The sequence below is a fragment of the Microcystis sp. M144S2 genome, from assembly GCF_020246065.1.
Taxonomy (GTDB): Bacteria; Cyanobacteriota; Cyanobacteriia; order Cyanobacteriales; family Microcystaceae; genus Microcystis; species Microcystis ichthyoblabe_A.
The window spans coordinates 1-83,392 of sequence record NZ_JADBTR010000082.1; the positions used below are offsets into that span (position 1 = coordinate 1).

57 protein-coding genes, 5 pseudogenes and 2 CRISPR repeat arrays are annotated in these 83,392 nt (G+C 41.4%); of the genes and pseudogenes, 36 read left to right on the top strand and 26 right to left on the bottom strand.

Annotated elements, in window-relative coordinates:
* The 6 genes from IM462_RS10695 to IM462_RS10720 all read right to left on the bottom strand — a co-directional run.
* Positions 1–189, bottom strand: a 189-nt coding sequence (locus tag IM462_RS10695; protein WP_287715175.1) for a hypothetical protein, incomplete at its 3' end; no start/stop codon positions are given.
* Positions 190–228: 39 nt separating this feature from the next.
* Positions 229–1,107 carry an RAMP superfamily CRISPR-associated protein gene (locus IM462_RS10700; protein ID WP_287700105.1) on the bottom strand — a complete coding sequence of 293 codons (879 nt, stop codon included), beginning with the start codon at positions 1,105–1,107 and terminating at the stop codon, positions 229–231.
* Positions 1,108–2,112, bottom strand: a complete 1,005-nt coding sequence (locus tag IM462_RS10705) for a CRISPR-associated protein (protein WP_287700104.1) — start codon at positions 2,110–2,112, stop codon at positions 1,108–1,110.
* 65 nt (positions 2,113–2,177) lie between these two features.
* Positions 2,178–3,869 (bottom strand): Cas10/Cmr2 second palm domain-containing protein, encoded by a 1,692-nt coding sequence (locus IM462_RS10710; protein ID WP_287700103.1) that lies wholly within the window; start codon positions 3,867–3,869, stop codon positions 2,178–2,180.
* A gap of 288 nt (positions 3,870–4,157) precedes the next feature.
* Positions 4,158–5,391: a CRISPR direct-repeat array (repeat unit 35 nt; unit sequence GTTTCCATTCATACGCTTCACGAATTGGAAGCAAG).
* A gap of 452 nt (positions 5,392–5,843) precedes the next feature.
* A complete protein-coding gene (locus tag IM462_RS10715; protein WP_002741151.1) occupies positions 5,844–6,101 on the bottom strand; it encodes a type II toxin-antitoxin system RelE family toxin in 258 nt (85 codons plus the stop codon).
* Positions 6,101–6,316 (bottom strand): hypothetical protein, encoded by a 216-nt coding sequence (locus IM462_RS10720; protein ID WP_271937179.1) that lies wholly within the window; start codon positions 6,314–6,316, stop codon positions 6,101–6,103. Before IM462_RS10720 ends, IM462_RS10715 begins: the two co-directional genes overlap by 1 nt.
* Positions 6,317–6,550: 234 nt before the next feature.
* On the opposite strand from IM462_RS10720, the gene IM462_RS10725 reads away from it, so the two are divergent.
* Together IM462_RS10725 and IM462_RS10730 are read left to right on the top strand one after the other, a co-directional pair.
* Complete coding sequence (locus IM462_RS10725; protein ID WP_002741155.1) at positions 6,551–6,769, top strand: type II toxin-antitoxin system HicB family antitoxin; 219 nt, start codon at positions 6,551–6,553, stop codon at positions 6,767–6,769.
* A gap of 359 nt (positions 6,770–7,128) precedes the next feature.
* On the top strand, positions 7,129–7,320 hold the full coding sequence (locus IM462_RS10730; protein ID WP_287700102.1) for a hypothetical protein: 192 nt from the start codon (positions 7,129–7,131) through the stop codon (positions 7,318–7,320).
* Between the two features lie 139 nt (positions 7,321–7,459).
* On the opposite strand, the gene IM462_RS10735 is transcribed toward IM462_RS10730, so the two are convergent.
* From IM462_RS10735 to ppk1, 4 genes are all read right to left on the bottom strand, one after another.
* Positions 7,460–7,606 carry a hypothetical protein gene (locus IM462_RS10735; RefSeq protein ID WP_287700101.1) on the bottom strand — a complete coding sequence of 49 codons (147 nt, stop codon included), beginning with the start codon at positions 7,604–7,606 and terminating at the stop codon, positions 7,460–7,462.
* Between the two features lie 61 nt (positions 7,607–7,667).
* A CRISPR array of direct repeats spans positions 7,668–7,998; the repeat unit is 35 nt; unit sequence GTTTCCATTCATACGCTTCACGAATTGGAAGCAAG.
* Between the two features lie 8 nt (positions 7,999–8,006).
* The gene (locus IM462_RS10740; RefSeq protein WP_287700100.1) at positions 8,007–9,482 is read right to left on the bottom strand and encodes a bifunctional metallophosphatase/5'-nucleotidase; all 1,476 of its coding nucleotides are present in this window, start codon (positions 9,480–9,482) and stop codon (positions 8,007–8,009) included.
* A gap of 397 nt (positions 9,483–9,879) precedes the next feature.
* Positions 9,880–10,020 carry a hypothetical protein gene (locus tag IM462_RS10745; protein ID WP_287700099.1) on the bottom strand — a complete coding sequence of 47 codons (141 nt, stop codon included), beginning with the start codon at positions 10,018–10,020 and terminating at the stop codon, positions 9,880–9,882.
* Between the two features lie 340 nt (positions 10,021–10,360).
* A complete protein-coding gene (ppk1, locus tag IM462_RS10750; RefSeq protein WP_287700098.1) occupies positions 10,361–12,529 on the bottom strand; it encodes a polyphosphate kinase 1 in 2,169 nt (722 codons plus the stop codon).
* A 629-nt stretch (positions 12,530–13,158) separates the two neighbouring features.
* Here ppk1 and IM462_RS10755 point away from each other — a divergent pair.
* The 14 genes and pseudogenes from IM462_RS10755 to IM462_RS10820 all read left to right on the top strand — a co-directional run.
* Positions 13,159–13,350 (top strand): annotated as a pseudogene (locus IM462_RS10755) (IS30 family transposase); the annotation flags it as partial.
* Between the two features lie 257 nt (positions 13,351–13,607).
* Positions 13,608–17,867: a non-ribosomal peptide synthetase gene (locus IM462_RS10760; RefSeq protein WP_287700097.1), complete on the top strand. Its 4,260-nt coding sequence runs from the start codon at positions 13,608–13,610 to the stop codon at positions 17,865–17,867.
* 244 nt (positions 17,868–18,111) lie between these two features.
* Entirely contained in the window at positions 18,112–19,989 is a 1,878-nt protein-coding gene (locus tag IM462_RS10765) for a TubC N-terminal docking domain-related protein (protein WP_287700096.1), read from the top strand.
* A gap of 123 nt (positions 19,990–20,112) precedes the next feature.
* Positions 20,113–24,897 (top strand): non-ribosomal peptide synthetase, encoded by a 4,785-nt coding sequence (locus IM462_RS10770; protein ID WP_287700095.1) that lies wholly within the window; start codon positions 20,113–20,115, stop codon positions 24,895–24,897.
* Between the two features lie 39 nt (positions 24,898–24,936).
* Positions 24,937–25,980 carry a type 2 isopentenyl-diphosphate Delta-isomerase gene (gene fni, locus IM462_RS10775; protein ID WP_287700094.1) on the top strand — a complete coding sequence of 348 codons (1,044 nt, stop codon included), beginning with the start codon at positions 24,937–24,939 and terminating at the stop codon, positions 25,978–25,980.
* Positions 25,974–26,606: a LysR family transcriptional regulator gene (locus IM462_RS10780; protein WP_002762083.1), complete on the top strand. Its 633-nt coding sequence runs from the start codon at positions 25,974–25,976 to the stop codon at positions 26,604–26,606. Before fni ends, IM462_RS10780 begins: the two co-directional genes overlap by 7 nt.
* A gap of 96 nt (positions 26,607–26,702) precedes the next feature.
* Positions 26,703–27,329 carry a cupin domain-containing protein gene (locus IM462_RS10785; RefSeq protein ID WP_287700093.1) on the top strand — a complete coding sequence of 209 codons (627 nt, stop codon included), beginning with the start codon at positions 26,703–26,705 and terminating at the stop codon, positions 27,327–27,329.
* 48 nt (positions 27,330–27,377) lie between these two features.
* Positions 27,378–28,178, top strand: a complete 801-nt coding sequence (locus IM462_RS10790; protein ID WP_002796359.1) for an SDR family oxidoreductase — start codon at positions 27,378–27,380, stop codon at positions 28,176–28,178.
* Positions 28,150–29,154, top strand: coding sequence for a putative capsular polysaccharide synthesis family protein (locus IM462_RS10795; RefSeq protein WP_233256357.1), 1,005 nt, complete (start codon positions 28,150–28,152; stop codon positions 29,152–29,154). Before IM462_RS10790 ends, IM462_RS10795 begins: the two co-directional genes overlap by 29 nt.
* A gap of 91 nt (positions 29,155–29,245) precedes the next feature.
* Positions 29,246–32,524, top strand: coding sequence for a non-ribosomal peptide synthetase (locus IM462_RS10800; RefSeq protein WP_287700092.1), 3,279 nt, complete (start codon positions 29,246–29,248; stop codon positions 32,522–32,524).
* A gap of 55 nt (positions 32,525–32,579) precedes the next feature.
* On the top strand, positions 32,580–33,356 hold the full coding sequence (locus IM462_RS10805; protein WP_287700091.1) for an SDR family NAD(P)-dependent oxidoreductase: 777 nt from the start codon (positions 32,580–32,582) through the stop codon (positions 33,354–33,356).
* An 84-nt stretch (positions 33,357–33,440) separates the two neighbouring features.
* Positions 33,441–37,913 (top strand): non-ribosomal peptide synthetase family protein, encoded by a 4,473-nt coding sequence (locus IM462_RS10810; RefSeq protein WP_287700090.1) that lies wholly within the window; start codon positions 33,441–33,443, stop codon positions 37,911–37,913.
* A gap of 97 nt (positions 37,914–38,010) precedes the next feature.
* Positions 38,011–38,620 (top strand): annotated as a pseudogene (locus IM462_RS10815) (acyltransferase).
* 183 nt (positions 38,621–38,803) lie between these two features.
* The gene (locus IM462_RS10820; protein WP_287700089.1) at positions 38,804–40,798 is read left to right on the top strand and encodes an ABC transporter ATP-binding protein/permease; all 1,995 of its coding nucleotides are present in this window, start codon (positions 38,804–38,806) and stop codon (positions 40,796–40,798) included.
* A 114-nt stretch (positions 40,799–40,912) separates the two neighbouring features.
* On the opposite strand, the gene IM462_RS10825 is transcribed toward IM462_RS10820, so the two are convergent.
* The gene (locus tag IM462_RS10825; RefSeq protein ID WP_287700088.1) at positions 40,913–41,365 is read right to left on the bottom strand and encodes a porin; all 453 of its coding nucleotides are present in this window, start codon (positions 41,363–41,365) and stop codon (positions 40,913–40,915) included.
* Positions 41,366–41,418: 53 nt separating this feature from the next.
* Here IM462_RS10825 and pyrE point away from each other — a divergent pair, with 53 nt between their 5' ends.
* From pyrE to nuoK, 5 genes are all read left to right on the top strand, one after another.
* Positions 41,419–42,108, top strand: coding sequence for an orotate phosphoribosyltransferase (gene pyrE, locus IM462_RS10830; RefSeq protein ID WP_287700087.1), 690 nt, complete (start codon positions 41,419–41,421; stop codon positions 42,106–42,108).
* 675 nt (positions 42,109–42,783) lie between these two features.
* The gene (nuoH, locus tag IM462_RS10835) at positions 42,784–43,902 is read left to right on the top strand and encodes an NADH-quinone oxidoreductase subunit NuoH (protein WP_016514317.1); all 1,119 of its coding nucleotides are present in this window, start codon (positions 42,784–42,786) and stop codon (positions 43,900–43,902) included.
* 42 nt (positions 43,903–43,944) lie between these two features.
* A complete protein-coding gene (gene ndhI / locus IM462_RS10840) occupies positions 43,945–44,517 on the top strand; it encodes an NAD(P)H-quinone oxidoreductase subunit I (RefSeq protein WP_002733194.1) in 573 nt (190 codons plus the stop codon).
* A gap of 93 nt (positions 44,518–44,610) precedes the next feature.
* Positions 44,611–45,207 carry an NADH-quinone oxidoreductase subunit J gene (locus IM462_RS10845; protein WP_002775036.1) on the top strand — a complete coding sequence of 199 codons (597 nt, stop codon included), beginning with the start codon at positions 44,611–44,613 and terminating at the stop codon, positions 45,205–45,207.
* Between the two features lie 25 nt (positions 45,208–45,232).
* Complete coding sequence (nuoK, locus tag IM462_RS10850; protein WP_197533180.1) at positions 45,233–45,538, top strand: NADH-quinone oxidoreductase subunit NuoK; 306 nt, start codon at positions 45,233–45,235, stop codon at positions 45,536–45,538.
* 67 nt (positions 45,539–45,605) lie between these two features.
* Here nuoK and lptC read toward each other — a convergent pair whose 3' ends face one another.
* From lptC to IM462_RS10870, 4 genes are all read right to left on the bottom strand, one after another.
* The gene (gene lptC / locus IM462_RS10855; RefSeq protein ID WP_287700108.1) at positions 45,606–46,754 is read right to left on the bottom strand and encodes an LPS export ABC transporter periplasmic protein LptC; all 1,149 of its coding nucleotides are present in this window, start codon (positions 46,752–46,754) and stop codon (positions 45,606–45,608) included.
* A 308-nt stretch (positions 46,755–47,062) separates the two neighbouring features.
* A complete protein-coding gene (locus IM462_RS10860; RefSeq protein WP_287700086.1) occupies positions 47,063–48,781 on the bottom strand; it encodes a DUF262 domain-containing protein in 1,719 nt (572 codons plus the stop codon).
* A gap of 151 nt (positions 48,782–48,932) precedes the next feature.
* Positions 48,933–49,127 carry a hypothetical protein gene (locus IM462_RS10865; RefSeq protein WP_043998279.1) on the bottom strand — a complete coding sequence of 65 codons (195 nt, stop codon included), beginning with the start codon at positions 49,125–49,127 and terminating at the stop codon, positions 48,933–48,935.
* Between the two features lie 147 nt (positions 49,128–49,274).
* A complete protein-coding gene (locus IM462_RS10870) occupies positions 49,275–50,465 on the bottom strand; it encodes an HhoA/HhoB/HtrA family serine endopeptidase (RefSeq protein WP_287700107.1) in 1,191 nt (396 codons plus the stop codon).
* Between the two features lie 316 nt (positions 50,466–50,781).
* Here IM462_RS10870 and IM462_RS10875 point away from each other — a divergent pair, with 316 nt between their 5' ends.
* The 4 genes from IM462_RS10875 to IM462_RS10890 all read left to right on the top strand — a co-directional run bounded on the left by IM462_RS10875 (position 50,782) and on the right by IM462_RS10890 (position 55,128).
* Positions 50,782–51,759: an FkbM family methyltransferase gene (locus tag IM462_RS10875; RefSeq protein ID WP_287700085.1), complete on the top strand. Its 978-nt coding sequence runs from the start codon at positions 50,782–50,784 to the stop codon at positions 51,757–51,759.
* A 102-nt stretch (positions 51,760–51,861) separates the two neighbouring features.
* Complete coding sequence (locus IM462_RS10880; RefSeq protein ID WP_104396028.1) at positions 51,862–53,199, top strand: Mur ligase family protein; 1,338 nt, start codon at positions 51,862–51,864, stop codon at positions 53,197–53,199.
* 128 nt (positions 53,200–53,327) lie between these two features.
* Positions 53,328–54,131, top strand: coding sequence for a type 1 glutamine amidotransferase (locus IM462_RS10885; protein WP_012267906.1), 804 nt, complete (start codon positions 53,328–53,330; stop codon positions 54,129–54,131).
* 76 nt (positions 54,132–54,207) lie between these two features.
* Complete coding sequence (locus tag IM462_RS10890) at positions 54,208–55,128, top strand: hypothetical protein (RefSeq protein WP_353737340.1); 921 nt, start codon at positions 54,208–54,210, stop codon at positions 55,126–55,128.
* An 88-nt stretch (positions 55,129–55,216) separates the two neighbouring features.
* Here the strand turns inward: IM462_RS10890 and IM462_RS10895 are convergent, their stop codons facing one another.
* Positions 55,217–55,960: a cupin domain-containing protein gene (locus IM462_RS10895; RefSeq protein ID WP_287700083.1), complete on the bottom strand. Its 744-nt coding sequence runs from the start codon at positions 55,958–55,960 to the stop codon at positions 55,217–55,219.
* A 659-nt stretch (positions 55,961–56,619) separates the two neighbouring features.
* Between IM462_RS10895 and IM462_RS10900 the strand changes: the two genes are divergently transcribed.
* Both IM462_RS10900 and IM462_RS10905 read left to right on the top strand, forming a co-directional pair.
* A complete protein-coding gene (locus IM462_RS10900; RefSeq protein ID WP_287700082.1) occupies positions 56,620–57,024 on the top strand; it encodes a hypothetical protein in 405 nt (134 codons plus the stop codon).
* A gap of 60 nt (positions 57,025–57,084) precedes the next feature.
* Positions 57,085–59,631 (top strand): annotated as a pseudogene (locus IM462_RS10905) (tetratricopeptide repeat protein); the annotation flags it as partial.
* A gap of 103 nt (positions 59,632–59,734) precedes the next feature.
* Here IM462_RS10905 and IM462_RS10910 read toward each other — a convergent pair.
* Positions 59,735–60,076 carry a DUF4164 family protein gene (locus IM462_RS10910; protein ID WP_103112071.1) on the bottom strand — a complete coding sequence of 114 codons (342 nt, stop codon included), beginning with the start codon at positions 60,074–60,076 and terminating at the stop codon, positions 59,735–59,737.
* 347 nt (positions 60,077–60,423) lie between these two features.
* Here IM462_RS10910 and IM462_RS10915 point away from each other — a divergent pair, with 347 nt between their 5' ends.
* Positions 60,424–61,233: an SWIM zinc finger family protein gene (locus tag IM462_RS10915; RefSeq protein ID WP_287700081.1), complete on the top strand. Its 810-nt coding sequence runs from the start codon at positions 60,424–60,426 to the stop codon at positions 61,231–61,233.
* 374 nt (positions 61,234–61,607) lie between these two features.
* Here IM462_RS10915 and topA read toward each other — a convergent pair whose 3' ends face one another.
* Positions 61,608–64,244: a type I DNA topoisomerase gene (topA, locus tag IM462_RS10920; protein WP_287700080.1), complete on the bottom strand. Its 2,637-nt coding sequence runs from the start codon at positions 64,242–64,244 to the stop codon at positions 61,608–61,610.
* A gap of 334 nt (positions 64,245–64,578) precedes the next feature.
* Here topA and IM462_RS10925 point away from each other — a divergent pair, with 334 nt between their 5' ends.
* Positions 64,579–65,193, top strand: a complete 615-nt coding sequence (locus tag IM462_RS10925) for a DUF938 domain-containing protein (RefSeq protein WP_287700079.1) — start codon at positions 64,579–64,581, stop codon at positions 65,191–65,193.
* 148 nt (positions 65,194–65,341) lie between these two features.
* On the opposite strand, the gene IM462_RS10930 is transcribed toward IM462_RS10925, so the two are convergent.
* The 3 genes and pseudogenes from IM462_RS10930 to dnaK form a co-directional block, all read right to left on the bottom strand.
* On the bottom strand, positions 65,342–66,397 hold the full coding sequence (locus IM462_RS10930; protein ID WP_287700078.1) for a Fe(3+) ABC transporter substrate-binding protein: 1,056 nt from the start codon (positions 66,395–66,397) through the stop codon (positions 65,342–65,344).
* A gap of 300 nt (positions 66,398–66,697) precedes the next feature.
* Positions 66,698–66,913: pseudogene (locus IM462_RS10935) on the bottom strand (ISKra4 family transposase); the annotation flags it as partial.
* A gap of 323 nt (positions 66,914–67,236) precedes the next feature.
* Positions 67,237–69,141 carry a molecular chaperone DnaK gene (gene dnaK, locus IM462_RS10940; RefSeq protein ID WP_104396035.1) on the bottom strand — a complete coding sequence of 635 codons (1,905 nt, stop codon included), beginning with the start codon at positions 69,139–69,141 and terminating at the stop codon, positions 67,237–67,239.
* Positions 69,142–69,501: 360 nt separating this feature from the next.
* On the opposite strand from dnaK, the gene IM462_RS10945 reads away from it, so the two are divergent.
* On the top strand, positions 69,502–70,683 hold the full coding sequence (locus tag IM462_RS10945; protein ID WP_287700077.1) for an RtcB family protein: 1,182 nt from the start codon (positions 69,502–69,504) through the stop codon (positions 70,681–70,683).
* A 215-nt stretch (positions 70,684–70,898) separates the two neighbouring features.
* Here the strand turns inward: IM462_RS10945 and IM462_RS10950 are convergent, their stop codons facing one another.
* On the bottom strand, positions 70,899–71,663 hold the full coding sequence (locus IM462_RS10950) for a YebC/PmpR family DNA-binding transcriptional regulator (RefSeq protein ID WP_287700076.1): 765 nt from the start codon (positions 71,661–71,663) through the stop codon (positions 70,899–70,901).
* Positions 71,664–72,059: 396 nt separating this feature from the next.
* Between IM462_RS10950 and IM462_RS10955 the strand changes: the two genes are divergently transcribed.
* The 6 genes and pseudogenes from IM462_RS10955 to IM462_RS10980 all read left to right on the top strand — a co-directional run.
* Positions 72,060–72,545 carry a pentapeptide repeat-containing protein gene (locus IM462_RS10955; protein ID WP_287700075.1) on the top strand — a complete coding sequence of 162 codons (486 nt, stop codon included), beginning with the start codon at positions 72,060–72,062 and terminating at the stop codon, positions 72,543–72,545.
* A 152-nt stretch (positions 72,546–72,697) separates the two neighbouring features.
* Complete coding sequence (locus IM462_RS10960) at positions 72,698–74,629, top strand: transglycosylase domain-containing protein (RefSeq protein ID WP_287700074.1); 1,932 nt, start codon at positions 72,698–72,700, stop codon at positions 74,627–74,629.
* 115 nt (positions 74,630–74,744) lie between these two features.
* On the top strand, positions 74,745–74,990 hold the full coding sequence (locus IM462_RS10965; protein WP_287700073.1) for a YlcI/YnfO family protein: 246 nt from the start codon (positions 74,745–74,747) through the stop codon (positions 74,988–74,990).
* A 101-nt stretch (positions 74,991–75,091) separates the two neighbouring features.
* Complete coding sequence (locus tag IM462_RS10970) at positions 75,092–76,222, top strand: hypothetical protein (RefSeq protein ID WP_287700072.1); 1,131 nt, start codon at positions 75,092–75,094, stop codon at positions 76,220–76,222.
* Between the two features lie 8 nt (positions 76,223–76,230).
* Positions 76,231–77,040 carry a DNA adenine methylase gene (locus tag IM462_RS10975; protein ID WP_287700071.1) on the top strand — a complete coding sequence of 270 codons (810 nt, stop codon included), beginning with the start codon at positions 76,231–76,233 and terminating at the stop codon, positions 77,038–77,040.
* A gap of 203 nt (positions 77,041–77,243) precedes the next feature.
* Positions 77,244–77,372: pseudogene (locus IM462_RS10980) on the top strand (ISAs1 family transposase); the annotation flags it as partial.
* A gap of 823 nt (positions 77,373–78,195) precedes the next feature.
* On the opposite strand, the gene IM462_RS10985 reads toward IM462_RS10980, so the two are convergent.
* From IM462_RS10985 to IM462_RS11000, 4 genes are all read right to left on the bottom strand, one after another.
* Positions 78,196–79,830 (bottom strand): ELWxxDGT repeat protein, encoded by a 1,635-nt coding sequence (locus tag IM462_RS10985; RefSeq protein WP_287700070.1) that lies wholly within the window; start codon positions 79,828–79,830, stop codon positions 78,196–78,198.
* Positions 79,802–82,294 (bottom strand): ELWxxDGT repeat protein, encoded by a 2,493-nt coding sequence (locus tag IM462_RS10990; protein WP_287715187.1) that lies wholly within the window; start codon positions 82,292–82,294, stop codon positions 79,802–79,804. The genes IM462_RS10985 and IM462_RS10990 overlap by 29 nt, the downstream gene beginning before the upstream one ends.
* Positions 82,295–82,419: 125 nt before the next feature.
* Positions 82,420–82,749, bottom strand: coding sequence for a DUF4347 domain-containing protein (locus tag IM462_RS10995; RefSeq protein ID WP_287700068.1), 330 nt, complete (start codon positions 82,747–82,749; stop codon positions 82,420–82,422).
* Between the two features lie 137 nt (positions 82,750–82,886).
* Complete coding sequence (locus IM462_RS11000; protein WP_287700067.1) at positions 82,887–83,201, bottom strand: hypothetical protein; 315 nt, start codon at positions 83,199–83,201, stop codon at positions 82,887–82,889.
* Positions 83,202–83,392 lie beyond the last annotated feature (191 nt).

The window sequence follows — 83,392 nt, forward strand, 5'->3', positions numbered from 1 at the left end:
AATTCTTGGGCTGCCCATTTCTCCATTTTTTTGCTTACCTCCACCTTGATTCCTTCTTTCAAAACTATACCTATCAATCGTTTCCCCTTTTTTTAAGTTTCTTCTCTTTTTGTTAAGAAAGATCCGACTAATGGATAGCTTGATAAGGGGGGTGCCGATCCCCCCTGCCCCCCTTGATAAGGGGGGCATCTGATAATTTTTAACGCCTACCTACTTAACAGTTTCCGGTTAAACTTTCGATAAGTTTTTCAAGGTCATCATGCAGTGGCCGAAGCCGACCGATTCGAGTCCCCCTAGATAAATATCCCCCGTTTTATCTTGTTCCAGTGGTTTCCAGTTGTCCCAAACGTTATCATCGATCGGTTTAAGGGCAAGGGGAAAAGCGAGGACTGTTCCTTCTGGTATTGCCTCGACATTAAAAAAAGCTTTATTAGCCGCCACTTTCCGATCTTCTTCTAACTGCACGCGACTCTGACGATAGAGAGCCATATCGTGGATCATACCCATATCATTGTCATCGACCACCACGGCGGGCAGGTTTTTGAGGGGAAACCAGGGTGTTAGATCCCAATTCGGGTAACTCACCGTGATAAACCCCAAGTTGAAGAAAAGTACGGGGTCAGAGTTGTTTTTGGAACGGGTTTTTAGAGTTTGCGAGCCGGTGTACTCGGGGGGGATGTCTGCCTTGACGTCGGCAATGCGTTGGTAGCGTCGCAGTAAACTCGGACAACTAACCCAAACGATCGGTTGTCCGGGGCAGAAAACTGGCAGCCAGACGATCGAGGCGTGTTCTGGTTTGATAATCGATTCGTAATCGTAGTTTTCCTGTCGGTTTTTTTCCGCACCGCGGCCGTACCAGCGTTCCACTTCTTGTAACGCGCTCGTTTTGGCCTGTTCTGGGGATTGCCCTCGCTTCTTGTATTGGCTTGTTAAACGGGCTAACATATCGGAGCGGAGACGACCGCGTAGGGAACTACTGGGGATTATGCCTGTTTGGGTGAACTGATCGCGAAAGATCAGGTTAAGGTTGCCGCTTTCTTCCCCGGCGGCGGCTCCCAGATGGAGTGGGGCAAGGGTTTCAATGATGCCGTAGGCTTTTAGATACATTCAATTCAATCCTTTTATTGTTAGCGGTAGAGATAGTCCACAGCCGATATGTTTGAGGGGAAACCCCTCTCTAGGAAACCAGTCTTCCGGCCAGTCCCACCACGATCGCCCGATCGGTTCTTCCAGCACATACACGCTTCCCGAAGGAACGGAATACCTACCCCGTCCCAAGCGTCCACCTAAACCGTAACGGTAGGGGATGGGTTTGTCGGTGAGCAGCAGTTGAACTGAGGGGAAATCGGGTTGTTCGGGAATTCGGGAGGAAAATCGTTTCGATCCCCAGATGGCCGGAGTAATCGTCGCAAAGGCCTGTTCGATTGGCTGTCTCAGCAATTCATAGATGGCCCAATCCGGTTTAATCTCAACGCTCTCGATCTCGACTAGATGATTTTCTCCGCCGAATTTATACCATCCCGGATCGAGGGGATGGGTGGCCAGATAGATCAAACAGGTTCCCTCCTTCATCTGCACGGCGTATTCTAAAAACAGACCGTCCTTCTCGACGGTACAGCGTCGATCGATCTCTAGCTTGGGATGTAGGATCGGGGTAAATTCCCACGGTGAGAGTTCCGCAAATCCGTTGTCGGCGATGTATTGCGCCGATTCTGTCCAATCTTCACTAGAAATCCAGGAAAATTCGGGTTCTATTGAGTCCTTGTCGCAATCTCGCTCCCAGACGACTTGTCGATCGGGTGCAGGTCGGATTCGCCATTCGTCGGAGTCGTCGGTGGCGATTATTTTCGTGCGGGGAATCGGGATATAGACGTTACGAAGACTATTGGTTTCGGCCCAGAAAGGGCCAGCGATGAAGAGGTTGTCTCTTAATTCCCGATGGCTATACTGATGGGTCGTTTTATTGGCGCTGAAAAATAGTCCGGATAGGGTGGCGGCATCGGGGGGAAATTTAGAGCCAGAACGTCCGACAAGGTTTTCTGGGGAGAGGAACGCGCCGGAACTACCGTACATCATGCCGAGGGGTTTAATGATGATGAGATGGGAAAACATAAAATTTAAGCGGGAAAAGTTAACGAAGGCAATAGATAATCGGTCTTTAATAACCGGATTTAGGATTATTTTTTGATCGTTTCCCCGATCGAGAGATGCCAACCGATCGCGATCAGTTCGTCTATCCAGCGAACGATCGCCCTAGCGTAGTCCTTCGATAGCGCGCCCTCTGGGAGGGAGACGATCTGATTATCTTCTTTTTCTAAAATTTCTTTATAGCCGCTAAAGTATAGATCGAAAAACTGTAGGAGTGTGGAGAGGTTATCGAGGATTTTCGAGTCTGCGCCATCGGAATGGCTTCTAGGGTTATCGAGATAGCCCAGACCGAAAGCGTGACGGGCTTTTAGTCGGGCAAAGTCACCATAGATATGACCCCAGTTTTTCCCGCCGTCCCGATCTCGATAGTGGTTTAGCGTGTTCAAGTATTTCCATCTGGTTGTCCATTGAACATATTGCCCGTTGTTAAATAAAACGCGGATGGTGAGGCGATCGCGTCCTAGTTTTTTCGAGCGCTGTTCTGCTTCCCGACAGTGCTGTAAAACGTCTCTCTGGGGAATGCTGTGGGCTGCCCAAACGAAGCCGAGACTTAGAGTCACCCGTTGATTGATTTCTTCAGTTTTTCCGGTTTTCCACTGTTGATCGAGGGTTTGTAGCCAGTGAAAAACTCGATCGATCTCGATCGAGTCGAGTTGTGGATCGGGAAATTGGCTATTATAAACGATGCCCAAAAAATCATCTCCTCCCGCGTAAATTATTCTACCGAGTTCGGTCTGGTTAAAGTCCCTCTGAAATTTTTGTCCCCACCGACGCATAATCTTGCTGAAATCTCGGATTTTTTGGTCTGAGCCGAGGTCTTTCAGGTAATCGCCTACTTTATCGCCATCTCCCATGAACCAGCCCGTTTTTTGTCCCACTGAGGCGGGGTTATCTTGCGGTCTCCTGATCAGGTCTCGAAATCCTCGCTGGCGAAGTTCTTCGGGAAGTTCGATTCCTAGAGAGCGGGCGATATGTGGGAGAGTGATCAACCGTTTGGTTAATTCGGGAATATTCAATCTTTCGTTTCCATCGATGTATTTGCCTTCCGGTTGTCTATCTTTGGGTTGGCCGTCAGGATCGTTAACTCCATCGAGTAGGAAGGCTAATCTTCGGTAGAATAGGGCGATATGTCGGTTTTCTTCGCTCCAGTCAAGCGTTTTCATGTCTTGGTTTTCCCGATCCATCCCGTACCAAGCGATCGCGTCAGTCCCGGACAGACTAGAGCTTTCCCCGACCCAATTCACCCCTTGCCAATTGCGGGCGAGTTTACGATTTTCCAGATCGACCATGGCGGACTCTAGATCGTCCCCCATGCCCCAGAAAAATTCCCAGGTGCGTTTTTCCCACTTTTTCCAGCTTTTTTGCCAATTCCATTCTGAGGAGCGATAGTAAGGCGCGAGGGCGTTTTCGACCCATTTTCTACAGGTTGCGAGAATATTTTTCCAACGATTTAAAAAGGCTCGTTGCAGTTCCGCAATGATTTCCTCGGAGGAGGAGGACTGTATTTCGCTATCGACTTTCAGGAGAACACGGTTGGGCATTCCCTGTTGGGAGTTTAGCAGTCCGGGGCTAATTAGGTGGTACTGCTCGGGCCGGTGGGTGACGATTGTACTGGTCAGATCCGAGAGAATCTGAGAGGCTCCGTACAGGTCCCTCAATTTGCGGGATTTTTCAATAAAGCTTTGGACGGGGGAGAAGGTGATGGCTATATATTTGGGCATAAAGCTATAGAAAACTCGATTGTTTAAGAGGTATATTCAACAGCCTTGAAAAGGCCTAGAAAAGACTTATCTCTGGCTAAAAAAATAGGATTGTTAGATTAATTGGCTCTTTTGTACTTTTATATCTATCACTAAATTTCTAATTATTGTGTTAATTTTAAATAATTTTTCTTAAACAATCTTTATTTTTATTGATTTTTATTAATTAAGTATCGTTTCTATTCAGACGCTTAATTAATTGGAATTAAAAAAATTGTAGGGTCAATTCATGAATTAACCCTACACATCTTTTCCATTCATACGCTTCACGAATTGGAAGCAAGATATTTTTTAGCGTTCCATGCCGCTAGAAAAGGGGAGTTTCCATTCATACGCTTCACGAATTGGAAGCAAGTCTTCTTGAAGAAGAGGCAGCCAAGTTCGGTCTTTCGTTTCCATTCATACGCTTCACGAATTGGAAGCAAGCCTGAAATGGCGCCATTGGCTAGATGTGATATTCCCTATATTGTTTCCATTCATACGCTTCACGAATTGGAAGCAAGAAGTTAAAAGTCGTTAAAGTCTTCACAAGAAATGCAGACTTATCTGCAGGTTTCCATTCATACGCTTCACGAATTGGAAGCAAGCCGTAAGAGCTTTGGGCGCTAGCCCAATCCCAGGCTGAGTGTTTCCATTCATACGCTTCACGAATTGGAAGCAAGAAGCTTTGCGGGATTATTGCGAAGCATTTTTCCAATATGGTCAAAAATCGTTTCCATTCATACGCTTCACGAATTGGAAGCAAGCTGGCATTACCAAACAAAAATGGCACAATTTTTTATCTCGGGTTTCCATTCATACGCTTCACGAATTGGAAGCAAGACTCACCCTCACACTGTGGGGTGTAATTTGGATTAGTATCGTTTCCATTCATACGCTTCACGAATTGGAAGCAAGGTTCGTAATAGTAGCCCGCTCTGGAACCGTGAGTGTCTCCACAGCGTTTCCATTCATACGCTTCACGAATTGGAAGCAAGAGAGTTGATCCCCATATACGGGGAAAGACAGGCTTGGATGGAGTTTCCATTCATACGCTTCACGAATTGGAAGCAAGGCTTACGCCGCCTCCAAGATATGGTGGATCTGTTGTTTCCATTCATACGCTTCACGAATTGGAAGCAAGAAGTCATTCAAGACCGAGCGGATTGATGGTGTGAATAGTTTCCATTCATACGCTTCACGAATTGGAAGCAAGACAAGATGAAGCAGTTATTCAAGAAGTAGGCGGCTTTGGTTTCCATTCATACGCTTCACGAATTGGAAGCAAGCAGAGCGTGTCGGCTCACTTGGACCCCGACCAGTTGAAGGTTTCCATTCATACGCTTCACGAATTGGAAGCAAGATAGTCGTTATCGATTCAGTAGCGAATATGATATCGTTTCCATTCATACGCTTCACGAATTGGAAGCAAGTGGGGAGGCATTAAAGCAATACTGTCAGGCCTTTTCGTTTCCATTCATACGCTTCACGAATTGGAAGCAAGACTAGCTTTGCAAAACTAGGCTGTACAAGGATTGTACAACGATTTTTCGTGGGATACTGAAAAGCATAGACATTATTAATAATAATTGTCAATAGTCACCTCGGTCATGAGGCTCAAAGCCTTACTGGACAAGGCATCGACGCACCTCAACGAAAACTCTAGATTTTCAGCCATTGTGTCTAACCCGCGAAAAATGTTGATAACCGATAACTGATAACTAATAACTGATCACTGTTCCTATGGACTAATACCCGCAGATTTAAGGGCTTTGTCCATTAAAATTACATGGGTACTGCTTTCCTGTCCCTCATTGTCAGCACGACATCGCTTTTTGATGATGAGGAATAGCGATCATTTTTGGGATAAGCAACTTTTTTGGCGATTTTGATGATGGGGAGTGCGATCGTTTTTGGAAGGAGCAATTTTTTGGAATGGAAGTAATTAAACTAAAACTAATCAGAATAAATATCTCGACGATGACCAACTTGATGAATCGTAATAAAGTCATCATCAAAAGAATATATCACCCTGTAATCGCCAATTCTAAGTTTAAACAAACCGCTTAAATTAGAACTTAAACTTTGATGTCTAATATCATCAAAATTTTCATTTATCCAACGAACTTTTTTAAAGACACGCTCCCGAACAACTGCCGTAAGCGACTCTAAACCTTCAAAAGCTTTATCGGTAAATTCTATATGGCGACGCATTACCAATCTAATCCTAATCTTTGAGCTACTTCTTCCGCAGAAATTCCCCGTTCTCCATTTCGAGTTCGCTGTAAAGAGTCAGCTAGAAATTGAGAGACTTCGGTTTTAAGTTGTTTATCAACATCAGGATCATTTAGTAGAGATTGAACTGTTTCTGTAACAGTTTCTTGAATCAAAAACTTAAAATCTTCAACACTTAGGTCTTTAACTTGCATTCTTGTAATTAGAACTCACTATTCTGACTATAGCATCGTTTAAGAATAGCGATCACGTTTTGTGGGGATACAATTGGAGGATGCGATCGCTTTTTGATGATGAGGAATAGCGATCACTTTTGGAGAGTCAACTTTTTTGGAGATTTTGATGAGGAGGAGAGGCGATCGTTTTCTTATCAAAGTCCTATAGAAATGAGATAGGATCAGGAAATTCCTGTAAAGTGTCAAGAATTTATGAAATCCATTAAAATCATTGTGGAAAAACATTCTGATGGCTATATCGCCTATCCATTGGGAATTCAAGGCGTAGTAGTCGGTGAGGGTGATACCCATGAAGATGCTCTTATTGATGTGCAATCGGCGATCGCTTTTCATGTTGAAACCTTTGGGGAATCAGTTCTCGAAGCTGACTCATCTTTATTAGAAGCCTTTGTTGTAGAAGCAATAGTCTAATGGCAAAATTTCCGGCTGATGCCCCTAAAGCCAAAGTGATTAAAATTCTTGAAAAATTTGGTTTTTCAATTGTTAGATAAAAAGAGCATATTTCTATGATTAGAAAAAATCCAGATGGAACAACAACACTTTTAACGCTACCCAATCACAAGCAAATTAAAAGCTCTACACTAAGGATTATTTGCACTCAAGCGGGTATCTCACGAGATGATTTTATTGCTTCCTATGAAAAGATTTAAAGCAAAATCCTTTAAATGTGATTATTTGGTCTTTTGAAAGTGCGATCGCTACTTAGGGTTTGCTGAAAAAGTACGGGCGAAGCATTGGGATAGAAAATCTACGGCTCTTCTAGGTTCTGTGTGATAAGTTTAATTGACATAGGATTGATCGATCTTTGTGTCCTTTGTGTCTTTGTGGTTCGTTCCACCCCCTCGCTAGGAGAAATGTATCTTAGAATACATTTTACCCACCAAAGCTGGGAGAGCCAATCTACGGTTTCACCGATAGGTTACTGCCCGAATGCTTCGCCCCTACAGGACGCGGGCCGATGAAGACGCAAGGTTTTGAAGCACGATTCTCTCAAAATCTTGCACCTGTTTCACGAGAAAAGCCACAAAACCCTGACCTTGCCTACATTTCACATTTATTCAGCAAACCCTACTTATGAGGGGTTTGTAGCCAGTGGAGAACTCAATCGAGATCGATCGAGTTGAGTTGTAGATCGGGAAATTGGCTATTATAAACGATGCCCAAAAAATCATCTCCTCCCGCATAAATTATTCTGCCGAGTTCAGTCTGGTTAAAGTCCCTCTGAAATTTTTGTCCCCACTGACGCATAATCTCGCTGAAATCTCGGATTTTTCTTAACCGATGAGATGGGATTGATCCCTGGCATTCTGTTTCCATTCATACGCTTCACGAATTGGAAGCAAGCTTTTGATGTGCCAGATGCGATTCAAAATCCTTTTGGGTTTCCATTCATACGCTTCACGAATTGGAAGCAAGTCAGCTAACTGCTCCCTTTACCCGTGGCCTTAGTGGCACGTTTCCATTCATACGCTTCACGAATTGGAAGCAAGCTATCGTTTTCCCACAGAAGGTCGGGTCGGGCAGCGTTTTTGGTTTCCATTCATACGCTTCACGAATTGGAAGCAAGTTGTACGGAAAATAAAAAGGAATGTTTTAACATTCCTCGTTTCCATTCAGACGCTTCACGAATTGGGTAGAGTCATAAACTCTAGTTAACAAAAGTCCAGCGTCCTTCCACCTTACCGTCAAGGAGTTGATGAGTACTTAAATATTCTTCAAGAACACCTTGGCTTGAAGTAGTAACAACTTTAGCGTTAGCTATTTCTTCAGGCGTGAGATTCAAACTCTTCAGCGAATTTTGATAATGATAATCTTGCACGCAGATTACATATAAACGATCAGCCTCTACAGGTTGTTCATTAATACTGAAAGATTCAATTGCTTTCTTAGTATTGTTATAAACTACTCGAACACCTTTGCTGATTTGATAACATTGACTTTCCCCAGGCTTTCTGTTTTCTGGGCGCAGAAAATGGGTAAATACCTTTGTCAGTTGCGCTCCAGTAACTTTAATTTTATAAAGAGAACCATCATACGGATAAACCTTCTTAAGATCTTCAAGAGTGACCACAGGCCCTAATTCTTTACCTCGTATGGAACCACTACCGACAAGCACGACATCAATCGTATCTATTTCTAAGAAGATATCAGCGATTAAATTACCTAACTCAGTTTCTTGTTCGCGCACGGGATGAGTCAATTGACGATTTAAACGGCTAACAATACGATTGTACTTGCGATCTACTTGTTCTTTGTAGGTATTGATAAAATTTTGCAAATCTACGTCAGGACTAGCTACCTGATCATTAATAGGAATAAGCTCCCATTTCCATTCGACAATGCTGTTCGTATCGTCGTCTACTGTAATATCGAAACGTCCGATCTGATCAGTCCCAACGGCGGCCTGGGTGATTAAAATGTTGTTTACTTGGGCAGGCTGTTCTAAAAGTGTATGAGAATGTCCACCAATGATCATGTCCACCCCCCACTCAGGGTCTAACATAGCCGCTAACTTTTGATCCTCTTCAAAACCAATGTGAGTTAGGAGAATTGTCAAATCAATATCTTCATTTTTGTAGGTATTACAGATCTTACCAACTTCAGCCGCTGCATCTTCTAGTCCAACAAATGTACCAATGCTTTTGTCCAGCTTTAAGGCACTAAGAACCTCTTCGGTGACAATACCAATGAACATAACATCAAATCCATCTACATTGAGGATGATATAGGGGTTCATCAACCTTTTACCGTACTTTTTAATGTACAAGTTGGCATTAACAATAGGAAAGTTTGCCATTTTTTCTAAGAAGAGCAAATGAGGAAAGCCATAGTCTAATTCGTGGTTTCCTAAAGTCACTACATTAGGTGCTAGGTAATTCATGATTTCCATGGTTGATAAGCCTTTAAATTCGGTATCAATCATCGAACCTTGAAGCATATCACCTGAAATAACATAAAGTGTATTTTTTTCCGTTTGACGCACTTGATTGATATAACCAGAAAGCAATGATAACCCGCCGATCAAACCACCTTGTCCAGTTTTAGCCTCCGCTAAAAAGTCGCCGTGCATATCATTGGAATGTAAAATCGTAAACTTTTTGAGTTTTGTTGTAGTTTCAACCATGAGTCTCTCCAGTAGTTTGAGTTGATTAAATGAAAGAGATAGTTTGATTTGGGTACTGCGAACGGTTTAAAGCTTGGCTTTCTGAATACCGTCAGAAGCTTGGTCTGTGATTTCTTCTAGCCGATCCAGAAAAAGTTCAACTTTTAGCAGTTTAGGCTCTTCGGTTTGTGTTATGCAATGGAGGGGGTTATAAAGGATAAAACCCTTACACAGAAAGACATTGCTTCGATTTATGCCCCCTGATCGAATCATGCCAAGTAACGAAGAGCCACAGCCCATAATATAGCATGACTTGCGCCAATGTAAAAACAGGGTGAGAGCATCACTGAGGAGTTCGGGATAGTGACAGTATTCACACTGAAACCTAGCGCGTTGTCGAACAATATGGTGGAGCGATTTAGGAATGACCATTTACTCTGGCGGCAATGACAGCGTTGATGTAGCTGAAAATTTGGTCGAGTTCGCCAATCGCTTCTAGATCAAGGTCTTCCTCCGGGGTGAGATCATCAGCTTTTTTCTTGTCAAGAAGCGTCTGCATCTAATCGCCCAGTTCATCTGTAAATTTGAATAGGCTGAGATTATTAATCTGTTGTACCCGCAATCCTTTGGGAATCAGGCTAGAGGGTTTGACAAGAACGCTCATGGTTGTGGCTGAACGTAAAGATTTTTCGATCCTAACAAATAGTTCCCGTGAAATAAATGAAAGTATTGCCCTGACACCATTCTACACCCCATTTTCTGAGGGGGGGTTAAATTATCTCCGACAAATAAAAATTATTCTCAATAAGTCAGATTATCAAGCCCCGAACTCCAGAAGTAGAAGGGCATCCGAGGGGGTCAACGAGAGAATACTGATAACTGATAACTGATAACTGTTCCTATTGACTAACACCCGCAGATTTAAGGGCTTTTTCCATTAAAATTACATGGGTACTGCTTTCCTGTCCCTCATTGTCAGCACGACGCTGAATATAACTGCCATCGGATTGTAATTCCCATGCTTGTCGGTTATCTGACAACATAATCCCGAGAATTTCTTCTAGTTCCTTGGCGATCGCTGGTTCATCAATGGGTGTCACTGCTTCCACGCGACGAGTCAGGTTCCGCGTCATCCAATCGGCGCTACCAATATACACCTCCTCCTGACCATCATTGTAAAAGTAAAAAATGCGGGAATGTTCCAAAAAGCGGCCGATAATGCTAATTACTCGGATATTTTCGCTTATTTCTGGCAATCCGGGCCGTAAACAACAGATGCCGCGAATAATTAAGTCAATCTGCACACCGGCACGAGAAGCGGCGTATAAAGCTTCTATAATCGGTTTATCGACAATAGAGTTCATTTTTGCGACAATGCGACCCGTACCGCCATTTTTACAGTTTTTGGCCTCGCGATCGATCATTGCTAACATCCGTTTTCGCAAACTCACGGGAGCAATTAAAAGTTTGCGATAGGATTGCTGACGGGAGTATCCGGTCAGAAAGTTAAATAAATCGGTGATATCTGCCCCTAAATCCTCACGACAGCTAAGTAAACCCAAATCAGTGTATAATTTAGCCGTTTTTGGGTTATAATTACCCGTGCCAATATGGAAATAACGACGGATTTTATCCCCTTCTTTTCTGACCACGAGAACCACTTTCGTGTGGGTTTTTAGACCAACTAAGCCATAAACAACGTGAACTCCGGCTTGTTCGAGCTTTTTCGCCCAAGTAATGTTATTTTCCTCATCAAAGCGTGCTTTTAGTTCCACTAACGCCGCTACCTGCTTACCATTTTCTGCGGCTGCAATCAGGGAATTGACAATCGGGGAATCTCCGGAAGTACGATACAAAGTCATTTTAATCGCTAAAACATGGGCATCATAGGCCGCCTGGGCGATAAACTGTTGTACTGAGGCACTAAAGGAATGGTAGGGGTGATGAACGAGAATATCGTTATTGCGAATTAAAGTAAAAATATCTTCGCCATCCTGTTCTAGGATACCGTCTTCGTTACCGTCAACTATTTCTCGCAATCCCTGTAAAACCGGTGGGGTGACAGGATTCCAAGGCGGATCTTTCAGTTCGGGACAGGGTAAAGACAGAAAATAAAATAAATCTTTGTGTCCCAGCAGTCCATCCACATCGTAAACATCGATCTCCTCAAGTCCCAGATCGCGCATGATCCGGTCTTTAATATTGCTAGGGGTAGAACTGTGAATTTCCAGACGTACTGCCGATTTACCGATGCGGCGCTTGCGTACTTCTTCCTCGATCGCTAATAATAAATCATCGGCCTCATCTTCTTCGACGGAGATATCGGCGTTGCGTGTCACCCGAAAAGGATAACATTCTTGAATGATCATGCCGGGGAAAAGTGCCTCTAAATTGTGCATTACCACCTGTTCCAGAGGCACTCCCGTCCAAATCGAAGCTTTTCCATCTTGGTGGCGTAATTCCTTCGATAATGCTAGAAAACGGGGGAAAACCTGCGGCACTTTCACCCTGGCAAATAGTTCTTTATCGGTATCGGGATCGCGAACGACTACGGCTAAATTGAGACTAAGATTAGAAATATAGGGAAAAGGATGACTAGGATCCACCGCTAGGGGAGTTAAAACGGGGAAAATATTTTGTTCAAAGTAATCGTGGAGATAATTGCGCTGTTCTTGATGTAAATCCACATAGTTAATCAGATGAATTCCCTGTTCTACTAAGAGATTTTTTAGGGTGTGTTCAAAAAGACGATCCTGCTGTTGTACAAGGGGACGCAGACGTTTACTGATCTCGGTTAGCTGTTCCGAGGCAGTCCGGCCATCGGCACTTAAAACGGCTACATTTGCCTCTACCTGTTGTTTAAGCACTGCCACCCGTACCATAAAAAATTCGTCGAGATTGGCACAAAAAATGGCGGTAAATTTTAATCTTTCTAGTAGGGGAGTCCGAGGATCAAGTGCTTCATAAAGCACGCGACGATTAAATTCTAACCAGCTTAATTCTCGGTTAAAGTAATATTGCGAATCTTTAAGATCGATTTCAGAAGTTACGGTAGAAGCTTTAGCCATAGAGTCTAATACCTAAATAATAGATTAAACAGTTAGTAAGAAGCCACTCAAGTCTAAATTTGACTATTTTTGGCGTTTTTTTAGGCTACACTGCCTTAGATTAACCAAGGTTACCCCGATTATCTTGGATGCTAGTCCTACTGATTCTAGCCTGACTGGAGGAAAAATCAATTTATTAAAAGGTTAAGAAATCAGTCCCGACAGATCAAGGTTAAATTAATCTTTCGGTGAAATTAGATTTGTTAAATATCTAGACTTCCCCTTTGACAAAAGGCCATAACCTGTGCTGTGACAGGGATTAAGAGAACTTGTGCCGCTCGTTACTGGCTATAAATTAAGGAAACCCCTAATAAATATAACGCTTTCTGTTGCAGAGAAGTCGGTCGAGTTATCTTAGAAAAACCATAACTTCCCTCTCTAATCCTACATTTTACTATATTCAAGTAAATCGTCCCCAAGTCCTCCAATAGAGTCCGAGTAATATCTCGTTCCCAAGTAGAACCGGGGAACGCTCTCTTTAGGTTCTACCTGAATACTAATGCTATTTTAAGGCAGAGCCTTAGATATTGTGTTCCAAGAAGTTAATTTTGTCCTATTACTTATAAAATGATCTATCAAAACTAAGTTAAAGTAAAATCAATCGAGTGACCGCAAAACTTTTCCCAGAGATTCCCTCTGACAAAAGAAAAATCGACCCTTGTGACAAGGGCAAAGAATTTATTGGACATCAAGAGTTGAGTGAGAAACTAGGAGTAGATTTTTATTTTGCTACTCCTGATCATTCTTGGGAGAGGGGATTAAACGAGCCGACTAATGGACTAAGCTCAGACGGATCTAAATCCCTTATTCTTGGATTAGCCGAATCTCCCCCACCCCCCGGAAGTCGGAAAGTTGGGGGGAGTCTTGCCTCTTGCATAAGTCCCTCATCTCAACAGGCAATTTAAATTACGAAAAGCTTAACAATCGTCCTCGAAAATCTCTTGACTATCCTAGCCCGAATGAGGTATGCTCTGATAGCTCAGACAGTGATGCAATTCAGGCTTGAATTGGCCTGTACACAGAACCGAGGATTTTAGGCATGAGGACGGAACACAAAAATCCAAAATTAAATTGTCAGAAATTAGCAGAAGTCTTTTTATCAAATCCTTTGATTGAAGATTGCTATTTTATGATACGAGAGGGTGAATTAGTCGCCTATATTGTTTCCTCTGGAGCTTGGAATTCTGAACAATTGTCCTCCGATTTACAGTCTCAGTTACCGGACAATCTTCTACCTAATATCTATGTGCAAATTTCCAGTTTACCCTTAACCGATAGCGGTGATGTCGATGAAACTGCATTAAAGAATATTGAAATTATCGATGATCATCAAGTTCAGGAAACAGAAGAAAAACTAGGCTCTTTGTCAGATATCGATCAAGTCGCTGTCGTCATGACTTCCAAAAAAATCAAAATTTTACCCCTACATCTATCCGAATTATTACCCTTAAAAATAGAGAAAAAAAATGATCATCAAAAATCTGAAACCCCGATTCATCTGGGGATTCACACTTCTAACACTCAAGCTGGAATCAGTCACGGACAGCTTTTAGAAGAATCTGAACTTCAGCCTAAAACCTTGGCAGAAATCCTCCAAAAAGCTGCTGAAAATTATTCAAATAAAGGGATTATTTATATTCAATCTAATGGATCAGAAGTTTTTCAGTCTTATCAACAATTATGGGAAGACGCTCAACAAATACAAGCCGGATTACAAAAGCAGGGTTTACAAGCTCAAGATAAAGTGATTCTTCAGCTATCGGAAAACTATGATATCATTTCCGCATTTTGGGGGTGTCTTTTAGGGCGATTTATTCCTGTTATTATTTCAGTACCACCCAGCTATAAAGATTTTAATAATGAAATTCATAAAATATGTCAAGTTTGGCAGTTGTTAGATGAACCTATTATTATCACAAATCAATCCCGTCAGCAAGAGATAAAACATTTAGAACAATGGTTGCCTAATCAAACCTTAAGATTGAGTTTTATTGAAGAATTAAAAACTCATTCTCCCCATCAGCCTCCTATTAGTCAACCGGATGATATCGCGTTCTTTAATCTAACATCAGGCAGTACAGGAATACCGAAATGTATCTCATTAACCCATAAAAATGTGATCTCTCGTGCGCGAGGAACAAACATCATTTGTGAACATCAAAACGACGATATTATTCTTAATTGGCTTCCTTTTGATCATATTGGAAGTATTTCAGACTGGAATATTCGCTGTGTCGAGTTAGGATGCCAAATGGTTTATGTTCAAACTGAATATATATTAGGTCGTCCTTTGAATTGGTTAGATTTAATTGATCAATATCGAATTACCCATAGTTGGGCTCCTAATTTTGCCTATAATTTGATCAATGAAGCTTTAAAAAAAGAACCGGATCAAAATTGGAATTTAGGTTGTGTCAAATTCTTTTTGGCGGCGGGTGAAGCTGTTTCTGGTCAAGCCGTTGGAGAATTTATTAACAAACTTCATCTTCAATATAATCTGAAAAAAACGGCGATGCGTCCTGCTTTTGGGATGGCAGAAATGGGGTCAGGAATTACCTATTATCAGCCGACAGAACAACAGCCATTACTCTTTTATACGGTTGATAAATCCTCCTTGAATTCTTCCTTAAAACGAGTCCATCCTGAACATCCCAATGGTGCAACTTTTACGGATTTAGGATTACCCATTCCGGGGATATCGATTAGAATTGTTAATGCTGATAATTTCCTATTACCAGAAGAAACCATTGGTCATTTACAAGTTAAAGGACATCCAGTTTCACCGGGGTATTATAAAAACCCAGAAGCGAATCAAGACGCTTTCTTAAAAGATGGCTGGTTTAAGACAGGAGATTTCGCATTTATTAGTAACGGTCATTTAGTCATTACTGGAAGAAGTAAAGAAACCATTATTATTAATGGAGTGAATTATTATAGCCATGAAATTGAAACTGTAGTGGAAACTATTGAAGAAGTACAAGCGTCCTACACAGCCGCTTGTCCTGTTTATGATCCTAGGAATAGTACCGATCAATTAGCTTTATTTTTTAGTGCAGAAACCTTTGACCACCAGCATCTAGCGGAACTTCTGAAAAAGATTAGACGAAAAGTAATTAACAGTTTTGGCGTTAATCCTGAATATTTAATCCCCTTAAATAAAACGGAGATTCCTAAAACTTCTATTGGTAAAATTCAGCGATCGCAATTAACAAAACGGTTTACGAACGGAGAATTTAATTCTATTTTAAAAGAAATAGATATTTTATTAGAAAACGATCAAACCATTCCTGATTGGTTTTACCAGAAAGTTTGGAAACCTCGATATCCAGTTAACTTAAAACCCGAACTTTCCAAGTATTGTACTTTAATTTTTCTGGATTGCTTGGGTTTAGGAGCATCTTTAGCAGAAAAAATCCAAGGTCAAAACTTACCCTGTATCACGGTTTTAGCAGCGGAAGAATTTTCTCAAATCAGTCAAAATTGCTATACCCTCAGACCAGGGACAGCCAATCATTATCAACAGTTAATGGCATCTTTATCCGAGCAAAAAATTATCCTTGGCAATATTATTCATCTGGGTACTTATCAAGACTATCAGGGAGAAATTTCAACAATTGAACAGTTAGAAAAAGCACAAGAAAAAGGGACTTATGATTTATTATTCCTAGTTCAAACCTTAGCTAAAACTCATGATTTTAACTCAAAAATTCAATTGCTATTTGTTTCTAGTTATAGTCAATTTGTCATAGAAACCGATGAAATTGCCTATGAAAAATCTCCAGTTTTAGGACTGATCAAAACCCTAGCTCAAGAACTTCCTTGGTTAAATACTCGTCATGTTGATTTACCCCTGGGTCAAACCGAAATTAATGTCAGTTATCTGCTGCAAGAACTATCCGTTTTATCCAAGGAAAGAGAAATTGCCTATCGCCACGGGAAACGTTTAATCGCAGGTTTGGAAAAAGTCAATTTACTTCAACACAGCCAACAGGAATTACCCTTTAAATCAGGGGGAATTTATCTGATTACCGGAGGACTAGGGGGGATTGGCAGACAAATTGCTCAGTATTTGCTCAAAAATTATCAAGCTCGTTTACTGTTAATTGGAAAAACACCTTTACCAGAAAAACACCTTTGGAGTGAGTACCTCAAAACCGAAGATCAATTATCCTTAAAAATAAAAAATCTCCAAGCTTTAGAAAATCTTGGGGGACAGGTAATTTATCAAGCGGTAGATGTGGCTAATTTCCCTCAAGTTAAACAGGCTGTAGAACAGGTAAAAAGACAATGGCAAGGAGAACTTAATGGGGTGATTCATCTGGCTGGAATTTACAAAGATTGTTTACTTCTGGACGAAAATCAAGAGGGTTTATCGACAATTCTTCGTCCTAAAGTAATAGGAACTTGGGTTTTACATCAACTCCTCAAAGAATCTCAGGGAGTTTTTATTAGTTTTTCTTCCTTGGCTAGTTTTTTTGGAGGAGCAGCTTTGGGTTCCTACGCGGCGGCTAATAGTTTCCTTGAGTCTTTGAATACCTATCAAAAATCTAAGAATTTGTTCCCCAGTTATTGTTACAGTTGGACAACTTGGCAAGAAACCGGGATTAGCCAAGGTTATCAGATGCAATACATAACCCGATCTCAAGGGTATTATGATATGACAGTACGGCAAGGTTTAGACTCATTTCTAACCAGTTTATATCACAACCAAAGACAATTAATAATCGGTTTAGATGGGAGTAATAGCAAGATTAATCGTTTCACATCTAGGTCTGAAGGATGCCAAAAGTTAACGGCTTATTACACCCGTAAATCTACAGTTCAATCGGTCAATCTACCTAATCATGTTAGTCTAAAAGATCGATTGGGAACGTCCTATCAATGTCCCCTAGTTCTGCGACAATCTCTGCCTATTAAGGATAATGGAGACATTGATAAGCGGCAATTACTCAAGGAACTACAAGGCAAAGAAAATAACGAATTGATAGCACCCAGAACGGAAGCTGAACGTCAAGTTGCTAAGATTTGGCAAAAGGTGTTAAATCTATCTCAAATTGGAATTCATGACAATTTCTTTGAACTAGGAGGACATTCCTTGCTGGCCAGTCAAGTCATCTCTCGTTTACGCGATGTTTTCTCGGTAGAATTGTCTTTGCACAGTTTATTAGAATATCCAACTGTTGCCAGTTTAACTCAAACGATTGAGGTGCTTAATGTAGCCAACAATAGTCAAAGTGTATCCAAAAGTGGTAAAGTTATGACAACAGCCGCAGAAAATTATGAAGAAGGAGAATTATGAAAATAGGTTAACTAAAATTTAAGCTTTTCAGAACCCTTTTGGGAAAAAATGTAAAAAATTGTATCCATCACTAAAATTTATCATCCAGAATATGCTATAAATAGTCTCGGTTTAAAACAGTCTTTTTGTGGAGTATGTAAGCGGTTGCTCCCATAGCAACTGACTTTAACAATAACCACCGACTCCCCGCCATTGATAATTTTTGTTTGGTCTATAGTGTTTAGTCTTTGAGGGACTTAAATTTATGAAAACAGTTGAATTTTTATCGGATCTGAATCATTTAGGTGTGACAATTTGGATGGAAGGGGATAAGCTGCGCTATCGTTCTCCTCAAGGTGTTATGACTCCCGATTTACTCGAACAATTGAAAGAGCATAAAGAAGAACTCATCGTTTTATTGCGTGAACAAGCTGACAATTTTAGTTCGGAAACAGACTATGATGTGGCAATTTGTGGCGGTGGATTAGCGGGTTTAACCTTAGGGAGACAGTTAAAACTTAAACAACCTAATCTTTCTGTTGTTGTTCTTGATAAAATGGCTCGTCCTTTACCGGAAGCTGGTTTTAAAGTGGGAGAATCAACCGTTGAAGTTGGGGCTTTTTATTTAGCAAATACGCTGCAGTTAACCGATTATTTTGATCATCAACATTTGCCTAAATTGGGATTACGCTATTTTTTCAAACCTCAAGAAACTGAATTTCATAAAAGACCTGAACTGGGATTATCAGAGTTTCATGCTCCTAAATCTTATCAAATTGATCGGGGTAAATTAGAAAATGATTTACGCCAATTTAATATTGAAGCAGGAATTGACCTTAAAGAAAATTGTTCGGTTAAAGACATCGAGTTTGCTGAAGGGCTACAGCAACAGCATAAAATTATTTATACTCAAGGCAGTGGAGCGAATCAAAAAACTCATTGTATTAAATCCCGATGGGTTGTCGATGCGATGGGTCGTCGTCGATTTATACAGAAGAAACTCGGTTTAGCGAAACCTAATCATAATAATTACAGTGCGGTTTGGTTCCGAGTTGAGGGTCGTTTTGATGTCAGCAATTTTGTGCCAGCCAGTGAAGAAAAATGGCATCGGCGTGTTCCTAATAACAACCGTTATTATTCTACAAATCATTTATGCGGTGAAGGATACTGGGTTTGGTTAATTCCTTTATCTACGGGTTATACCAGTATTGGCATTGTGGCTCGTCAAGATATTCACCCGTTAAAAAATTATCATAACTATGAGTTAGCCTTTCAGTGGTTAAGGGAAAATGAACCCGTTTTAGCGGCTCATTTAGAAGGTAAATCCCCAGAAGACTTTAGAAAGATGCCGAAATATAGCTACTCCTCGAAACAAGTCTTTTCCTTTAATCGTTGGGCTTGTGTCGGTGAAGCAGGCCTATTTCCTGATCCGTTTTATTCCCCCGGTTCAGATAGTATTGGTTTTGGCAATTCTTTAACCACTCAAATGATTGAACTTGACCTTAAAGGTCAACTAACTCCCGAAAGAGTTGACGATGCGAATCACTTTTATTTAACCTATCACGATGGGTTAGCCTTTAATATTCAAAATTCCTATAACTGTCTTAAAAATGGGACAGCGATGGCTACAAAAGTCATCTGGGATACCTTAGCTGGATGGACATTCGGTTGCTTAATGATGTTTAATTCCATCTTCCTTGACCCGGAACTTAAGATGAAAGTTCAACAGATTAATGCAGAATTTTTCCCTCTTTCCTATCGAATACAACAACTATTCCGAGATTGGGCAAATCAATCCCTGGGTCGGGTTAGCTTTGAATTTATTGATTACTTAGCAATCCCCTTTGTAAATGAACTGCGAACCAGGAATTTACAATCTAATAAAACCGAAGCTGAAATCATAGAAGCTTATCGAGCCAGCTTAAAATTATTAGAAGAATTTGCTCAAGTCATTTTTCAAATTGCCTTAGAGGATACCAGACCCGAACTGTTACCTAAAATTAACGAACACCCCTGGTTAAATGCTTGGGCAATTAGTTTGGATGCCAGTAAATGGGAGACTGATGGGCTGTTTTCGCCTAAGAGCGAACCTCGTAATTTACACAGCATTAAAAAACAATATTTAGAGGCAATAAACCGATAAAAATAGACGAATCAAGTTGATTGGATTTCTAACAGTAGCTCAAGTTAGGGCTACTGAACCCAGCCAAATATCACCCCCATTCCAAAAATACCAGAACATTAATTAAGGAAAAGGATACTATTAATGAAAGTCGCAGAATTTTTATCTTACTTAAATAGTTTAGACATCAAGCTTTGGCTTGAGGAAGAAAAGTTAAAATATCAAGCTCCCCAAGGAGCAATGACACCAGAAATTAAGCAAGAAATCGGGACAAGAAAACCAGAAATTCTCACTTTTTTAAGAAGTGCAACAACACCGTCTAAACCCCTTGAATCGGTCATTAATACCGTTACCAGAACTGAGGATTTACCCCTATCTTTTGCTCAACAGAGAATGTGGTTTCTCTATCAGATGGATCAGCAAAATTCGGCTTATAATGAAGCCTTAACTATCCGTTTAACGGGACGCCTAAACATTGATATTTTAGAGCAAACGATTAATGCTATTATTCAACGGCATGAGAGCTTACGCACAAGCTTTCCAATGGTTGAAGGAAAACCTATTCAAAAAATTGCTCCATCTCTGAAGATTAAATTATTAGTTGTTAATTTAAAAGATATCCCCCAAGAGCAAATTGACAAACAGATTATTGAAGAACTACAAAAACCCTTTGATTTAACCCAATCTCCCCTATTACGATGTACTCTGTTTGATCTGGGATATGAAAATTATATTTTAGTCAACGTCTTCCATCATATTATTATCGATGGTTGGTCAAAAAGCATTTTATTTAAAGAATTATCTAAATTTTATCAAGCATTTTTATCCAATTCAACCGTAGATTTACCCGAATTACCTATACAATATGCGGATTTTGCGGTATGGCAAAGACAATGGTTACAAGGTGAAATCTTAGAAAATCAGTTAAATTATTGGAAAAAACAATTAACGGGCGCTCCTCCTTTATTAGAACTTCCAACCGATAAACACCGTCCGGCTAATCCCAATTTTCGAGGTCATAGTATCTCGTTTCAAATTAACTCAGAACTCACCGAAAAACTGAAACTTCTAAGCCAAAAGTCGGGGACGACCTTATTTATGACCTTACTGGCTGCTTTAAACACTCTACTCTTCCGTTATAGTGGCCAAGATGATATTTTAATCGGGACACCCACCGCCAACCGAAACCGACAAGAAATTGAACCTTTGATTGGTTTTTTTGTCAATACTTTAGTGCTGCGGAATTCCCTAGAAGGAAATCCGACTTTTTCGGGATTATTACAGCAAGCTCGCAATGTTGTTTTAGAAGCTTATGCCAATCAAGATGTACCCTTTGAGCAAGTGGTTGATGGGTTAGAAATCGAACGAAGTTTAAGTTATAATCCCTTATTTCAGGTAATGTTTGCGCTGCAAAATGCCCCCCTCAATGCTTTAGAATTACCCAATTTAAAAGCTAAATATCTAGCCGTTGAACAACAGAGAATTAAATTTGATCTCAGCTTAGTTTTAGAAGAAATAGAAACCGAAAAAGGAGCTTATTTAGAAAGTTTTTGGGAATATGATAGCGACCTATTTACCGTCGAAAGAATTAACCGCATGGTGGGTCATTTCCAAACTTTATTAAAAGGAATTGTAGCCAATCCTCAGCAAACCGTCGGGGAATTACCGTTACTGACTGAATCGGAAGAACAACAATTATTAGTAGAATGGAATCAAACTCAAACGTCTTATCCTGATCATTACTGTATTCATCAGTTATTTGAAGAACAGGTTGTTAAAACACCTGATGCTATAGCGGTCATCGATGGAGAACAATCCCTCACCTATGAACAGTTAAATCAAAAAGCCAATCAGATTGCCCGTTATTTACAAAAATTAGGGGTTAAACCAGATCAATTAATTGGGATTTGTGTCGAGCGATTGCCCTTAATGATTATTGGATTTTTAGGAATCTTAAAAGCTGGAGGAGCTTATGTACCACTGGACACAAGCTATCCCGAAGAACGACTTGAATCTATCATAAATGATGCTGAAATCAAAATTTTATTAACGCAACAGCACCTCATCAAAAAACTACCAACAACAGTCAATCAATTGATGTGTTTAGAACAAGATGAAGACCCAATTAAACAACAAAGTAAACAGAATCCTCTCAGTCATGTTAACGCTGAGAATTTAGCCTACGTCATCTATACTTCAGGTTCTACAGGTAAACCTAAAGGAGTTGCTATTCCCCATCGAGGAGTGACTCGTTTAGTCTGTAATACTAACTATATATATTTAAAACCAACTGATAGAATGGCTCAGGTTTCTAATCCTTCTTTTGATGCCGCTACTTTTGAAATTTGGGGGGCGCTGATACATGGCGCACAGTTAATAGGAGTAGATAAAGATACAGTTCTTTCTCCTGAAAAATTTGTTCATTTTCTCCAAAAATATCAAATTACTATTTTATTCTTAACGACAGCGTTATTTAATCAGTTAGTTCAGACTATTCCCCATGCTTTTCAAAGCTTAAGATATTTACTTTTTGGTGGCGAAGCAGTTGATCCTCAATGGGTCAAAGAATCCCTGAATAAAGGAACCGCTCAAAATTTACTTCATGTTTATGGGCCAACAGAAAGCACAACTTTTACCTCTTGGTATTTAATTAAAAATATTCCTTCAGAAGCTACAAATATTCCAATTGGTCGTCCTTTAGCTAATACAGAAATTTATATTCTTGATCCCTATTTGCAACCTGTTCCTATTGGTGTTAAAGGCGAATTGCATATTGGTGGTGATGGTTTAGCCCGTTGTTATCTCAATCGTCCTGACTTAACTGAACAAAAATTTATTCCCAATCCTTTTAGTCAAGATTCGTCAGCACGTCTGTATAAAACAGGTGATATAGTACGCTATTTAGCCGATGGGAATATTGAATTTATTGGACGGATTGATCATCAGGTAAAAATCAGAGGTTTTAGAATTGAATTAGGCGAAATAGAAGCCGTTTTATTTCAGCATCCTCAAGTCAAAGATGGAATTGTTATCGCCAGAGAAGATCTACTTGGAATCAAGCGTTTGTATGCTTATGTTGTTCCGAAAGATAAACAACTCACTCAGCCAGAATTACGAATTTTTCTCCAAGAAAAGCTGCCCAATTATATGATTCCTGCTTTCTTGATTTTCTTAGATGCTTTTACTCTTAATCAGAATGGAAAAATTGATCGCAGTGTTTTACCTAGACCAGAAATTGATGTTAATGAATTAGAAAATTATCTTCTTCCTAGTACCGAGAAAGAAACAATTCTAGCCCAAATTTGGCAGGAAGTTTTAGGGCAAAATCAAATTAGTATTAATGAGAATTTCTTTGAATTAGGAGGCGATTCAATTATCGCCATTCAAATTGTCGCTAAAGCTAATCAAGCGGGATTACAAATTACTCCTAAACAATTATTTAGTCATCAAACTATCGCTCAATTAGCCACCGTAGCGGAAACAACTACTATCACTGAAATTGACCAGGGATTAGTTACAGGTGAAGTCCCGTTAACTGCGATTCAAAAATGGTTTTTTGAACAAAACTGGCCCGAACGTCATCACTTTAATCAATCTATCTTGTTAGAGGTTCCCAATAATCTACAACCAGATTTATTAAAACAAACTATTTCTAAAATACTCTATCACCATGACGCTTTGCGGTTACGGTTTGTGCAACAAGGAGAACAATGGCAACAAAATCACAGCGATGATTGCAATAATTTTGCTTTTGAAAAGGTGGATTTATCCCGTCTATCTTGCGATGAACAATTGACCAAGATCGCAGAAATTTCCGAGGTTCAACAACGGGTACTGAATTTAGAGGAAGGCCCCTTAATGGCGGTGGTTTTCTTCGCCTTGGCTGAGAGTGGAAAAATGTTAATTGTGATTCATCATTTAGCAGTAGATGGAATTTCTTGGCGGATTATCCTCGAAGATTTCGTCACTATTTACCAGCAATTAGAAAACCAAAAGCCTCTGCAACTTCCTCCTAAAACCAGTTCTTTTAAAACTTGGGCTGAGGAACTGCAAAACTATGCTACAACCCCAGAATTTCACGCTCAATTCAAGTATTGGCTAAACCGTGATTTTCCCTCAATTTCTCCTCTTCCTTTGGACTGTCAAGGTGAAGCTCAGTCCAACATTGTTGCCCATGCAAAAACGGTTTCTTTCACCTTAACCGAAGAACAAACCCGCTTACTCTTACAGGAGGTTCCGCAAGCTTATAACACCCAAATTAATGATATTTTATTAACCGCTTTAGTCCAAGCTTTTGGCCATTGGACAGGGAGTTATAAGCTTTTGCTTGACATGGAAGGTCATGGAAGAGAGAATGTAATTGAATCCGTGAATTTATCTCGAACTGTGGGTTGGTTTACCAGTATTTTTCCCGTCTTTTTGACCTTAGAAAATCTTCACCATCCCGGTGAATGTCTCAAGTCCATTAAAGAGCAATTACGACAAATTCCGAATCGGGGATTTGATTATGGAATTGGATATTATCTGAGTTCAGATTTAACGATTCAATCCCCGTTAAAAAACTATCCAAAAGCTCAAATTAGCTTTAATTATTTAGGTCAATTTACCAGCCATCAAATCGGCGAGATAGGCTGGAAATTATCTCAAGAATCCAGTGGTTCCATTCATAGTCCTTTGGGAAAACGTTCCCATTTAATTGCGATTCATGGAATTGTGGTTGATGGGCAACTTGATATAGAATGGCAATATAGTGAAAATTTTCATCATCAAACAACGATCAAAAATTTAGCTGCTGCCTATCGAGATTCTTTAGAAAGCCTGATTAACCATTGTTTATCGGTAGAAGGAGGCTATACTCCATCGGATTTTCCCGATGCGGATCTTAATCAGGTAGAACTAGATGAACTGCTTTCAGAACTCGATTTTTAACCTCAACTTAATGTTTAACCCTCCTGCTTGATAACAACTATGTCACAGCCTAATCTTCCCAGTGAAATTGAAAATCGTAAAAGCGAACATCTGCGAGTTTGTATCGAAGAAGATGTAGAGTTTCAACAACTTACAAACGGTTTAGAAAAATATCGCTTTACCCATTGTTGTCTTCCTGAACTTGACCGTAGCGATATTGAACTGGGGACAACCTTTTTGGGGAAATCTTTAAAAGCTCCAATTCTCATCTCTTCCATGACCGGAGGAACAGAATTAGCCCATTTAGTCAATACTCGATTGGCAACGGTCGCTCAACGTTATGGTTTAGCGATGGGGGTGGGTTCTCAACGCATTGCACTCGAACAACCGGAATTAGCGCCGACCTTTGCAGTCCGTTCTCTGGCGCCAGATATTCTCCTGTTAGCGAATTTAGGGGCTGTACAGTTAAATTACGGCTGCGGTTTAGAAGACTGTTTAAAACTGGTGGAATTATTAGAAGCTGATGCTTTAATTCTGCATCTCAATCCTTTACAAGAATGGGTTCAATCGGAAGGCGATTCCAATTTTAAAGGGTTACTCGCTAAAATCGAGCAAATTTGCGCTCAATTGCCCGTTCCCGTCATCGCCAAGGAAGTCGGAAATGGCATCTCTGCGGTGACGGCCAAACAATTAATTGAAGCCGGAGTCGCTGCGATTGATGTGGCTGGGGCCGGAGGCACGTCCTGGGCTAAAGTCGAAAGTCAAAGAGCCAAAGACAACAGACAAAGGCATCTCGGACAAGTTTTTGCCGATTGGGGTTTGCCTACGGCTGAATGTATTACTGCCATTCGGTCTATGAATTCAACCATTCCTTTGATTGCTTCTGGAGGCTTAAAAAATGGCTTAGACCTTGCCAAATCCATCGCTTTAGGAGCCGATTTAGGAGGGTTGGCTCGTCCGTTTCTCGTAGCAGCGATTGAATCAGAAGCCGCTGTTGATGAGTTGGTAAAATTTTTAATTGCTGAACTTGAAATTGTTTTATTTTGCACCGGAAATCCTAATTTATCCGCCCTTAAAAATTCAGGAGCCTTAAAACCATGTTAAAGTTTTCAATGGAATTGTGTTATCCCCAGCTTGATGTCAAAACCTTAAGCGTTGGCACTTTGGGTCCAAAAGAAACCAGTAGTGAACAAACCTTAAATTATCTAATTTCTCAATGGAAATTACAACAGATTTCGGTTAATAGTCATTTATTTGATAGCTTTACAGATTTAAAAGAATCTTTACTCGACAATCAGATAGATTTGGCGTTAGTACCCCATGCCTATGAAAGAATTAATGATTTCTACATGGAACCGAGTTTTAAACTAGGTTTTATCTTCACCTATCCCACACCCGTTTACGGATTAGCCAAGCGAAAAAATGAAGGAATCGTTTTAGAAAACTGTACCCTAGTTACTCATCCCGCTCCTCTTCCTTTACTTCCCTATTTATTACCTAGCGACCTGAATCAAAACAAGATTAAAATCAAATTTGTCAATTCTACCAGTGTTGCCGCTATTCAAGTTAAACAGGGGTTGGCAGATTTAGCCATTACCAATGAAAATGCCATCCGAGAACATGATTTAGAATTTATTTCACAATATGGTAAAATTGAGATGAGTTGGTCTTTATTTCACAAACAGGAAAACACCATGATTCAAAGTATTTATTTACCTGTGCATACCTAAAAAAGCTCCCTATCCGATGAAAATAGTTGCCTTCATCACAGAAAAATAATTGAGAGTTTAAATTTCAATTTCATTTTGAACTTGTCCCCTAAAATCATGTCTAAATTTTTCCCAATTCCCAAGCCTATTAAACTCAATCCTCATGTAGAATTAGAGGTTTTTCAATGCCAAAATACCATTTTTCAATTATCCGCTGTAGCTCCTAATGCTAAACTTGAATCCCACCAACATCCTGAAAGTCAAATTGGCATGGTACTCTCAGGAGAACTGGAACTGTATATTAAAGATGTGATTAAACCCTTGAGAGCTTTACAAGATATTCATGTCGCCGATGCTAATGTTTCTCATGGTTTTGTTAATCCTTTGTCCGAAGCGATGATTGGATTTGATCTTAAACGGATTACCTCTTCTTTACCTTCAGAAGACGTTGTATTAACCCTATCAAACAACCAAGATAAAATCACTCATTTACCTTGTCAATCGGTTAAGGGTTCTTGGTTTGAAATCGTGATGATGAAAATCCCGTCTAGTTATTCCATTCCCCCACATCAAGGTGAGCAAGAAGAAATTGGATTTATTTTGAATGGAAAATTAGAAATCTCCATAGAAAATGAAGAACAGTGTTTAGAATATGGTCAAATTTATTATGCTCCTTCAAAAGTTTTAAAAAAGGGATATAATTCATCGAATCAAGATATTAATTTGATTAAAATTTTAATTTAGTTCATTTTAAAATTTTAAGTTTAACCTCAAAATGCTAGGACAAAGTTTATGGATTTAGGATTAAAAGATAAAGTGGCTTTGATTACGGGAAGTAGTGCGGGAATTGGGTTTACCATTGCTGAAAAATTAGCAGAAGAAGGCTGTCACTTAATTATTTGTGGTCGCAATTCCCAACGCTTAGAACAAGCTTATCAATCTCTGGCTCAAGCTTATCCTGTCCAAGAAATTCTGCGTTTAGTGGCTGATGTCCATCAAGCTCAAGATTCTGAACAATTAATACAGGACTCTTTAAATCAATATGGCAAAATTGACATTTTAGTAAATAATTCTGAAGGAGCTAACTTTGCTGATAATTTAATTGAAAACCTTTCCGATGAAGATTGGTTAAACGTTTTTCAAGGAAAATTAATGGGTTATATTCGCTTAACCAATTTAGTGTTACCGATTATGAAAAAACAACATTGGGGAAGAATTGTTAATATCATTGGGACATCGGGAAAAGAGCCATCTCCTCGTTTAGTTAAATCGGGTGTTGTCAATGCAGCTTTAATGAATTTTACCAAATCAGTAGCTAGACAAACCGCCCCCTATAATGTTTTAATTAATAGTGTTAACCCCGGCGTTATTGATACCCCTAGACATCGAGAATATTTAGAAATTTATGCCAAAAAGCAAGGAACAACCCCAGATTTAATCCGAGAAGGAATTCTAAAAACAATTCCCATGAATCGAATTGGTACGACTGAAGAATTTGCTAATCTCGTTGTATTTTTAGCTTCAGAATGTGCGAGTTATATAACGGGAATTACTATTCCCATCGATGGTGGTTTATCCTCGTCAGCATTTTAAATTCAACCCTCCAGCATCATCAACAAGCATCATGAACACACAAACTAAACTCTCAAACCAAGCTCTTAACTATTATCCCATCGCAGATAAACAGTTTTTTCCCGTGTATTCCTATATGAATAATAGGATTAATATGTGGAATACAGAAAGAAAATTAAAACAAGAACTTCTCAATAATTCTTCAGTCATATTTGTTTATCAAATGGGGAAAGTCGGTTCAATGAGTACCTATTTGACCCTAAAAAAACATCTGCAAAATCAAGCTATTTATCATATTCATAATCTGAATTCAGAACATTTCTCAAAAATTTGGGAAACAATGCAACTGGAGAAACATTATCATGCTTTTACCTTTGGGCATTCCTGTATGACCAAATATTTAAGCGAACACATTGAGGAAATTAAAAATCAAAAAAATATTAAAATTATTACTGGAGTCCGAGAACCCATCGCCCGTAATATTTCTTGGTTTTTTCAAGTCATTCATTGTCAATCTGTTTTTCCTGAATTTTTCATAAAATATCAAGAAGGATTAATCACAATGGATGAAATTATTAAAAAATTTTGGTCTCAAAAATTTGTTTATGGAAAGCAGTTTGACTGGTTTGAAGAAGAATTGCAACCAGTTTTCGGCATTGATATCGCTTCCATTGATTTTCCGAAAGAAAAAGGTTATGCGATTGCGAATTTCCCAGACAGAAATATTGACTTATTAGTCTTAAAATTAGAAAAACTTGATTCTTGCTTAAAAGAAGCCCTAGAAACTTTTTTAGGTGTTGAAAATTTAGATTGTGAACGACTTGACCGAGCAGACTTTTTAGAAGCGGATGACTATCTCATCTATGATAATTTAAGAAAGAGTCTGACCTTTAGTGATGAATATTTAGAAGAGATTTATGATCAACCATTAGTGCGTCATTTTTACACCGATGAAGAAATTAACAAATTTAAACTCAAGTGGTCTAGTCAACGTTAAAGGTAATTCGTTCTAATTTTATCAGGTTTCTTGAATAAAATTTGATTCAAGAAACTCACGCATATTTTTATTTAATCTATTGGGAAAAACAATGGTAACACCTCAAAAATCTAAGGTTAGTAAAAAAGATATTGAATCCATTTATCCCCTTTCTCCCATGCAGCAGGGGATGCTGTTTCATTCTTTATATAATCCAGAATCAAAGACCTATTTATCACAAATTCAAATCACCTTGCAAGGTAATTTAGATATTAATGCATTCCAACAAGCTTGGCAAAAAGTAGTAGATAGACATAGTATTTTACGGACTTGTTTTGCTTGGAAAAAAACCAAACAGCCTTTACAAGTGGTTAGAAAAAATGTCACCTTACCTTGGTTTAATTATGATTGGCGAGCGCATTCTCTCGCCGAACAAGAAACTAAATTTCAGGAATTATTAATCTCTGATAAAGAGCAATATTTTGAATTAGATAAAGTCCCCTTACTTCGATGTCATTTAATTCAAGTCGAAGATCAAAAATATGAATTTATCCATACTGGACATCATATTTTATTAGATGGTTGGGCAACAGCAATTCTGTTGAAAGAAGTTTTCGAGTTTTACGCTGGACTCATCAACTATCGACCCGTCAATTTACCCACACCCCGCCCTTACCAAGACTATATTAATTGGGTACAACAGCAAGATCAAACTGAAGCCGAACGATTTTGGCGACAAAATCTTCAAGGTTTTACCTCTCCAACTCCATTAGTCGTTGATAAACCGTTAAATTCTCTGGTTACTCAAAGTAAAAATTATCTTCATCAAAAATCAAAACTTTCTCCAGAAATTACCAGTCGTCTGAAATTACTCGCCCAAGAATATCGCCTTACTCTTTCTACCCTAATTCAAGGAGCTTGGGCTTTATTATTACATCATTATAGTAGTGAATCTGATATTGTATTTGGGGCAACCGTTTCGGGACGATCGCCTAATTTTACAGGGATTGAATCGATGGTGGGGATGTTTTTAAATACCTTACCCGTTCGCATCCAAATTGAGTCTCAACTTGAATTATTAACTTGGTTTCAACAATTACAACAAGAGCATTTAGAACGAGAGCAATATAGTTATAGTTCTCTAATTGATATTCAAAAATGGAGTGAAATTCCGTCCCCTCATTCAGTTTTTGAAAGTTTTGTTGTCTTTGAAAATTTACCCTTTAGCGAAAATGATAGTGAGAATTTAGGCGGTTTACAAGTCGGTGAAATGCAAGATTATGGCAATGCTGATTACCCCTTAACGGTTATTGTCACCCCTGGAGAAGCCTTAAGTATTAAAATTATTTATCCTCAAGAACGATTTGAAAATGACACCATTGAACGGATGTTAGGTCATTTTAAAACCTTATTAGAAGGAATCGCTATTAATCCCCATCGTCGGATTCAAGACTTACCTTTATTAACGGAAGCTGAACGTCAATTATTATTAATTGAATGGAATCAAACTGCACCCGAAAAACTCCTAAAACAGTGCGTTCATGAATTATTTGAACAACAAACCCTCAAAACCCCTTCAGCCATCGCCGTTGTTTTTCAAGAGCAAGAATTAACCTATCAAGAACTCAATGAGTCTGCCAATCAACTCGCCCATTATTTACAAAAAATTGGGGTGAGTTCTCAATCTTTGGTCGGGATTTGTTTAGAACGATCTCTTAATATGGTAATTGCCGTTTTAGCAGTGTTAAAAGTAGGCTGTGTTTGTGTTCCCCTAGACCCAACCTATCCTCAAGAAAGACTTTCTTACATCCTGCAAGACACCCAAATCAAAACCTTATTAACCCAAAAAGATTGTCAATTTCTTTTAAACAGTGAAACCATTTCTCAACGGATTTTATTGGATGAACAAGGGTCAGAAATTGCCTTAGAACCCAAGACTAATCTTGACAACCCCGTGAGTTTAAAGGATTTGGCCTATATTATTTATAGTTCAGGCTCTACGGGTGTGCCAAAAGGGATTATGATCCTGCATCAATCCTTAACCAATATTATTGAGCATCATCAGGCAAAAATGTCACCGGAGAGAAATTTCTTACAATTTGCTCCCTTCAATTTCGATGTTAGCTATCACGAAATGTTTGCAGCCTGGTGTTTAGGGGGAAGCTTATTTATTGTTCCAGAAGATGCCCGCTTAGACCTTGCTAAAATAAGTCAATTATTGGCAAATAACCCTATTCATAAAGCGATTTTGCCCGTTACTTTGTTACAACAATTAATTGAAACCTATAGTGAGGAAACCTACTTATTTGCTAACTTGCGTGAAATTATTTCAGCTGGAGAGCAATTACAAATTACTCCAGCGATGATTTCTGCATTCAAGAAACTCGAACATTGTACGCTTTACAATTTTTATGGCCCGACAGAAGCGGATATCGTTACCAGTTATACCTTTGACCCTAATCCTGAGCTTTGGCCGAAGTATATTCCCATTGGTAAACCCGCGATTAATGTGCAAGTTTATATTTTAAATTCTCATCTTCAACCTGTACCCATCGGAGTCACTGGCGAGTTATATGTTGCGGGTGGCGGTTTAGCGCGGGGTTATTTCAACAATCCCCAATTAACCAAAGAAAAATTTATTGCTAATCCCTTTAGCGATAATTCATTGCTGTATAAAACTGGAGATTTAGCTCGTTATTTACCCAATGGAGACATTGAATATTTAGGAAGAATTGATGATGTGGTGAAAGTTAGAGGTTATAGAATTGAATTAGGGGAAGTAGAAACTATTTTAAATCAACATCCTCAAATTGCTCAAGCTGTTGCTACAGTTCAGGGAGAAACCGCCAGAGAAAAATATTTAGCCTCTTATTTTATTCCCCGTCCAGGTGAAACCATAAACCAAGTTGAATTACGTCATTTCCTTGAAAACTGGCTACCCGATTATATGATTCCCTCTGCTTTTGTTGTGATGGAATCTTTTCAACTCAGTCCTAATGGTAAAGTTAATCGAAAAGTCTTACCAATACCCGATAAAAACCCCTTATCGTTAATTCAAAATTATGTCGCTCCTCGAACTGCAATTGAAGAAGTTTTAGCAGAAATTTGGGCAGAAATTTTAGAAGTCGAACGAGTTGGGATTGAAGACGATTTCTTCCTGTTAGGTGGGCATTCTTTAAAAGCGATTCAACTGATTAGTAAAATCCGTCAAACCTTAGAAATTGAAATTTCTGTACGTCAACTTTTTAATCACTCAACTATCAGCCAATTAACTCAAGTCATGATTGAATTAGTGGGGCATGAAGGTTTACTGAATGAAATTGCCGTAACAGTTCAAGAAATTTCCAAACTTTCACCAGAAGAAGTTCAAGCTTTATTATCTCAAAGCTGAACCTAAATGAATTAAACTTTCTATAGTGGACATTGATTTAAACTGAAGGAAAAAAATGACAAATCATCTCTTTGATTTAACAGGTAAAGTTGCAATTATCACGGGTGCTGCCCGAGGAATTGGTCGGGTATTAGCCCAAGGATTAGCACAAGCTGGAGCTAAGGTGGTAATTGGTGATATTAATCAAGTTGGTGCTGAACAAACGGTTCAACTGATTCAAGAAGCAGGAGGCGAAGCCATCGCAATTGAGACCGATGTTCGTCAACGTCAAGCTTGTCAGAATTTAATTAACCAGGCGGTTGCTCATTATGGTCAACTCGATATTATGGTCTGTAATGCAGGAGTTGAAATTCTCAAAAACACTGATGAATTAGAAGAATTTGAATGGGATCAGGTTATTAATGTTGACTTAAAAGGTTATTTTAATTGCGCTCAACTCGCAACCAAACAAATGATCAAACAAGGAACAGCCGGTTCAATTATTATGAATTCTTCTATCTGTGCTTTCGTTGCTGTTCCCAAATCTTCAGGAGCATATAGCGCCGCAAAAGGTGGTGTCAATCAATTAGTAAAATCCCTAGCGGTCGAATTAGCTAGTCACAAAATTCGAGTCAATGCTTTTGCACCGGGGTATATGAATAATATGATGGAAGGAACAGAAGGTTTACGTTCAACTTCGGATGAAATGGACGAATTATATACTAGAATCCCCATGAAACGAACTGGAGATTTAGAAGAGTTAATTGGTCCTGTCGTGTTTTTAGCATCCGAAGCTTCCTCTTATGTAACTGGAGCAATTTTAATGGTAGATGGAGGTTATACCGCTATTTAGCATCAATAATTAAACAATTTTTAGGTTGATTTGTATCCATTAAACCAACCTAAAATCACTAAATTAAATAAATCCTATTAACTCATGTCAAAAATGAACGATAATTCTCAAGACAAACAAAAATTACTGAAGCTATTACTACAAAAAAAAGGAATCGGTTTAAAAACGAATACAATACCGACTAGAAATCCGTCTCAACTTGTACCGCTTTCTTTTTCCCAAGAACGACTTTGGTTTTTGTACCAATTAGAAGCTCAAGGCTATACCTATAATATGCCGTTTCGCTTTCAAATTGAAGGCAATTTAGATATTGATATCTTTAGAAAAGCTTTGGAAACTATTAAGCAACGTCATGAAGTGTTGCAGACCTGTTTTCAAGAAGTTGACGAAATTCCCAGACAAATTATTAACCCTAAAATTCATTTAAATTTTACCTTGCTGGATTTACAGTCTTTATCTTCTGCGGAACAAACCCAAGAATTAGAGCGATTAACCGAACAAGAAATTTATACTCCCTTTGACTTAACCAAAGCTCCCTTAATGCGGACTTTTTTGGTTAAATTAAAAGCTGATTCTTATATTTTGTTTTTGAGTTTACACCATTCTATTTTTGATGGCTGGTCAATGAAAGTTTTACTCGAAGAACTTTCTAGTTTATATCAAGCTTTTTTACAAAAACAATCTAATCCTTTACCCGATTTGCCTATTCAATATGGTGATTTTGCCGTTTGGCAAAGACAACAGTTACAAGGAGATAAACTCACCCAGGAAGTTAATTATTGGAAACAAAAATTAACGGGAATTCCACCCTTATTGGAAATTCCCACTGATCATCCTCGTCCTCCCATACAAACGTTTAAAGGCAATAATTGTACATTTAAAATAAGTCCAGAATTAAGCCAAAACCTGAAAAATATTAGCCAAACGTCAACCGCTACTTTGAATATGACGCTGTTAACGGCTTTTAATATTTTATTATATCGTTATAGCAGTCAAGAAGATATTGTGATTGGAATTCCTAGTGGAAATCGACAATTTCCTGAAATTGAACCCTTAATTGGTTGCTTTATTAATACCTTACCCATTCGGACTCAGTTTAAAGAAAATCTCTCGTTTAAAGCTTTATTAAATCAAGTTAAACAAGTAGTTTTAGAAGCTTATGAACACCAAGATTTACCCTTAGAGAAGGTGGTAGAAGCGGTAAATCCTCAACGAAACATAAGTTATAGTCCTTTATTCCAAGTGATGTTTTCTTGGGAAGATATGCTGCACATTAATCATTTTTCGATGGCGGATTTAAAATTAACTCCCGTCACGATGAATGCTTTAATTGCTCAATTTGATTTAACCTTAGCCATGCAAGAAACGACTGAGGGTTTAGTTGGATCGTTTGATTATAATTGCGCGTTGTTTAATCAAGACACGATTGAGCGCATGATTACCCACTTTAAAACTTTATTAGAAGGAATTGCCATTAATCCTGAACAATCGATTGAATTATTACCTATTTTACCTTTATCAGAACAAAAGTTATTAGCTCAATGGAATCAGACTAATATTGCTGAAAATCCAAAGGTTTGTATTCATGAATTATTTGAACATCAAGTTTTAAAAAATCCAAATGGGATCGCAATAGAATGGTGCGGGGAAAAAATCACCTATCAAGACTTAAATCATCGTGCCAATCAATTAGCTCATTATCTCCAATCTAAGGGGGTTAAAGTTGAATCGTTAGTGGGAATTTGTTTAGAACAATCTGTGTCTATTATTATCAGTTTTTTGGCAATTCTTAAAACCGGTGCTGCTTATCTTGTTCTAGCTCCCAATTATCCCCAAGAGCGTTTAAACTATATCTTAAATGATGCTCAAGTCTCGGTATTAATTACTCAAAATACCTTGGTTAATTTATTCCGTGATCATCAAGCAGAAGTGGTTTGTCTGGATACTGAAGAAAACTTAATTGTTAGTCAAAGCCAAAACAATTTATTTAACCCTATTGAGCCAAATAATTTAGCTTATATTATTTATACCTCTGGTTCAACAGGCACTCCTAAAGGGGTTATGATTGAACATCAAAGTTTAGTTAATCATAGTTTAGGAATCATTAAATTCTATGATTTAACAAATCGTGATCGAATTTTACAATTTGCTTCTTTTACCTTTGATGTAGCTGCTGAAGAAATTTATCCAACTTTTTTAACGGGTGCAACTTTAGTTATGCGTCCTGCATTAATGTTCCCTTCTTTAGCTGATTTTACTCAATTTATTCAGCAAAAGTGTTTAACAGTCATTAATCTTCCGGCTACTTATTGGCATGAATGGGTATTAGATTTATCTCAAACTTTAATAACCTTACCTGAAACCCTACGCTTAGTGATTACAGGAAGTGAAGAAGTATTACCAGAGCGATTAATATTATGGCAAAAAATACTATCAAATAGTCAACGAGAAGATATCACTTGGTTGAATGCTTATGGTCCGACAGAAGCGACGATAACCAGCACAGTTTTTAATCCCAATTTCATTCATAAAATTGCTCAAATTCATTCTGTTGCCATTGGTAAACCGATTACAAATACACAGGTTTATATTTGCGATCGCCATCTGCAACAACTTCCGATAGGAATACCCGGAGAATTGTTAATTGGAGGTTTAGGTTTAGCGAAAGGTTATCTCAATCAAGATGATTTAACCCGTGAAAAATTTATTACTCATGCTTTTAATTCATCTGAAGATCAACGTTTTTATAAAACTGGAGATTTAGCTCGTTATTTACCTGATGGAAATATAGAGTTTTTAGGACGAATTGATAATCAAGTTAAAATTCGAGGGTTTCGTATTGAAATTGGCGAAATTGAAGCCGTATTAACTGAATACCCGGATGTCAGAGCAACGGCTGTAATTGTTCGAGAAGATCAAACGAATCATAAACAATTAGTAGCTTATATTGTCCCTAAAGCGCAATCCATCGATCCTGCAAAATTACGGAGTTTTCTGAAACAGAAATTACCCGATTATATGATTCCGGCTTTCTTTGTAGAGCTTCAAGAATTGCCCTTAATGAGTAGTGGAAAAATTGATCGCAACGCTTTACCTGCACCTACCGAAAGTCAGGATAAAAAAACGATTATTGCACCCCGAACAGCTACAGAAAAAATTGTTGCTGAGATTTGGCAAGATGTTTTAGGGTTAAAACAAATTAGTATTTTCGATAATTTCTTTGATTTAGGCGGACATTCTTTAAAAGCCGCTCAAGTGATTTCTCGACTGCGAGAACAATTATCTATTAATATTCCTTTAAATTATCTTTTTTCAGAACCAACGGTGGCGGGATTATCCTCTAATTTAGATTTTAATTTATCTGATGCAATTGGGAGTGATCAAAGCCCAGATTGGCTAGTTGAAATCACCTTAGATCCGACTATTCAACCGCTGAATATTCTGACTTTCTTTCCTCAGAAACCTGCTCATATTTTGCTAACAGGAGCTACGGGTTTTCTCGGAATTCATTTATTAGCTGAATTATTAGACAAAACAGAAGCTAATATTTATTGTTTAATTCGAGACAAAAGTTTAGAAAAAGCTCAAGCCAAAATTTACCAAAAATTAAAAACCTTTCAATTATGGGATGAACACAAAAGCTCTCGGATTATTCCTGTTATTGGTGATTTATCCCAAAAACGTTTAGGAATGTGTGAACCTGATTTTCTGGAATTAGCCGAACAAATTGATGTAATTTATCATAATGGAGCTTGGGTGAATGCCATTTATCCCTATTCAATACTGAAACCCACTAATGTTTTAGGAACAGCAGAAATCTTGAGATTAGCCTGCTTAATTAAAACCAAACCTGTCCATTTTGTCTCGACGATTTCTGTTTTTTCCCCCAGTTATGCTCAAGGAAACTTAATTCAAGAATCTGATCCCCTGGGTATAAATCATGGACTCAATGCCGGTTATACTCAAAGTAAATGGGTCGCTGAAAAATTAATCATGGAAGCTGGAAAACGGGGACTTCCGATGACAATTTTCAGAGCATCTCGAATTATTGGACATAGTAAAACTGGAATTTGTAATAGAGAAGATTTGTTTTGTCGTATGATTAAAGGCTGTATTCAATTAGGAATGATTCCTGATTTTGGTGATAGTACAGAAGACCTCACTCCTGTGGATTATGTGAGTGGTGCAATTATACATTTAGCCAGTCAAGAAAGCTCTTTAGGGAAAGCATTTCATTTGTTGAATTCTCAGCCAACCTTAAATCGTGACTTATTTGATTGTGTTCGGGAAATGGGTTATCCGTTGCAGTGTGTTTCCTTTGAAAAATGGCGATCACATTTAACAGAACAATGTAAAATTAATACAGATAATGCTTTATCTCCGGTGTTAGATAACTTTTCAGATGAAAATTTATCCGCAGGTTATCCCTCCCAGTTTGATGATCAAAATACGATGATGGGGTTAAAGGGTACAGCGTTTAATTTTCCCCCGATTGATCAAAAATTGTTAAAAACTTATTTTGAATATTTTACTAAAAGTGGGTTTTTAACAAAATAAATGATCGATTTAATCAGACCCCATAAGCTGAATTGCGCAGCTTATCTCATCCCTAGATTCAAAAAAGTCAGATCATCAATTCCACGAGGAAAATATTATGTTTAACTTAAACAATAAATTATATTTATTAATTTCCAAATTCTTAGAAGAACAACAAAAAATCGAAAAACTCCAAAAACTGGCTGAAAGTGCAACGTTCGATAGTTCCGTAAAATTTTACGGAAATTGTGTAAATCATCAGAATGATAAAAGTTTAATTAAAATTGGAGAAAATAGAGTAATTCTCGGAGAATTAGCTATATTTGCTTATGGCGGAAAAATAGAAATCGGTAAAGATTGTTATATGGGTGAAGGAACTCGAATTAGATCAGCTAATTCTATCAAAATTGGTAACGAAGTTATGATTTCCGATGATGTCAATATTTATGACACTGATGCTCATTCATTAAATTATGTTTTAAGACATAAACATTTTGTGGAAGTAGCAATTTTAAATAATCTGATTAAGGATACTAAGGATCTTGATATAAATATCTGCACCTGTGGTGATAGAAGATCATGTTTGGATTGGATTTAATGTTGGAATTCTTAAAGGAGTTACGATTGGGAAAGGAGCAATTATTGGAGCAGGTTCGGTTCTAACAGAAGATGTAGAACCTTTTACTGTTGTTGCTGGTAATCCTGCCAAAATTATCAAACGATTATGAATCTGCTCCAATGCCTAAACAATAGGTTAATATTGATTCCTGATATGTAAAAAATCTAGAAAATAGTAGTAATAGAATTTGTGATAATAATGCAGATTTTTATGGTATGCTGAATTAGTGTCTAACTCAATAGATAGACATTAAAAGTTCTAATGTCCCCCATTTTAGCGCGAGAAGAATTCCATGAATGTTGCAGAAAAAGCCTCAGATACTATAAATCTCAAAGAAGATACCCGAACTTTCAATCAATCTCTTCAAGAATTTTTAAGATTTATTCAAGTTTATTGGTATCCGAAAGAACACCAGGATAGAGCTTTTTCGCAGATTATTCGTTCCTGGGGAATGCTCGTTTTATTGTTTTTATTATTAGTGGGAGTAGTAGGTCTTAATGCGTTTAATAGTTTCGTTTTTAGAGACTTAATTAGCGTCACAGAAGCTAGGGATGCAGAAAAATTAACTCATTTTGTCATTATTTATGGGATTACTCTAGGCAGTATGACGTTTTTCACAGGATTGTCTAGGTTTCTTAAAAAACTAATTGCGCTGGATTGGTATCAATGGATCAATAGTAGTATCTTGCAAAAATATTTCAAAAATCGTGCTTATTATCAAATCAATTTTAAAGGAGATATTGAAAATCCAGATCAACGTTTATCCCAAGAAATTCAACCCATTGCCAGAACAACGATGGACTTTTTAACAACCTGTGTTGAAAAAGTTATGGAGATGCTGGTTTTTATTGCCATTCTTTGGTCAATTTCCAAAACAATTTCTATTGTGCTTTTCGTTTATACGATTATTGGAAATATTCTTGCTACCTATATTACTCAACAATTAAATAAAGTCAATAAACAACAATTAGAAATCGAAGGAACCTATAAATACGCCATTACTCATGTTCGGACACACGCCGAATCAATTGCATTTTTTAGAGGGGAAGAAAAAGAGTTAAATATTATTCAAAGAAAGTTCAATCAGGTGATTAAAATCATGATTGAAAGAATTAATTGGGAAAGAACCCAAGAATTTTTTAACCGCGGCTATCAATCCATTGTTCAAATCTTCCCCTTCTTAATTGTTTCCCCATTATATATTAGTGGTGAAATTGAGTTTGGACAAGTTAACCAAGCCAGCTATTGTTGCTATTTCTTTTCCACAGCTTTATCCGTGTTAGTGGATGAATTTGGACGCTCTGGTGAGTTTATTAATTATATTGAACGTTTAGAAGAGTTTTACCAAGCTTTAGAGGGTGTAAGCGAACAAACCAACCCAGTTAATACCATTAAAGTCATTGAAGATAACAATCTAGCTTTTGATGATGTCACCTTACAAACTCCCGATGCCGCTAAAGTGATTGTCGAACATTTATCACTGTCCGTTGAACCAGGGGAAGGTTTATTAATTGTTGGGCCAAGTGGTCGAGGAAAAAGTTCTCTTTTACGCGCTATTTCTGGGTTATGGAATACAGGTACAGGTCATTTGGTGCGACCTCCCCTCGACGATTTATTATTTTTACCCCAACGTCCTTATATCATTTTAGGAAACTTGCGCGAACAGCTAATTTATCCTCAAACGACAACGGAGATGAGTGAAACCCAATTAAAAGAAATCTTACAAGAAGTTAACCTGCAAGATGTTCTTAATCGCATCAAAAATTTTGATGAGGAAGTGGATTGGGAAAATATTTTATCCTTAGGAGAACAACAACGTCTAGCCTTTGCGCGACTATTCGTTAATCAGCCAGATTTTGTGATTTTAGATGAAGCCACCAGTGCTTTAGATTTAAAAAATGAAGATCATTTATATAAACAGTTACAACAAACTGGAAAGACCTTTATTAGTGTCGGACATCGAGAAAGTTTGTTTAACTACCATCAAAAGGTTTTGGAACTTTCCGAGGATTCTACTTGGCGATTAATGAGAATGGAAGACTATCATCCATCAGCAGTGATTGCAACTCATTCTAACAATGACCAAACCGTTGATGAAACGATAGAAATTGTCTCTGAAATGAACAATCAAGACAATTTTACCCATCAAGAAATGCAAAAACTGACCAACTATAGCTTAAGTACGATCAAAAATAAAGCCAGTCGAGGTCAAATGATTGTTGCCAATGATGGCATGAGCTATCGTTATGACAAAACCCTTGATATTGCCAAATGGGTGAGAGTTTAGCTTCTCAGGGAGCTTCGAGCGAACTTAAAAAGATATATTACCGCAGTTCGGGAACCTTCAAAGAAGATTCTCGACCCATTACATTGTTCGTCAATTCCGAGTTGAATTGGCGAATTAAAAGCCGCCTGGACTTAAATAACTGGGATTTTCCTGTAGGGAAGTATCGAAGGGATTGGGTAAATCTTGGGTGCGAATTAAAGGCCCAGACTGTTGCTGTTGCATGACATCATAGTATAAAGTTTCGACCAATTTCGCATCCCGGGTAATCATATTATCAAAATAGGAACCTTGCATAAAAGTACGCCAACCCTCCCGAGAGTTGAACTGTCCTAAAATGCTGGTGTAGTCGTAGAAACGACCCGTATTGTTATTAACAGCGCGGTTAAACAAACCGGGGATATTATTAAATCCCACCGCCGTATCGGGAGAGGGGACAAGTTGCAATTGTTGGGTTTTTACCGGTGCGGGAGTGGTGGCGGGGGAACGTTGAGCGATCGCACTAGGCGAACTCAACCAGACTAAACTGGTTAAACAAAACAGGGAAGGGAGTAAAAATTGAGCGCGCATGGCTAAAAATCTCCTCGCGGGGGTAGGGTTAATTAAAAAATTGCTTCAATGGGATGAGAAAGAAATCAATACTAGAGATCGAGTCAATATATAATGACTTTTGGCTCAATTGTAACCGAAATTTTGGAGTCAGTCAGGCTCCCAATCCTGAAAATATGACTAATTCCTCGGTAGCGAATCTCGACACTGCTTCCCTGCGTCAATTTCTCCTCGATGCTCTTGTCCGTCTTGCCTATCGAGAGGGGGATTTCACCCTGTCTTCAGGACAAAAAAGCAGCTACTATATCAACGGCAAACAAGTTACCCTCACTGCGGAGGGAGCTTTAGCCGTGGGGCGTTTATTGCTGTCTCTACTGCCTCCAGATACCCAAGCGGTGGCAGGATTAACCCTAGGGGCGGATCCGATTGTCAGCGCCGTTAGTGTGGTATCTGCCTACGAAAATCGCCCGATTCCAGCTTTAATCGTCCGCAAAGAGGCAAAAGGTCACGGCACTATGGCTTATATCGAGGGGCCGACTTTAAACCCCGGTGCCGCGGTGGTTGTCCTCGAAGATGTGGTGACAACGGGGAAAAGTGCTATGGTAGCGGTAGAAAGATTACGCGATGCGGGTTATCAAGTGGATTTAATTATTGCTTTGGTGGATAGAGAGCAAGGAGGGGCGGAATTTTACCAATCTCAGGGAATACAGTTTCAAGCTTTGTTTTCGATTCAGGATCTACAGGCGGCTTATCAGACTAAATAGGGTTTGCGGCAAAAAGTTTTTCCTGGTGGCAGGGTGTGGGCTTCGGCCGTGAGCTCAGCCGAACGGGTGTGGGGTGTGGGCTTCGGCCGTGAGCTCAGCGTTCGACCGAGCTCACGCCGAGGTCCGAACGGGTGTGGGGTTTTACCAGTTTTGAGGTGGCCAATTACCTAATTTTCAGGGAAAAAGTCCCGGAATTTTCCCCCTGATCACTCCCATGCCTGGTACTTTTTGATTGACAAAAAGTCTAAAAGTCTTACCCAACAAGGTTTTTAGATTTTTTCAGCCTACCCTAAATAGCGGGGAGTGGCCAGAAACGCTCGATAACCGGGTTTTAAAAGTCGGTAAAACTTATCGGACAAAAGACCAGAGAGCGGCTTTAACTGCCTAAAAAATAAGTTATCTAGATTTTTTTCCTGTGAATAATTGGTAACTAGCTGAGGTTGTCGGCGCTAAGAAACGGATGGGAACATTGATAGATTCAGAGTCTAACTATTGACTAATACCTATTCTCGGCGGGGGAATCAAGATTGCTTGACTCTCTTGGCTGCTAATGAGTTGAAGCCTTTGTCACTTTACTGATAACCCTCAGACCGACTAACTGTATACTAGGCTATAAGATTTGCTTAAAAATCTTCAAACCATGCCGAACTATCGACAGTACAGCGATCGCCAAATATGAATCAAGGCATAGATTTACAAGAAAGTTTCATTAAATCCCTAACAGACTTGGGATTAAGTGGAGGACTGGCTAAAGCGATTTGGATGCCTTTACCCATGTTCCTGATGATTATAGCCGCCACAGTGGGGGTTTTAGTCTGCGTCTGGTTAGAAAGAAAAATTTCCGCCGCCGTCCAACAGCGTATCGGGCCGGAATACGCAGGACCCTTGGGCGTTTTACAACCGGTCGCCGACGGTCTCAAATTAGTCTTTAAAGAAGATGTCGTCCCCGCTAAGGCTGACCCCTGGTTATTCCTCTTTGGGCCGATTTTGGTGGTGATGCCGGTGTTTGTCTCCTACCTCATCGTCCCCTTCGGTCAAAATCTGGTGATTACTGACCTAAACGTAGGTATCTTTTTATGGATTTCCTTGTCCAGTATTGCCCCCATTGGCTTATTAATGGCGGGTTATGCCTCAAATAATAAGTATTCCTTACTGGGAGGCCTACGGGCGGCGGCGCAATCGATTAGTTATGAAATTCCCTTGGCTTTATCGGTATTAGCGATTGTGATGATGTCTAATAGTCTCAGTACCATTGATATTGTCGAACAACAATCCGGTTATGGCATTTTAGGCTGGAATATCTGGCGCCAACCGGTGGGTTTTCTGATTTTCTGGATTGCCGCTTTAGCTGAGTGTGAACGTCTGCCTTTCGATTTACCAGAAGCGGAGGAGGAATTAGTCGCCGGTTATCAAACCGAATACGCGGGGATGAAATTCGCTCTCTTTTATGTGGGTTCCTACGTTAACCTCGTGCTGTCGGCCCTAGTTTTCGCGGTCCTCTATCTTGGTGGTTGGGAATTTCCTATCCCCGTCAATGCTTTGGCCGGCTGGTTGGGAGTGAGTGAAACCAATCCCTGGCTACAAATTATCACCGCTTCCCTAGGGATTACGATGACAGTATTAAAAGCCTATTTTCTCATCTTCATCGCCATTCTCTTGCGTTGGACCGTACCCCGGGTTCGCATTGACCAATTACTCGATTTAGGCTGGAAATTCCTCTTACCGGTATCTTTAGTTAACCTACTACTTACCGCCGCCCTAAAACTAGCTTTTCCCTTTGCTTTTGGCGGTTAATTCCCATTTTTGCCCTGTTAACCTACTATACCTCTGACCATCATGTTTAACATCCTCAAACAAGTCAGCGATTACGCCAAAGGTAGCATTCAAGCGGCGAAATACATCGGCGAAGGTTTATCCGTTACCTTCGATCATATGCGTCGTCGTCCGATTACCGTCCAGTATCCCTACGAAAAGTTAATTCCCTCGGAACGTTATCGGGGTAGAATTCACTTTGAGTTCGATAAATGTATCGCTTGTGAAGTTTGTGTGCGAGTTTGTCCGATTAATTTACCGGTAGTGGATTGGACTTTTAACAAGGAAATTAAAAAGAAAGAACTCAAACACTACAGTATCGATTTTGGGGTCTGCATTTTCTGCGGTAATTGTGTGGAATACTGTCCGACTAATTGTTTGTCTATGACCGAAGAATACGAACTAGCGACCTATGATCGTCATGAATTAAACTATGATAACGTCGCCCTAGGCCGTTTACCCTACAAAGTCACCCAAGATCCGATGGTAACACCTCTGAGGGAATTAGGTTATTTGCCTAAAGGTGTCATCGAACCCCACGATTTACCCGCCGGTAGTCAACGCGCCGGTAAACGTCCGGAAGAAATTACTGATTAATTAGCAGTTAGCTATCAGCCGTCAGCCGTCAGCCTTCAGAAGCTGATAACTAATAATTAATAACTCTCAAACATAAAAGGAGATGAAACTACTGTGAATTTAGCCGAGGGCGTTCAAATAGTATCTTTTGGCATTTTAGCAGCCCTAGTAATCGGGACAGCTTTAGGCGTGGTACTATTATCTAATATCGTTTATTCCGCCTTTTTATTGGGCGGTGTTTTTATCAGCATTTCGGGTTTATATCTCTTACTAAATGCTGATTTTGTAGCGGCGGCACAAATTCTAATTTATGTGGGTGCAATTAACGTTTTAATTCTCTTTGCCATTATGCTTGTTAACAAGCAAGAGGACTTTTCTGATATTCCTAAACGTTGGATTCGTAAGGCATCTACTGCTTTAGTTTGTGTTGGTTTATTTGTGCTGTTATCGACCATGGTTTTAATCACACCTTGGTCAATTTCTAGCACTTCTCCGGCCGTGGTGACTAACACTTTAGTAGAAATCGGTAAGCATTTCTTTAGTGATTTCCTGCTACCCTTTGAATTAGCTTCCGTGCTATTATTAATGGCCATGGTCGGAGCAATTATTTTAGCTCGTCGTGACCTTATCCCCACCCTAAAAGCTGAAGAACCTACGGCCACAGCCTTAACATTGCCAGAACGACCCAGAGAATTAACCGCCCCTAAATAGGACAAAAGAAAGAGGTATCATGCAGATTCAGTTAGAGTATTATTTGTTATTAGCGGCGGCCTTATTTTGTATCGGAATTTATGGTTTAGTCACCAGTCGCAATGCTGTCCGGGTTTTAATGTCGATCGAATTGATGCTCAATTCCGTTAACATTAACTTAATGGGTTTTTCCAACTATCTTGACCCCGCTAATATCCGAGGCCAAATTTTTACTATTTTCGTGATTACCGTAGCGGCAGCCGAAGCAGCCGTGGGTTTAGCGATTATCCTGACTATCTATCGTAACCGCGACACCATCGATATGGAACAGTTTAATCTGCTCAAATGGTAAGCTTTTAAATATTTACCCCCCCTCTCTCCCTTTTTTGGGGAGAGTTTTTTTTGGCTAATTTTCCCTGTTAACGGGGATAAATCTCGGTGACAACTCGATCGGGGGAACTACTGGTAACAACAATGTTATTATCTTCTAAAGTGCCGATCGCTTTATCGCCAGTAAGATTAAATTTTGGTTCCTGTTGTTCATAGATAATATTCCCCTCGGCCTCGACAATTTTTTCCGACATTTTCCAAGTTAAGATCTGACTATACAATTGCGCCCCAGTTTTCTGATTAATTCCCTTAACCCCATCCTTGAGATAAGCGATGCGATTGCCTAATTCCACCACCACACGATTACCAGTAATAGTGATTTGATCTTGATATTGAAAAATTTCCGTGGGGCGATCGGAAGTTAGGGTACGATTTTGATAGTTCCAAATTGCCTGAGAACCAGAAATCTGTAAAGGTGGTTCTAAAGAGCGATATTCGAGGTTTTCTTGCAGGATAACCTGATTATTTTTTCTTTCCCAACGACCGCCGATAGCAGTCAGGCGATCGATAATAGTTTTATCAATATAGCGATCAAAAGCGACTTTTTGATCGGTACTAATGACCTGTTGCGGAATTTCCCAGTACAGGCGCTCGGTTTGCAGGACGACACGAGATTCCTTGGCGGTGGCCACCACTTGACCTTGTAATTCTAGTTTTTCTTGGCGCGTGTCGTAGCGTCCTTGGCGCGCCTTAGCTTCTAGTTGTAGATGACTACCTTTGATCCCTTTGGAGGAGATTAAAATACCCTCCTTAGGTAGCCAACGCAATTCCGGCGCGTTAATAATGGCCTTATTGCGGGGATCTACAGCCACAATATTATCTTTGAGGAGAATTTCCTGGCCTTCCTTGTAAACTTCACCGCGGTCAGCACTAACCTGTAAAACTACTTTCCCATCTTGATAGATATTACCCTTGATATTTTCCAGACGGGCGATTTTTTGGTCTTGGGTGTAGGTAGCTTTTTTGACCTGAATTTTCCAGAGGGGTTGTCCGGAGGGGTTAGCCTGTTCTAAGGTGGCATTATTGAGAATTAAGCGGCCAGTTTCCTCAATTTTAGGCGATTCTGTCGGCGAAATTTTCGGCGGATCGGGAGGTTGACAGGCTGTTAATCCCAGCAAACCGATTAGAAGGGCAGCCCCGCGCCCAATTGATAGTTTTAAGTGTAACCGCTGCCTCAATTTCGATCGCTCCGCTGCTATTTTATTAGGGGTCGAGAATAGATTCGCCTCCATCCCCTCCCATTCAGAACCGTACATGGAACTTTTACCTCATACGGCTCCTCGTTTGACTGTTCCCTTGTTAAGGATACAGCCTGACATTCATTGGCTGTCTATATATCATTGTAGTTGACTCAAGGTCAAGTTAACTACGGATGATTCTAGGCTTCCATTGGCTGCCGTTTGATCACTGAAGACCTGACTAGGCAATTATTTCAGGCATTTCAGCCTTATTTGATGCCTAAACGTTTCGCACATCTTTAGTTATTTTATCTTGACCAAATTTCAATAGCCAGATCAGCTAGATAATTAGCTCGCTTTTCAATTTCTTCCTTATTCCAGACATTTTTGTCAGAAAAGTATTTGTTCAAAGAAACATTACTGTCTTTAAACAAAATAACTTTGTCCGAAAATGGTTTATTAGATAAGCCTGAATTGTCGGCCGTCAAAGTCAGATTACCTAAAGTATGTAGCCAAGTTTTATGTATTTGTTCGTGATTATCACCAAGCATATCTTGCCAGTGCGCTGTTAATTTCTGGGGCATTATATGCTCTATTGTCAGGTTATCAGTATCAACCATCTCTTTGGTCATGCGGCGTTCTATGGTTTCCAGAATAAGCTTAACTCTATCATTTGTTTTGGCATTTTTACCATAGATGTCTTTTTTGATTAGTCCTTCACGAAATTCATCGTCTGATGGCCATGACTTTTCTCCTTGATAATTTCTCAGAACTTTTTTGAGATTAAACAGTGTATTATTAGAGTTAGATTGTTGTTTTATTTCTTTATATAAATTTTCAAAAATTTTCCCTAAAATTCTTGTAGATTTATTAACAAAGGATCGTCGAATAAAGTATGATTCTAAACAATCAACAATTTGAAGGAAATCCTGAATAGATAAATGCTTGTCTTGAAAATCTTTATAGATATTGAGAAGAAAAATATGACAAGTACCAAAATCTAGGCGATTTAATCGAATAAACCGATCTTTTAGTTCGTCTTTGTTTTCACTTTCTTGGGGAAAAACAAGACACTGATAATATTCAGCAAAGTTAATCAACTCATCTAGTTTATCTTTAATGTTAAAACTATTGTTTTCCGCATTTTTGTCTAGGCGTTTTTTAATTTCTTTATAAACTTCTTTTTGACTAATTGATTCACCGTCTTTGCGAAGATAGAACCAAAAAGAATTAGTCAATAATTCAGCATATTTTTCCTCTTTTTTTATTGGCTCTGTAGTAGCTAGTCTTTTAAAAGATGCTTCAAGAGGTTGCCACTTTTGTTTGTATATATCTTCTCGTTGTTCACTAGGTAACTTCATAAAAACATAGTTGCGGACTAAATCGGCTTGGGTAAGTTCTTGTCCTTTTGTATTGAGACTTTCAAAAATAAGATAAGGATTTTCTTCGCTATCAGAAGTAATATTGACTAAAATTAAACGCTCTAAAAGAATATTTTTGAAGAGTTTATGTTCTCCCTCTGCAAAATTCTTCTTTTTAAGACGTTCCTTAAAGTATTGATATGCCTTATATATTATTTTGTTATCAAATTCTCTGCTATTTTGGTTTTTTATGATACTTTTGTAAGCTTCACGATCACCTTGAGTTGGCAAGATTTTATAAAAATCATCATCTTTTTTAAACTTATTTATCAGATAGTATTCATATAATTCTTCCGCCAACTCTGTATGGTTTTTCTCTTGTAAATAATTTCGCAAAGCCGCTATGATGATGGCAAGAGTAGTAAGACGTTGTTGTCCATCTATTACGACATACGGAGATATACCTTCGGCTGTTCCAGGAATTGACTGGGTGACAATAGAACCAAGAAAATGAGGTTCTTGCTCCTTATCATAGAGACTCATTAGATCTTCCCATAAAGTCTCCCATTTTGACTTGTCCCAAGAATAAGGTCTTTGAAATAGAGGGATTTGAAATTGTTTAGTACCCTCAAGTAAATTACGAAGACTGGTTTCTGATGCTTTCATGATTTGATTTGCTCCTGCAATCGTTTTGTCTTTGGTAAAAGTGGTAAAAATTGTCTCAATTTGATTAGCCCATAAACGCCGAGCTTAGGGAACCGTCCGAAACCTTCCACGGCAAACTAAGGAAATCAACTAACTAAATAAAATCGCCCAGTTAACGGGAGAATGACCCCCACCGAGGCGGTTTATCCTCCTTCAAGGTGACATCTTTCACCCAGTTTAACTGATTTTCAATACTCCAATGCCCCTGAATTGGCTTCAAAAAGGCTTCCGCAGACAATCTTTCACTACTGATGAAATAAGTCTTCTCCTCAAAGTTTTTTCCTTCCCGTTTGCCTTGACGTTTCACGAGGACAAAGCTTTGTCAACCTTTCCATCCTGCTCATGGTTATATACTGAAACGATGCTGACTCACATCTTGCTCGCAAGTCTGTCCACCTTCTACCGTACACTTAATACTTTTTGCCCCAGTTGCCAGGATGGTTTGGTATTTGCTTTAATCGCTAGTTTTGCTGGGAAAAACCCCCGGTTGTACGGTGAGAGTTTGTTGTTTACCCCTGCGGTTAATCTCGATTTCCAGATTACCACCGATCGCACTGGTTTCTACACCTTGCTGCACATCCGAAGCGGTTTTAACGGGGTTTCCTGCCACAGTTTCGATGATATCACCCGCTTGCATCCCGGCTTTTTGGGCGGGGGAATTTTCCACCACTCGCAGGACGATTACCCCTTCATTTTGGTCAATATTAAAGTTTAATTCTTTAGTTTCGTTCAATTGCTGCCGTAATTCTGGGTTTAGCGTCACCATGTGGATACCGATGTAGGGATGTTCCGCTTTACCCTTGCTAGATAGCTGTCCCGCCACTTTTTGGGCGGTTTCGATGGGAATAGCAAACCCTAAACCCTGAGCATCGGCCCGAATTGCCGTATTAATGCCGATAACTTCCCCCTTGGCGTTCAGTAACGGGCCGCCGGAATTGCCGGGGTTAATAGCGGCATCGGTTTGAATAAAACGAACCCGTTTATCGGGAACCCCCACTTCGCTGCTAGTGCGTCCTAGGGCGCTAATAATGCCCACCGTAACAGTATTATCTAAGCCTAGGGGATTGCCAATTGCGATCGCCCACTCTCCGGGGGTTAAAGTTTCGGCCTTGCCAAAAGTCACCGTCGGTAAATTTTTCGCCTCGATTTTCACCAGGGCCACATCGGTCATATTGTCAACCCCCAGGACTTTACCCTGATAGGTTTGACCGTTTTTCAAAGTCACTTTTACTTGGGTTGTCCCTTCCACCACATGGGCATTAGTTAAAAGTAGTCCATCTGTACTGATTATAAATCCAGAACCGGTTCCCCGTTCCAAATGCTCCCTGGGAATCGGCACTTCATTACCAAAAAAGCGCCGAAAAAAGGGCTGTTTAAATTCTTCGGGAATTTGGTCGGCCACTTCCCGGGCCGAGTCAATCCGCACCACCGCCGGCCCGACTTTCTGCACGGCCTGGGCGATAAAATTAACATTGCCGTCGGTTTGGGGAATAACAGGAAGAGAGAGGGAAGCGGGGAGGATTGCCGGCGGTGTATTTACCTCTAGGGGTGCTTTTCTGCTTAAATACTGATTTCCTAGCACTCCTACAGTACCGCCTAGGGCGAGTAATCCCAGTGAAATCCCCAATCTTGTCAATAAACCCATAAGCTCTAGCCCTAAAATGTCGTGTGCGGTAGAATCGGCCCCAAACTTACCTATATTATAGGCTGTCTTTTTCAAAGACGAACCGCCGGGGCAGATAAAGGCTTTTTGTATTTGATGGCAGTGGCAATCACTGTGATGAAGCGTTTCTCATAAAGGTAAAGTGTAACGTATACTTGGCATCGTCTCCGCTCTCAGGTCTGCTGACTCCCCAAAAAGAAAATTTCGCACTCTACTACTAAGATAACCGCTGTAAGAATACTTCCCTGTAATCAAGTAGCTAAAACTTAACTCAGGTGCTACATTTTATAGAAATCTATTGGCTTTAAATATTGACAAAATTCTCGAAGCGGAATATGATGGTTTCAAATATTTCAAGGCTGAGTTTATGAATGATAATTTGAGGCTGGTTAATACACCTGAAGGTAAATTTTATTGTCTCGATCAGAAGATGGCTAACTTATTAGAAAATCTGCAAAATTTGGAGAGTGCTTATCCCGGAATCGACGATAAAATGATTCATCCGGGGGATGTTTGCTTTGATATTGGTGCCAATATTGGCACTTTTTCAACTTTAGCAGCCCGTTTATCATCCCCTGAAGGACGGGTATTTGCCTTTGAGCCTTGTCCAGAAACTCATCAAATTCTCTTGGAAAACCTGCGATTGAATAATGTTTCACATTTAGTACAAGTACAAACTGATGTTATTAGTGATACTCAAAAAAAATTTTCTATAAAAAAAGCCCCTAAAAACATGGGAGCTACCCGCTTTATTGAATCATCAGAGGTGGAGGGAGAACTATTTACTTCCACAACCTTAGATTTTTGGATAGAAAATAATTTGCATCTGAAACAATGTGATTTTATTAAAATAGATGTGGAAGGAATGGAGATTAAAGTTCTTCAGGGAGCTAGGAAGACCTTAAAACAGTATCACCCCATGTTATATATTGAAGTTTGTTCACCCCATTACGAAAAATATGGATTTAAAATTGAGCAATTGCAAGAATTTTTAGCAGAAATTGGCTACCATTTCTTTCGTTATTTCGCTCCTGCGCCTTTTCTCACTAGCGATCTACGTCGCCTCCATTCTCTTAACCAAGGTTCTTATTTTTATAATTTAATCGCCATTCACCCTAGCAGTCCTCGCTATCCTCAAAAATACAATTCTACACAAGAAGCTTTCCTGTTTATGATTGAGGAAAAATCAACAATTACTTATAGTGAATTACGCAGAAAATTTCCGATCAGAACTACAATTAAAAAACTTGTTAGGGGAGAAAAAAAGCCAGAATAAACTGAGATTTACCCCCACTGGGAGACTAATTAGGGAACTTACCCCGTTTACGGGTCTTCTTTTAGGGGTAAAATCACGAAACAGCTATGAGAATCTCACTTCATGCAATTGTTTGATCGCATCCGTTTAGGGATAGCCGTAGCGGTGGCTAAAACCGTTACTGCTGTGGTTAAAGGACTCCGTTTAGGGGCTGCCAGCGTCTTGCCGGGGGAAATTGCCCGTCGTCTCCATCCCCGTTTGTTACCGCTACTTTGTGGGCAAGTCCGACGGGGGGTAATTTTGGTGGTTGGCACGAATGGAAAAACTACCACTTCCCTACTGCTAAGAACTATTCTAGAGCGTCAGGGGGCAAAAGTCACCCATAACACCACTGGGGCGAATTTAATTAATGGTTTAATCACTGCTTTATTAGCCGATGCCAATTTATTCGGCACTTTAAAGGCTGATTATGCCATTTTAGAAGTGGATGAAAATATTCTCCCTTTGGTTTTAAAAGATTGTCGTCCTCGCGCTATTTTAGCTCTTAATTTGTTTCGCGATCAACTCGATCGCTATGGGGAAGTGGATACGATTAGTCGCCGTTGGCAAGGGGCCATATCTCCCCTACCCACCGATACTTTAGTGATTCTCAATGCTGATGATCCGACCCTTTCCCATTTGGGTCAACAACTGCCCCAAAGAGTTGTATATTTTGGCTTAAGTGAGCCAGAATTGTATCTAGAAGAAATTCCCCACGCTGTCGATTCTATTTACTGTCCTAAATGTGGTGCTTCTTTGGATTATCGCGGGGTTTATCTCTCCCATTTAGGGGATTTTAGTTGTCCTAGTTGCGGCTTTAAAAAGAGTAATCCTGCTTTTCATAGTCACGATTGGCCGCAGATTTTAATCGGTGTTTATAATAAATATAATACTTTAGCAGCGGGTTTAGTAGCCCAGGAATTGGGTATTAAAGATCGAGAAATTTTTGAGACAGTTCAGGGTTTTAAAGCGGCTTTTGGTCGAGCAGAAGAATTAGAAATTGAGGGTAAAAAAGTTAGAATTTTACTGTCTAAAAATCCCGTGGGTATGAATGAAACAATTCGCGCAGTGGCTGATATTTTACAGAAAGAAAAGTCTTCTACTACTCTCTTAGTTCTCAATGATCGCATCCCCGACGGGACGGATGTTTCTTGGATTTGGGATGTGGATACGGAAAAATTAACCCGCTTGGGAACAACTTTAGTAGTAACGGGCGATCGACTTTATGACATGGCTTTACGCTTACAATATAGTCAGGATAGTCTCGCTTATCCGGTTGATTTAATTGTTGAATCCGATCTAAAAAAAGCGCTCCAAATTGCCCTTAGTAACACCAAAAATGAGGAAACTTTACATATTTTACCTACCTATTCTGCTATGTTGGAAGTACGAGAGATTCTCACGGGTCGAAAGATTTTGTAGAAATTAGAAAAGAGTGAAGATTGGTGTTAGGTGTTGGGGTGTTAGGGTGTTAGTTGAATTCCCCCATTTCCCCATTTCCCCATTTCCCCATTTCCCCATTCCCCCATTCCCTAATCCCCTAAGAAATTATGCAAGAACTAGAACTAAAAATCGGCTGGTTATATCCGACCTTAATGAGTACCTACGGCGATCGAGGTAATGTTATTACTATCCAAAGAAGATGTCAATGGCGTGATATTCCTGTGACAATTATTCCCCTAGATGCTCAAACAGAAGCCGAGACATTTTATCAAGTAGATATAATTGTTGGGGGTGGAGCGCAGGATCGGCAACAGGAGATCGTTATGCGCGATTTACAGGGGAAAAAAGCAGCGGCGATGAAAGAACAATTATCGGCAGGAATACCGGGGGTTTTTACCTGTGGTTCCCCACAATTATTAGGACATTATTACGAACCAGCTTTCGGTCAAAGAATCGAAGGATTAGGATTATTAGACCTAGTAAGTAAACATCCCGGCCCCAATGCAAAACGCTGTATCGGTAACGTGGTTTTTGAAATTACGGCCTCTCCCTTAGCGGAGGAAATTAAAGCTATGACTGGGGAAAAACCGCTAGTAATTGGCTTTGAAAATCACGGGGGTCGTACCTATTTACAGACCGTTTCTCCTTTAGGAAAGGTGATTACTGGCTACGGAAATAACGGAGAGGACGGTTATGAAGGAGCATTTTACCACAATGCGATCGCTACCTATGCCCACGGTCCCTTACTACCCAAAAATCCCTTTTTAGCCGATTGGTTAATCCAAAAAGCTTTAGAACAAAAGTATCAAAAACCGATTTTTTTAACAAAACTTGATGATTCTCTGGCCCTGAAAGCACGATTTGCCATGTTTGAACGACTAGAACTAACCGGCGTGACCAATAAAGCCTAAACTGGTCATATACACTTATGGCAGGAGATAGTCAAACTAGCCATTAAGAATTTTAATTGTGGCAGCTTATGAAATTATGACTGGAAAAATTATCGATCGTCAAACGGCGGGGTTTCTCGTCCTCATCATCCCCCTAGCGGTGCTAATCATCCTTGTTTTTACCGCTTGGCCATTGATCCTACTTGTCTTCCTCTTAACTCTGGCAGTCAAGGTGTGGCAAGACTATCGCTGGTCAAAATTATCGACGGTGATTAACCCCTATTTCAATCAACTTTTACAGGACAATCAAGGTTGTCTCACCCCGATTGACCTATCGGCAAAAGCCAATCTCACGGCCAAATTAGCCAGACAATTTTTAGACAGAAAAGCTGAGGAATTTGGGGCGCAAAAAAAAGCTGTAGGCGATAAGGGTATGGCCTATTACTTTATCACCGCCAGTACCTTGGGTAGTATTTTTGATGAGAGTGACCCCTCTTTAGAAGAAATAGGGGAAAAACAAGTTCCTGCGATTACTGCCTCGAGATCTCCCCTGACCAATTTAGAGCCATCGCAGGAGGCTAAATCCCCCCTGATTGTCGCCGAGAAAAGCGAAAATTCTGTCTCGGAGGTTCCTGTTATTTCCTCCTCCCAATCTCTGACTAATTTAGGTAAATTATTTGAGGAAAAAGAGGAAGAAAATATCGCAGCAATCTCTGTTCAAGAAACGGTAATTCAAGAACCGGAGGAGATAATTAATCCTAGTTTAAACAGTTCTGCCAGTTCTTTGCTCCAGTCAGAAGCAGAAGTTAGGGAAGAATCACTAACCTCTGTATCTGAAGCCATCTCATCGATGAGTTTGGCGGATTTGGCTAAACGTTTAGGAGTTACTCCGGCCGTTTTGGGTAGAAACAAGAAAAATAAATCCGAAACAGAATTCGCCGATTGGAGTCGCATCAGAGATCCCGATGGTATTGCTTGGAAATTTGACGCAAAAAACTCCCTATTTATGGCCAACTGATAGATAAATTTGTTTGGTTTTCTAGACAGGCTCCCTGCCTGTCTTTTTTGGCTCTACGTCCTACCCTCAATCCCATAGTATGGTTGCTTCAGATTGTTTGAGGATGTTGGAAATCATCACCCACCACAAATCTGGCGGTTGTATCAGTAACAGGATAGGTTTTAACGTAAATGAGACAACCTGTTGTTGAGGAAGGACTGTAGGGGCAATTGGGGGGGTATCTTAGCCAACTGCCTACTGGATAACTACCTAACTCATCACTCCAGGTACCTTCAATGACAAAGATTTCTTTAATCTCAGTTTCGACAACATTCACCAACTGAGTGTTGGGCAGCCAACGCTCAATCCAGACTTTTTCTGAGAAATCTGCTTGCTCGTAGAGGTGTTGAACCTTAATTTCAGGCACTATACCTGCTTGCCAGGAGCCATTAAAAATGTTGATTCTCACTTGTTGGCGAGTTTTACCACCATGTTGCCGCAATTTAACAAAAGTCAGGCATCCTTCCTCACTATAGGGGCGATGGATAAAGCCTTCGGGGTTAAGCATATAAGTACCCGGTGGATGCACCCCTGTTTCATCTGCAAAATTGCCTTCAAGCACCAAAATCTCTTCACCCCCGGGATGTCCATGCAGCGGAAAAAAACCACCCGGATAGAATCGAGTCAGCATTGTTACTGGATGATCCTGGATTTCATGGTCAGACTCGAAACAGCCAAACCAAATTCCAGTAAAGTTTGTCTGAAACCAAGTTAATGATGTGGGAAGCACAGATATGCGGCTTAGTAAGTTTACGTGAACTTTTTGGGGTTTCCACAGAGATTGAGCAGTCATCTTTCCTGAATTTAATTTTTTTAGGTTGAAAAATTATTTAGCATTATTCTTCTACCTAAGAATACTATGTAAGCAGTTATGCCTTCAAGTTTCCGAGTTCATCTACTCTCATTAATAACTTCGGAACAGGAAATACGCGGAACTCGAGCGCCATGGCTTTTTAGTCCAGCTAACGGCTAAGTTATGCCGTGCTTCTCATCGACAAGAAGGTGATCGTCTTAATTCTTAAGCATAGCCGACAATCTCATGGAATGAACACTAGGGTCGTTTCATTCTCTCAAATCCTTATCTGATAACGTTTTTAGTCGATTTATCGGAATAAGTAGGTAGGCGTTAAAAATTATCAGAAACCCCCCTTATCAAGGGGGGATGGGGGATCAACACCCCCCTTATCAAGGGGGGATTAAGGGGGGATCGAAACCCCCCTTATCAAGGGGGGATTAAGGGGGGATCAACACCCCCTTATCAAGGGGGGATGGGGGATCGACACCCCCCTTATCAAGGGGGGATTAAGGGGGGATCAACACCCCCCTTATCAAGGGGGGATTAAGGGGGGATCAAAGGAACGCTGATTCCCGACAAGATGAGTGATTGACTTTCCTGCTTTCATCCCAAAATAGTTGTGCTAGAATGGCGAAAAATTCTCGCGATTGATAATTATGTTAGCCGAATTAGCCGCCGCCGAAATCGCTAAAATCGCCTTTGAAGCTGTTATCGGTAAATTAACGGAAGGAGCAATGGATAAAGGTGTAGAATTGTGGCAAAAAATTAAGCAAAAGTTACAAAAGGAACCCACCGCCGCTCAGGTTTTAGCGGCAGCAGAACAAACTAAATCCGAGGCGATGATTGAACAGCAAGTGGTTCCTTTTTTACAGGTAGAAATGCTCAAAGACCCCAATTTTGCCCAAGAAATACAAATCCTAGCACAACAAATTATGACAATTAATCAGAATCAAACAGAAACGAAAACTCAAATTGGTACGCAAATTAACAAAGATATTAAACAACAATTGAACATTCAAGAAGTTAAGGGTAATTTAAATCTAGGAATCCCTCCTGAATGACTGGCGGTTCTGCACGCAAAAGCAGACGCAATAGAAAATAATCGCAGTAGTCAAAGGAGTATTTTCAAGGGAGGAAATGCTCGAAAAAGTCTCGTCCATTGGCAGGGAAGGGAGGAGGAAATCACCCAAATTAAGCAGTGGTTTAATGATCAAAATGTTGCGATGATTGGCATCAAAGGAGTTGGAGGAATTGGAAAATCTACCCTAGCCAGTAAAATTTTTGAGGAGAAAATTACCCTCGATCCTTCCCTAGGGGACGATGAAGATTTATTCCCAAAACGCTTTTGGTGGGAAGCGGGAAATCTGGGCGGATTTAGTGGTTTAGCTCGCCAATTCCTGACGGACTTTGGTTATCCCGTCCCCGAAAAAGAAATAGATTTACAGGAAGCTTTAATCAGACAATTGCAACGCCATCGCCACCTAATTATTATCGATAATCTAGAGAGTTTATTAGGGAAAGATGGTTCTTGGAATAATGAATTTTATCAGCAGTTTTTCACTGCTTGGATAGAAAAAGGTGACACCAGCAAAATTATAGTCACCACCAGAGACAAGCCAAAACCTAAGGGTTTTAACCATTGGATCGAGCTAAAAGGTTTGAACCCTCCTGAAGGGGCGCAATTGTTAGCGGAATTGCGAATAACAGGGGATCTAGAGAACTTTTCTCAATGGGTGGGTGGTCATCCATTACTCCTGCGATTGGTGGCGGATTTACTCCTAGCAGAATTTCCGCAAAACCCCAGTTTAGAAAGGTTAGCGGATTTAGGATTAGGAAATTTATCGCAACTTTTGAGCGATCCGCAGGTGGTGGGGAGTCATCGTCAAGAGACAGTGGGAATTGCTTTAGTTTTAGATGCTAGTTTTCAGCGACTTAGCCAAAGACAGCAGGAATTATTCACTAAAACCAGCATTTATCGCCGAGAATTTGATTCTCCAGCAGCCAAAGCGGTGATGGATAATTACCCCGAGATCGCACTGTCCGAGATCACGGCAGATCTGCGAGAATTACAGCGACGATCATTATTAGAAGAAAAAGAGGAAAATCGCCAGCGAATTTTTAGTTTTCAGCCTTTAGTTTGGGAATATGCACAATACAAAGCCGGCGATCAAAGGGAATTACACCAAAAAGCGATCGCCTATTATCTTTCTATTGCTCAACCCGACTCCTGGGAAATCCTCAACGATGTGCAACCTTACCTAGAAATTTTCTATCATTGCTATCAGTTAACCGAGTACGACAATGCTTTTGATATTCTCCGTGCTATCGATGATTTTCTCACCCGACGGGGTTATTATCAAACCCTAGCGGATTATTACCTTGAATTAGTCACTGTTTACCAACAACAGCAGGAGCAAACCAACTGGAATTATGCCGCATCCCTCACCAGTTTAGGCAATGCTTACCATTTTCTAGGAGAATACCAAAAAGCGATCGAGTTTCATCAACAATGCTTAGCAATCTTTCGGGAAATCGGTGATCGGGGGAGTGAAGCGTCTTCCTACGGCAATTTAGGCAATGTTTACTATTTCCTAGGAGAATACCAAAAAGCGGTCGAGTTTCATCAACAGTCCTTAGCAATCACACGCGAAATCGGTAATCGGAAGGGTGAAGCGTATTCCTACATGGGTTTAGGCAATGTTTACTATTTCCTAGGAGAATACCAAAAAGCGATCGAGTTTCATCAACAGTCCTTAGCAATCACACGGGAAATCGGTGATCGGGGGGGTGAAGCGTATTCCTACGGTAATTTAGGCAATGTTTACTATTTCCTAGGAGAATACCAAAAAGCGATCGAGTTTTATCAACAGTCCTTAGCAATCCTTCGGGAAATCGGTGATCGGTGGGGTGAAGCGAATGCCTACAATAATTTAGGCAGTGTTTACGATTCCCTAGGAGAATACGAAAAAGCGATCGAGTTTCATCAACAGTCCTTAGCAATCACACGGGAAATCGGTGATCGGGGGGGTGAAGCGGCATCCTATAATAATTTAGGCAATGTTTACTATTCCCTAGGAGAATACCAAAAAGCGATCGAGTTTCATCAACAGTCCTTAGCAATCAAACGGGAAATCGGTGATCGGAGGGGTGAAGCGACTTCCTATAATAATTTAGGCAATGTTTACGATTCCCTAGGAGAATACCAAAAAGCGATCGAGTTTCATCAACAGTCCTTAGCAATCCTTCAGGAAATCGGTGATCGGGGGGGTGAAGCGAAATCCTACAATAATTTAGGCGCTGTTTACTATTCCCTAGGAGAATACCAAAAAGCGATCGAGTTTTATCAACAGTCCTTAGCAATCACACGCGAAATCGGTGATCGGGGGGTTGAAGCACAATCTTGGTTTAATCTGGGAGTTACCTACTATAAACTCAAACGTATATCGGAAGCGAAAGAAGCATTTCTTCAGTCGCGGGAATTATTTCAAGCATTGGGGTTAGCAGCGGATGTTCAAGATTGCGATGATAAAATTCGGCAATTAGAAACCCGAAAATATCCCTTAATCGTTGCTTTCTTTCTGGGGGTGGTTAAGTTTCCTTTAGTTGTAATTGGGGGGATAATAGTGGCATTGTGGCGATTGTTAAAAAGATGGTTGAGGAAAGCATAATTAGGGGTAGGATGGGTTAGATATCCCTTATTTTTAACCTGAGTTTGACATCTGCTAATTTCCCCTCATAACTACCGTAAAGTGAGAAATTATAGTAATATTTCTAAGGATTACCAGAAAAGAAAGAGCGCCACGCTGCCGTGCCGATCGCTCCTCCTAAAAGGATAATTAACGTCCAAACTTGATTTTTTTGGGTTCCTTCCAGCTTTTCTAGTCTTCTATCCATCCCATCGACTTTCTCAGTTAGTTTTGCCTGTCCTACCTCTAGCTTAGTTAGCCGTTCGTCGATTTTGTCAAATTTCTGGTTAAAATCCTTCTGTAAGCTATCAAATTTCTGGTTAATATCCTGTTGCAAGGTATCGATTTTTTGGTTAACTTCCTTGATGCTGTCTTTGATTTCCTTGAGGACAGATTCAAGACTATAAGTAACGGTTTCGTTAGACATTTTGGTAAAATCCCTGGGAGTAAGTTTTTTTACGCACTTTCCGTTGATACTACAATAATTTTATCTTAATACTAATACCATTTTTCTCAAGTAATGGCAGAGATGGTTAATTGCCCTCATCCCCAACCCCTTTCTGGGAGAGGGGAGTAGGATACCTGTCACGAATAAAGAAAAATGGTATTATGTTAAAATGTTGAGGGCTTCGTTTTTGGGTCTGATTTGTTGTTATATTGATCAGACTATACCTGATGAGCCTTTCCTAATCAGGTTTCGAGGCTGATGTGTTTCCTTTTTGAATTGGTGTTTTTGTTAGTAACGAAGCTGATAAGCGGTAGGGTAAATAAAAAATGACAGAACAAGCTTGGTGGGTACAAAAATGGTTAGAACTACTCGATTCCTATCGCTTTAAAAAACGCTTGGAACGAGCTAGACTCTACGCTAGAGAGGGCAATGTTTTAAGTATTGACTTTGAAGACTCGCAAGTTATTGCTAGAGTACAAGGCAGTGAACCAGAGCCTTATATAGTGGATTTATCCCTAGCGGCTTTTAGTGATGAAGAATGGGATTATATTATTAAGCTCCTCTCCAAAAAAGCCATTTATTCTGCTCAATTACTCACCGGACAAATGCCCGATCATATCGAGCGTGTTTTTATCGATAGTGGGGTAAATTTATTTCCCTTTTCCCTAGCTGATATTCGCTCTCGTTGCACCTGTCCCGATCAAGCCAACCCCTGCAAACATATAGGAGCAGTATATTATCAATTGGGCGATCGTTTTAGTGTCGATCCCTTCCTGCTTTTGCAACTGCGTGGCCGAAGCAAAAGCCAAATTCTGGAAGCTTTACGCGAAAAACGCTCCTATTCCTCTGATAATCAACCTTTAGCAGTCAGTGAACCCCCCGCAGCAGTCGAAAAAACTGCCCCCGAAAGTGCTATCGATCGCTTTTGGCAGTACGATGAGGAGCTAGATCCCTCCCTCGTTGTAATTACGCCTTGCAGTGAGCTTGTCGAATCTGCGGGGAATGAAAATCAAACCATTCTCGACATTTTAGGCAATTTTCCCCTGGCTGCCCCCGAATCCGATGCCATAGAACAATTTTTAAAACCAATTTACCGACAAATTCCCCAAGAAGCGATGGCGATTGCTTTACAGTAGGGGAATTTGGGGTATAAGTAGCTGGTTGTAATTAAATTAAAAATGGATTTTAGGTTTGATCCCCCCTGCCCCCCTTGATAAGGGGGGTTTGATCCCCCCTGCCCCCCTTGATAAGGGGGGTTTGATGCCCCCTGCCCCCCTTGATAAGGGGGGTTTGATGCCCCCTGCCCTCCTTGATAAGGGGGGTGTCTGATAATTTTTAACGCCTACCTACTTAGGATCAGCCTAGTCAAAGTGGTGCCAAGGACAAAAAAGCCAGCTTGCAGTGAGGCTTCGACGGTGAGCTCAGCCGAACCGCTTGTCGAATCTGCCAGATTTGTCCTCGCATCAGGGTGAGGAATTGACCAGGGAGAAAATTGCCTCACCACTAACCGCTAAACCGTCTTACTTTTGCCGGTTTTACTACCTGGGGAAGTAGTTTTTTTAGTGGTGCTAGAAGTAGTTTTCTTGGTAGTGGTTTTCTTGGCAGTGGTTGTCTTGGCTGCTAGGGCGACTAAAGCTTGTTCTAGAGTCAGGGTTTCGGCGGTTTCTCCTTCAGGAATCTTGGCGTTAGTTTTGCCGTGTTTGATATAAACTCCGTAGGGACCCTCGTACAATCCCACCAATTCCCCGTCGTCGGGATGTTTACCCAATTCTTTTAGGGGTGGTTTGGTGGAACCGCGAGTGCCGCGAGTTTTTTTCGGTTCGGCTAATAAAGCCAAAGCTCGATCGAGGGTTATGGTTAAGACATCATCGCCGGCTTTCAGGGAACGATATTCTTTTTCCTTACCCTCTTCCTGAACTACATAGGGACCAAAACGCCCTAAACTGGCTTTAATTTTGCCTCCGGTGAGGGGATGGGTTCCCAGTAGTCGTGGCAGTGCCAATAAACCCACTGCTTGTTCGAGGGTGACATCCTCTGGTTTGACTCCTTTGGGTAGGGAGGCGCGTTTCGGTTTGGGGTTGTCATCGCTGATATCTCCTAACTGGACGTAGGGACCGTAACTACCCACGAGCAGATAAATCGGCTCTCCGGTGTCGGGATGAAGACCGATTTTGTCCGGACCTTCGGTTTTTTGTCGCAGCAGGGTTTCTACTTGTTCGGGGTTGAGGTCGGCGGGGGTTAAATCGGCAGGGATGGAAGCGGTGAGGATTTCATCCCCCCGGGAGACTTCTAGATAGGGTCCGTATTTGCCGATCTTGATGGTTGCCTGTAAATCTTCTAAAATCACCGATTTAGCGGTGCTAGAGTTAATTTGACTCTCGCGCTCTTTTACTTGACTTTCTAGCCCTTTTTCGCCGCGATAGAAGCGATCGAGATAGGGCAACCATTGGGCGGAACCGGTGGCGATATCGTCGAGGGTTTCCTCCATTTTCGAGGTAAATTTGGGATCTACCAGGTCGGGGAAATGGTTTTCTAATAGACCGACGACGGCGAAGGCGGTGAAGGTGGGAATGAGGGTTTTATTCCGCATTTGGGCATAACCGCGATCGATAATGGTGCCGAGAATGGTGGCGTAGGTGCTGGGTCGCCCGATTCCTTCACTTTCGAGGGTTTTTACGAGGGAGGCTTCGCTATAACGGGCGGGGGGTTGGGTATCGTGGCTAATGGCTTCTAGTTGGCGACAATTGGGGGTATCACCGACGCTGAGGGCGGGTAAGATTATTTCTTGGTCGTCGATGGCGGCTTCGGGATCGTCGGAACCTTCCACATAGGCGCGGAAAAAGCCGGGGAAGTCGATTCTTTTGCCGGAGGAGCGAAATCCGGCATTTTCCACCTGAATATTGACGGCGATCTGGGTAATACGGGCATCGGCCATCTGTGAGGCGACGGTACGTTTCCAGATTAGGTCGTAGAGGGCGAATTCTAGTCCGCTCAGGCCGGTTTCCCGGGGCAGGCGAAAGCTACTGCCGGCGGGTCGGATGGCTTCGTGGGCCTCCTGTGCGCCTTTGCTTTTGGTTGTGTATTGCCGGGGTTGGGGACTGAGATAGTTTTTTCCGTACATTTGTTCTACACAATGACGGGCGGCGGTAATGGCCTGATCGGAAAGATGGACGGAATCGGTCCGCATATAGGTGATGTAGCCCTGTTCGTAGAGATTTTGGGCGATTCGCATGGTGTCCCTGGCGGATATGCCTAGTTTCCGGTTAGCTTCTTGCTGTAGGGTGGAGGTGGTGAAGGGGGGGGATGGTTTGCGAGTGGTGGGTTTTTCTTCGGTGTGGCTAACGCGCCAGATTTTGTCTTGGATCTGTTCTTTTAAGGCGGTGGCGGTGGCTTGATCTAAGAGTGTCACCTGGCGACCGGGGAGCAGTCTGCCGGTGTCGGCATCGAAATCGCTCCCATTTGCCACTTTTTGACCGTTTAAGGTGACTAATTTCGACTCGAATTGATTTTTGTCCTTTTCGAGGGTGGCTTTCAGGTCCCAATAATTGGCGGTTTTAAAAGCCCGTCGTTCCCGTTCCCGTTGCACGAGCAGACGCACGGCGACGGATTGCACCCGGCCGGCGGATAAACCTTTAGAGATTTTTTTCCAGAGTAGGGGGGAGAGGGTATAGCCGTAGAGGCGATCGAGTATGCGGCGGGTTTCTTGGGCGTGTACTAAATTTTCGTCGATGGAGCGACAATTTTTCAGGGCGGCTTGGATCGCTTCTTTGGTGATTTCGTGAAATACCATCCTTTTGGTGGGTATTTTCGGGTTGAGTACCTGCAAGAGATGCCAACTGATGCTTTCTCCTTCCCGATCTTCGTCGGTGGCGAGGATCAGTTCGCTCGCGCCTTTGAGGGCTTCTTTTAATTCTTTGACGATTTTACTTTTGGTTTTGGGGACGACGTAGAGGGGGTCGAAATCGTTCTCCACATCTACGCCTAAATTGGCCCAGGATTTGTCTTTGTGGGCGGGGGGAATTTCTTCGGCAGAGGCGGGCAGATCGCGGATGTGGCCCATGGAGGCTTGGACTCGATAGCCGCTAGGCAGATAATTACTGATCGTCCGAGCTTTGGTGGGGGATTCGACAATAACCAGGGTTGACATAGGAATTGATCATGAGGGCATCGCCACAGCGACTGTTTTAGTTAGACTGACAATCGTTGTTTGATGATGGGCAAAAGTTACTATTTATCTTGACCGGCTTGATTCGGGTCAAAAGCCACTTACTACGATAATAGAGATTAAAGCTGGTCTTTTGTCACTAACTTCTTAATAAAACTTAATATTTTTCTGGAGCGGCGATCGGACTCAAGGCACTGCCAAGGGTAATATAATCTGTTTGAGGATTGGTAATTATGAATTATGAATTGAGGAGAAGGGAGATGGTCCTCGATACTAAATTAGGTTACGCTTCATCTTTATAAGAAACGCTGCAGTTATGTCTGATTTACGTCAATACGCCCCGGCAACGGAACGCAATCGTCAGCCGATTTTGGAAGTTCTCAGCCAATTTTTACCGAAGACTGGGAATATTCTAGAAATATCTAGCGGCACGGGTGAACACGCTGTTTTTTTTGCCCCTCGTCTTGCTCCTCGTCGTTGGATTCCCTCGGATTGTAACCCTCTGGCTCTAGATAGTATTCGCAGTTGGTGTGATTATTATCCTAGTTCTAATCTCGATCGCCCCCTATTTATCGATGTTCATCAGTCAGTTTGGGCGGTAGAGAAGGAAAATATCGTTATTAATGCCATTGTTAATATTAATATGATTCATATCGCCCCCTGGTCCGCTTGTTTAGCTTTAATGGCAGGAGCGAGTCGCATTCTCAGTTCGGGGGAAATTCTCTATCTTTATGGTCCCTATAAACGACAGGGAAAACATACTTCTCCTAGTAATGAAAGCTTTGATTTTTCTCTCCGTTCTCAAAATTCTGCTTGGGGAGTTAGGAATTTAGAAGATGTGGTGCAAGCAGCGAGCGATCGAGGTTTACAATTGTTAGAAGTAATTCCTATGCCCGCTAATAATCTCTCGGTTTTATTTGCCTTAACATAAGTGGTTAGGTGTTAAAAACTGTCAGATGCCCCCCTTATTAAGGGGGGATTAAGGGGGGATCGAAACCAAAATATATCTTCAATTTTCCTAACTTCATAATTCATAATTCATAATTTTCACTGATAACTGATAACTGATAACTGATAACTTATTTCCAACCAGCGCGATTCATTACCTGTACTGCTTTGGCTAAATTAGGACCATAATTAGCCACACTAACTGTATCTTCCTTCCCGCGTCCGAGTTTTGCCAGAACAGGGTCTAAAGCAACGCCTCGAACGACGGGATATTCTTGATTACCCTTAGCAAAAAAGTTCTGTGCTTCATTGCTAGAAAGATACTCTAAAAATTTAATGGCCGATTCTCGATTGGGGGCGGTTTTAATTAAACCACCACCGCTAATATTAACGTGAGCGCCGCGCCCTGTTTGGTCGGGGAAAATTACGCCTACTTGGTCATAAATTGCCCGTTTAGCGGGGTCTTTTTCTTCGGCATACCCAGCTAAGTAATAGGTGTTAGCTAGAGCTAAATCGGCAATTCCTGCGGCGACAGCTTCGATTTGTGCCTTATCATTGCCCTGGGGTGAACGGGCAAAATTAGCCACTAATCCTCGACACCATTTTTCTGCGGCTGCTTCTCCTTGGATGTCGATTAACCAAGCGGTAAAAGATTGACTATAGATGTTACTAGATGACCGAGTGACGACTTTTCCTTTCCATTTGGGATTGGTTAAATCCCCATAGGAATCGATTTCTCTGGGGTTAACTCTGTCTTTGTTATACATGATTACCCGCAAGCGTTTACTAAACCCAAACCAGTGACCTTTGGGGTGACGCAAATTAGCGGGAATTCTTTGGGTGAGAATGCGGGAATTGACGGGGGCAAAAATTCCCTGTTGGTCGGCCCGCCATAATCTCCCGGCATCTACCGTCAGGAGTATATCAGCAGGACTATTGCGGCCTTCGCTTTTGATCCGTTCGATTAATGGGTCTGCTTCCCCTTCGACAAGGTTAATTTTTATTCCCGTTTGTCGGGTGAAGTTGTCATACAATCGTCGGTCGGTGTTGTAGTGACGGGAGGAATAGAGGTTTAATTGTTTAGTTTGGGCGGAAACCTCGTTTATTTTCCCTAATTGCCCCACCGTTAGGGCTAAGGTGGCTGTTCCTGCGCCTAGAAAGACTCTCCGAGTTATTTTATCGTTCATTGCTCGATTCTTGGTAAAGTTGTCTTTTCCTATTGTACAGCTATTGAGAATAATTCTTATCTGTGCGAAAAATTATTTGTCGGGCTAGGGCGGTAGATGGGGGAAAATACTGGTAAAATAAGGGTTTTTTGTTTTAATGAGGCTAATAAACCCTCGAATCTATCGCTAGTTAAGTTCAATAAGCCCAAAATGTTACCCTAAGCTCGATCGAGGGTATTGTGGAATGAGAGCAGCGAGAGTCAAATGGGAGCATCTCACCTTTGCAATAAGTATAAATGCTTAATGAGATCAATAAGAAAGTTAAAAAAGGCAACCATTTAGATAAGCACAGCGATGACGAAGGACTTGCGGTACATTACCAGATTCCCAACTTGCACCAGTAATTTTAAGACGATGAGCAATTTGTTTAATTTTTGATTCAAGGTCGCCAGAGCCAATGGAAATGCCCTCTGCCTGCAAATAATCATAATTGACAATTCGATGTTTATGCTTGTTTAAATAAACGATGAAATTCTGGTTCTTCCGAACTTACCATGTAAAATCAACTAGCAAAATGTCAATTTAATAAACATCTAATACCATTTCTCTAAATGAAAACTACACATCGAATTTAAGTCACCCTTTTTAAGGGGGATTTAGGGGGATTAAACTTCTGTAGTCAGACTTTGGAGAATTGGTATTAGAAAGGTGTTTCAAGCCCTTAAGCTCCTGATAAACCGCCGAGAAGCATACCAAACTCAGAAGAGCCATTTTCGGTGATAGCCTTATCTTTAAGAAAGCTGCAACAAAAAAAGGACACAAGTTAACTTGTGTCCTTCCCGAAGCTAAGAACTTAATTTTTATTTAGCGTCGGAGAATTCCGCGTCGATGACATCATCGCCACCACCAGCACCACCAGAGGGGCCATTATCATCATTGCCACCGGTGGGATTACTAGGGGCCCCTTGCTGATACATACTGCTACCGATCGCGTAGAGGGCTTGTTGTAATTCCGGTAGGATGGTTTTGATCTTACCATCATCGTCTTGAGCGATCGCTTCTTCCAGGTCTTTAATCAACCCTTGGGCTTTATTTTTCTCAGATGGAGGAACCTTATCGCCTAACTCTTCCAACTGCTTCTCAGCTTGATAAACCAGGGAATCAGCTTGATTTTTGCGTTCAATGCGTTCGCGACGTTCCTTATCGACCGAGGCGTTCGATTCTGCCTCATTTACCATGCGTTCCACTTCATTTTGGGGCAAGGTAGAAGCGCCAGTGATGCTGATCGATTGTTCTTTTCCTGTACCTTTATCCTTAGCGGTGACATTGAGAATACCGTTAGCATCGATGTCGAAAACCACTTCGATTTGAGGCACACCACGAGGAGCGGGAGGGATGCCATCGAGTCGGAAAGTTCCCAAACTCTTGTTATCTTTGGCCATTTCCCGTTCCCCTTGCAGGACGTGGATTTCCACGTTAGTTTGTCCATCCACTGCTGTGGAGAAAACTTCCGATTTTTTGGTGGGAATAGTGGTGTTGCGGGTAATAATCCGCGTCATCACACCGCCGAGGGTTTCCACACCCAAAGACAGGGGCGAAACATCAAGCAGAAGAATATCTTTGACTTCACCGGCGAGAACACCACCTTGAATGGCAGCACCGACGGCTACCACTTCATCGGGGTTAACGCTTTGGTTGGGATCTTTGCCCAGAACTTTTTTAACTAATTCCTGGACGGCGGGAATCCGGGTTGAACCACCGACGAGAACCACTTCATCGAGGGCAGATTTATCGATTTTGGCATCACGGATGGCGTTTTCGACGGGAATGCGACAGCGATCGATTAAATCGGCGCAAATTTCCTCAAATTTAGCTCTGGTTAACGTGGTATCTAGGTGTTTTGGCCCTTCGGCGGTAGCGGTGATGAAGGGCAGGTTAATTTCCGCTTGGGTAACGCTAGAAAGCTCAATTTTGGCTTTTTCTGCCGCTTCTGTGAGACGTTGCAGGGCCTGTTTATCTTGACGGAGATCTATTCCTTCAACTTTTTTGAATTCTCCGGCTAGATAATCAACGATTTTTTTATCGAAGTCATCACCACCGAGATGAGTATCTCCAGAGGTAGCGAGAACTTCAAAGACACCATCACCCACTTCTAGAACCGATACGTCAAAGGTTCCCCCACCCAAGTCAAAAACGAGAATGGTTTCGTTAGCTTTTTTGTCTAATCCGTAGGCAAGAGAGGCGGCAGTGGGTTCGTTGATAATGCGGAGAACTTCAACCCCAGCAATTCTCCCGGCATCTTTGGTGGCTTGACGTTGGGAGTCATTAAAATAAGCGGGTACGGTGATGACTGCTTGGGTAACGGTTTCGCCGAGGTATTTACTGGCATCTTCCACCAGTTTCCGCAGTACCTGGGCGGAAATTTCTTCGGGGGCGAATTGTTTGCCCTGGGCGGGACAGTCTAATTTAACGTTGCCGTTGCCGTCCTGGAGAGTTTTGTAGGATACTTCTGTGGCTTCGTTGGTAACTTCGTTGAATTTCCTGCCGATGAAGCGTTTGACGGAATAAAAAGTATTTTGCGGGTTCATTACCGCTTGACGTTTGGCGATTTGTCCTACTAGGCGATCGCCACTTTTGGCGTAGGCGACGACTGAGGGCGTGGTTCTAAATCCTTCGGCGTTGGCGATAACGGTGGGTTTACCCCCTTCCATAACCGCGACGCAGGAGTTAGTCGTCCCTAAGTCAATTCCAACTACTTTTCCCATAATCTTTGTGCTGCTCCGATACAAATTATAGTGACTTCTAGAATCGGAACTGTACTCGGTTTTTAGGCGATACCCACCCCTATCAGTTCCTTCGTTATCTCTATAGTGCAAAATAACCCCGCTTTCTCGATAGTGTAGGTATCCGAACCTTTTTGGTAGTATTACAGTAGTCAGTAAACCTCCGGTGAAAGTTAACAATTGTCGTGGGGGCAGTCTGAACGAGTAATTTAGATAGTCAACAGCTTATCCTCTGGCGCTAAAACACGATCGCCGATCACAATTTATCTAATTATCGCAGAATCTCAATTGCCTTATTGTCTTGGTTGTATCCGCTTTTTATCTGATTATTTCATAAAAAATATGACTTACGAAACTCTGGAACTTTCCACACCGACACCGATTTTATCTTGGGCGGGCCATGAATTGGGACCCCAAGAAACCCAAATGGCTAAAAATGTCGCTTCCCTACCTTTTGTTTATAAACACATTTCTTTAATGCCCGATGTTCACTTGGGTAAAGGCGCTTTAGTCGGTTCGGTGATTGCCACCAAAGATGCCGTAATTCCTGCCGCCGTCGGAGTCGATATTGGTTGCGGCATGGCTGCCCTAAAAATGCCTTTTACCGGTGAACAATTGCAGGGAAAACTTAAAAAAATTCGCCTCGATGTGGAGGCGAATATTCCCGTCGGTTTTGCTGAAAATAAAGAAGTGGATCGGGAAGTAACTAAATGGCCAAAATGGGCGGAATTTAAACAGATTCATCGAGGGGTACAAAACCTAGAGAAAAAAGCCCTTAAACAAATGGGTTCTCTGGGGGGTGGTAATCACTTTATCGAAATTTGTTTAGATACAGATAATCAAGTTTGGTTAATGCTCCATTCCGGTTCTAGAGGTATTGGTAATCAACTGGCCCAATGTCATATTGATACTGCCAAAGAGTTAGCCAAACTAGCAGAATGTAAATTACCCGACCTCGATCTGGCCTACTTTGTCGCCGGTACAGAAGAATTTACCGCCTACTGGCACGATCTACAATGGGCCCAGGAATATGCCCGTTATAATCGGGAAATTATGATGGCTAGATTTAAACGCATTGTTGAAAAACATCTAGCGGGAGGCAAACCAACTAAACCCCTCTTAGTGGTTAATTGTCATCACAATTATGCCGAAAAAGAAATTCATTTTGGTGAGGAGGTTTATGTCACCCGAAAAGGAGCCGTCCGCGCTAGAGAAACCGATTATGGTATTATCCCCGGTTCCATGGGAGCGCAATCTTATATTGTTAAGGGCAAAGGGGAACATAATAGCTTCTGTTCCTGTTCCCACGGGGCCGGGCGCTTGATGTCGAGAAATCTGGCTAAAAAAACCTTTACTCTTGATGATTTAATCGCCCAAACCCAAGGGGTTGAATGCCGCAAGGATGAGGGCGTTATTGATGAGATTCCAGGGGCCTATAAACCGATCCAACAGGTGATGAATCAACAGGCTGATCTAGTGGAAATTGTCGCCACTCTCAAGCAGGTGATGTGTGTCAAAGGTTAAAAATCATGGCCAGAGCGATCGATTTTTACGGAACCCGAATTTTTACGGGATTTTGGGGACAGATTATTTCTTGATTGGGCCCAGAATCAGTAATCAGTGATCAGTAAACAGTAATCAGTGATCAGTAATCAAGATTGTCCCACTACTTACTCTCACTTCATACCGCTCACTGAAAACTCAAATCTGATCAGTGATCACTGCCTAGGGATTTAGGATCACAGATCCAGTAACATCAACTCTTCGACTAAATCAAAATTAGCCGTTACCGATTGCACATCATCGAGGGATTCTAGGGTGTCGATTAACTTCAATAAAAAACGGGCCTGGTCTCGATCGCTCACTTCTAGGGTATTAGTGGGAATCCAGCGTAATTCTGCTTCTTTGACCTTAAATCCCGCTGCTTGCAGAACCTTATTCAATCTCTCCAGGTTAGACACCTCAGTAAACACTTCTGCTCCTTGACCTTCCTCCGCACTGTCAAAAAACTCGTAGGATTGGGCCTGGCCCTCTAGGGAAGCTTCTAAAAGCTTATCCTCATCAATAGTTCCCTCAAGACGAATTACTCCCTTATGGTCAAACATCCAGCCTACACAGCCCGTTTCACCTAAATTACCGCCATTTTTGCTAAAAGCCGCCCGCAGATCCGCAGCCGTGCGATTGCGATTATCGGTCAGTGCTTCGATCAGGATCGCCACACCCCCGGGACCATAACCCTCGTAGCGAATTTCCTCAAAAGCTGAGTCATTTTCCCAAGTTCCCGCCCCTTTAGCGATCGCTCTTTCGATATTGTCATTAGGAATACCGGCCGCCTTGGCTTTTTCGATCGCCGTGCGTAGCTGAAAATTGCCCGCCGGATCGGGAACACCGTTACGCGTAGCCACGATAATGGCCCGGGATAACTGGGTGAAAGTTTTACCTTTTTTGGCATCAACCCGGGCTTTTTGTCGTTTAATATTTGCCCATTTACTATGACCAGCCATATCTATCTAAGATATCCAACATCAAAAATCTAGCAGATCGATCGCCCTTGGTAAATCTGGGGATAATTGTCAACGAGTGCAGGGTAATAGACCTCTTGTGAAAACTAAAAATTGTTGTTAGGGTTAGGAGTCAGTAGCCGGTCGTCAGGAGAATTAAGAATGAATAATAATTAACTAAATGGTCTATTTACAGATTTTAGGCTGTTTAATTCTTATTTTTGCCGTTTTTGAACCATCAAAAATTAATTATCCAAGAGGTCTAATGATCATAAATCCTGTTTGGAAGCTATAGGGGGGGCGGCTAGTTCGAGCATTTGTACTAAGATTCCCAATGTGATATGCGGTTTAAATCCAGTACAGCTTATTATAGAAAAGGTTGATTGATCAGGTGGCAATATGGCGCAATTTTCTCGCAAAACTCTACTAACCTTGTTTGCTAGTATATTAGTATTATTATCCTTTTTAGCTCCGGCCCAGGCGCTAAGTTATAATAACCGTAATTTGACCGATAATGACTTTGCGGGGCAGGATTTGCGCGATTCCACCTTCGATCACTCTAATCTGCGCGGTAGTAACTTCAGTCATGCCAATCTAGAAGGAGTGCGCTTTTTTTCTGCCAACTTGGAGGGGGCCGACTTTAGCGATGCCAATATGAGAAATGTGGATTTAGAATCGGCCCGTTTAACCAGAGCCAACTTTACCAATGCCGTTCTCGAAGGAGCTTTCGCCACTAACATTTTAATCAAAGGTGCAATTATCGACGGAGCCGATTTTACCGATGCAATTATTCGCTCCGATGTGGAAAAATATCTTTGTGAGATAGCCACGGGAACTAACCCAGTAACTGGCAGAAATACTCGCGATACCCTGTTTTGTCCCTAATCGCGCTGTCATGACCGATCGAACTAGAGCCAGATCGGCCATAATTGCTGTAAGCTAGTATTCGATTTTTTAACACAACCTTTAGAATAGACTTTCAAGCCAGTCAGTTCGATCGATCAGTCCCCTCTTGGAAAAAGGAAATTGTAACCATCGTGTCCACCAGTACCCTCGGCAATCAAGACAAAGAGCAGAAACCTAGTAGTGACTCGGATAGCTTTTTCCAAGGAGTCTCCAGAGTCGCGGGGGGGACTGTTCTGGGCCTGTTGATGGTATCCACGGCCGTGGTGACGGGGGCTGTGGTAGGATTGGCGATTAGTTACCGCAATCTACCAGACGTCAGGATTTTACGCGGTTACGTTCCCACGGAAACCAGTTATATCTACGATGTTAAAGGCAGACCCCTGACCAGCTTACACGGGGAAGCGCATCGGGAAGTGGTGGAACTCGATCAAATCTCTCCCAATCTAAAACGCGCAGTGATGGCGATCGAAGATAGCCATTTTTATCACCATCGTGGTATTAATCCTAATAGTATCGGTCGGGCAGTAGTGGCTAACTGGAAAAGTGGCGGTGTGGTAGAAGGTGCATCTACCCTCACCATGCAGTTAGTCAAAAATATCTTTCTTTCCCATCAGCGTACTGTTAGCCGTAAATTAGCCGAGGCAGTCCTGGCAGTACGAGTGGAACAGGTTTTTAGCAAAAATGACATTCTGGAAATGTACCTTAATAATATCTATTGGGGTCATAATAATTACGGAGTCCAAACCGCCGCTAAAAGTTATTTTAATAAACCCGCCTCCGAGTTAAATTTAGCAGAATCGGCGATGATGGCGGGAATAATCCAAGCGCCGGAAGTTTATAGTCCTTTTAATAATTATAAAACCGCCAAGGAAAGACAGGCACTGGTTCTCAGTCGGATGCGTACCTTGGGTTGGATTACCCCCGCACAGGAAGAGGCCGCTTTAAAGGAACCTCTGAAAGTGGGTAAACCCACCGCTTGGCAAGAAAGTAAATTACCCTACGTTACCGATGCAGTGGTGGCAGAATTGCGGCAAAAATTTGGCAAGGAAACCCTAACTAAAGGGGGAATGCGGATTCAAACTACGATCGATCTCGACTTTCAAAACATGGCCGAGTCCACCATTCAAAAGGCCTATAATAGCTTGCGTCGTCGCGGTATTCGCACCAAAGACCTACAAATTTCTCTAGTCGCGGTGGATCCCCGCACCCATTTCGTCAAGGCGCTCGTCGGTGGTGTTGATTACAATAAAAGTCAATTAAACCGGGCCATTCAATCCCGTCGTCAACCGGGGTCAGCTTTTAAACCCTTCGTCTATTATACTGCCTTCGCTAGTGGTCGTTTTACCCCTGAAACGGTGGTTAATGATGCTCCTGTCCGTTTTCGTGAGGCCGGTGGCTTCTATAGCCCAAAAAACTACGGTGGCGGCTTTTCTGGTCCGGTTTCCCTGCGTAGCGCTCTGATGCAGTCTCTGAATATTCCCGCAGTTATTCTCGGTCGTCGCGTCGGGATCAATAAAGTCATTGAAGTCTGTCGTCTGCTGGGTTTCGAGAGTCCTTTAATTGCCGTCACTTCTTTACCTTTGGGATCCGTGGATGTGACTCCTCTGGAAATGGCGGGGGCCTACGCTACTTTTGCCAGTAATGGCTGGCATTCCGAGCCTACCTTTATCATGCGTGTTACTGATAGTCGGGGTAACGTCATGCTCGATAATACACCCAAACCGAAGCTAGTTTTAGACCCCTGGGCCACCGCTTCTCTCAATTCTGTCCTACAGGGAGTTATTCAAGGGGGAACAGCAACCTCGGCTCAAATCGGTCGTCCGGCAGCGGGAAAAACCGGTACTACCGATAACGAGAAAAATGTCTGGTTTGTTGGTTATGTTCCCCAATTAGCCACCGCAGTGTGGATTGGAGATGACCAAAATCGCACTTTAGGTAAAGGTATCACCGGTGGTGGTTTTGCCGCTCCCATTTGGCGCGATTTTATGGCACAAGCGCTGAAAAATGAACGAGTAGAATATTTTCCTTCTCCCTCCAAATTCCGCAAACCAACAGTTAAGTAGATGGTTAATCTAATTGGTTTGATCGTAATTTATCGATCGAGTAAAGGTGGCTAGGTTAAAAATGAAACCCACGCTTTGAGCCTTCAGGTTTCCTACGATTAATAGGTAAGTTACCATGAGTACCATCCAAGTTCAAATTCCCGACTCATTACAGAAAAGTTTAGATGATCTAGCGGCTCGTGATGGAATTTCGATCGATCAATTTATCTCTACTGCAATCGCTGAGAAACTTTCAGCGTTGATGACAGAAAATTACCTAATAGAAAAGTCCAAAAAGGGAAGTCGAGAAAAGTATGAGGTAATCTTAACAAAAGTTCCCGATGTCGAGCCAGAAGCCTATGACCGGCTGCCGACTGTCTGACATATCACTGCACCAGACTTTGTGCTAGACTTTGACAAGGCGGGTGAGTTCAACCGTTAGGCTGTCTTTTAATCCAATTAGTTTGATCGTAATTTCATAATATGAGCGAAGTCTTGAATTTGACTGGATTTATTAGAGATGTAAAATATACAGCCTGTCTAACAGAATCTTTAGACAGAGTATGTTTGGAACAATTTGATGTTAATGAATCCAGAGCTTATGGAATTATAGAGGCACAAAATACAGAAGTCGCTTATTCCAAGTGGGTTTCCCCTAAGCGAACCAGAAGTTATCCATTTGCCAGAATTTATAACACATATAATGCATCAAAAATATTGACAATAATACCGATTATTAAAGATGAGGGAAGAGATGGAGACTTAGATAAGCTTCAATATTCTACAGTTTCATGGATGAATTTACTCAATATATATATAGTTCTTGGATACTATGAAAATGCGGAGAAAAGTCAAAAAACAAAACAGGAAAATAAACACAAACTTACCAAACAAAAGTTTAATAATGAATTTATTAAGAATCAAATAAAAGAAATTTTAAATTACAAGCAAAGTGCTTTACATTGGAATAAAAGTTTATTAGAAGAAAAGTTTACTTCGACTTTTCAACAGGCTCTTAATTCTTATAAAAATATCTCTGACAATACTGGTGTTTTTACTCATTCTCAAGCTAGTATGGGACAATATCTAAAAGCAGTTATGCTTGATTTTGAAGAATTCAAAAATATATCTCTAAAAGGCTCTAAAATGGCAAGTGAAAGGGAATCAGTTACAGTACATAAACATGAATATTTAGTCGATGGAAGGAAAGCAAACTTCTGTATTGAAAACTATTTGGGAGGAACTTATTATCTAGCACCAGACGAAATTTTATATATAAAAGATCAATATTACATTCAGGAGTCTAAAAATTCTACAAGGAAGGGGCTGCCAGATTTAACTGATATACAAGATGGTCTTTTTAAATTAATTCTGTATTCCAATATAGACTCCATTAACTTAAACAATCAATCCATAAATTTTGTGTCAAAGTTAAAACTTACAGGTAAAGGTATTAAAGACAAAATTACTTTACCTTGTCAATTGGAAAATCTCGAAAAATTTCTTGTGTTAAACTCGGATAATCTGAAGGAGAGAGAGCAGGAAATAATTAGAAAGCTTTTAGTTGAAGTTCAAACCAATAAAAAGCTCGAAATCGAGATAGGAGCTAATTAGTAAATAAAATGTCAAAAATTAAAAGTCCCTTGCGTTATCCGGGTGGTAAATCCCGGGCAATTAAGCAAATTCTGCCGCAAATTCCTGTCAATATTAGGGAATATCGAGAACCTTTTTTTGGTGGTGGTTCTGTGTTTTTTGCTGTTAAGCAACTCTTTGAACAACAGATAAAAACCTATTGGATTAATGACTTAAATTATGATTTATATTGTTTCTGGCAATGCGCTCAAGAAAATATTGATTTATTGGTAGCAAAAATAACAGAAATTAAACAGAAATATGATAGCGGACGAGAATTATTTCAAGATTTGACAAGGGAAGATTTAAAGTTAACCGACTTTGAGAAAGCGGTGCGTTTTTTTATCTTAAATCGGATTACTTTTTCGGGAACAGTCGATTCTGGTGGCTATTCCCAAGCAGCTTTTACCAGTAGATTTACTGATTCATCGATAGCCAGATTAACTCAAATTGCGCCGTTATTAGCATCGGTAAAAATTACTAACCAAGACTACGAAGAATTATTATTTGCTGAGGGAAAAGAAGTTTTTATCTTTCTCGATCCCCCCTACTATAGTGCCACAAAATCCCGTTTGTACGGTGTAAGAGGGAATTTACATACCAGCTTCGATCATCAACGTTTTGCCGATAATATGCGTCAATGTCAGGCTAAATGGTTAATTACCTACGATGATTGTCCAGAGATACGAAAACTCTTTGATTTTGCCCATATTATCGAGTGGAATCTTCAGTATGGCATGAATAATTATAAACAAGGATCGGCGGCATCCGGCAGAGAATTAATGATCAAAAATTATTAGTGCCAGATTGTAGTTGAGTATTTATCTACCATAATTTAGCCAGCATTATTGATGAAGATTTGGAAAAATCCTCATCGGGTACATCTTATACCATTTTTCAAAAAGTATGTCATACTTGGTAAAGGTATAACTTATGTAGTAAAAAGGCAATGAGTGGAGTCCCTAATATTAATGTTGCTGAGTCAGTAGAAGAATTAAAATCCTTAAGCAATTGGTCAATTCTCACAACCATAGGATTGAATCTTTTCAGAGGTTTGGGTTTTCTCTCAATAACAGAGGGACAGAGGTGGTTAGCTGAACGTTGGGGAAACCTGATAGTTTTATCGACGTAAGAAGCAGAAAAATTAGCTAAATTAACAGGATATAATCTCAGATAATTTCAAGAGAGATAGGCTTTAGTGGCTTGGGAAGAAGCTTTATCAATTTATTCATAATAAATATTGGCAGAGGATTAAATATTAGTTATTGTGACTAACTCTTTTGATTAGAAAAAGATAAACTTGAGAATCTTCGATCAAATTTATTGACTCAAAATCAGCTATACTTAATTTAAATGAATCAACCCTAGGGGGCAGGGGGGATCGAACCTAAAATCCATTTTTAATTTAATTATACCAATTCTCCAAAGTCTGACTACAGAATTTTAATCCCCCTAAATCCCCCTTAAAAAGGGTGACTTAAATTCGATGTGTAGTTTTCATTTAGAGAAATGGTATTATAACCAGCTACTTAGTCATTTCAATTAAGATTGAGAATATCAATCCCAGAGTTCATAAGGATTTTGTCGGTTTAGACTGTATCAGACTTATCTGAAATGACTATAGTCTTGAGATAATATTAGGTCGAGGTCTATTGGTCATGAATTAAACGTTACTGATTGCACTAATCCCCCTTGAGTTTACGCCATAGTGACCGCCCCCCACTGCGATCGCCATCTCCTTTCCTGTGATCAACTTTGACGCTTACGTTTGAAACTCGCACCAATGGCGATCGCCTGTCAGAGCCGATGAGTTGATGGCTGGTGAATGGGGGAACTCGATTTAAGAATCCCCCCCATCAATTTATACCAAATCCGTTGAGCATAGGCTACATATCAGGAGAGGCAAAAGGCAAAAGGGAGAATACATAATCAGTTTTTAATAACTGGATTTAGTATTAGACAAAGAAACTATTGACCGCAATAGTGCCGAGCGCCGGTAAAGTACCCGTTAACCCAGTCAGATTAATCACCAAATCATTAGCACTTTGGAAGCCTGCTGTACCGTTGTTGACAATTAGGTAAGTAGAAGAACTATTGTCCCGCACTAAAGCAGCCCGGTTAGTTCCGAGAGCTTGATTTCCGGCTGTTGCGCCATTAGCATCGGTAAAGACGTTAGTAACAATGGTGTTAATGTTGGTCGTGGTGCTATTTGCCGCCCGGGTAAAAGCGACCGGGGCATTAATGGCCCCACCAGCTTGACTAAGCAGGTCAATCTTATCAGTACCAATAGCAAAATCCGTAACTCGGTCTAGGGCTGCCGAGGTGGACTGACTAAACTGGAAGATGAAGATGTCTGTCCCCACCCCACCGGTTAAAGTATCGATTCCAGCAGCACCATTGAGGCTATCGTTACCAGCGCCACCGATTAGGGTATCGGTTCCAGCAGCACCATTAAGGCTATTATTGCCACTATTCCCTGTAATCTGGTTATTTAAGGCATTACCCGTGCCATTAAGATTACCAGTGCCAGTGAGAAGGAGATTTTCCACGTTGTTGGGAAGAGTATAGAAAATGGAAGCTTGCACGGTATCGGTTCCCTGGTTGAGAGCTTCAATCACCAAATCCCCGGCGTTATTTACCGTATAAGTATCATTTCCGGCTAATCCAGTCATGGCATCTGCTCCAGAAGTACCCACAAGGGTGTCCGGACCAGAAGTACCGATAAAGTCATCATTATTGATGGTTCCAGTGGCAGTAGCGGTGGTAATGGTAGCACCGTTGGTGGCATTGGAGAGGGTGACGGTAAAGTTTTCGTTCAGTTCTACTGCCGTATCCCCCCGAACGTTAACAGTAATTACTTTTGAGGTTTCCCCGGCGGCAAAACTCACGGTTCCTGACGGTAACAATCCCCCGACAAAATCCGTGGCATTGGCGGGATTGCTGCCGCTGCCGGTAACTGCCCAGTTAACGTTATTGGTTCCCGTGGTATTAACCGCACGAGTGACGGTGAAGGTAAAGGCTTTACTGCCACTGTTGCCCTCGGTTTGATTGGCACTGGTGGCGGCAATAGCGAGGGTGGGGATGGCGGGGGTACTCACGGCCCACAACTCCTCACCGTTAACGCCGTTATCGGCAGTGAAGAACAGGGTGCTGCCCACTACTCTCAGATTACGGGGGTTAGAGCCATTGGAACCGGGGCGGATGTCCCCCACCAGAATCGTGCCGGCCGCCGTGCCGTCGCTTTTCCATAATTCAGTACCGTTAACGTCGTCATCGGCAGTGAAGAACAGGGTGTTGCCCACTGCCGTCAGATTGCGGGGGTTGGGGCTAGAGCCACCGGGGTTGATGTCAGCCACCAGAACCGTACCGGCCGCCGTGCCGTCGCTTTTCCATAATTCAAAGCCTTCATTGTCGTCATTGGTAGTGAAGAAGAGGGTGTTACCCACCGCCGTCAGACTGCTGGGGTAGAGACGATAGAAACCGGGAAAAATATCTTTGACCAGAACCGTACCGGCCTCCGTGCCGTCGCTCTTCCACAATTCCCGACCGTTCACGCTGTCATTAGCAGTGAAAAAGAGGGTGTTGCCCACCGCCGTTAGATTGCGGGGGGGGGGAGTAAGAGGAACCGGGAAAAATATCCTTAACCAGAACCGTACCGGCCGCCGTGCCGTCGCTTTTCCATAATTCCCGACCGTTCACGCCGTCACTGGCAGTGAAGAACAGGGTGTTGCCCACTGCTGTTAGATTGCCGGGGCCGGAGCTAGAGGAACCGGGGCGGATATTCTTGACCAGAACCGTACCCGCCGCCGTGCCGTCGCTCTTCCATAATTCCTCACCGTTCACACCTCTGGCACTGAAGAACAGGGTGTTGCCCACCGCCGTTAGATTGTTGGGGTCGGAGGTAGAGTCACCGGGGCTGATGTTCTTGAGTAGAACCGTGCCAGCCGCCGTGCCGTCGCTTTTCCATAATTCTCGACCGTTCACGCTGTCAAAGGCACTGAAGAACAGGGTACTGCCCACCGCCGTCAGATTGCCGGGGCCGGAGCTAGAGTCACCGGGGCTGATGTTTTTGACCAGAACCGTGCCAGCCGCCGTGCCGTCGCTCTTCCATAATTCAAAGCCGTTCACGCTGTCATAGGCCCGGAAGAACAGGGTACTGCCCACCACCCTCAGATTGCTGGGGTAGGAGCCATAGTCACCGGGGCTGATGTCGGCAACCGCAACTGTACCGGCCGCTGTGCCGTCGCTCCTCCACAATTCCTCACCGTTAACGCTGTCATAGGCAGTGAAGAACAGGGTATTGCCCCGGGCCGTCAGATTGCCGGGGTAGGGACCAAAGGAACCGGGGTAGATATCTTTAACTAAAAAAGGGGCGGGGTCCTCGTCAACAATGGTCGCGGTTGCCGTAGATGGAGTGCCGAGAGTAGCTCCGTTGGTGGGATTGGAGAGGGTGACGGTAAAGTTTTCGTTCGGTTCTATCGTTGTATCTCCCCGGACGTTAACAGTAATCACCTTACTGCTTTCTCCCGGGGCAAAACTCACTACCCCACTGGGTAACACTCCTCCGACAAAATCGGCAGCGTTAGCGGGAAAAGTGCCAGTGCCGGTAACTGCCCAGTTGACGTTATTGCTTCCGGTGGTGTTATCCGCACGAGTGACGGTGAAGGTAAAGGCTTTACTGCCACTATTGCCCTCGGTTTGATTGGCACTGGTGGCGGCAATAGCGAGGGTGGGAACTGTGGGACTACCCACATTTAAGGCCCACAACTCCCAACCGTTCACGCCGTCATCGGCAGTGAAGTACAGGGTGCTGCCCACTACTCTCAGGCCCCGGGGGTCGGAGCCAGAGGCACCGGGGATGATGTCGGCCACCAGAATCGTGCCGGCCGCCGTGCCGTCGCTTTTCCACAATTCCTGACCGTTCACGCCGCCATTGGCAGTGAAGTACAGGGTACAGCCCGCCGCCGTTAGATTGCCGGGGTAGGAGCCACCGGAACCGGGGCGGATGTCTTTGACCAGAACCGTGCCAGCCGCCGTGCCGTCGCTCTTCCACAATTCTCGACCGTTAACGCCGTCATCGGCAGTGAAGAACAGGGTGTTACCCACTGCCGTTAGATTGCGGGGGTAGGGACCAAAGGAACCAGGGTTGATATCTTTGACCAGAACCGTACCGGCCGCCGTGCCGTCGCTCTTCCACAATTCTCGACCGTTAACGCCGTCATCGGCCCGGAAGAACAGGGTGTTACCCACTGCCGTCGCAGAGAAGGGGAAGGAGTCAAAGGGACCAAAGGAACCAGGGCGGATATCTTTGACCAGAACCGTACCGGCCGCCCTGCCGTCGCTTTTCCATAATTCCCGACCGTTTGCGCCGTTATTGGCAGTGAAAAAGAGGGTACTGCCCACTGCCGTCAGATGGCGGGGGCTGGAGCCAGATAAACCGGGCCAGATATCCTTGACCAGAACCGTACCGGCCGCCCTGCCGTCGCTTTTCCATAATTCCCCACCGTTCACGCCGTCATTGGCTTGGAAGAACAGGGTGTTGCCCACTGCCGTCAGATTGTAGGGGTAGGGACCAAAGGAACCGGGGTTGATATCTTTGACCAGAACCGTACCGGCCGCCGTGCCGTCGCTTTTCCATAATTCTCGACCGTTCACGTCGTTATAGGCAGTGAAGAACAGGGTACTGCCTACTGCCGTTAGATTGCGGGGGCCGGAGCCAGATAAACCCGGGAAGATATCTTTGACCAGAACCGTACCGGCCGCCGTGCCGTTGCTTTTCCACAATTCCTCATCGCTGGCAACCTGGCTATAGGCAATGAAGAACAGGGTATTGCCCACTGCCGTTAGACCGTGGAGGTCGGGGCTAGAAGAACCGGGGCGGATATCTTTAACCAGAACCGTACCTGCGGCCGTGCCGTCGCTTTTCCACAATTCATCACCGTTCACGCCGTCAAAGGCCCGGAAGTACAGGGTATTGCCCACCGCCGTTAGATAGCTGAGGAAGGAGCCAGAGGAACCGGGGGTGATATCTTTAACTAAAAAAGGAGTTGACATGACTTTTTCCTGAATAAAGGGTGAAAATTAAACAGTTAGGTAGTGGTGCAAAATAAATTTCCTAGTGGAGATAGGCAAGAGGCAAGGGGGGGGTTAGATTTGTGTCATTAATTTTGCTTAGGTACTTAAGCCGGCAAAGAAGGGTATATCTGGCTGAAAAACCCCAGATGTCTGCAAATCCGACAAATCTGAGGTTTCAACAGTGGTAAAAAAGCGGATATTTGTTCGATTCCGTCTTCGTTGGGAGAGAGAATAACAGTGGCGACTTCTGGAATTACTCCAGCTTGGAGACTTTGATAATCGCTAACACCAGCATCGAGGAAAACTACAGTAGCGGTTAAACGCTGATTTCTCACACTATCCACCCGATTAGCTTGACTCAAGCCATCAGATTGAGCGAAATTGAACAAAACATCGTCAACAGCAGGAAAGCTCGGCAACAGGGTAGAAGTCATGACACTGACCGCAAAAGATTAATGCGACTATTTTATGCAAAGAATCCCGAATTTTTCAAGGTTTCTATAACATAAATTAACATTATACAGAAAACGGGTTTCTCAAAGAAACCCGTTTTCTAGATATTAGGATAAGATTATTGGATTCTTGCCAAAAACTGCTTAAATTCTGCGAGAGAATTAGCAGTAGCTGCTAATTTTAGTAGCTCTTCTAAGATAGTAGGGTTAGTCATTTTGCCGATTATCTCTTCAATTTCTGAAGAAATTTGTCCAAACCGCACAGTTAAAACTGTTTTTATGGCATCGCGGCTTTTTTCTAGCACCCCAATTTCCTTACCCTGTTCGATTCCTCGTAACTCCATATTACTCATTAAAGGCATGGTTCTTTCCTCCTCAAATTGTTTGATTTTACTCTCTAAACTTGACTGTAATTCAGGGGATAAAGTCATCATATTGTCGATGATTTCAAACAGTTTACTAAGTAAGGTAGGTATTACCCACCCTACTTATTTATGATGATACTAAAAGACTTCCTACACTCCTCAAAAGAATTTACTATAAGTGCGGCTTTTAACATCTCTTCTAAAACCGAAATAACTGAAGCATCATTGAGACATTGTCCAATATCTCCAGGGATATCGCC

Excerpts from the sequence above, each read along its gene's own strand:
- IM462_RS10945 (WP_287700077.1), top strand. The coding sequence starts at position 69,502 with ATGACTTACGAAACTCTGGAACTTTCCACACCGACACCGATTTTATCT.
- IM462_RS10770 (WP_287700095.1), top strand. The coding sequence starts at position 20,113 with ATGAAAGTCGCAGAATTTTTATCTTACTTAAATAGTTTAGACATCAAG.
- IM462_RS10740 (WP_287700100.1), bottom strand. The coding sequence starts at position 9,482 with ATGGTTGAAACTACAACAAAACTCAAAAAGTTTACGATTTTACATTCC.
- IM462_RS10765 (WP_287700096.1), top strand. The coding sequence starts at position 18,112 with ATGAAAACAGTTGAATTTTTATCGGATCTGAATCATTTAGGTGTGACA.
- topA (WP_287700080.1), bottom strand. The coding sequence starts at position 64,244 with ATGTCAACCCTGGTTATTGTCGAATCCCCCACCAAAGCTCGGACGATC.
- IM462_RS10800 (WP_287700092.1), top strand. The coding sequence starts at position 29,246 with ATGGTAACACCTCAAAAATCTAAGGTTAGTAAAAAAGATATTGAATCC.
- IM462_RS10895 (WP_287700083.1), bottom strand. The coding sequence starts at position 55,960 with ATGACTGCTCAATCTCTGTGGAAACCCCAAAAAGTTCACGTAAACTTA.
- IM462_RS10825 (WP_287700088.1), bottom strand. The coding sequence starts at position 41,365 with ATGCGCGCTCAATTTTTACTCCCTTCCCTGTTTTGTTTAACCAGTTTA.
- IM462_RS10990 (WP_287715187.1), bottom strand. The coding sequence starts at position 82,294 with ATGTCAACTCCTTTTTTAGTTAAAGATATCACCCCCGGTTCCTCTGGC.
- IM462_RS10715 (WP_002741151.1), bottom strand. The coding sequence starts at position 6,101 with ATGCGTCGCCATATAGAATTTACCGATAAAGCTTTTGAAGGTTTAGAG.
- pyrE (WP_287700087.1), top strand. The coding sequence starts at position 41,419 with ATGAGAAAGAAATCAATACTAGAGATCGAGTCAATATATAATGACTTT.
- IM462_RS10970 (WP_287700072.1), top strand. The coding sequence starts at position 75,092 with ATGAGCGAAGTCTTGAATTTGACTGGATTTATTAGAGATGTAAAATAT.
- IM462_RS10880 (WP_104396028.1), top strand. The coding sequence starts at position 51,862 with ATGCAATTGTTTGATCGCATCCGTTTAGGGATAGCCGTAGCGGTGGCT.
- IM462_RS10890 (WP_353737340.1), top strand. The coding sequence starts at position 54,208 with ATGACTGGAAAAATTATCGATCGTCAAACGGCGGGGTTTCTCGTCCTC.
- IM462_RS10790 (WP_002796359.1), top strand. The coding sequence starts at position 27,378 with ATGGATTTAGGATTAAAAGATAAAGTGGCTTTGATTACGGGAAGTAGT.
- IM462_RS10745 (WP_287700099.1), bottom strand. The coding sequence starts at position 10,020 with ATGCAGACGCTTCTTGACAAGAAAAAAGCTGATGATCTCACCCCGGAG.
- IM462_RS10705 (WP_287700104.1), bottom strand. The coding sequence starts at position 2,112 with ATGTTTTCCCATCTCATCATCATTAAACCCCTCGGCATGATGTACGGT.
- IM462_RS10735 (WP_287700101.1), bottom strand. The coding sequence starts at position 7,606 with ATGCGTCAGTGGGGACAAAAATTTCAGAGGGACTTTAACCAGACTGAA.
- IM462_RS10930 (WP_287700078.1), bottom strand. The coding sequence starts at position 66,397 with ATGAACGATAAAATAACTCGGAGAGTCTTTCTAGGCGCAGGAACAGCC.
- dnaK (WP_104396035.1), bottom strand. The coding sequence starts at position 69,141 with ATGGGAAAAGTAGTTGGAATTGACTTAGGGACGACTAACTCCTGCGTC.
- IM462_RS10860 (WP_287700086.1), bottom strand. The coding sequence starts at position 48,781 with ATGAAAGCATCAGAAACCAGTCTTCGTAATTTACTTGAGGGTACTAAA.
- IM462_RS10795 (WP_233256357.1), top strand. The coding sequence starts at position 28,150 with ATGGTGGTTTATCCTCGTCAGCATTTTAAATTCAACCCTCCAGCATCA.
- IM462_RS10925 (WP_287700079.1), top strand. The coding sequence starts at position 64,579 with ATGTCTGATTTACGTCAATACGCCCCGGCAACGGAACGCAATCGTCAG.
- IM462_RS10710 (WP_287700103.1), bottom strand. The coding sequence starts at position 3,869 with ATGCCCAAATATATAGCCATCACCTTCTCCCCCGTCCAAAGCTTTATT.
- IM462_RS10950 (WP_287700076.1), bottom strand. The coding sequence starts at position 71,663 with ATGGCTGGTCATAGTAAATGGGCAAATATTAAACGACAAAAAGCCCGG.
- IM462_RS10720 (WP_271937179.1), bottom strand. The coding sequence starts at position 6,316 with ATGCAAGTTAAAGACCTAAGTGTTGAAGATTTTAAGTTTTTGATTCAA.
- IM462_RS10785 (WP_287700093.1), top strand. The coding sequence starts at position 26,703 with ATGTCTAAATTTTTCCCAATTCCCAAGCCTATTAAACTCAATCCTCAT.
- IM462_RS10700 (WP_287700105.1), bottom strand. The coding sequence starts at position 1,107 with ATGTATCTAAAAGCCTACGGCATCATTGAAACCCTTGCCCCACTCCAT.
- IM462_RS10805 (WP_287700091.1), top strand. The coding sequence starts at position 32,580 with ATGACAAATCATCTCTTTGATTTAACAGGTAAAGTTGCAATTATCACG.
- IM462_RS10725 (WP_002741155.1), top strand. The coding sequence starts at position 6,551 with ATGAAATCCATTAAAATCATTGTGGAAAAACATTCTGATGGCTATATC.
- IM462_RS10780 (WP_002762083.1), top strand. The coding sequence starts at position 25,974 with ATGTTAAAGTTTTCAATGGAATTGTGTTATCCCCAGCTTGATGTCAAA.
- fni (WP_287700094.1), top strand. The coding sequence starts at position 24,937 with ATGTCACAGCCTAATCTTCCCAGTGAAATTGAAAATCGTAAAAGCGAA.
- IM462_RS10910 (WP_103112071.1), bottom strand. The coding sequence starts at position 60,076 with ATGTCTAACGAAACCGTTACTTATAGTCTTGAATCTGTCCTCAAGGAA.
- IM462_RS11000 (WP_287700067.1), bottom strand. The coding sequence starts at position 83,201 with ATGATGACTTTATCCCCTGAATTACAGTCAAGTTTAGAGAGTAAAATC.
- nuoH (WP_016514317.1), top strand. The coding sequence starts at position 42,784 with ATGAATCAAGGCATAGATTTACAAGAAAGTTTCATTAAATCCCTAACA.
- IM462_RS10955 (WP_287700075.1), top strand. The coding sequence starts at position 72,060 with ATGGCGCAATTTTCTCGCAAAACTCTACTAACCTTGTTTGCTAGTATA.
- ndhI (WP_002733194.1), top strand. The coding sequence starts at position 43,945 with ATGTTTAACATCCTCAAACAAGTCAGCGATTACGCCAAAGGTAGCATT.
- IM462_RS10995 (WP_287700068.1), bottom strand. The coding sequence starts at position 82,749 with ATGACTTCTACCCTGTTGCCGAGCTTTCCTGCTGTTGACGATGTTTTG.
- IM462_RS10965 (WP_287700073.1), top strand. The coding sequence starts at position 74,745 with ATGAGTACCATCCAAGTTCAAATTCCCGACTCATTACAGAAAAGTTTA.
- IM462_RS10975 (WP_287700071.1), top strand. The coding sequence starts at position 76,231 with ATGTCAAAAATTAAAAGTCCCTTGCGTTATCCGGGTGGTAAATCCCGG.
- IM462_RS10885 (WP_012267906.1), top strand. The coding sequence starts at position 53,328 with ATGCAAGAACTAGAACTAAAAATCGGCTGGTTATATCCGACCTTAATG.
- IM462_RS10870 (WP_287700107.1), bottom strand. The coding sequence starts at position 50,465 with ATGGGTTTATTGACAAGATTGGGGATTTCACTGGGATTACTCGCCCTA.
- IM462_RS10810 (WP_287700090.1), top strand. The coding sequence starts at position 33,441 with ATGTCAAAAATGAACGATAATTCTCAAGACAAACAAAAATTACTGAAG.
- ppk1 (WP_287700098.1), bottom strand. The coding sequence starts at position 12,529 with ATGGCTAAAGCTTCTACCGTAACTTCTGAAATCGATCTTAAAGATTCG.
- IM462_RS10820 (WP_287700089.1), top strand. The coding sequence starts at position 38,804 with ATGAATGTTGCAGAAAAAGCCTCAGATACTATAAATCTCAAAGAAGAT.
- IM462_RS10760 (WP_287700097.1), top strand. The coding sequence starts at position 13,608 with ATGAGGACGGAACACAAAAATCCAAAATTAAATTGTCAGAAATTAGCA.
- IM462_RS10915 (WP_287700081.1), top strand. The coding sequence starts at position 60,424 with ATGACAGAACAAGCTTGGTGGGTACAAAAATGGTTAGAACTACTCGAT.
- IM462_RS10900 (WP_287700082.1), top strand. The coding sequence starts at position 56,620 with ATGTTAGCCGAATTAGCCGCCGCCGAAATCGCTAAAATCGCCTTTGAA.